General features: G+C 60.4%; 64 protein-coding genes, 2 pseudogenes and 1 riboswitch (1 of these 67 only partly in view). Of the genes and pseudogenes, 41 read left to right on the top strand and 25 right to left on the bottom strand.

The window, feature by feature from the left end; translation table 11 throughout:
* The 4 genes and pseudogenes from ACZRKZ_RS19015 to ACZRKZ_RS19000 form a co-directional block, all read right to left on the bottom strand.
* Positions 1-2,001, bottom strand: a pseudogene (locus ACZRKZ_RS19015) (mechanosensitive channel MscK); the annotation flags it as partial.
* An 82-nt stretch (positions 2,002-2,083) separates the two neighbouring features.
* Positions 2,084-3,826, bottom strand: a complete 1,743-nt coding sequence (locus ACZRKZ_RS19010) for a potassium/proton antiporter (RefSeq protein ID WP_463982428.1) — start codon at positions 3,824-3,826, stop codon at positions 2,084-2,086.
* A gap of 124 nt (positions 3,827-3,950) precedes the next feature.
* A complete protein-coding gene (locus ACZRKZ_RS19005; RefSeq protein ID WP_463982432.1) occupies positions 3,951-4,814 on the bottom strand; it encodes a methyl-accepting chemotaxis protein in 864 nt (287 codons plus the stop codon).
* Positions 4,806-5,561 (bottom strand): annotated as a pseudogene (locus tag ACZRKZ_RS19000) (MCP four helix bundle domain-containing protein); the annotation flags it as partial. The pseudogene ACZRKZ_RS19000 and the gene ACZRKZ_RS19005, both read right to left, overlap by 9 nt.
* 289 nt (positions 5,562-5,850) lie before the next feature.
* Here ACZRKZ_RS19000 and ACZRKZ_RS18995 point away from each other — a divergent pair.
* Both ACZRKZ_RS18995 and ACZRKZ_RS18990 read left to right on the top strand, forming a co-directional pair.
* The gene (locus ACZRKZ_RS18995) at positions 5,851-6,081 is read left to right on the top strand and encodes a hypothetical protein (RefSeq protein ID WP_463969050.1); all 231 of its coding nucleotides are present in this window, start codon (positions 5,851-5,853) and stop codon (positions 6,079-6,081) included.
* A complete protein-coding gene (locus ACZRKZ_RS18990; protein ID WP_463969051.1) occupies positions 6,078-6,380 on the top strand; it encodes a cell division protein ZapA in 303 nt (100 codons plus the stop codon). The genes ACZRKZ_RS18995 and ACZRKZ_RS18990 overlap by 4 nt, the downstream gene beginning before the upstream one ends.
* A gap of 9 nt (positions 6,381-6,389) precedes the next feature.
* Here the strand turns inward: ACZRKZ_RS18990 and ACZRKZ_RS18985 are convergent, their stop codons facing one another.
* Entirely contained in the window at positions 6,390-8,192 is a 1,803-nt protein-coding gene (locus tag ACZRKZ_RS18985; protein WP_463982427.1) for an acyl-CoA dehydrogenase, read from the bottom strand.
* 157 nt (positions 8,193-8,349) lie between these two features.
* Positions 8,350-12,303 carry a trifunctional transcriptional regulator/proline dehydrogenase/L-glutamate gamma-semialdehyde dehydrogenase gene (putA, locus tag ACZRKZ_RS18980; protein ID WP_463969053.1) on the bottom strand — a complete coding sequence of 1,318 codons (3,954 nt, stop codon included), beginning with the start codon at positions 12,301-12,303 and terminating at the stop codon, positions 8,350-8,352.
* A gap of 458 nt (positions 12,304-12,761) precedes the next feature.
* Between putA and putP the strand changes: the two genes are divergently transcribed.
* The 3 genes from putP to ACZRKZ_RS18965 all read left to right on the top strand — a co-directional run bounded on the left by putP (position 12,762) and on the right by ACZRKZ_RS18965 (position 17,227).
* Entirely contained in the window at positions 12,762-14,246 is a 1,485-nt protein-coding gene (gene putP / locus ACZRKZ_RS18975; protein ID WP_463969054.1) for a sodium/proline symporter PutP, read from the top strand.
* Positions 14,247-14,456: 210 nt separating this feature from the next.
* Positions 14,457-16,517, top strand: coding sequence for a type VI secretion system Vgr family protein (locus ACZRKZ_RS18970; RefSeq protein WP_463982426.1), 2,061 nt, complete (start codon positions 14,457-14,459; stop codon positions 16,515-16,517).
* On the top strand, positions 16,514-17,227 hold the full coding sequence (locus ACZRKZ_RS18965) for a DUF4123 domain-containing protein (RefSeq protein ID WP_463982425.1): 714 nt from the start codon (positions 16,514-16,516) through the stop codon (positions 17,225-17,227). The genes ACZRKZ_RS18970 and ACZRKZ_RS18965 overlap by 4 nt, the downstream gene beginning before the upstream one ends.
* Here ACZRKZ_RS18965 and ACZRKZ_RS18960 read toward each other — a convergent pair whose 3' ends face one another.
* Positions 17,228-18,496, bottom strand: a complete 1,269-nt coding sequence (locus ACZRKZ_RS18960; protein ID WP_463982424.1) for an O-acetylhomoserine aminocarboxypropyltransferase/cysteine synthase family protein — start codon at positions 18,494-18,496, stop codon at positions 17,228-17,230.
* Positions 18,497-18,713: 217 nt separating this feature from the next.
* On the opposite strand from ACZRKZ_RS18960, the gene ACZRKZ_RS18955 reads away from it, so the two are divergent.
* A complete protein-coding gene (locus tag ACZRKZ_RS18955) occupies positions 18,714-19,550 on the top strand; it encodes a 23S rRNA (adenine(2030)-N(6))-methyltransferase RlmJ (protein ID WP_463982423.1) in 837 nt (278 codons plus the stop codon).
* A gap of 73 nt (positions 19,551-19,623) precedes the next feature.
* Here ACZRKZ_RS18955 and msrA read toward each other — a convergent pair whose 3' ends face one another.
* The 4 genes from msrA to aceE form a co-directional block, all read right to left on the bottom strand.
* Positions 19,624-20,271, bottom strand: a complete 648-nt coding sequence (gene msrA, locus ACZRKZ_RS18950) for a peptide-methionine (S)-S-oxide reductase MsrA (protein WP_463982422.1) — start codon at positions 20,269-20,271, stop codon at positions 19,624-19,626.
* Between the two features lie 73 nt (positions 20,272-20,344).
* Positions 20,345-23,035 (bottom strand): putative bifunctional diguanylate cyclase/phosphodiesterase, encoded by a 2,691-nt coding sequence (locus tag ACZRKZ_RS18945; protein ID WP_463982421.1) that lies wholly within the window; start codon positions 23,033-23,035, stop codon positions 20,345-20,347.
* Between the two features lie 432 nt (positions 23,036-23,467).
* Complete coding sequence (aceF, locus tag ACZRKZ_RS18940) at positions 23,468-25,102, bottom strand: dihydrolipoyllysine-residue acetyltransferase (protein WP_463982420.1); 1,635 nt, start codon at positions 25,100-25,102, stop codon at positions 23,468-23,470.
* An 11-nt stretch (positions 25,103-25,113) separates the two neighbouring features.
* Positions 25,114-27,759 (bottom strand): pyruvate dehydrogenase (acetyl-transferring), homodimeric type, encoded by a 2,646-nt coding sequence (aceE, locus tag ACZRKZ_RS18935; protein WP_149411207.1) that lies wholly within the window; start codon positions 27,757-27,759, stop codon positions 25,114-25,116.
* Between the two features lie 382 nt (positions 27,760-28,141).
* Between aceE and glnE the strand changes: the two genes are divergently transcribed.
* The 8 genes from glnE to ACZRKZ_RS18895 all read left to right on the top strand — a co-directional run bounded on the left by glnE (position 28,142) and on the right by ACZRKZ_RS18895 (position 38,147).
* Positions 28,142-31,081: a bifunctional [glutamate--ammonia ligase]-adenylyl-L-tyrosine phosphorylase/[glutamate--ammonia-ligase] adenylyltransferase gene (glnE, locus tag ACZRKZ_RS18930; protein WP_463982419.1), complete on the top strand. Its 2,940-nt coding sequence runs from the start codon at positions 28,142-28,144 to the stop codon at positions 31,079-31,081.
* 110 nt (positions 31,082-31,191) lie between these two features.
* Entirely contained in the window at positions 31,192-32,226 is a 1,035-nt protein-coding gene (gene waaF, locus ACZRKZ_RS18925) for a lipopolysaccharide heptosyltransferase II (protein WP_463982418.1), read from the top strand.
* 1 nt (position 32,227) lies between these two features.
* Complete coding sequence (gene waaC, locus ACZRKZ_RS18920; protein WP_463969063.1) at positions 32,228-33,286, top strand: lipopolysaccharide heptosyltransferase I; 1,059 nt, start codon at positions 32,228-32,230, stop codon at positions 33,284-33,286.
* Entirely contained in the window at positions 33,286-34,410 is a 1,125-nt protein-coding gene (locus ACZRKZ_RS18915) for a glycosyltransferase family 4 protein (RefSeq protein ID WP_463969064.1), read from the top strand. Before waaC ends, ACZRKZ_RS18915 begins: the two co-directional genes overlap by 1 nt.
* Positions 34,407-35,213: a lipopolysaccharide core heptose(I) kinase RfaP gene (rfaP, locus tag ACZRKZ_RS18910; RefSeq protein WP_149411202.1), complete on the top strand. Its 807-nt coding sequence runs from the start codon at positions 34,407-34,409 to the stop codon at positions 35,211-35,213. Before ACZRKZ_RS18915 ends, rfaP begins: the two co-directional genes overlap by 4 nt.
* Positions 35,213-35,947: a lipopolysaccharide kinase InaA family protein gene (locus tag ACZRKZ_RS18905; protein ID WP_463982417.1), complete on the top strand. Its 735-nt coding sequence runs from the start codon at positions 35,213-35,215 to the stop codon at positions 35,945-35,947. The genes rfaP and ACZRKZ_RS18905 overlap by 1 nt, the downstream gene beginning before the upstream one ends.
* The gene (locus ACZRKZ_RS18900; RefSeq protein ID WP_463982416.1) at positions 35,944-36,696 is read left to right on the top strand and encodes a lipopolysaccharide kinase InaA family protein; all 753 of its coding nucleotides are present in this window, start codon (positions 35,944-35,946) and stop codon (positions 36,694-36,696) included. The genes ACZRKZ_RS18905 and ACZRKZ_RS18900 overlap by 4 nt, the downstream gene beginning before the upstream one ends.
* A complete protein-coding gene (locus ACZRKZ_RS18895) occupies positions 36,696-38,147 on the top strand; it encodes a lipopolysaccharide kinase InaA family protein (protein WP_463982415.1) in 1,452 nt (483 codons plus the stop codon). Before ACZRKZ_RS18900 ends, ACZRKZ_RS18895 begins: the two co-directional genes overlap by 1 nt.
* A gap of 122 nt (positions 38,148-38,269) precedes the next feature.
* On the opposite strand, the gene ACZRKZ_RS18890 is transcribed toward ACZRKZ_RS18895, so the two are convergent.
* A complete protein-coding gene (locus tag ACZRKZ_RS18890; protein WP_463982414.1) occupies positions 38,270-40,363 on the bottom strand; it encodes a TonB-dependent receptor family protein in 2,094 nt (697 codons plus the stop codon).
* 169 nt (positions 40,364-40,532) lie between these two features.
* Here ACZRKZ_RS18890 and ACZRKZ_RS18885 point away from each other — a divergent pair, with 169 nt between their 5' ends.
* The 6 genes from ACZRKZ_RS18885 (at position 40,533) to ACZRKZ_RS18860 (ending at position 47,301) form a co-directional block, all read left to right on the top strand.
* Entirely contained in the window at positions 40,533-40,856 is a 324-nt protein-coding gene (locus ACZRKZ_RS18885; protein WP_463969070.1) for a YceK/YidQ family lipoprotein, read from the top strand.
* Positions 40,857-41,122: 266 nt separating this feature from the next.
* Positions 41,123-42,880, top strand: a complete 1,758-nt coding sequence (locus tag ACZRKZ_RS18880; RefSeq protein WP_463982413.1) for a carbamoyltransferase family protein — start codon at positions 41,123-41,125, stop codon at positions 42,878-42,880.
* The gene (locus tag ACZRKZ_RS18875) at positions 42,881-43,777 is read left to right on the top strand and encodes an antimicrobial resistance protein Mig-14 (protein WP_463982412.1); all 897 of its coding nucleotides are present in this window, start codon (positions 42,881-42,883) and stop codon (positions 43,775-43,777) included. It abuts the gene before it with no gap.
* Entirely contained in the window at positions 43,774-45,186 is a 1,413-nt protein-coding gene (locus ACZRKZ_RS18870) for a PIG-L deacetylase family protein (protein ID WP_463982411.1), read from the top strand. Before ACZRKZ_RS18875 ends, ACZRKZ_RS18870 begins: the two co-directional genes overlap by 4 nt.
* 88 nt (positions 45,187-45,274) lie before the next feature.
* Positions 45,275-46,423 carry a glycosyltransferase family 4 protein gene (locus ACZRKZ_RS18865; protein WP_463969074.1) on the top strand — a complete coding sequence of 383 codons (1,149 nt, stop codon included), beginning with the start codon at positions 45,275-45,277 and terminating at the stop codon, positions 46,421-46,423.
* Positions 46,420-47,301 carry a glycosyltransferase gene (locus ACZRKZ_RS18860; RefSeq protein ID WP_463982410.1) on the top strand — a complete coding sequence of 294 codons (882 nt, stop codon included), beginning with the start codon at positions 46,420-46,422 and terminating at the stop codon, positions 47,299-47,301. Before ACZRKZ_RS18865 ends, ACZRKZ_RS18860 begins: the two co-directional genes overlap by 4 nt.
* Positions 47,302-47,360: 59 nt before the next feature.
* Here the strand turns inward: ACZRKZ_RS18860 and ACZRKZ_RS18855 are convergent, their stop codons facing one another.
* The gene (locus ACZRKZ_RS18855; protein WP_463982409.1) at positions 47,361-49,223 is read right to left on the bottom strand and encodes an O-antigen ligase family protein; all 1,863 of its coding nucleotides are present in this window, start codon (positions 49,221-49,223) and stop codon (positions 47,361-47,363) included.
* Between the two features lie 161 nt (positions 49,224-49,384).
* On the opposite strand from ACZRKZ_RS18855, the gene msbA reads away from it, so the two are divergent.
* Both msbA and hldE read left to right on the top strand, forming a co-directional pair.
* Positions 49,385-51,190 (top strand): lipid A export permease/ATP-binding protein MsbA, encoded by a 1,806-nt coding sequence (gene msbA, locus ACZRKZ_RS18850; RefSeq protein ID WP_463982408.1) that lies wholly within the window; start codon positions 49,385-49,387, stop codon positions 51,188-51,190.
* Positions 51,191-51,329: 139 nt separating this feature from the next.
* Complete coding sequence (gene hldE, locus ACZRKZ_RS18845) at positions 51,330-52,751, top strand: bifunctional D-glycero-beta-D-manno-heptose-7-phosphate kinase/D-glycero-beta-D-manno-heptose 1-phosphate adenylyltransferase HldE (RefSeq protein WP_463969078.1); 1,422 nt, start codon at positions 51,330-51,332, stop codon at positions 52,749-52,751.
* Between the two features lie 173 nt (positions 52,752-52,924).
* Here hldE and ACZRKZ_RS18840 read toward each other — a convergent pair whose 3' ends face one another.
* From ACZRKZ_RS18840 to ACZRKZ_RS18825, 4 genes are all read right to left on the bottom strand, one after another.
* The gene (locus ACZRKZ_RS18840) at positions 52,925-53,890 is read right to left on the bottom strand and encodes a metal ABC transporter ATPase (RefSeq protein WP_463969079.1); all 966 of its coding nucleotides are present in this window, start codon (positions 53,888-53,890) and stop codon (positions 52,925-52,927) included.
* Positions 53,891-53,931: 41 nt separating this feature from the next.
* Positions 53,932-54,744 carry an aldo/keto reductase gene (locus ACZRKZ_RS18835; RefSeq protein ID WP_463982407.1) on the bottom strand — a complete coding sequence of 271 codons (813 nt, stop codon included), beginning with the start codon at positions 54,742-54,744 and terminating at the stop codon, positions 53,932-53,934.
* Positions 54,741-55,916 carry an NAD(P)/FAD-dependent oxidoreductase gene (locus ACZRKZ_RS18830; RefSeq protein ID WP_149411185.1) on the bottom strand — a complete coding sequence of 392 codons (1,176 nt, stop codon included), beginning with the start codon at positions 55,914-55,916 and terminating at the stop codon, positions 54,741-54,743. The genes ACZRKZ_RS18835 and ACZRKZ_RS18830 overlap by 4 nt, the downstream gene beginning before the upstream one ends.
* Positions 55,917-56,081: 165 nt before the next feature.
* Entirely contained in the window at positions 56,082-56,417 is a 336-nt protein-coding gene (locus tag ACZRKZ_RS18825; RefSeq protein ID WP_463969081.1) for a DMT family transporter, read from the bottom strand.
* A 103-nt stretch (positions 56,418-56,520) separates the two neighbouring features.
* Here ACZRKZ_RS18825 and ACZRKZ_RS18820 point away from each other — a divergent pair, with 103 nt between their 5' ends.
* Complete coding sequence (locus tag ACZRKZ_RS18820; RefSeq protein ID WP_463969082.1) at positions 56,521-57,411, top strand: LysR family transcriptional regulator; 891 nt, start codon at positions 56,521-56,523, stop codon at positions 57,409-57,411.
* Positions 57,412-57,434: 23 nt separating this feature from the next.
* Positions 57,435-58,712 (top strand): lipid IV(A) 3-deoxy-D-manno-octulosonic acid transferase, encoded by a 1,278-nt coding sequence (gene waaA, locus ACZRKZ_RS18815; RefSeq protein ID WP_463982406.1) that lies wholly within the window; start codon positions 57,435-57,437, stop codon positions 58,710-58,712.
* A 111-nt stretch (positions 58,713-58,823) separates the two neighbouring features.
* On the opposite strand, the gene ACZRKZ_RS18810 is transcribed toward waaA, so the two are convergent.
* Positions 58,824-60,263 (bottom strand): TolC family outer membrane protein, encoded by a 1,440-nt coding sequence (locus ACZRKZ_RS18810; RefSeq protein ID WP_463982405.1) that lies wholly within the window; start codon positions 60,261-60,263, stop codon positions 58,824-58,826.
* Positions 60,264-60,460: 197 nt separating this feature from the next.
* Positions 60,461-60,566: riboswitch (TPP riboswitch) on the top strand.
* Positions 60,567-60,717: 151 nt separating this feature from the next.
* On the opposite strand from ACZRKZ_RS18810, the gene thiC reads away from it, so the two are divergent.
* Together thiC and cytX are read left to right on the top strand one after the other, a co-directional pair.
* Complete coding sequence (gene thiC / locus ACZRKZ_RS18805) at positions 60,718-62,607, top strand: phosphomethylpyrimidine synthase ThiC (RefSeq protein WP_463982404.1); 1,890 nt, start codon at positions 60,718-60,720, stop codon at positions 62,605-62,607.
* 102 nt (positions 62,608-62,709) lie between these two features.
* Complete coding sequence (gene cytX, locus ACZRKZ_RS18800) at positions 62,710-63,999, top strand: putative hydroxymethylpyrimidine transporter CytX (protein WP_463982403.1); 1,290 nt, start codon at positions 62,710-62,712, stop codon at positions 63,997-63,999.
* On the opposite strand, the gene ACZRKZ_RS18795 is transcribed toward cytX, so the two are convergent.
* A complete protein-coding gene (locus ACZRKZ_RS18795; RefSeq protein WP_463982402.1) occupies positions 63,968-64,714 on the bottom strand; it encodes an RsiV family protein in 747 nt (248 codons plus the stop codon). The two genes, cytX and ACZRKZ_RS18795, sit on opposite strands and share 32 nt — an antisense overlap.
* A 213-nt stretch (positions 64,715-64,927) precedes the next feature.
* Here ACZRKZ_RS18795 and ACZRKZ_RS18790 point away from each other — a divergent pair, with 213 nt between their 5' ends.
* The 9 genes from ACZRKZ_RS18790 (at position 64,928) to ACZRKZ_RS18750 (ending at position 74,181) form a co-directional block, all read left to right on the top strand.
* Positions 64,928-65,545 carry an NUDIX domain-containing protein gene (locus tag ACZRKZ_RS18790; RefSeq protein ID WP_350614058.1) on the top strand — a complete coding sequence of 206 codons (618 nt, stop codon included), beginning with the start codon at positions 64,928-64,930 and terminating at the stop codon, positions 65,543-65,545.
* The gene (locus tag ACZRKZ_RS18785) at positions 65,536-65,985 is read left to right on the top strand and encodes a DUF1249 domain-containing protein (protein ID WP_133101399.1); all 450 of its coding nucleotides are present in this window, start codon (positions 65,536-65,538) and stop codon (positions 65,983-65,985) included. The genes ACZRKZ_RS18790 and ACZRKZ_RS18785 overlap by 10 nt, the downstream gene beginning before the upstream one ends.
* Positions 65,986-66,084: 99 nt before the next feature.
* Positions 66,085-66,900: a 3',5'-cyclic-AMP phosphodiesterase gene (cpdA, locus tag ACZRKZ_RS18780; RefSeq protein WP_463982401.1), complete on the top strand. Its 816-nt coding sequence runs from the start codon at positions 66,085-66,087 to the stop codon at positions 66,898-66,900.
* Between the two features lie 49 nt (positions 66,901-66,949).
* Positions 66,950-67,558: a YqiA/YcfP family alpha/beta fold hydrolase gene (locus tag ACZRKZ_RS18775; protein WP_463969089.1), complete on the top strand. Its 609-nt coding sequence runs from the start codon at positions 66,950-66,952 to the stop codon at positions 67,556-67,558.
* A gap of 44 nt (positions 67,559-67,602) precedes the next feature.
* The gene (parE, locus tag ACZRKZ_RS18770) at positions 67,603-69,507 is read left to right on the top strand and encodes a DNA topoisomerase IV subunit B (RefSeq protein WP_463969090.1); all 1,905 of its coding nucleotides are present in this window, start codon (positions 67,603-67,605) and stop codon (positions 69,505-69,507) included.
* Positions 69,507-70,502, top strand: a complete 996-nt coding sequence (locus ACZRKZ_RS18765; protein WP_463982400.1) for an esterase-like activity of phytase family protein — start codon at positions 69,507-69,509, stop codon at positions 70,500-70,502. Before parE ends, ACZRKZ_RS18765 begins: the two co-directional genes overlap by 1 nt.
* Entirely contained in the window at positions 70,499-71,020 is a 522-nt protein-coding gene (locus ACZRKZ_RS18760; protein WP_149411172.1) for a retropepsin-like aspartic protease family protein, read from the top strand. Before ACZRKZ_RS18765 ends, ACZRKZ_RS18760 begins: the two co-directional genes overlap by 4 nt.
* 10 nt (positions 71,021-71,030) lie before the next feature.
* Positions 71,031-73,295 (top strand): DNA topoisomerase IV subunit A, encoded by a 2,265-nt coding sequence (gene parC / locus ACZRKZ_RS18755; RefSeq protein WP_350614067.1) that lies wholly within the window; start codon positions 71,031-71,033, stop codon positions 73,293-73,295.
* A gap of 178 nt (positions 73,296-73,473) precedes the next feature.
* Entirely contained in the window at positions 73,474-74,181 is a 708-nt protein-coding gene (locus ACZRKZ_RS18750; protein ID WP_463982399.1) for a PqiC family protein, read from the top strand.
* Between the two features lie 91 nt (positions 74,182-74,272).
* Here the strand turns inward: ACZRKZ_RS18750 and ACZRKZ_RS18745 are convergent, their stop codons facing one another.
* Positions 74,273-75,796: an AhpA/YtjB family protein gene (locus tag ACZRKZ_RS18745; protein ID WP_463982398.1), complete on the bottom strand. Its 1,524-nt coding sequence runs from the start codon at positions 75,794-75,796 to the stop codon at positions 74,273-74,275.
* A 134-nt stretch (positions 75,797-75,930) separates the two neighbouring features.
* Between ACZRKZ_RS18745 and serB the strand changes: the two genes are divergently transcribed.
* Positions 75,931-77,145, top strand: coding sequence for a phosphoserine phosphatase SerB (serB, locus tag ACZRKZ_RS18740; RefSeq protein WP_463982397.1), 1,215 nt, complete (start codon positions 75,931-75,933; stop codon positions 77,143-77,145).
* Positions 77,146-77,213: 68 nt separating this feature from the next.
* Here the strand turns inward: serB and asd are convergent, their stop codons facing one another.
* From asd to ACZRKZ_RS18725, 3 genes are read right to left on the bottom strand one after another with little or no spacing between them, the layout of a single operon-like run.
* Complete coding sequence (asd, locus tag ACZRKZ_RS18735; protein WP_149411167.1) at positions 77,214-78,074, bottom strand: archaetidylserine decarboxylase; 861 nt, start codon at positions 78,072-78,074, stop codon at positions 77,214-77,216.
* Positions 78,075-78,091: 17 nt separating this feature from the next.
* Positions 78,092-78,907 carry a thiosulfate sulfurtransferase gene (gene rhdA, locus ACZRKZ_RS18730; protein ID WP_463982396.1) on the bottom strand — a complete coding sequence of 272 codons (816 nt, stop codon included), beginning with the start codon at positions 78,905-78,907 and terminating at the stop codon, positions 78,092-78,094.
* 58 nt (positions 78,908-78,965) lie between these two features.
* Positions 78,966-80,501: an HDOD domain-containing protein gene (locus ACZRKZ_RS18725; RefSeq protein ID WP_463982395.1), complete on the bottom strand. Its 1,536-nt coding sequence runs from the start codon at positions 80,499-80,501 to the stop codon at positions 78,966-78,968.
* Positions 80,502-80,667: 166 nt separating this feature from the next.
* Here ACZRKZ_RS18725 and motA point away from each other — a divergent pair, with 166 nt between their 5' ends.
* Complete coding sequence (gene motA, locus ACZRKZ_RS18720; RefSeq protein ID WP_124361013.1) at positions 80,668-81,519, top strand: flagellar motor stator protein MotA; 852 nt, start codon at positions 80,668-80,670, stop codon at positions 81,517-81,519.
* A 3-nt stretch (positions 81,520-81,522) separates the two neighbouring features.
* Entirely contained in the window at positions 81,523-82,548 is a 1,026-nt protein-coding gene (motB, locus tag ACZRKZ_RS18715) for a flagellar motor protein MotB (protein ID WP_463969098.1), read from the top strand.
* A 57-nt stretch (positions 82,549-82,605) separates the two neighbouring features.
* Here the strand turns inward: motB and rsgA are convergent, their stop codons facing one another.
* On the bottom strand, positions 82,606-83,637 hold the full coding sequence (gene rsgA, locus ACZRKZ_RS18710) for a small ribosomal subunit biogenesis GTPase RsgA (protein WP_133101413.1): 1,032 nt from the start codon (positions 83,635-83,637) through the stop codon (positions 82,606-82,608).
* A 106-nt stretch (positions 83,638-83,743) separates the two neighbouring features.
* On the opposite strand from rsgA, the gene orn reads away from it, so the two are divergent.
* Both orn and ACZRKZ_RS18700 read left to right on the top strand, forming a co-directional pair.
* Entirely contained in the window at positions 83,744-84,286 is a 543-nt protein-coding gene (gene orn, locus ACZRKZ_RS18705) for an oligoribonuclease (protein WP_133101414.1), read from the top strand.
* A 177-nt stretch (positions 84,287-84,463) separates the two neighbouring features.
* Positions 84,464-85,075, top strand: coding sequence for a trimeric intracellular cation channel family protein (locus ACZRKZ_RS18700; RefSeq protein WP_463969099.1), 612 nt, complete (start codon positions 84,464-84,466; stop codon positions 85,073-85,075).
* Here ACZRKZ_RS18700 and queG read toward each other — a convergent pair.
* Complete coding sequence (gene queG / locus ACZRKZ_RS18695; protein WP_463969100.1) at positions 85,057-86,136, bottom strand: tRNA epoxyqueuosine(34) reductase QueG; 1,080 nt, start codon at positions 86,134-86,136, stop codon at positions 85,057-85,059. The two genes, ACZRKZ_RS18700 and queG, sit on opposite strands and share 19 nt — an antisense overlap.
* Before the next feature lie 62 nt (positions 86,137-86,198).
* Here queG and ACZRKZ_RS18690 point away from each other — a divergent pair, with 62 nt between their 5' ends.
* On the top strand, positions 86,199-86,694 hold the 5' portion of the coding sequence (locus ACZRKZ_RS18690) for an NAD(P)H-hydrate dehydratase (RefSeq protein WP_463982394.1). 365 nt of this gene lie beyond the right edge of the window; 496 of the gene's 861 nt are visible here — the first part of the coding sequence; it begins with the start codon at positions 86,199-86,201; the stop codon falls past the right edge of the window.

Raw genomic sequence — 86,694 nt, 5'->3', positions numbered from 1 at the left:
CGGGCTGTTGAGCAGCAGGCGACTGAGCAGCCACGCCATCAGCGCGTAGCAGGTCAGTACCACGGCGATGCCCAGCACATCGTCAGCCAGTGCCGCCGGTTGATGCTCGGCGATGGCCACCACGGCCACCAGCGCCAGTACCACCAGCCCCAGTTTGCGAATCCAGCCTTGGAGGAATTCAACCTGGGGTTTTTCCCAGCGAAAATGTAGTTCGGCCACGCCGCCCGGCGCCAGGATCCGATAGGCGGTGTAGAACACCAGCCACGCCTGGGCGATCTGCAACAGGGCCACGCCAAGGTTGGCGTTTTGCCCACGGGCGTCGATTTGCAGGGCATAGCCGCATAGCGCCAAGGCCAGCGCCACGGGCATTGCCAGCAGGATATTCACCAGGATCGCCATCGGCGTGTGCCATTGGCTGTCACGCTTGAAGTGGCCGATGTCCAGGTGGAACTTTTTCAGTCGGTCGTACAGGTGGCTGCGTCGCCACAACAGCGCGCCGATCAACAGCAACAGCGGCAGGAACAGCAGTGGGCGCTGGGTCAGGCCGTCGTAGAGCTCGCTGATGCTGGAGGCCCAGGGCAGGGTGGTGACTTGTTTTTCCAGGCGCTTGGGCACTGTTTCCAGCCATTCGACGTCCAGCGGCTTGTTGCTGGGTATCCAGAACATCTGTTCGTCGAGGGTCGCCCGCAGGCTGGAAGCGGTGCTGAACAGCTGCTTCTGGTTCAGTTGCAGGGTGATGGATTCGTTGAGGGCGGCGCTCAGTTCGCGGTTCAGCCGTTCCAGCAGGTCGGCGCGGGTGATGGCCAGTTCCAGCAGGGTGCGGCGCAGTTGCGGGGTGACCTGGTCGGCCGTCTGGGTCGCCAGCAGGTTGTCGACGTAGGCGCTGGGCGGGTTGATCAACTCGCGCTGCTGGTTGACCTCAAACTGATACAGGCGAATGTTGGCGATGTCGTCCGCCAGGTCGCGGTCGACCTTCAGGCGCGGTAATGCCTGCTTCTGTTTATAGAGAATCTTCGACAGCAACAGGCTGCCCTTGAGCACGTTGATCTGCTCATCCAGTGCCGAGTCGCTTTGGGTCACGGTATCCAGTTGCTGCTTGGTTTGCAGGTTCTGCTGGGTCAGTTCATTGAGGCGGTCGGTGCTTTTGAGCAGGTAGTCGGACAGCTTCAGGTTGGCCGCACTTTCGGTCGTCAGCAGGCTGCTGCCGCCGGACTTCTGTGCTTCGATGGACTGTTGGGTGACGGTTTCCTGGGACTGGGCCAGGCGTTTCTGGTTGATCAGGGTTTGCAGGTCCTGGATTTCTTGCTCCAGGCGCACAGTTTTTTCCTGGACCAGGTCCTGTTGGCTGTTACCCAGGTCCTGCAATTGGCTGTTGCCCGCCAGTTCCTGGCGACGCAGCGGGATCAAGGCGTTGAGGGCCGCCAGTTCGGCGTTCAGCTGATTGCGCTGGTCGCCGCTGAGGCTTTTACCGTTGTCCTTGCCGGCCTTGAGGATGGTGTTGATTTGCTGGATGCGCGTCTGGCTGCTGCTGATTTCGGTCTGGGCGCGCTCGGGGCGAGTCTGGGCGGCGATGGTCAGGCTATTGGCGTCGGCCAGCTCCTTTTGCAGGTCGCCTTGCTGGGTGGTGCGCTGCACCAACAGTTGTTCGAGTTGAGGGATGGGCAAGGTGGCATAGCGCTGGGCGACCGGAATTACCTTGGTGGCCTTGAGCCGGGTCAGCTCGCGCTGGTTTTCCGTGGTCTGGCGCGGGGCGTCTGCCAACTGGCGCTTGAGGTCGGCCAGGCGCTGCTCGTAATCCTGCTTGTTGCCGAGCAGCGTCAGGGTTTGCTGCAGGATCGCTTGCAGGGCCTTCATGTCTGCATCGGGCAACTTGCGGTCAGGCAGCTTGTCCAGGGTTTGCTGGACAGCGTCGACGCTGGGCGGGTCGGCGGCGTGTACGGCGCTGACACAAAGGCTTAAGCCAAGCAGGGCGGTAGCTAAAAAAGTGCGCAGGGTTGTCATGGATACCGGTCGAGCTAGGTGAAGAATAAGGGGTGTCCTGACGTCGAATGCGCGTCATCGCACCGAAATTTACAGGCAGAGTTTAGAGGAAGAGCCCGGGACCCGGGCGACTTCCTTCGGGGAATCTGACGCCGACTTTGCCGATCTTGTTCCCGTCCATCACTGCGACGGTCCAAATGGTGTTGTTCCACTCCACCTGGTCACCCACTACCGGAGCGCCACCGACTTTCTGGGTGATGAAGCGGCTCAGCGGCATGTCCGGATCGATGCCTTCAAGCTTGAGCCCGTACAGTGCCGAAACCGCGCCCAGCTGGGCGTCGCCTTCCAATACGAAGTCGCCGAAGAAGCGTAGGTCTAGGCCCCGTTGCGGTGCTTGGCTGAACAGTTTTCCGAGGGCCGCGAGGTTGTGTTCATGGCCGATCACGCAGAGCAAATCGTCGACTTCCAGCACCGTACTACCCGACGGATGGAGCAGTTGTTGGCCGCGAAACAGCGCGGCGATGCGCGTACCTTCGGGCATTTTCAGCTCGCGAAGGGCGGCCCCGATGCACCATTTCTCCGCACCGAGACGGTAGACGAACAGCTCCCACTCGCTGGTGACGTGCACTTCCAGGGCTGCCCGGGAAATCGGCGCAGGCTCCGGCGGTACCGTCACTTTCAGCAATTTGGCGACCCACGGCAGGCTGGTGCCCTGCACCAGCAACGACACCAGCACGATAAAGAACGCCAGGTTGAAGTACAGCTGGGCGTGGGGCAGGCCGGCCATCAGCGGGAACACCGCCAGAATGATCGGCACCGCCCCGCGCAGGCCAACCCAGGCGATAAAGGCTTTCTCGCGATCATGGAAGGCCTTGAACGGCAGCAGGCCGACCATCACCGACAGCGGCCGTGCAAAGAGGATCATCCACAGCGCCAGGCCCAGGGCCGGCAGGGCGATGGGCAGCAAGTCATGAGGCGTGACCAGCAGGCCCAGCACCAGGAACATGCCGATCTGCGCCAGCCAGGCCATGCCGTCGAGCATATGCAGGATGCCATGACGGCTGCGCACCGGACGATTGCCGATCACCAGGCCGCATAGGTACACGGCGAGGAAGCCGCTGCCGTGCAGGGCGTTGGTCATGGCGAAGATAAACAGGCCGCCGGCAATCACCAGGATTGGGTACAGGCCGTTGGCCAGGTTGATCCGGTTGACCATCTGCAGCATCAGCCAGCCACCACCCAAGCCGATGAAGCCGCCAATGCCGAACTCGCGGATCAGGTGGCCCAGCAGGCTCCAGTGCAAACCGGTCTGGCCGCTGGCGAGCATGTCGATCAGGGTCACGGTGAGAAACACCGCCATCGGGTCGTTGCTGCCGGATTCGATTTCCAGGCTGGCGGTGACCCGTTCGTTCAGGCCCTTGCCGCCCAGCAGTGAGAACACTGCTGCCGCATCCGTTGAGCCGACGATGGCGCCGATCAGCAGGCCCTGGATGATGTTGAGGTCGAACAGCCAAGCGGCGGCCATCCCGGTGAGGCCGGTGGTAATCAACACCCCCACTGTCGCCAGCGACAAGGCCGGCCACAGTGCCACACGAAAACTCGCCACCCTTGTGCGCAAGCCGCCGTCCAGCAGGATCACTGCCAGGGCCAGGTTGCCCACCAGATAGGCGGTCGGGTAGTTATCGAAGATGATGCCGCCGCCATCGACGCCGGCGAGCATGCCCACGGCCAGGATGATCACCAGGATCGGGATACCCAGGCGGGACGAAAGAGAACTCACCAGAATGCTCGCACCTACCAGCAACGCGCCGATCAAGAACAGGCTGTTGATGGTCGTCGCATTCAAAGGCGGTACTCCATGAGTAAGAAAGACTGGGCGCAAACTGACCATGCAGTCTGCGTGCCAGCGATTCTAACCTGTTGAATTGCTGCGCTGTCAAAAAGGTTTTGAGGGTGGGCGTTCAGTTCAATTAAAGGCGGAACCGCCCCACCATCCCATTCAAATCCACCGCCAAACGCGACAGCTCACTACTCGCCGCACTGGTCTGGCTGGCGCCCGTAGCCGATTGCACCGATAAATCACGAATGTTCACCAGATTGCGATCTACCTCACGGGCCACCTGCGCCTGTTCTTCGGCAGCGCTGGCGATCACCAGGTTACGTTCGTTGATCTCGACGATGGCGGTGTTGATGGTGTCCAGGGACATCCCCGCGCCTTTGGCGATGTTCAGCGTCGACTCGGCGCGTTCGGTGCTGTTGCGCATCGAATTCACCGCATGTTCGGTGCCGGATTGAATGCTGCCGATCATCCGCTCGATTTCGCTGGTGGACTGCTGGGTGCGATGGGCCAGGGCGCGCACTTCATCGGCAACCACAGCAAATCCACGACCGGCTTCCCCGGCGCGGGCTGCTTCAATCGCTGCGTTCAATGCCAACAGATTGGTCTGGTCGGCGAGGCCACGAATGACGTCCAGCACCTTGCCGATATCCCGGGACTCTTCCGCCAGGTTGCCAATCAATGTGGCGGTCGCCTGCACATCGCTGCTCATGCGCTCGATGGCACTGACGGTTTCCTGCACCAGGTCCCGGCCATCACCGGCGGAGGACGTGGCATTTTTCGAGGCCTCGGAAGTGCTCACCGCATTGCGGGCCACTTCTTCGACGGCGCTGGTCATTTCGTTGACAGCGGTGGCGGCCTGTTCGATTTCGTTGTTCTGCTGGGTCAGGCCACGGGCGCTTTCATCGGTGACGGCATTCAGTTCTTCAGCGGCGGAGGCCAACTGGGTGGCCGAGCCGGAAATACGCTGCAAGGTGTCGCGCAATTTTTCCTGCATCTTCGACATGGCGAGCAGCAAGCGTCCGGCTTCGTCGTCGCCATCGACCTTGATTGGTCGCGTCAGGTTGCCTTCGGCGATGTCTTCGGCGGCGCTCAAGGCCTGGGCAATTGGCTGAGTGATGCTGCGGGTCAACAGCCAGGCGAACAGCATGGTCAGCGCGGTGGCCAGGAGCAACAAGGCCACCACCAGGTTGAAGGCCGAGTCGTATTGCTCTGCGGCCTGCTGGTTGCTGGCGATGGCCATCCGGTTGTTGATGTCCAGCAGGCGGGTCAGGACGGCATTGACCTGTTCGGAGTTGTTCAGCAGCTCGGTGTTGAGCAGTGCGCGCAGCTCTTCTACCTGATTGGTCCGGGACAGGCTCTTCATCCGTTCTTCAATCTGGTGGTACTGGCTCAGCAGGCGCACGTACTCATCGTAAGTCGCACGCTCTTCGCTGCTTTCAATCAGTTTTTCGTAGACGCCCTGGGCAGTACGGATCTGCTGATTGCGCAGTTCAAAGGCTTCCAGGGTCTTTTGCTGCACATCCGGCTCGCGATTGGTCAGCAAGCGGTAGGACAGCACCCGCAAACGCAGGGTCAACTGAGTGAACTCATCCAGGGCGCGGATGCTTGGCACGCTGTTCGAGGTGATGTCTTCGGTCACCGCGCGAATCTTGCTCATCTGGTTCAGGGCGAATATACCGAGAAACAACATGAGCGCACCAATGAGCGCGAAGCCGAGAAACGCCCGCGGAGCGATATTCATATTACGAAGGGACATGCTGTGATCCTGGGGAAAGCGCGATCGGCGCGCTTTGAGACGGGTTGTCCATGACCTATCGGTCATACGACTAAAGTCTTGATGGGGTGTGCGCTTTTGTCGCAGCTGAGGGGTGTTGGAGTGGATTCAGGAACCAGATGGCACAAAAGCAGTCACTAAGGCTCCAAAGCGTGGCTTGACCCGTATAATCAAGGCCCCGCGCCAGGATATCCCTGGCTTCCAAGGTGAATTTTCTTTATTGTCACCGCCCTTTTAAAAAGCCCGAGAAATCAAAATGTTAGAAGCATCCCTCAGCCAGCTGGAACAACTTGTCAGTGACCTCGTACAGCAGAACCAAGACCTGCTGGGCACCCATGAAAGCCTCAAGGCAGAAATGGCCCGCATTAAGGATGAGAACGACAGCCTGCAACTGAACCTGATGGAACAGGAAGAAAAGCAGGGCGCCGCCGCCGCGCGTATTCAAGCGTTGGTTGAGCGTGTGAGCGCAGGTCCTGTCAGCGCATGAATCAGGGCACCGAGGGGATAAAGGTCGTTTCGATTCTCGGTGAGGATTATTCGATCAAGGCTCCTGACGGGGAAGGCAGCACCCTGATGAGCGCCGTGACGATGCTCAAGGCGTCATTGGCCACCACCAAGAAAAAGTACCCGACCCTGATCGGTGACAAATTACTGGTGCTGGCGGCGTTGAACCTGTGCGCCGAGCAGATCGAAATGCAAAAGGGTCACCAGCAGGCACTCGACCGTTACCAAGAGCAAGTCAGCGCCACGGTCGAGGTGATTTCCAAGGCCATCGGGCAACCCTGATTTGCCCGGTTAAAACCACTCATCCTGCATACCCAGGCACGTATCATCCCGTGCCTCAAGAATCGCCAGTTCATGATGGCAGCCCGGTACTTCCCAGGTCAGGAAGTACCGGGCCGCTTGCAGCTTGCCTTTATAGAAGGCGATATCCGCTGCATTGCCCTTCTCTAGTCCTTCCTCGGCACGAATCGCCTGTTCCAGCCAGCGCCAGCCGATCACCGTATGCCCGAATACTTTCAGGTACAGGGCCGAGTTCGCCAGGCTGCTGCTGACCTTGCCCTGGGCGAGGTCGGTCAACAACCCGAGGGTAACGCTCTGCAGGCGCGTCACCAGTTGTTCCAAAGGATCGCGTAGCGCTGTGAGTGACGGATATTTTTGCGCCCTAGCGCCGGTCTCGGCGATCAGGCGAATCAGTTGCTTCAAACCCGCGCCGCCGTTTTGCGCCAGTTTGCGCCCGAGCAAATCCAGGGACTGAATGCCATGGGTACCTTCATGGATCGGGTTCAGGCGGTTATCGCGGTAGTACTGCTCCACCGGGTACTCACGGGTGTAGCCATGGCCGCCGAGGATCTGGATCGCCAGTTCGTTGGCCTTCAGGCAAAACTCCGATGGCCACGATTTGACGATGGGCGTCAGCAAGTCCAGCAGCTCATGGGCCTGCTTGCGCTCCGTTTCGGTCGCCAGGGTGGTGGTGTCATCAAACAGCCGCGCCGCGTACAGACCCAGGTCGAAGGCGCCCTCCACGTAAGCCTTTTGCGTCAGCAGCATGCGCTTGATATCGGCGTGCTGGATGATCGAGACCGGCGCGGTGTTCGGGTCTTTACTGTCCGGCAGGCGGCCTTGCGGACGCTCGCGGGCGTACTCCAGTGAATACAGGTAGCCGGCGTAACCGAGCATCACCGCGCCCATGCCAACACCGATCCGCGCTTCGTTCATCATCTGGAACATGCAGCTTAGGCCTTGATGAGGCTTACCCACCAGATAGCCGACGCAGTCGCCGTTATCGCCGAAATTCAGCGCCGTGGACGTGGTGCCGCGCCAGCCCATCTTGTGGAACAGCCCGGCCAGCAGCACGTCATTGCGTTTGCCCAGGCTGCCGTCGTCGTTGACCAGGAATTTGGGCACGATAAACAGCGAAATGCCCTTCACTCCGGCTGGCGCGTCCGGCAGCTTGGCCAGCACCATATGTACGATGTTTTCCGACAGTGGGTGATCGCCGCCAGAGATAAAGATCTTATTGCCCTTGAGTCGGTAAGTGCCGTCAGCCACAGGCTCCGCGCGGGTGCGGATATCCGATAGCGATGAACCAGCGTGGGGCTCGGTCAAGGCCATGGTGCCGAAGAAACGGCCCTCGATCATGGGTTGCAGGAAGCGTTGTTTCTGCTCCTCGGTGCCGAAGCTTTCGATCAGGTTGGCTGCGCCCATGGTCAGGAATGGATACGAGGTCGAGGCGGCATTGGCCGACTGGAAGTGGGCGAAACAGGCTTGGGACAGTAAGGTTGGCAACTGCATGCCACCGGCTTCGAAACTGCGGGCGGCGTTGAGAAAGCCTGCTTCGAGGAAAGCATCGACGGCCGGTTTTACTTCGGGAATCAGAATCGCCTGACCGTTTTCATAGCGCGGCTCGTTCTCGTCACCCTTGCGGTTGTGCGGGGCAAAGAACTTCTCGGCAATGCTGCGGGCGGTGCCGATGGCGGCGTCGAAGGTTTCGCGGTTGTGTTCGGCAAACCGCTCGCGCTGGGTCAGACCCTCGGCATCGAGGACTTCGTACAGCTCGAAAGCCAGATTGCGGGAACTGAGCAGCATCTCGGACATGGCGGCTTACCTGTGTGGGAATGGGCCGAGTCTAAGTGCGCAAATAGAGGCTGGATAGCAAGATTGATGTGGGTGATGGAGGGGCAGAACGAGGCGATGATGGGCGCGAGTCATTGTGGCGAGCGTGCAAGCCCGCTCGCCACAACAAGCACTTTATTTAACCGATAGTCATCAAGCTGGCGTTACCGCCCGCCGCAGCGGTGTTAACACTCAACGCCCGCTCAATCACCAGGCGCTCCAGGGCAATCCCGGTTTCACCCGAAGACAAGCCATGAACCCCAACAATCGCCCCGCCACGCTTGGCCACTTGCTGGCAAACCCCGCGCAGTTGGTCGGAGTCGCCGTGATGCAGGACGGCATCGAACACGGTTTCGTCCTTGGTCCAGTCGGCCACCAGCTTGATCTTCGCTTGAATCTCCTTTGGCAAACGTGCGAACAGTGCCTTGGTCAATTCAGCTTCCGGCCATACCGCCGAGCTGCCTACAGCCAGCACGGCAGCCAGTTGTGCGAGCAAATCGCCTTCCACTTCCGCCAGGCACAATACGTGCTCACGGGGCAGGATTGCGTAGCTGTTGCGCTCGCCAGTCGGGCCAGCCAGCAGGCGGGTGATACCGCTTTGCGATTGCGCGGCGAACTGCACGCACAGCGTACTCAGTTCCGCCAGTTTGCTGCTGTCAGCCCAGGCTTGCAGGGCGCTCAAAGGCTTGCTCATGGCATCGCGCAGGCGAACATCCGGTGCGGCCAGTGCATCCCCACGAACGAAGGATTGCTCGATCGCGTCCGTAGGGCGAGTCGACAACAGACGGTACAGGTACAGCGGGCCACCAGCCTTCGGCCCCGTACCCGACAAACCTTCGCCGCCAAATGGCTGCACGCCGACCACGGCACCGACGATGTTGCGGTTGACGTAGACGTTACCGGCATGGACGTTGTCGATCACCTTGGCGATGGTCTCGTCGATACGGGTGTGCACGCCCAGGGTCAGGCCGTAGCCGGACGCATTGATCTGTGCGATCAGTTGGTCGATCTCTTTGCGCTTGTAGCGCACCACGTGCAGCACCGGGCCGAAAATCTCCCGTTGCAGCTCGTCGAAGCTTTCCAGTTCGATCAGGGTTGGCATCACGAAGGTGCCGCGTTTGACTTCTTCGCCGTCGGCAATCGCTACCTGGTACACGTTGCGACCTTTGTCGCGCATGGCCTGGATATGCTTCTCGATGCCAGCCTTGGCTTCGGCGTCGATCACCGGGCCGATATCTACGGACAGGCGCTCAGGGTTGCCGAGGCGGCATTCAGCCATCGCGCCTTTGAGCATTTCGATCACGCGATCTGCCGAATCTTCCTGCAAGCACAGTACGCGCAGGGCCGAGCAGCGTTGACCGGCACTGTCAAAGGCCGAGGACACCACGTCGATGACCACTTGTTCCGTCAGCGCCGAGGAGTCGACGATCATTGCGTTCTGGCCACCGGTTTCGGCGATCAGCGGAATCGGACGGCCCTGGGCATCCAGGCGACCAGCGACATTGCGTTGCAGCAAGCGCGCGACTTCGGTGGAGCCGGTGAACATCACGCCCTTGACGCGATCATCACCCACCAGGCGGGCACCGACGGTTTCGCCCTGGCCCGGCAGCAGTTGCAGCACGCCTTGCGGGATACCGGCTTCCAATAACAGGCGCACGGCCTGGGCGGCGACCAGCGGCGTTTGTTCCGCAGGCTTGGCCAGTACCGGGTTGCCGGCGGCCAATGCGGCAGCCACTTGGCCACTGAAAATCGCCAGCGGGAAGTTCCACGGGCTGATGCAGACCACTGGGCCCAATGGGCGGTGGGCATCGTTGGTGAAATCGTTGCGTGCCTGCACCGCGTAGTAACGCAGGAAATCCACGGCTTCGCGCACTTCGGCGATGGCGTTGGCGAAGGTCTTGCCGGCTTCGCGGGCCAGCAGGCCCATCAGCGGCTGGATCTCGCCTTCCATCAAGTCGGCGGCACGCTCAAGGATCGCGGCGCGTTCGGCGGGCGGAGTGGCCTGCCAGATCGGCGCGGCTTGCAGGGCGCACTGGATGGCGTTGTCGACGTCTTCGACGGTCGCTTCCTGCACGTGGCCAACCACGTCACGGTGGTCGGACGGGTTCAGTACCGGAGCAGCAGCTTCGTTGCTCGACGGGCAACCGAGCATCGGTGCGGCTTTCCAGTTGTTATGCGCGGAAGCCAGCAGGGCGCAGGACAGCGACGCCAGACGGTGTTCGTTGGCCAGGTCGATGCCCGCGGAGTTGGCGCGCTCGGCACCATACAGGTCACGCGGCAGCGGGATACGCGGGTGCGGCAGGCCGAGGCCGCCTTCCTGCGTCGCCATCCGCTCGATGCTGGCCACTGGATCGGCCACCAGCGCCTGAATCGAGATGGACTGATCGGCGATCTGGTTGACGAACGAAGTGTTCGCGCCGTTTTCCAGCAGGCGACGCACCAGGTACGCCAACAGTGTTTCGTGAGTACCGACTGGTGCGTACACGCGGCACGGACGGTTCAACTTGCCTTCGGAAACTTTGCCTACAACTTGTTCGTACAGTGGTTCACCCATGCCGTGCAGGCATTGGAACTCGTACTGGCCGGGGTAATAGTTCTGACCGGCAAGATGGTAGATCGCCGATAGGGTGTGGGCGTTGTGGGTGGCGAACTGTGGGTAGATGACTTCCGGCACCGACAGCAGTTTGCGTGCGCAGGCAATGTAGGAAACGTCGGTGTACACCTTGCGGGTGTACACCGGGTAGCCCTCCAGGCCTTCGACTTGGGCGCGCTTGATTTCGCTGTCCCAGTACGCGCCTTTTACCAGGCGGATCATCAGGCGATGACGGCTGCGACGAGCCAGGTCGATCACGTAGTCGATCACATGCGGGCAACGCTTCTGATAAGCCTGGATCACAAAGCCGATGCCGTTCCAGCCGGTCAGTTGCGGTTCGAAGCACAGGCGCTCCAGCAGGTCGAGCGACAGCTCCAGGCGGTCGGCTTCTTCGGCATCGATGTTCAGGCCAATGTCGTATTGTTTGGCCAGCAGCGTCAGGGACAGCAGGCGCGGGTACAGCTCGTCCATCACGCGCTCGTATTGGGCGCGGCTATAGCGAGGGTGCAGTGCCGAAAGCTTGATGGAAATGCCCGGGCCTTCATAAATCCCGCGACCGTGGGAGGCTTTGCCGATCGAGTGGATGGCTTGTTCGTACGAGGCCAGGTACTTCTGCGCGTCGTGTTCGGTGAGGGCTGCTTCACCGAGCATGTCGTAGGAATAACGAAAGCCTATGGCTTCGAACTTGCTGGCGTTGGCCAGGGCTTCGGCGATGGTTTCGCCGGTGACGAACTGCTCACCCATCAGGCGCATGGCCATATCGACGCCCTTGCGGATCATCGGCTCGCCGCTCTTGCCGATAATGCGGCTCAAGGACGAAGTCAGGCCTGTTTCGTTGTGGGTGGCGACCAGTTTTCCGGTCAGCAGCAGGCCCCAGGTGGCAGCGTTGACGAACAGCGACGGGCTGTTGCCCAGGTGCGGCTGCCAGTTGCCGGTGCTGATCTTGTCGCGGATCAGCGCGTCACGGGTACCTTTGTCCGGGATGCGCAGCAGCGCTTCGGCCAGGCACATCAGTGCCACGCCTTCCTGGGACGACAGGGAGAATTCTTGCAGCAGGCCTTGCACGATACCGGCCCGGCCGCCGGCGCTCTTCTGATTGCGCAGTTTCTCGGCAATCGAGGCGGCCAGCTTGTTGGTGGCTTCAGCCATTTGCAGCGGCAGGCGAGCCTGCTCGATCAGCATCGGCACCACTTCCGGCTCAGGGCGGCGGTAAGCGGCGGTGATCGAGGCGCGCAGTACCGATTGCGGCAGGATGCTCTCGGCGAACTCCAGGAAGCACTGATGGGCGTGGTCGTTCTGGACCTCACCGGCATCGTCGGCGTCCTTGCTGCTCAAGCCATTGAGCTCATTCAGGGTTGCACCACCCTCAAGTTTCTCCAGGTAATTGAAAATTGCCTGCTTGATCAGCCAGTGCGGCGTGCGATCAATGGAGGTCGCGGCGGCCTTGAGGCGTTCGCGGGTTGGGTCATCAAGTTTGACCCCAAGGGTGGTCGTAGCCATATTTTTATCCTCATGGGTGCCACTACTGCGCGGCATTAGCTGGCGGCAAGATTAGCTTCGCGCTGAAAGAGGTGCAACCGGGTGCAACCCTTTTTTCTCGGAAAAGAGCGCTGCTCGTCAGGAAAAAATTCAAACTCGACCAAATCGGCTTCTGTTGGTGCATTTGCTTCTGGATTTTGCTGTTCTTGCTCCGAAAAGGAGCAAAAACAAGCCGTTTGCCGAAAAATACATCGAGGTGCAACTTATTCTCAAAAAACTGGTTGCACCTTATTTGCTTTGTTGAATAGCATTCGCTGCCAAGGTGCAACCAGCTGCAAGGTTCGGTTCATCGGCTGATGGCTTTCCTGGGGAAACGTCAGTCATAAATGCGCGGCACGCAGCTTCGTCTACCAACCTAATCGTTGGTGGCCGTCCTGACAGACCGCCGCTACATAAAAACAATGCCAGGGCGTAACTCAATGAGTGTAAGTAATCCTACCTTGATCACGTTTGTGATCTACATCGCGGCAATGGTGCTGATCGGCCTCATGGCCTATCGCTCCACCAACAACCTTTCCGATTACATTCTTGGCGGTCGCAGCCTCGGCAGCGTGGTTACCGCGCTCTCGGCCGGTGCCTCGGACATGAGCGGCTGGTTGCTGATGGGCTTGCCCGGCGCGATCTACATGTCCGGCCTGTCGGAAAGCTGGATCGCCATCGGCCTGATCGTCGGTGCCTACCTAAACTGGCTGTTTGTCGCCGGTCGCCTGCGGGTACAGACCGAGCACAACGGCGACGCGCTGACGCTGCCGGATTACTTCTCCAGCCGTTTCGAAGATAAAAGTGGTCTGCTGCGCATCATCTCAGCGGTGGTGATCCTGGTGTTCTTCACCATTTACTGCGCTTCCGGCATCGTTGCCGGTGCCCGCCTGTTCGAAAGCACCTTCGGCATGTCCTACGAGACCGCGCTGTGGGCCGGTGCTGCTGCGACCATCGCCTACACCTTTGTCGGCGGTTTCCTGGCCGTGAGCTGGACTGACACCGTACAAGCCACGCTGATGATCTTCGCGCTGTTGCTGACGCCGATCATCGTGCTGCTGGCCACCGGCGGCGTCGATACCACCTTCCTGGCGATCGAAGCGCAGAACCCTGACAACTTCAACATGCTGAAAAACACCACCTTCATTGGCGTCATCTCGCTGATGGGCTGGGGCCTGGGTTACTTCGGCCAGCCGCACATCCTGGCGCGCTTCATGGCGGCGGATTCGGTGAAGTCGATTGCCAATGCCCGTCGCATCTCCATGACCTGGATGATCCTGTGCCTGGGCGGCACCGTGGCGGTGGGCTTCTTCGGTATCGCCTACTTCTCGGCACACCCGGAAGTCGCCGGTCCCGTGACCGAGAATCCTGAGCGGGTGTTCATCGAGCTGGCCAAGCTGCTGTTCAACCCATGGATCGCTGGCGTGCTGCTGTCGGCCATCCTGGCTGCAGTGATGAGTACCTTGAGCTGCCAGTTGCTGGTGTGCTCCAGCGCCCTGACCGAAGACTTCTACAAAACCTTCCTGCGCAAAAACGCTTCCCAGGTTGAGCTGGTGTGGGTCGGCCGCATCATGGTGCTGCTGGTTGCGCTGATCGCCATCGCCATGGCTGCTAACCCGGAAAACCGTGTACTGGGCCTGGTTAGCTACGCCTGGGCCGGTTTCGGCGCTGCGTTCGGTCCTGTGGTGCTGATCTCGGTCCTGTGGAAAGGCATGACCCGTGACGGCGCACTGGCCGGTATCCTGGTCGGTGCGATCACCGTGATCGTCTGGAAGCACTTTGAATTGCTCGGCCTGTACGAAATCATCCCAGGCTTCATCTTCGCCAGCCTGGCGATCTACTTCGTGAGCAAGATGGGCGCGCCGAGTGCTGGCATGGTCGAGCGCTTTGATGCGGCCGAGAAGGATTTCAAACTCAACAAGTAACGGTTCTGGTGGGGCATTGATTGCCCGCTGAATTGAAAACGGCCCACATTCTTTGGATGGCGGGCCGTTTTTTATGGGCGTGATTCAGGCGGGTGATCCGAGGACTCAGGCGCTCGCAGCGTAGGGATTTACTGAATTGCTCGCAGCGCGTTCAGTTCGGTAAATGGCTGGTGCAGAATCCCTCGCCTATCACTCGCAGAGAAACACCGGATGTTCGCTCCTGCCAATCAAAGTGCCTTTACCCTGATCCTCGATGGTGTACCCAGCGACCTCAAGGTCCTCGAATTCAGAGGGGAGGAAGCCATCAGCCAGCCCTACCGCTTTGATCTGGAGCTGGTCAGCGAACAGCCAGACCTTGATCTGGAAAGCCTGCTGCACCGTCAGGCGTTCCTTGGCTTCGACGCTCAGGGGCATGGCATTCATGGTCAGGTCTACCGAGTCGCGCAAGGTGACTCGGGCCGTCGGCTGACCCGCTATCAGATCAGCCTGGTGCCGCAGTTGACCTATCTGCAACACAGCAGCCACCAGCGTATTTTCCAGCACAAGCGCGTGCCACAGATCATCGAGCTGGTGCTGGAGGGGCAGGGCATTCAGAGCGATGCCTTTGAGTTCCGGGTGGGGGGTATTTATCCCGAGCGTGAGTACTGCGTGCAGTTCGATGAAACCGATTTGGCGTTTGTTCAGCGGCTGTGTGCCGAGTCGGGAATTCACTATCACTTCCAGCATCGTCCTGAGGGCCACCTGTTGGTGTTTGGTGATGACCAGACTGTGTTTGCCCAAGGTGACCAGCCAACCCAATACGCGCCCGGTTCCGGGATGGTGGCTGATACACCGGTGATCAACCGCTTTTCGGTGCGTCTGGAGACCCGGACAACGGGTGTAAACCTGCGCGATTACGACTTTCGTAAACCGCGTCTGGAGCTGGAAAGCGAAGTCCTAGGTGAGCAGCTTCCTTCTCTGGAAGATCACGATTATCCAGGCCACTTTACCGATCGCCCCCACGGCAAATACCTGGCGCAACGCGCCCTGGAGCGTCACCGCAGCGACTATCGGCTGGCTCAGGGTAGTGGTGATCAGTCGTCGCTGGTGAGCGGCCAGTTTCTCAAGCTGGCAGGGCACCCTCGCCAGGAGTGGAATGATTTGTGGCTGGTGACGCAGGTGACCCATGAGGGTAAGCAACCCCAGGTGTTGGAGGAGTCTGTTGCCGATACGGCGGATGATGGTTGGCGTCAGGGTTATCGCAACCAATTCACCGCCACGCCTTGGGATGTGCCATTTCGTGCGCCTCTGCCGGCACCTCGTGCGCCGATCTGCGGGTACCAGAACGCGGTAGTCACCGGGCCTGTGGACAGTGAAATTCATTGCGATGAATACGGTCGGGTCAAGGTGCAGTTGGCCTGGAACCGAGGTGGTGCACACGACGAGCATTCAAGCTGTTGGCTGCGGGTTGCCAGCGGTTGGGCTCATGAGCATTACGGCGCAGTGTTGATCCCTCGAGTGGGCATGGAGGTGTTGGTCGGTTTCATCAATGGTGATGCCGATATGCCGCTGGTGGTTGGCTGTCTGGCCAACGCGACGACGCCGGTGCCCCTGGATCTACCGGCAGACCAAACCCGCAGCATCTTCCGTAGCCAAAGCAGTCCCGGTGGCGGTGGCTACAACGAACTGCGCATCGAAGACCGCAAGGGCGCCGAGGAAATCTACCTGCGAGCCCAGCGCGACTGGACCCAGCACGTGCTGCACGATCAGCGCCTGCAAGTGGATAACCGGCGCAGCGTGAAGGTCAGTGGCCAATCGCGCCATGAACTGCACGGTGAGGAACAGCGCATTACCCATGGCAATCGCCTGACTGAACTCAAGCAGGATGATCATCTGGTGATTGCCGGGGCACAGCAGGTGCAACTGGCCAGTTACTCGCTGCAGGCGGGGCAGCAGATCCACTTGAGCGCCGGGCAGCAGATTGTCGTCGACGGGGGCGCCAGCGTGACCCTGCAAGCGGGAGGCCAGTGGATTACGGTGTCGGCGGGCGGGATTTTCAGCAGCTCGCCGATTCAGATTGGCGGTGCGCCCCAGGCAGGGTTGGTGACTGCGCCATTGCTGCCAGGTGTCCAGAAGGCCTTGTTGGCCGTCCTGGCGGCGCCGTTGAGCGCGGCACAGGTAGTGAGCCTTAAGCGCAGCGCGCCGTTTTGTGAGGAGTGCGAGCGCTGCAAGAACGGTGTGTGCAACTCCCCGCCACATCGTGGCGCGTCGTTGAGCGGAGCCTCTTTATGACCAGCCCTCGTGATTGGCTGGCCCGCGAACCTTTGCAGGCCGGTGAGCAGTTGTTCGCCATATTGGGCAATGCCAGCCAATGCAAACCGGTTGAGGCCTGGCGGCTGGCCGGCGGCGGCTTACCCAGTTCCGTCTGGGCCAACAGCGAGTATGGGGCGTGGGAGGAGGTCATGCCCTATGTCGCGGTGGTTGCCACTGACAGTCCCTTTCTTGATTGGGTCGCTGAATGCGAGGCCGCCGACTGGGGCTGGCTGGGCGTATCGTCCTGCCCTTTGCAAACCGTTGTCGATCATCTGCGCAGCCTGACCAAGGTGCTGTTGCCAGAGGGACAGGTGGTGTTTTTCCGCTTTTGGGACGGGACGTATCTACTGCCTGTCCTGAAGGCGCTCGGGCCTGAGGCGGGCGGGGTGATTCCCGTATTCGGGAGGTATTGGATCAATGGTCAACGCCATGCAGTTGCCGGAGCATTGGCAGGCGCTGCGGGGGCAAGCCCTTGGTGGGAGGTTCCGCCACAGGTTCTCAAACAGTTGGGCGAGCATTCGACCGCTCCTCTGGTGGGCAACCTGCTGCAATGGCTGGAAGAGGAGCTGCCGGACCTGTATCAGGCGTTCGCGATCACGACCTTGAAGCACAAGGCCGCGTATTTTGTGCGCAAGCCTGGCGGCGATCAGCGGGCGTTGGCCGCCTACCTCACCGCCGAGCTGGGTTGATCAGGCATTGAGCGACTGCTGCAAGTCTTCGATCAGGTCTTCAATGGCTTCAATACCTACCGACAGGCGAATCATTTCTGGCCTGACGCCGGCCTTGGCCTGTTCCTGCTCATTCATCTGCCGATGTGTCGTGGAGGCAGGGTGGCAAGCCAGGGACTTGGCGTCGCCGATGTTCACCAGGCGCTTGAAAATCTGCAGCGCATCGTAGAAGCGTACGCCGGCATCAAAGCCGCCCTTCAAGCCGAAGGACAGAATCGCCGAAGGTTTGCCCTGCATGTATTTCTGCGCCAGATGATGGTGTGGGTGATCTGGCAGGCCGGCGTAGCTGACCCACTCGACTTGCGCATGACCTTGCAGGAACTGCGCAACCTTCAGCGCGTTCTCGGTATGGCGCTCCATGCGCAGCGCCAGAGTTTCCAAGCCTTGCAGCAGCAAGAAGGCGTTCATCGGTGCCAATGCCGCACCGGTGTTGCGCAGCGGTACGGTACGGGCGCGGGCGATAAACGCCGCCGGGCCGAATTTTTCGGTGTAGATCACACCGTGATAGGCCGGCTCCGGCTGGTTCAGTCCGGGGAATTTTTCCGGATATTTCGTCCAGGGAAAGGTACCGCTGTCGACGATCACGCCACCCAAGGAGTTGCCGTGGCCGCCAACGTATTTGGTCACCGAGTGCACGACGATGTCGGCGCCGAACTGGATCGGCTTGCACAGGATCGGCGTGGCCACGGTGTTGTCCACCATCAGCGGTACACCACGGGCGTGGGCGACTTCGGCCAGGGCTTCGATGTCGATGATATTGCCCGCCGGGTTGCCGATACTTTCGCAGTACACCAGCTTGGTGTTGTCATCGATCAGCTCGGCGATGGCCTCGGCCGAATCGTCTCGGGCAAAGCGTACGTCGACACCGAAACTCGGTAGCAGGTGGGCGAACAGGGTATAGGTGCCGCCATAAAGCTGTGGGGTGGTAACAATGTTGTCGCCGGCGCGGGTCAGGGTCTGGATCGCATAATGAATCGCCGCGCTGCCAGCCGATACGGCCAAGGCAGCAATCCCGCCTTCCAGGGCTGCCATGCGTTGTTCCAGCACGTCATTGGTGGGGTTCATGATCCGCGTGTAGATGTTGCCGGGAACATCCAGGTTGAACAGGTCGGCGCCGTGCTGGGCGTTATCGAATTCGAAGGCGACGTTCTGGTAGATCGGCACGGCGACGGCCTTGGTGGTCGGGTCCGACTTGAAGCCGTGGTGCAGGGCGATAGTGGCGTCTTTCATGAGAGTTGTTGACCTCCTTGGAAATGGTTTTTGTACTGGGGGCTACTGCGCAGCCTAACGCGGGCAAGCCCGCTCGCCACAATAAGCGCGCTGCCGCGCTGTATTTAGATTGTTTTCAGAGATGCCCCTGTGTTTGCGATATAAGCACCACCTGGCGCGCAACCCTGCACCTTTGCCCGCGTAAAAGGTAAACTTCGCCCCCTGCGCAGGAGCAACCATGAATTATCGTCACGCCTTTCACGCCGGCAACCACGCCGATGTCTTCAAACACCTGACCTTGACCCGCCTCATCGCCCTGATGTCGCGCAAGGAGCAGCCGTTTGCCTATCTTGATACCCACGCCGGAATTGGTCTGTACGACCTTCAGGGCGACCAGGCCAACCGCACCGGTGAATATCTGGAAGGCATCGCCCGGCTATGGGACGCGACGGACCTGCCGCCGCTGACCGCCGACTACATGCGCGTGCTGCACGAAATGAACCCGGATGGCCAGTTGCGCTACTACCCAGGCTCGCCGGAGCTGGCGCGGCGCCTGACTCGCCAGCAGGATCGCGTGCTGCTCAATGAAAAACACCCCGAAGACGGTGTGTTGCTCAAGGACAACATGAAGGGCGACCGTCGGGTCAAGGTGCACCTGGGCGAAGGCTGGCATGTACCGCGGGCACTGCTGCCGGTGCCGGAAAAACGTGCATTGATGTTGATTGATCCGCCGTTCGAAAAACTCGACGAGATGCAGCGCTGTGCCGCCTCCCTCAAGGAAGCTATTGGCCGTATGCGTCAGACCGTCGCGGCGATCTGGTACCCGGTCAAGGACCAGCGCATGTTGCGCCGCTTCTACCAGGACCTGGCCGGCACCGGCGCGCCGAAGTTGCTGCGGGTGGAATTGCTGGTGCATCCGCTGGACACGCCCAATACCCTGAACGGCTCGGGCTTGGCGATTGCCAATCCGCCGTGGGGGCTGGAGGAAGAATTGCGAGAGCTGCTGCCATGGCTGTCCAAGCAACTTGGGCAAACCCAGGGTGGGTGGCAGATGGATTGGCTCATTGCTGAATGAAAGCTTCAAGCTGCAAGAAGCGCGTTCCTGCTCTTACTTGCAGCTTGAAGCTTAAAACTTGCAGCTCCGATCTTCAGATCGGACAAGTCACGCCTGTGCCGCCAATCCCGCAGTAGCCGGCCGGATTCTTTGCCAGGTACTGCTGGTGATACGCCTCGGCGAAGTAGACAGTCGGAGCCTCTTCGATTTCCGTGGTGATAGTGCCCAGGCCAGCCTTGCTCAGCTCATTCTGATAAGCCTGTGCACTGGCCTTCGCTGCGTCCAACTGCTCAGGCGTGGTGGCGTAGATCACTGAACGATACTGGCTGCCGATGTCATTGCCCTGGCGCATGCCCTGGGTTGGGTTGTGCAGTTCCCAAAACATTTTCAGCAGGTCTTCGTACTTGACCTTGGCCTGGTCATATACCACCAGTACCACTTCGCTGTGGCCGGTCAGGCCCGAGCAGACTTCTTCATAGGTAGGGTTCGGCGTGTAGCCGCCAGCATAGCCGACCACCGTGCTGACCACGCCTTCGTACTGCCAGAAACGGCGTTCCGCGCCCCAGAAACAGCCCAGGCCGAAGATCGCGAAGCCTACATCGTCCAGGAATGGGCCCAGCAGCGGGTTGCCATTGACGAAGTGTGTCTCGGGCAAGGTCATTGGGGTTTCACGGCCAGGCAAAGCTTGTTCTTGAGTGGGAAGCACGTTTTTGTTCACCAGGATTTCCGAGCGCAAGACCATGATCAGTCCTCTCAGTCAGATTGAGTTAACAGAGTAATTCAGACCGCCAGTGTGCCCGAGTGTTGCAGCGCTGTCAGGCGATTGGCCCGCGAGGATAGCGTTTAAGCCTTTCGAGCAACTCGGAACCGGGGATGGGCCGGTCGAACAGGTAGCCCTGGCCGACGTCGCAGCGATGGCGGCGCAGGAACGCCAGTTGCTCGGCGGTTTCGATGCCTTCGGCGACGACCTTGAGCTTGAGGTTATGGGCCATGGCGATCACCGCCGAGGTGATTTCCATATCGTCCTGGTTGTCCGGGATCTCATGGATAAAGCTGCGATCGATCTTGATGATATCGATGGGGAATTTTTTCAAGTAGCTGAGCGACGAGTAGCCGGTGCCGAAATCGTCCATGGCCAGGGTCAGGCCGAAACTCTTCAATTGGTCCAATTGCAGGCGCGTGTCTTCGGTGGCCTCCAGCAGCAGGCCTTCGGTCAGCTCCAGCTCCAGCAAATTGGCAGGCAGCTGTTCTTCTTTGAGGATGGCGGCAATTGAGGCCACCAGGTCAGGGTCGGAAAACTGCTTGGGTGACAGGTTGATCGCTACCTGCAGGTTGCCCATGCCGGCGGCGCTCAATCGTTTGCTCATGCGGCAGGCCTGGCGGGCGATCCACTTGCCGATGGGGATGATCAACCCGGTTTCTTCGGCCACGCTGATGAACTGATCCGGGCGGATCATGCCTTTTTCCGGGTGATTCCAGCGCAACAGCGCTTCCATTCCCAGCAGGCGGCCGCTGCGCAGGCACAGCTTTGGCTGGTAGAACACGTCCAGCTCGTTCTGGGTCAAGGCTCGGCGCAGGTTGTTTTCCACGAATAGCTTGTAGCTGGCCTCGGCGTTCAGCGCCTCGGTGAACACCTGGACCTGATGTTTGCCATTGGCCTTGGCCTTGTGCAGCGCCAGGCCTGCGTTACGCATCAGGGTTTGCGGGTCGCGGCCGTGCAGCGGGGCGCAGGCCAGGCCCACGGAACCGGTGACGCTGATCAGTTGGTTGTCGACAAACATTGGCTTGTCGAGGGTCATCAGCAACTGGAACGCCACCTGCTGGCCGACCTCAAGGTCGGTATTGTCCAGCAGCACCGCGAACTCGTTGCTGGCGAACCGGGCCAGGCTGCCGCCAGCGCTCAGGCTGTTACGCAGGCGCCGGGCCAGGCTGATCAGCAGCTTGTCGCCGGTCTGGTGGCCGAGACTGTCGTTGATTCGCTTGAAGTTGTCGATGTCCACCAGCAGCAGGCTGATGGGAGTGTCGCTGTCCCGGGCAAAGCGTTCGTCGAGGTTGCGGATGAACGCCGGACGGTTGCCCAGGTTGGTGAGGTTGTCGGTATAGGCCAGGCGCTCGATGCGCTGCTGGGCCAGCTTGGTCTGGGTGATGTCTTCGTAGATGCCGATATAGTGGGTCAGCTCGCGGTTGTCGCCGTAGACCTTTGAGATCGACAACTGCCCCCAGTAGGGTTCGAGGTTTTTGCGTCGGCTCTTGAATTCGCCTTGCCAGCTGTTGCTCTTGGCCAGGCTCGACCGTGCGTCGAACAACAGCTCACTGAGATTCTCCAGGGCCGGCAGTTCCGACAGCTTGTGGCCGTGGACTTCTTCGGAGCTGTACTGGGTGATCGCCGTAAAGCTGGGGTTGACGTACTCCACTACGCCGTCGCAATTGACCAGCAGAAACGCGTTGGCACTTTGCTCCACGGCCCGCTGGAACAAATGCAGGGCGCTGGTGGCGGTGCGGCGGTTGTGGTTGTTGATCACTTGGGCGAACTGGTCGGCCAACTCGCCGGCAAAGGCAATCTCGTCAGCCTGCCAGGCGCGGGTGGCGCCGCTTTGCTCCAGGCACAATACGCCCACCACTTGGCCATCGATGCGGATACTGGCGTCGAGCATGGCGTGGATATCCCGCGGGCGCAGACTCTCGGCCATCTCCCGTGTGCGCGGGTCGCGCATGGCATTGCCGGCATCAATTGCGCGGCTGGTTTGCAGGGCTTCCAGGTAATCCGGGAAGCCGCTGGCGTCGATGGGCATGGGCAGGTGGTGTTGCTGATCGGCGCGGTGGAAGGCGGAGATCGGCACCAGATGCTGGTCTTCCAGGTTCCAGATGCTGGCACAGTCGATCTGATAAATATCGCAGGCGCTGCGGGTGATCAGTTCAGCGGCTTCTTGCAGGGAATTGTTGGTGCTGTAGCGCTGGCGGGCCAACAGCAGGATCAGTTCCTGCTGGGCGCGCCCCCGTTCCAGGTGTTGCAGTTGTTCCTGTTGCGTGCGCTGGTTGAGTTCCAGGGCAATCTGCAAACGGCTGTTCTGGTCTTCCAGGTCGGCGGCGGGCATCGGTGTCAGGTTGCTGAACAGACCATCCACCACCATCAGGTAGCCGCGCAACAGCTGGCGATTGTGCTGTTTGTAGGCTTCGCCCAGTTCCAGCAGGTTCAAGGGGCCGTCGCTGGTGTGTAGCGTGTAGCGCACCAGGTAATGGGGGCTGGCCGTCAGTTGCTGCTGAATCGCGTCATGCAACTGATAGCGGGCCTGGGGCTCCATCAGGCTGGCGTAGGGCGAGCCGATCAGGGAGCACAGTTCCATCGCCGGTAGGCCGAACTGTTTTTCGCAATTGGGATCAAGGTACAGCAGTGCCCAGCTTGCCTCATTCAGCCGCTCGAAACGCAGCATACCGAGGCGCGAAGGCACCGGTAATTGCGTCACTACCTCGGCCGCCGTTCGGGCGACATCGGGTTGGCTTTTCATGGGGAAACTCGCCTGGAAAAATGCGCATTGCGCCGGGCTCACGCCCTCTTTACTGCTGTCTGCGGCAAGGTTGCATCATGCAGCACGGACTGACAAGAGAGGATGAAGGCTAAGTGCTATAAGTGCGTTATCGGCCGGGCGGGGGATTTCTGCAATTGGGGTGACCGATGGCCTTCCCGAAGCCAGACGGGTCCCTGTGTAGGAGCGAGCTTGCTCGCGAAAAACGTCCAGGCGCCGCGTTCATTCAGGATGCCAGCGTTATCGTTGACGACCTTCGCGAGCAAGAACTAGGCGTCCCCCTCGCTCCTACAGGGGGATACGCGAAAAACAGGCAAAAAAAGCCCCGCCAAATTGGCGGGGTTGAGGTACGAGCGTGGCGCTCGGAAAACGTTGGGACCAGGCCTTCCCTATCAGAGGAGGGCCCGTTGTGGCTTAAAGCAGGATGGTGCGGATGTCCGCCAGCAGGTCGCTCAGACGCTTGGTGAAGCGAGCAGCAGCGGCGCCGTTGATCACACGGTGATCGTAGGACAACGACAGTGGCAACATCAGCTTGGGCTGGAAGGCTTTGCCGTCCCACACAGGCTGGATGGTGGCCTTGGAAACGCCGAGGATCGCCACTTCCGGTGCGTTGACGATTGGCGTGAAGCCAGTGCCGCCAATGTGCCCGAGGCTGGAGATGGTGAAGCAAGCGCCTTGCATGTCGTCTGCGGTGAGTTTCTTGTCACGGGCCTTGGCAGCCAGCGCAGCGGCTTCGGCAGCCAGTTGCAGCAGGTTCTTCTGATCAACGTTCTTGATCACAGGCACCAACAGTCCGTCCGGGGTATCGACCGCGAAGCCGATGTTCACGTACTTCTTGCGAATGATCGCCTTGCCGCTAGGTGCCAGCGAGCTGTTGAAGTCCGGCAGTTCCTTGAGCAGGTGTGCGCAGGACTTGAGCAGCAGTGGCAGGATAGTCAGCTTGACGCCGGCTTTTTCGGCTACGGCTTTCTGCGCGATGCGGAAAGCTTCCAGGTCGGTAATGTCGGCCTGGTCGAACTGAGTCACGTGCGGAATGTTCAGCCAGCTGCGGTGCAGGCTCGACGCGCCGATTTGCATCAGGCGGGTCATCGGCACTTCTTCGATTTCGCCGAAGCGGCTGAAGTCCACAACCGGGATCGGCGGAATACCAGCACCGCCGGTAGCGCCTGCGGCCGGAGCCTCCTTGGCCTTCTGCATCATGGATTTGACGTAGACCTGCACGTCTTCCTTGAGCACACGACCGTGGGGGCCGCTGGCTGTTACCGCGTTCAACTCGACGCCGAACTCTCGGGCCAGTTGGCGTACGGCAGGGCCGGCATGAACCTTGGCACCGCTTGGCGCAGGTGCAGCAGCAGGGGCCGGTGCGGCCTCGGGTTTTGCAGCAGGCGCTGGAGCGGCGGCCGGGGTCGCCTCAGCCTTGGCGGCTGGTGCGGCCGCGGCGGCAGGAGCTTTTGCAGCAGGCGCAGCAGCGCCCTGGACTTTCAGCTTGAGGATGAAGTCACCCGTGCCGACTTCGTCATCCAGCTTGACGCCAATGCTTTCCACCACGCCGGCAGCCGGCGATGGGATTTCCATGCTGGCCTTGTCGGATTCCAGGGTGATCAGCGACTGGTCGGCTTCGACGGTGTCGCCGACCTTGACCAGCAACTCGATGATCTTGGCCTTGCCCGACGAGCCGATGTCCGGAACATGAATGTCCTGGACAGTGGCGGCGGCGGGTGCAGCGGCCGGGGCCGCTGGGGCCTCGGCAACAGCGGCAGGCTTCTCGGCGGCAGCCGGGGCAGCAGCAGGAGCCTCAGGCGCCGCGGCAGCGGCACCCTCGACTTCCAGTTCCAGCAGTTCGTCGCCTTCTTTCAGGCGGTCGCCCAGCTTCACTTTCAGGCTTTTGACCACGCCGGCCTTGGGAGCAGGGATTTCCATGCTCGCCTTGTCCGATTCCAGGGTCAGGATGCTCTGGTCGGCTTCGATACGGTCGCCGACCTTCACAAACAGTTCAATTACTTCCCCTTCACCGCTGCCGATGTCAGGTACGCGAATGAGTTCGCTCACAGAAAATCTCCTCAGCAGTCCAGTGGGTTGCGTTTTTCCGGGTTGATCCCGAACTTGACGATAGCTTCAGCCACCACCTTAGGTTCGATATCACCACGGTCAGCCAAGGCTTCCAGGGCTGCCAACACCACGAAATGACGGTCAACTTCGAAGAAGTGACGCAGCTTCTTGCGGCTGTCACTGCGGCCGAAACCGTCGGTGCCCAGGACTTTGAATTCCTTGGACGGGACCCACTGGCGAATTTGTTCAGCAAACAGTTTCATGTAGTCGGTGGAGGCGATGACCGGACCCTTACGGCCAGTCAGGCACTCTTCTACGTAGCTCAGTACAGGCTTCTGACCTGGGTGCAGACGGTTGCTGCGCTCCACGGCCAGGCCATCGCGACGCAGTTCGTTGAAGCTGGTAACGCTCCACACGTCAGCGCCGATGTTGAACTCTTCACGCAGGATCTTCGCCGCTTCACGGACTTCACGCAGGATGGTGCCGGAGCCCATCAGCTGTACGTGGTGCGCCGCTTCCTTGGTGTCTTCTTCGAGCAGGTACATGCCCTTGATGATGCCTTCCTCGACACCGGCCGGCATGGCTGGCTGCTGGTAGGACTCGTTCATCACGGTGATGTAGTAAAAGACGTCCTGTTGCTCTTCGGTCATCTTCTTCATGCCGTCCTGGATGATCACCGCCAGCTCATAGCCGTAGGTTGGATCAAAGGTGCGGCAGTTCGGGATGGTGCCCGCCAGGATGTGGCTGTGACCGTCTTCGTGTTGCAGGCCTTCGCCGTTCAGCGTGGTCCGGCCAGCGGTGCCGCCGATCAGGAAGCCACGGGTACGGCTGTCGCCAGCAGCCCAGGCCAGGTCGCCGATACGCTGGAAACCGAACATCGAGTAGAAGATGTAGAACGGCAGCATCGGCTGGTTGTGGCTGGAGTACGAAGTACCGGCAGCGATGAAGGAGCTCATGGCGCCTGCTTCGTTGATGCCTTCTTCGAGAATCTGGCCCTTCTTGTCTTCGCGGTAGAACATCACCTGGTCTTTATCGACTGGCTCGTAGAGCTGGCCGACGGAGGAGTAGATGCCCAACTGGCGGAACATGCCTTCCATACCGAAGGTACGGGCTTCGTCCGGGATGATCGGGACGATACGCGGGCCGATTTCCTTGTCCTTGACCAACTGCGCGAGAATCCGCACGAAGGCCATGGTAGTGGAAATTTCACGGTCGCCCGAGCCGTCGAGGATCGCCTTGAGGGTCTCCAGTGGTGGCGTCGGAATGCTGATGCTTTTGGCGCGACGCTGCGGTACGAAACCGCCCAGTGCTGTGCGGCGCTCGCTCAGGTAGCGGGCTTCGGCGCTGCCTTCTTCAGGTTTGAAGAACGGCAGGTTTTCCAGCTCTTCGTCCTTGACCGGAATGTCGAAACGATCGCGGAACAGCTTCAGGCTTTCAACATCAACCTTCTTGGTGTTGTGCGCGGTGTTTTTCGCTTCGCCGGCGCCAGTGCCATAACCCTTGATGGTCTTGGCCAGGATGACGGTAGGTTGTTCTTTGTGGTTGACCGCTTCGTGGTACGCCGCGTAGACCTTGTACGGGTCGTGGCCACCACGGTTGAGCTTCCAGATCTCGTCGTCGGACAGGTCGGCAACCATCGCCTTGAGTTCAGGCGTGTTGAAGAAGTGTTCGCGAACAAACGCGCCGTCTTTGGCCTTGTAGTTCTGGTACTCGCCGTCGATGACTTCGTCCATTCGGCGTTGCAGGATACCGTCGACGTCCTTGGCCAGCAGTGGGTCCCAGAAACGGCCCCAGATGACTTTGGTGACGTTCCACTGAGCACCACGGAACACGCCTTCGAGTTCCTGGATGATCTTGCCGTTGCCGCGAACCGGGCCGTCGAGGCGCTGCAGGTTGCAGTTGATGACGAAGATCAGGTTGTCCAGCTTTTCGCGGCCAGCCAGGGAGATCGCGCCCAGGGATTCCGGCTCGTCGCACTCACCGTCGCCCAGGAAACACCAGACTTTTTGCTTGCCCTCCGGGATGAAGCCACGGGCTTCCAGGTACTTCATGAAACGCGCCTGGTAGATCGCCTGGATCGGGCCCAGCCCCATGGATACAGTCGGGAACTGCCAGAAATCGGGCATCAGCCAAGGGTGCGGATAGGACGACAGGCCATGACCGTCGACTTCCTGGCGGAAGTTGTTCATTTGTTCTTCGGTGATGCGACCTTCCATGAACGCGCGGGCGTAAACGCCTGGCGAGGTGTGGCCCTGGAAGTAGATCAGGTCGCCGCCGTGTTCTTCGGCCGGGGCCTGGAAGAAGTAGTTGAAGCCGATGTCATACAGGGTTGCGCTGGAGGCGAAGCTGGAGATGTGACCGCCCAGGTCAGAATCTTTCAAGTTCGTGCGCATTACCATGGCCATCGCGTTCCAGCGTACCAGCGAGCGAATGCGGCGTTCCATGAACAGGTCGCCAGGCATGCGTGCTTCGTGGGTAACGGGGATGGTGTTGCGGTACGGCGTGGTGATGGCGTAGGGCAGTTGCGAGCCGCTGCGGGTCGCGAGTTCGCCCATACGGGTCATCAGGTAGTGAGCACGGTCTTCGCCTTCTTTGTCGAGAACCGATTCCAGGGCGTCCAGCCATTCCTGGGTTTCGACGGGATCGAGGTCTTGCATGGCTTGCTCCAGGGCGGAAAGGCTTCCAGAATCGGTTGCCTGAGTTTGCGACTGGCCTTGTGGGCAGACGACATAAATTCTTGGATGACCGGAGATTGTTCCGGCGTTGTGTAGTTTTACTACAAATCGTCGGCCATTTCAGCCTTTCGAATGTATATACGAGTAGTAAAACTACAGAAGAGTGAGCTGTTGGCTCCTTCTGGTTGGTGAGAATAATCGTTATTGTTGGTCTTTTGCGAACAAGAAAAGGTGAATAATTGATGTTGACTGCCAAAAAAGAAAACCTTTCAGCTATTTCTAACTTTTGTTCGACAGTCCTTCACCGAGCGTGGTTCTTGCTATCACCGCAACAGGCCTTTCACGTGCCGATCAAGGATAGACCATGAGCCTTCCAATGTTGGCTGAACTGCCAGCCATTCTTTTGCCGTTTGTCAGTCGTGCCGAGCAATCGTTGCGCGCCGCCGTGGCGCAACTGGACGACGACCATGGTCTGTCCGACTGGACGCCGCAACGTTGGGCCGACTTCGCCCGGGTCTGCGCCGCTAGTGATTTTGTCAGTGAACAGAGCGTTCGTGACCCTGTGATGTTGTTGGAACTGGTGGCCTGGGGCGAGCTGGATCGCGGTTTTGCGCCCGATGAGCTGTGCGGGCAGATCGCTGGTGCTGTGCAACAAGCCGAAACAGAAGATGAGTTAGGGCGCTGCCTGCGCCGCCAGCGTACTCGCCAGCAAGTGCGGATCATCTGGCGCGACCTGACCCGACAGGCGGACCTGGTCCAGACCTGCCGCGATTTGTCCGACATGGCCGACGCCAGCATCGACCAGGCCTATCAATGGCTGTATCAGCGCCATTGTGCCCAGTTCGGCACACCCACCGGCCGACGCAGCGGCGAGCCGCAGCCGATGGTCATTCTCGGCATGGGCAAGCTCGGCGCGGTGGAGTTGAACCTGTCGTCGGACATCGATTTGATCTTCGCCTATCCGGAAGGCGGCGAGACCGTAGGCGTCAAGCGCTCCCTGGACAACCAGGAGTTCTTCATCCGCCTGGGCCAGAAGCTGATCAAGGCCCTTGACCCGATGACGGTCGACGGCTTTGTATTTCGCGTCGACATGCGCCTGCGGCCCTACGGTTCATCCGGAGCGCTGGTGCTCAGCTTCAATGCATTGGAGCAGTACTACCAGGACCAGGGCCGTGACTGGGAGCGCTACGCCATGATCAAGGCGCGGGTGGTGGCCGGGGATCAGGTGGCCGGCGCGCAACTGCTCGACATGCTGCGACCGTTTGTCTACCGCCGTTACCTGGATTTTTCCGCCATCGAAGCGCTGCGCACCATGAAGCAGCTGATCCAGCAGGAAGTGCGGCGCAAGGGCATGGCCGAGAACATCAAGCTGGGCTCTGGTGGTATTCGTGAAGTGGAATTTATCGCCCAGGCGTTCCAGCTTATCCATGGCGGTCGCGATTTGAGCCTGCAGCAGCGCCCACTGTTAAAGGTGCTTGGCACCCTGGAAGGGCAGGGTTACTTGCCGCCGGCGGTGGTCGCCGAGTTGCGCAATGGCTACGAATTTCTGCGCTACACCGAACACGCGATCCAGGCGATTGCCGACCGGCAGACGCAAATGCTTCCGGACGGCTTAGAGGATCAGGCGCGGATTGCCTTCATGATGGGCTTCCCGGACTGGACGGCGTTCCATGAGCGGCTGATGTACTGGCGCGGCCGGGTGGACTGGCACTTTCGCCAAGTCATCGCCGATCCGGATGAAGAGGAGGGCGAGGAAAGCGAACTGGTGGTGGGCGGAGAGTGGCTGCCGCTGTGGGAAGAGTCCCAGGACGAAGAAGCCGCTTGCCGTCAGTTGCACGAAGGCGGTTTTGTCGACGGACCCAAGGCGTTGAAGGCCTTGGCTGGACTGCGCGGCAGCCCGCAATTGCGTGCCATGCAGCGGCTGAGCCGTGAGCGTCTCGACGCATTTATCCCACGTTTGCTGGCCCAGTCGGTCGAACACGCCAGCCCGGACCTGGTACTGGAACGCGTGTTGCCGTTGGTTGAAGCGGTGGCGCGGCGCTCCGCGTATCTAGTCCTGCTGACGGAAAACCCAGGCGCTCTGCGTAGGCTGCTGACCCTGTGCGCCGCCAGCCCGTGGATCGCCGAGCAGATCACCCGCTTCCCGTTGCTGCTGGACGAATTGCTCAACGAAGGCCGCCTGTTCAAGCCACCCCTGGCGCCGGAGTTGGCTGCCGAACTGCGCGAGCGGCTGACGCGGATCCCCGAAGATGACCTTGAGCAGCAGATGGAAGCCCTGCGCAATTTCAAGCTGGCCCACCGCTTACGGGTCGCCGCCTCGGAAATCGCCGGCAGCCTGCCATTGATGAAAGTAAGCGACTACCTGACCTGGCTCGCTGAAGCGATTCTCGAACAAGTGCTGGCCCTGGCCTGGCGCCAGACCGTCGCTCGCCACGGTTCGCCGCAGCGTGTGGACGGCACCCTGTGCGATCCTGGGTTCATCATTGTCGGTTATGGGAAAGTGGGTGGTATCGAACTAGGACATGGTTCGGACCTGGACCTGGTGTTTATCCACGACGGTGACCCGCAAGCCGAAACCGACGGCGCCAAACCCATCGATGGTGCGCAGTTTTTTACCCGATTGGGCCAGCGAATCATTCACCTGCTGACCACCCAGACCAACTCCGGGCAACTGTACGAAGTGGATATGCGCCTGCGACCGTCAGGCGCTTCCGGTCTGTTGGTCAGCTCCCTGGGGGCGTTTGCCCGTTATCAGGAAAATGAAGCCTGGACCTGGGAGCATCAGGCTCTGGTGCGGGCGCGGGTATTGGTAGGCAGCCAGGACGTTGGTCGTGCTTTCGAGCAAGTGCGGGCCCAGGTATTGGGGCGTGCGCAGGACCTGGCGAAGCTACGCCAGGAGGTCAGTGAGATGCGCGCCAAGATGCGTGACAATCTGGGAACCAGGTCAACGGCGGCCGGCACCGGCGCCAATGCCTTCGAGCCCACGGCCTCGTTCGACCTCAAGCAGGACGCCGGAGGTATCGTCGATATTGAATTTATGGTGCAATACGCGGCTTTGGCGTGGTCTGCGCAACATTCTTCGTTGCTGCGCTACACCGACAATATCCGCATCCTGGAAGGCCTGGAGCAGGTCGGGCTAATGCCCGCCGCCGATGCCCATCTGCTGCGTGAGGTATATAAGGCCTACCGTTCCGTCGCTCACCGTCAGGCTTTGCAGAATGAGGCCGGGGTGGTCAGCGGTGACCAGTTCGCTGACGAACGGCGCCAGGTGAAGCGAATCTGGAAGGAACTGGGGTTAAGCTGAAACAACTTTAATGTGGGACATTTTTTAATGTGGGAGCTGGGTGTGCCATTCCCGCACAGACTATCGAGGCGGGGAGGCATGAGCCTCCCCGTATCGTTTGTGGAAACTACATGAATATTCTGATCGTTGGGCCCAGTTGGGTCGGTGACATGGTGATGGCGCAGACACTGTTCCAGTGCCTGAAACAACGTCATCCCGACTGCGAAATCGACGTGCTCGCCCCCGAGTGGAGCCGGCCGATCCTGGAGCGTATGCCCGAGGTGCGTCAGGCCTTGAGCTTTCCGCTCGGCCATGGCGCCCTGGAGCTTGCGACCCGTCGCCGCATTGGCAAGTCGCTGGCTGGCCAGTACGACCAGGCGATCCTGCTGCCCAATTCGATGAAATCGGCGTTGGTGCCATTCTTCGCCGGCATCCCCAAGCGCACCGGCTGGCGCGGCGAGTTCCGTTACGGCTTGCTCAACGACGTGCGCAAGCTCGACAAGGCGCGTTACCCGCTGATGATCGAGCGTTTTATGGCCCTGGCCTACGCGCCCGGTGCCGAGATGCCTACGCCATACCCGCGCCCCAGCCTGCAAATCGATCCGGTTACCCGCGACGCGGCCCTGGCTAAATTCGGCTTGACCCTCGACCGGCCGGTGCTGGCGCTGTGCCCTGGCGCCGAGTTTGGCGAGTCCAAGCGCTGGCCGTCGGAGCACTACGCCAAGGTCGCCGAGATAAAAATCCGCGAAGGTTGGCAAGTCTGGCTGTTCGGCTCGAAAAATGATCACTCGGTGGGTGAAGACATTCGTCAGCGTTTGATTCCTGGGCTGCGCGAAGAAGCGGTCAACCTCAGCGGCGACACGTCCCTGGCCGAGGCCATCGACCTGTTGTCCTGCGCCGATTCGGTGGTGTCCAACGATTCCGGGCTGATGCACGTTGCTGCTGCGCTGAATCGCCCGCTGGTCGCGGTGTACGGCTCCACTTCCCCGGATTTCACCCCGCCGTTGGCCGACAAGGTCGAAGTGGTGCGCCTGGGCCTGGATTGCAGCCCGTGCTTTGACCGTACCTGCCGTTTTGGCCACTACAACTGCTTGCGCCAGTTGCTGCCGCAGCCTGTGGCCGACGCCTTGCAGCGGTTGCAGGGCTCTGTGGTCGAGGTTCGCTGAGTTGCGGGTACTGGTGATCAAGACCTCATCCCTGGGCGATGTGATTCATGCCTTGCCGGCGTTGACCGACGCGGCCCGGGCGATTCCGGGGATTCGCTTTGACTGGGTAGTGGAAGAAGGCTTCGCCGAAATCCCTACCTGGCATCCGGCGGTGGACAAGGTGATTGCTGTGGCAATTCGCCGCTGGCGCAAGAACATCTGGCAGACCATCAAGAGCGGCGAATGGCGGCGCTTCAAGCAGCAAATCCAGTCGACCAAATACGACTTGGTGATTGACGCTCAGGGCCTGCTGAAAAGCGCCTGGTTGACCCGCTACGTGCGCGCCCCGGTGGCCGGTTTCGACAAGCAGTCGGCCCGTGAACCCATCGCGGCGCATTTCTACTCTCGCCGTCTTGCCGTGGCCCGTGGGCAACACGCGGTGGAGCGCTTGCGCCAACTATTCGCCGTGGCCTTGGGTTATGACCTGCCCAAGGGTCTGGGAGATTACGGCCTGAGCGTCGACAAACTGCTGGGTTTGCCGCCGAAGAAGCCGTTTGTGCTGCTGCTCCATGGCACCACCTGGGACACCAAACATTGGCCCGAAGTCTATTGGCGCGAACTGGCCGAGCGCATGGGTAGCCTGGGCGTGGACGTGAAGCTGCCTTGGGGCAACGCTGCCGAAAAGGCCCGTGCCGAACGCCTGGCCCAAGGCCTGAAGAACGCCGAAGTGCTGCCCAAGCTGAACCTGGCGGGGGTGGCGCGAGTACTGGCGGGCGCCAAGGCTTGTGTCGCCGTCGATACCGGCCTCGGCCATTTGGCCGCCGCCCTGGACGTGCCGACTATTTCCCTGTTCGGCCCCACCAATCCAGGCCTGACAGGCGCCTACGGTAAGGCGCAAATCCATTTGGGCAGCGACTTCCCTTGCGCGCCGTGCCTGCAAAAAAAATGCACCTATCAACCGACTGCCGAAGATCAGCGTCGGTTTGATATCAAGCGCGAGTGGCCGCTGTGCTTTACTCGCTTGAACCCTGAGCGTGTGGCAAGTCGGTTAAGCACGTTGTTACTGGCTGAGGAACACTGATGCAACTGGCTTTTGTCCTCTACAAGTATTTCCCCTTTGGTGGCCTGCAGCGCGACTTCATGCGCATTGCCCTGGAGTGCCAGCAGCGCGGCCACAAGATTCGTGTTTACACCCTGATCTGGGAAGGCGACGTGCCGCCGGGTTTCGAAGTGCTGGTGGCGCCGGTCAAGGCGCTGTTCAACCATCGTCGTAACGAAAAACTCTACACCTGGATCCAGGCCGACCTGGCCAAGCGCCCGGTGGACCGTGTGGTGGGTTTCAACAAGATGCCGGGGCTGGACGTGTACTTCGCCGCCGACGGAGTCTTTGAAGACAAGGCGCAAACCCTGCGCAACCCGATGTACCGTTGGTTCGGCCGCTATAAGCACTTTGCTGAATACGAGCGGGCGGTGTTCGACAAGGACGCCAAGACCCAAGTCATGGTGCTCTCCGAGCATCAGCAGGCGTTGTTCAGCAAGTATTACGGCACTCCGGCCAGCCGCTTTCACTTCTTGCCGCCAGGCATCAGTCGTGACCGTCGTGCCCCGCCCAACGCCGCCGAGATTCGTGCCGAGTTTCGCCGCGAATTCGGTCTGGCTGAAGATGACCTGCTGCTGGTGCAAATCGGTTCGGGCTTCAAGACCAAGGGTGTTGATCGCAGCCTCAAGGCTGTGGCCGCACTGCCGTCCGCTTTGAAGAAACGCACCCGGCTATTTGTAATCGGCCAGGACGACCCCAAAGTATTCCAATTGCAGAGTGCCGCGCTGGGCTTGGGCGATCAGGTGCAGTTCTTCAAGGGGCGCAGCGATATCCCGCGTTTCCTGCTGGGGGCGGACTTGTTGATCCACCCGGCCTACAACGAGGCGGCCGGCATGGTGCTGATCGAAGCGGTGGTCGCCGGCCTCCCGGTACTGGTGAGCAAGGTCTGTGGTTACGCCTTCTACATCGACAAGGCCCAGAGTGGCCGGGTGTTGGACGAACCGTTCGAGCAGGCCCAGCTCAACCAGTACCTGGTCGATATGCTCGACGACAATGCAGCGCGCGCGGCCTGGAGCCGCAATGGCCTGGCCTTCGCTGAGACGGCCGACCTCTATAGCATGCCGCAGTACGCTGCGGACCTGATTCTGGCGGAGCCAAACCGATGAAGTTGATTCTTGCCGAACCGTTCAAAACCTTGTGGGCCGGACGCGATGCGTTCGCCGAAGTCGAGAAGCTGGACGGCCAGGTGTACCGTGAACTCGATGCCCGCCGTACCTTGCGTACGGAAGTGGACGGCCACGGCTTTTTTGTGAAAGTCCATCGGGGGATCGGCTGGGTCGAAATCCTCAAGAACCTGATTACCGCCAAGTTGCCGGTATTGGGCGCGGGCCAGGAATGGCTGGCGATCCAGCGCCTGCAGGAAGTCGGCGTGCCGACCATGACCGCCGTGGCTTACGGCGAGAAGGGCAGCAACCCGGCGGACCAACACTCATTTATCGTCACCGAAGAGCTGGCGCCTACCGTCAGCCTCGAAGACCTGAGCATGGACTGGCTCAAGCAGCCGCCCGTACCTGTTATCAAGCATGCGTTGATCGCCGAAGTGGCCCGCATGACCGGCATGATGCATCGCGGCGGGGTCAATCACCGTGACTGCTACATCTGCCATTTCCTGCTGCACACCGACAAGCCGCTGGTGGCCGACGATTTCAAACTCTCGGTGATCGACCTGCACCGTGCCCAGGTACGCCCGAAGATTCCGCTGCGCTGGCGCAACAAGGACCTGGCGGCGCTGTACTTCTCGGCATTGGATATCGGCCTGACCCAGCGTGACAAATTTCGCTTCCTCAAGGGCTATTTCCAGCAACCGCTGCGCCAGATCCTGGCTGAGGAAGCGGCCTTGCTGGACTGGCTGGAAGGCAAGGCGGCCAAGCTCTACGCCCGTAAACAACGTTATGGGGATGCGCTCTGATGGCGGGTTGGAACCTGGAACCCGCTTACGCCGCTCTGGCGGATGATTTTGGTAGCCTCGACGCGGTGTTCGCCCTGCAAGGTGAGCGGCTGACCCACGATCCGCTGTCCGAAGTCATTCGTGTCGAGCGCGGCGGGGTCAATTATTACGTCAAGCGTTACGTCGGCGCCGGCAAGGGCCTGCGTCGCTACCTGGGCAGGCCGCGGGTCAAGTCCGAGTGGCAGAACCTCAAGCGCTTCGCCAAGTGGGGCATTCCCACCGCTGACGTGATCGCCTGGGGCCTGGAGCGCAAAGGGCTGGCTTATGACCGCGGGGCGATGATCACCCGCGAGTTGCCCAAGACTGAAGACTTGTCGGCGTTGGCCGAACGCAATGATCCGCAATTGTCGGACCCGGTCTGGGTCGACAAGGTCAGCCGCCAGCTCGCTGAATACACCCGGACCATGCACGACCACTGCTTTACCCACAACGATTTGAAGTGGCGCAACCTGCTGATCGACGACCAGCAAACCCTGTACCTGATCGACTGTCCCAACGGCGCTTTCTGGCGTGGTTTCTGGCTCAAGTACCGGATCACCAAGGATCTGGCGTGCCTGGACAAGGTCGCCAAGTATCACTTGTCGGCCACTCAGCGCCTGCGGTTTTACATGCAGTATCGTCAGAGCAAGCACTTGAACGCGTCGGACAAACAGCGAATTCGCCATGTGGTGAAGTTTTTCGAGGGCCGCGAATGAGTGACTTCCTGGCGGCTGAAGATCGCGCGCTGCTTGAGCGCAACGGCCTCGGTACTTTTGACGCGCTGTGGGCCAAACAGCTGGACGCAGTGGACGAGCCCAACACCAGCCGTGGCGGCTGGAGTAGCGTGTTTCGCCTGGAGCTGGAAGGTCACGGTTACTACCTCAAGCGCCAGAGCAACTACCTGACGCGCACCTTGCAGCGGCCTTTTGGCGAGCCGAGCTTTGCCCGAGAGTTTCGTAATATCAGCCGCTATCGGCGGTTGGGCATTCCGGCGTTGCAGGCGGCCTTTTTCGGCGAGCGTAAAGTTGCTGGTGAACATCGGGCGATGTTGCTGACCCGCGCGCTGGATGGCTGGAATGACCTGGATTCGTTGCTGGAACAATGGTCTGCACTGAGCGACGACCAGCACCGGGCAATCCTGCAGGCCTGCGGCCAATTGGCGCGGCAACTGCACAGCGTCGGCCAGGTTCACGGCTGTTTTTATCCCAAGCATATTTTCCTCCAGGCCACGGGCGACGGTTATGCGGCACAGTTGATCGACCTGGAGAAAACCCGCCCGCTGTTGTTTGGCTGGAGGGACCGGGTCAAGGACCTGGAGCCGCTGTTGCGCCGGGCACCGCAATGGTCACAAGATCAGGTTCGCCAATTGTTGGCGGCGTATCTCGATCAGCCCGAGGATAGTTCGCTGGTCGATACCTGGGCCCAGCGCCTGGCGGCTCGCCGCAGTCACAAGGAGACCCGTTGATGCGTTTGTCCGAACTGAAAAGTGTCGGCCGCACCCCCAGCTTGCCCCTGAGTGTAGAGCTGGCGGATGCGGCGGGCCCTGGGCAGTTGCAACTGTTGAGCCTGCTGCGGGTGTTACCGGGCCAGCGCTATGTGGGTGCGGCGATCTGGCGCGGCCGCCCGGTACTGGCCAAGCTGTTGGTCGGCAGCAAGGCCGCCCGGCATTTTCAGCGTGAACTCAAGGGTGTGCGCCTGCTGGCTGAGCAAGGGTTGACCACGCCGCTGTTGCTGGCCGATGGGCTGCAAGAAGGCGAGGGCGGCTGGCTGCTGTTCGAGCTCCTGGAGGGTGCCGAGAGCCTGGCTGACGCCTGGCATGGCGTCGAAGCCTTGCCGCCGTTGGCTGATGAGCAACAAGCGGTTCTGGCCGAAGCGCTGGTCGCGATTGCTGCGATGCACGCCAAGGGCTTGTGGCAGGAAGACCTGCACCTGGACAACTTGCTGCGCCAGGACGGCAAGCTATACCTGATTGATGGTGCCGGGATCTGCGTCGAACAAGCGGGAAAGCCGCTGTCGCGCAACCGGGTACTGGAAAACCTCGGGGTGTTTTTCGCGCAATTGCCGAAAAACCTCGAACCGTTTACCGAAGAGCTGTTGGTGCATTACCTGCTGAGCAACGGCGAACACGCCTTGCCGCTGGAAGCCCTGCAAAAGCAGGTGCATAAAGTCAGCGTCTGGCGCTTGAAGGACTTCCTCGGCAAGGTTGGTCGTGAATGCACGCTGTTCAGCGTGTTGCGCGGGCCTTTTGCCTTGCGCGCGATCCGTCGCGAAGAAGAAGCGGCGATGTTGCCGGTGCTGGAGCAGGCCGATGCTTTGCTCGATCAGGGCCATCTGTACAAGACCGGTGGTGCGGCCAGTGTGGCCAAGGTTGAGGTTGCCGGCCGGCCGCTGGTGATCAAACGCTACAACATCAAAGGCTTCGCCCATTGGCTCAAACGCTTCTGGCGGCCGAGCCGGGCCTGGCATTCCTGGCGCGAAGGCAATCGCCTGACGTTTCTGGGGATTGCTACGCCCAAGCCGTTGGCGCTTCTGGAAAAGCGTTTTTTCTGGTTGCGCAGCCGCGCCTACCTGATTACCGAGTACCTGCCGGGGCCAGACATCATTGAGCATTTTGCTCCCTATGTTGAAAGCGGTGACGCGCCCGAAACCGAATTGCTGGCGTTGGAGCATCTGTTCGGCGAGTTGATCCGCGAGCGCATCAGTCATGGGGATTTCAAGGGGCACAACCTGTTCTGGCATGGCGATCGTTGGGCGTTGATTGACCTGGATTCGATGTGTCAGCACGGCTCGATTGGCAGCTTCGCCCAGGCGTATGCCAAGGATCGTGCGCGGTTTATGCGCAACTGGCCCGAAAGCAGCGCGTTGTATCGGGTGATTGATCAGCGGTTGCCCAGGGAGATTGCTGGCGCTGCTTGAATCCCATCGCGGGCAAGCCCGCGATGAGCATAGGTATCTACACATCTTCGACAGCTTGCTACGAGAAATTGCGTAGATACCTATACCGCGATGACGCCAGATTGAGCACCGCAAAGACTGGATCAGAACTGGTATTCCGCCCCCGCCCCCGCATACCACGACCTTCCTGGCGCCGCTTCGTAATAGCGATCATTGCCATCCCCGACAATTACCGATCCGACATACTGGCGATCGAGCAAGTTATCCAGGCGCAAGGTCTGGTGAAAGGTCCAGTGCTCGACCTTCTGCTCAAACCGCGCACGCCAGTTGAACACGCTGTAGCCAGGGGCCGCGTGTTGCTGGTTGGTGTCTTCGACGTAGACCTTACTGCGGTACATGCCTTCGATGGCGGTGCTTACCCAATCCCTGGGTTTCCAGTTCAACTCGGCGAAGAGTGTGGTTTGTGGCACGCCGGGCAGGTAGTTGCCTTTGTCTACCGGTTTTGCGCCGCCGACGAAGTCGCTGTCGTAAGTGGCCTGCAGGCGGGTGTAGGCGATATGGGTGCTCCACTGTTCGCTGAGCTGGCTTTCGATGCCCAGTTCAAAGCCTCGGCGCAAGGTGCGGCCAGCGTTCTGGTAGCTGGTACGGCCATCCTTGGATGCTTGTACCACCAGTTCATCCTCGGTGGTGATCTGGAAAACGGCGGCATTGATTCGCGTGCTGTTGTTCAACTGCGCCTTCAATCCCACTTCATATTGAGTGCTTTCGGCCGGCTTCAGGCCGAAGTTGAAGCCTTCGATATCGCCCGGCGCATACGCCAACTCCGCTTGAGTGGGCGTCTCGAAACCCTTGCCGGCGCTGACATAACCATGCAGTTCAGGGGTGAAAGCGTACATCACGCTCATCGAAGGCGTGTTTTTCTGGTAGGTCTTGTTACCGCTGGAATCGCCTTTTCTCAGAAATTGGTCGTCGACGTCCAGTTCCATGGTGCTGTGGCGCAGCCCGGCTTGCAGGGTCCAGTTGTCGATAGCCCAGTTGGCCTGGAGGTAAGGGTCGAGGCTGCGGGCGGTATCGATTTCATCGCGGCGCAGTTGGCCTTTCACGCCTAGGGTGGTGCCGCTGTAGTTTTGATAGCCGTGGCGGCTGTCTTCGCTCTGGTCGAAGTCTATGCCTGCGATGATCATCAGCTCGCCGGGTGCGCTGTCGATGGGTTGCATCCAGCGCACGCCGCCGCCGTAGAACTTGCGGTCGAATTGCACCACGCCGCCGCCGCGTTCGTTGGCAGGCGTACCTTTGGGAATCGACAAATACTGAATCACACTCCGCCGCCCGGTATAGGCAGTGGCCTGCAAGGTCGCGCCACCGAAATACCGTTCGTAATTCATCCCCAACTGTTGGTGATCGATACTCTTGCGGGTGTTGTACTGCAGCGCATTGCTGCTCACCGAGCGCGGGTCGGCCTTGTACGCGTCCCAGGTTTGCCCCAGTGGGTCCTGGGTGCCGTTCTGCTCCAGGCTGCTGTAGATCAGCGCCATTTTGCTGTCTTCATCGGGCTCGAAGTTTAGCTTGGCGAAGGTTTGGTCGCGGCGGGCGCTGCTGTGGTCGCGGTAGCCGTTGGTGTCCATGCGCGAGGCGTCGAGGACGAAGCCTGCGCCGTCTACCGCGCCTTCGGAGGTGAGGTGGTTCTTGTTCAGGCCATCGCTGCCAAACAGGGTTTCGGCACCGATACGCGGTGGGCCTTCGCCGTCACGGGAGAACATCTGGATCACCCCGCCGGCGTTGCTGCCATACAGCGTCGCAGCCGGGCCGCGCAGTACCTCGATACGCTCGGCGGTGTCGAGGTTGAAGGTGGCGGCCTGGCCCTGGCCGTCCGGGGTGCTGGCGGGGATGCCGTCGGCAATCAGCTTGATGCCGCGCACGCCAAACGCCGAGCGAGCACCGAAGCCGCGGGAAGAAATCTGCAAGTCCTGGGCGTAGTTCTGGCGGTTCTGCACCACCAGCCCAGGCACTCGCGACAGGACTTCGGAGGCGTTGATGCCCAGTTGGCCGTCGCTGATCTGCTCGCGGCTGATGCTGTCCACCGAATACGGCAGATCGAAGCTGGGGCTGGCGCTGCGTGAGCCGGTGACGACACTCGGGTCGAGGATCAGCGGTGCACCGTCTGCCAGGGCGGCGCTGCACAGGCCCAGCAGGCCAGGCAACAACAGGACAAAGCGGGAGGGGACGGGTGTGTTCATGAGTAAGCCAGGGTCCGTGGCACGCAAAAGTGCGCGAGTTTAACGATTCAGCCAGCTTTTGCCATTTCGGAATATTCCTACGTGGCGTGATGGTGCTCAGGGTCTGGGTAGCTAATAAGGCCGATGTTAGTGTGGCTGACGATTTGGAGGGCTTACCTTAATGATAAAAATGACTGCTGCACTTATCGCTGCCTCGCTGGTCTTGAACGGATGCGGGACAGTCAACACAGTGCTGCGCGAAGACGCCGCCGCGGCACGTGAGCTCAGAAAAGTAAAAACCTATTGTCAGTCGATTCCTCGTGTTTACAGCGGCGTGGCCTTTGATTTTTGTGCGCTGCACGCAGCGCCAGATCCCACCGGAATACTGGTGCCGCTGGTACTGGTGGATATAACGGTGTCGGGCATTGTCGATACAGTTGTATTGCCTTATACGATTTATCGGCAGGGTACCGATGGCAACATCAGTATTTATTGGCGGCCAGGTCGTTCATGAACAGGCTGCAGTCTAATCGTCTATCCTTTGGCTAACCTTCCCCACTTATGTCTAAAGAAGTTCTTCATAAGTCGTACGCCAAAAGGCCGGCTTGCGTCGAGATCTTCCGCTGGTCCCGCAGTGACAACTGGTCGCCATAAACGCTAGATCATCCCGGCACGTCTTTACGCTATAATCCCGCCCTTTAGCTGTTTCTCGCCTAGGCGAGGGGCACACTTTTTTCAGGCGCACGCGCCTGCATGCAGACTAAAAGAGGCTAGACCCCTGTGGCATTGACGATTCTTGGCCTGTCCGGCGCCCTTAGTCATGATCCTTCCGCAGCCTTGTATATCGACGGCAAGCTGATTGCGGCCGCTGAAGAAGAGCGCTTCGTACGCGACAAACATGCAAAGAACCGCATGCCCTATGAGTCGGCGAAGTTCTGCCTAGAACAGGCTGGCATCAAGCCTAGCGATGTTGATGTGGTGGCGATCCCTTTTGCACCGATCAGCTTGTTCGGCGAGGCCCGCTGGCACTACGCCAAGCGTTACTGGTATGCCCCGGACCGCGCCCTTGACGCGATCCTGATGGGCAACCGTCGCTACAAGCGCTATCGCAACAAGATCGTCTGGTGCCTGGAGCAACTGGGCTTCGATCCGAAGAAAATCAAGATCGAACCTGTCGAACACCACTTGGCTCACGCCTCCAGCGCCTATCACTGCTCCGGTTTCCAGGAGAAGACGGCGATCCTCGGGATCGACGGCAAGGGTGAGTACGCCACTACGTTCTTCGGCTACGGCGAAAACGGCAAGATCCACAAGATCAAGGAATTCTACGACCCGGACTCCCTGGGCGGCCTGTACGGCGCAATCACCGAGTTCCTCGGTTTCGAGATGCTCGACGGTGAGTTCAAGGTCATGGGCATGGCGCCGTATGGCGATGCCAGCAAATACGACTTCTCGCGCCTGGCCTCCTTTGAAAATGGCGAGCTGGTGATCAATACCGACTACGCCAACGTCATCGGCCTGCGCCGCTATAAAGAAAAGGGCAAGGGTTTCTACTTCTCGCCAAAACTGATCGAGTGGCTGGGTCCAAAGCGCGAAGGCGATATTGCCGACGAGCCTTACATCCATTACGCCGCCAGCATGCAAGCGTTGTTCGAGAAACTGTCCTTGCAGATGATCGACCATTACCTGGGCGACATCCTCAAGGAGACCGGCAAGCTGGCCTACGCCGGCGGCTGTGCGCTGAACGTCAAGTTGAACCAGAAGATCATTGCCCGCGATGACGTCAAGGAGCTGTTCGTGCAGCCGGCGTCCGGCGATGCCGGCACCGCCGTCGGTGCGGCCGCCTATGTGTCCAACGCCCGTGGTGTACCGGTGGAGAAGATGGAACACGTCTTTCTCGGCCCGTCCTATAGCAACGAAGACGTGATCGCCGCCTGCGCCAAGCACCCGAGCAAGCCTAAGTGGCGCCAGATCGAAAACACCCCGAAACGTATCGCCAAAATCATGGTCGATGGCAACCCGGTGGCCTGGTTCCAGGGCCGCATGGAGTTTGGTCCGCGTGCCCTCGGCGGTCGTTCGATCATCGGTTGCCCAAGCGCCACCGGCGTGGCTGACCGGATCAACCACCAGATCAAGTTCCGCGAGCGTTGGAGGCCTTTCTGCCCGTCGATGCTCGACACCGTCGCCCCACAGATGATCAAGGTCGATCACCCGGCGCCGTTCATGACCTTCACCTTTGAAGTGTCGGATGAGTGGAAAACCCGCGTGCCGGAAGTGGTCCATGAAGATGGCACCTCCCGCGCCCAGGTACTCAAGCGCGAATACAATCCGCGTTACTACGACATGATGAAAGAGCTTGAAGTGTTGACCGGCAACGGCGTGTCCCTGAACACCTCGCTCAACCGTCGAGGTGAAGCGATGATTTGCTCGCCCACCGATGCGCTGAACATGTTCTTCGGTTCCGACCTTGAGTACCTGATCATGGAAGACATCCTCGTGGTCAAGGACGGCGTAGACCCTTATGACGCTGTGGTTTAAATGCTGAACCGCTTCCAGGGCTGGCGTGAACGTGGCTGGACGCCTGTCGAGGCCGAGGTTTACGCCCAGGCCTGGCAGCGTTTCGGCGGCAGCGTGGCGACTCATCCGCAGATCGTCGAGCGGCTGGCGAACCTGGCGCAGATTCCGGTGCGTTACCTGGGCTGGGAGCAGGACGGTGAACTCAAGGGGGCGATTGCCACCTGGGGACGCGACCTGGCCCTGTCCAAGGACGTGCTCAAGCGCAAAGGCAAAAAAGGCCTGTTCGACCTGGGCAACGCCGAGATCATTCTGCCGATTGCCGCTGATGCGCAATTGCCGTTGCGCCATCGTGCCCGCTACCTATCGGCCCTGAACGACGGGCGCGTCAGCACCCTCAAGCCCCAGGCCGAGCAGTTGGCCATGGCGCGTACCCCTGAAGACCTGTCGAAGAAATTTCGCTACAACCAGCGCCGCGAACTGCGCTTGCTGGAAGAGGCGGGCGGCGTGGTGCGGGCGGTCAGCGAGTTTTCCAGCGCTGAGCTGGCGGCGATCTATTGCGATCTGTTCCAGCGTCGCTGGGGTTTCCCGGCGGCCGGTGCGGAGCGCCTGGCCGAGGTGCTGGAACTGCTCAAGGAGTTCCTCTTCGGCTCGGTGCTGTTTCTCAACGACGCGCCGATTGCCGTGCAGTTGGTGTATCAGGTGCAGGCCCCGGAGTGGGTCAGCGCCGAATACGTCAATGGCGGTGTTGATCCCGAAACCAAGGCATTCAGCCCTGGTAGCGTGCTGAGCTTCCTCAACACCCAAAGCGCCTGGGAACAGGCGCGGGCCAGTGACAAGCCGCTGCGTTTCTCCTTCGGCCGCGCCGACCGCGAATACAAGGAGCGCTGGTGTAACCCGGTGCCGGTGTTCAGCGTATGAGTCGCAAGCAACAACTGCTCAAGCGCCACCGACGCAACAAGCGCATTGCGCTGTTGATCGGCTTGCTGGTGCTGATAGCCGCAGGCGTGCTGGTGGCCTGGTGGCTGCCGCTGATTCTGGCGGTGGTGGTGTGGGCGGCCCATGAAGCCTGGTTTGCCGATCATCTTTTCTACTCGCCCAGCGATGACTATCAATACGCCTTTGCGGCCGATAGCGAGCAGCCGGGCGTGCGCCTGGATGCGGGGCGGCTGGTGTTGGATTCTCCAGTCGAGTTGGCGGGCGATGAAACCCTGATCCTGGGCGTACAGCTCAAAAGCCATTGGCTTGGACGGTTTTTCGATCCTGCGGTGGAGTTGCTCTGTGCGCAAACGCCTGACCGGCAAGTCTTCGAACGTGGCGTGGCCGGTGTGCGTTACCTCAACCTCACGGGTTCGGCAGAGGCGCTGGCGAGCGGAACTTTGCGCTTGCGCGGACGCTTCTGTCGCCTCAAGGGACAGCCGACGCTGTGGCTGTTCCGCCAGCCGGACTACCGTCGCCAGCGGGTGATGGTCATCGCGCCCCACGCCGACGATGCCGAGTTGGCCGCATTCAGCCTGTACAGCCAGGCTGATGAAAGCTGGGTTGTCACCCTCACTGCCGGCGAGATTGAGGCCCAGCACTATCAACAGATGGGCCTGCCCAAGGCAGACGCTGCGCGTATCAAGGGCCGCTTGCGCGCCTGGGACAGCGTCACTGTGCCCCGTTGGGCGGGTGTTCCCGAGGCGCACTGCGTGCAGTTGGGGTACTTCTGTATGCAACTGTCGGCCATGCAGGCCGCGCCGGACCAACCCCAAGACTCCCGCGAAGCGCAATTGGACGATACGCGGTTGTTCCGCCAATTCAATTCCCTGGCGTTGCCTGGCGATGTGGATGGCGCGCCGACCTGGAACAACCTGATCGCCGACTTGCGGGCGCTGCTGCTCAAGGCTCGCCCGGAGGTGATTGTATTGCCGACGCCGCTGCTGGATCCGCACCCGGATCATATCTGCGCTCACGCGGCGATCCTTGAAGCCTTGCAGGGCCTGGCCTGGCAGCCCACGACGTTGCTCGGCTACGCCAATCACCTGCATGATAACGACCGCTGGCCAATGGGCGACTCCGGTGCCGGCGTGGCCCTGCCGCCGCGTTTTGATTCAGCGCTTGAGCTTGTACCTTGCAGCTTGCAGCTTACTTTGAGCCAGCAGCAGGACAAGGCCATGGCCCTGGGCATGATGCACGATCTGCAACCGCGCGCGCCGTTCAAGCGCCGATTGCGTCGCCTGTTGCAGCAAATGTTGGCGGGCCGCGGTCCATCGCCTTACGGAGAGAATGAGTTCTTCCGCAAGGCCGTGCGTCGCCATGAATTGCTGTGGGTCCTGAAGCAGGACTGAGACCTTATTGAGGGCAAGTGGAGAGCCGCTTGCCAAACCCTTTTTCGTCGGGCCGCGTGCCCGCAGCCCGATTGCAGCATGGAGAGTTATGAAGCCTCGTTACAAGGTTTTGCAGTTACAGCCGGACTACAACGTCAAGACCAATGACTTCGCCGACCTCGGTGAGCAGATCGTCAAATCGTTGCCGGTTGAACGTTTCGAGGTGACATCGGGGTACCTCAGTGGTCGTCCGTTGCCCGGCCAGCCTCTGAGCGTGGCCGAGCACTCCCACTACTTTGAGCTGCCGGAAAAATCGCTCAAGGGCATCCGTTTCGGCGCCATGTGGCAGATCTACAAGTATTGCCGCGAACAAAAATTCGACGTGGTCATCTGTAACCGTTTCAAGTCGGTGAACATGATGCTGTCCCTCAACCGCTGGTTGAAGATCCCGCTGTGCATCGGCATCTCCCACGGTTTTGGCGAATACGCCCGTGGCTACCGTCGGCGCCAGACCCAGAGTTGGGTCAGCCCGGCCTGGCGGTTTGTCGGCGTGTCGGCAGCGGTCAGGGATTACCTGGTGGACCTCAACTGTGGGTTCACCCGTGAAAACACCACCTTTGTCACCAATGCCATCGACATCCCCCAGGCCGAAGCCTTGCAGTTGCCTCGCGATGAGGCGCGCAAAGCCCTGGGCTTGCCGCTGGATGCGCGGATGATTGGCGCCTTGGGCCGCTTGGTGCCGATCAAGGGCCACACCCATTTGCTGCAAGCCTTTGCCTCTCTCAAGGACAAATATCCTGAGGCTCAGGTGGGCATCATCGGTTCCGGCCGCGCCGAAGCGGATCTGCGTGCCGACATCGAACGCCTCGGCCTGACGGGGCGCGCGCACCTGCTGGGCTTTCGTGAAGATGGCATGAAGTATGTGCGAGGCTTTGACATCTGGACCATGCCGTCGCTGTTTGAAGGCCTGGGCCTGGCACTGCTGGAAGGCATGAGCGGGCACTTGCCGATCATTGCTTCCAACGGTCCGGCCATGTTGCCGCTGGTGGAAGGTGCTGGTGGCCTGTCCCATGAACCGGGCAATGTCGAGCAGTTGGCGGCGGCGCTGGACACTTACCTGGCCATGAGCGACGAACAGTTGCGGGCCAAGGGCGAACAAGTGTTCCGCTACCTGGAAGCAAACCACACCCTGGCCGAGTTCCAGCACAAATATCTGGACCTGATCGAAACCGGTCTGCGAGAAGTAGGTAAAGCATGAGTCAGCAACAACCACTGGTCACGGTGATCATCGCGTCCTACAACCACGCTGGGTATATCGAACAGAGCATCCTCAGCGTGCTCGGCCAAACGTATCCGAACATCGAGTTGCTGGTGGTCGACGACGGCTCCAAGGATGACAGCGTCGAGCTGATCCAGCGTCTGCAGACCGAGCACGGTTTTGATTTTCAGGTACAGCAGAACCAGGGCCTGACCAACACCCTCAACGGCGCCATCGCCCGTGCCAAGGGCAGCCTTGTTGCGCCTTTCGGTTCCGATGACATCATGCTGCCAGAGCGCATCGCGACCCAGGTTGCCTACATGGAGGGCAAGCCGAAGGTCGGGATCTGCGCCGGCAATATTGAATTGATCGACGGTGACGGCAAGCCGTACCCGGAAAAGAAGCAGCGCCGCGACTTGCCGTTTCGCAGCCTGGATTTTGATGACCTGTTCCTGGACCGCAAACCGTTCCCGCCTGCACCGACCTTGATGATTCGCCGTGAAGCGCTGGAGCAGGTGGGAGGCTTTGATCCACTGATCCCGCTGGAAGACCTGCTGATCGAACTGAAGATCACCCACGCCGGCTACACCATCGACGTGCTGAGCGTGGTGATGGCGCGCTATCGTCAGCACGCCACCAATACGTACAAGAACCATCGGTACATGATCCAGAACATCCTCAAGACCTACGGTTTGTTCAGCGATCATCCCGCCTACGACCAGGTGCGTTACAACTTCCTGAATTCAATGTTCCTCAAGACCGCCGACCGCGACCGTCCGCTGGCGCGGGAGGTCCTCAAGCAGATCCCGTTGAAGTTCTGGGGGCGCAAGACTTTACGTGGGTTGGTGCGGCTGTACCTGGCGCCACTCAGGAGCTGAGTGGCCAGGCAAGAAGGCTGTTGAAGAAGGCGACTATCAGTGAGTGATAGTCGCCTTTTTTATGCGGCTGGTTGTGAGAGGCTCAGCACTTGCTCGCGGATTTTTGCCGTGGCGGCGGGGCTTGCAACTGACGAATAGCCTTTGGCCAACTGTTCGAAATGCACCTCGAACAACCAGTTGCGATCCTGTGGATAGCGTTGCATATGCCGCAGGTTGCGCTGCCTGAGGGTATTGCTCAGGGAGGACGGCAGGATGCGCATGTCTGCCAGGTCAATCAGGCCGAACTCACCGTCCTCCATCAATAGCACGTTGCCCAGGTGCAGGGAGCGGAAGTACACGCCGCGCTCGTGCAGTTGGGCCATGAATCGGCCAAAGCGCTCGATCAGCGATTCGCGCAGGCTGCTGTCCAGGCTTTGCAGGGCCTGACGCAGTGTCAGGCCGGGCAGCGGCTGGTAAGTGACAGCGCTGCTGCCATCACGCAAGCGATACAGATTGAGGATCTCGGGGGTCGGAATACCCAGCATCCGCAGTTGCTCACTGTTGCTGGCAAAACGTTCGGAGTACGGATTGAAGCTACCGGAGGTGTACCAGCGGCGGGGCCGGAAAACCTTGAGGAAGCTGCCGTCTACCAGGCGCAGGACTTTGGGGCCAAGGCCGTCGGCTTCAATCACGTGGGCATTGCTGCACAGTTGATCGAAAGCCTGGGGCTTGAGGGTGTGTACTGGCATGCTCAGCAGGCTGTGGCGGCGCTGGGCGATGCTCAGGCCAGCGATCAGCGCGAGGGGAACCCACAGCAGGAACCAATGTTCCTTGGGCCGCGAGAGGATGCCGCCCCCTTCGGTCAGGCCCGCACCGATGCCATAGACCAACAGTGTTGAGGCGAGGATGAACAGCGGCTGGGCGCGCTCCTTGAGGCCTTTATACAAGCCCCAGCCGAGCATGAAGACCCTCGGAATAAAGCCGATGATGCCGACGTAATAGAGCACGCCGAGGGCAAAGTTGTGAGGCTCGCGAAGTGCCTCATAGTCATAGTTCGCAGGCTGCACGTAAAGTTCGGAGTCGTAGCTGTGGCCGATCCATGGGTGATCGGCGATACGACCCAGGATAATGCGCCATATTTCGAAGCGGAATGAGCTGCCGCGTTCGGTGATCAGTTGCGGATAAAACAGCAACAGCGCGGCAGCCGCCAGTACCAGGCCGGAAATCATAAGCACCGAACGGCGATTTCGGCTAAGGAAGCCCATCCAGAAAACTGCCAGAACCAGCGCCACCAACGGTGTTCTGGAGCCTGTAGCCAAGACTGCTGCGGTCATGATCGCCAGTGCAGGAACGCTGAGCCAGAGCGCGTGCAAGCGCTTGGTGGTTACACAGACATACAGCCAGTACACGCAGAAAAAACCGAAGAGATGAGAGCTGAGCAGTGGATTGTCCAGGGCGCCCATGCCACCGATCATCCGCATCCCAGGCTCAAAGCCTTTAACGAATGCCACCAGGTTGAGGGCGCTGACCACCAGTGCAATCACCGCTGCACTGAAGAAGATCGGTTTGAACAGTTCATTGCGGTAGTGCAGCAGCAGGCCGCAGCCGGCAAACAGCATGAAGGTATGCAGAGGGCGTTTGAACAGATCGGTATCGGGATGATGTTCCGGGCTCCAGAGCAAGCTGATCAATGCCCAGGCTGAGAACATCGCGAAGGCAATCGCCAGGGGTTCCCTGAAAACCTGCTTGAGTTCGCTCGGGCGCAGGCACAGCAGCAGCAGTGTTGGCGCGCTGAACAGGCCGTAATAGAACTTGTGTAAGATATTTCGATTGGTGACGAAGAACAGGGCGCTCAAGAGAAGCAATAAGCCAATAGGCAAGATCCATAGGCACAGGAAGTCAAATACGCGATTTGAACCATAGGTGAGACGTTTGGAGTGCATACAGAAAAGCCATTCCAGAATAAGAGAAAGCCGACCATCTTAAAGTAGTGGCTAAATAATGTCGCGTGCCGGGGCGAGCCGGGTCTGGGCTAATGCCGGGTGCAAGTACAACAGAGAAGCTGTGCTAAAGTCAGCCTCCTTTTTCAAAACCGCCGCGTGATATGACCGACTCTAGTCCGAGCGCAAGCCCTTCGAGCTTGAAAATATACTTCCGCCTGCTCAGTTACGTTAAGCCCTATGCCGGCTTGTTCGCGCTGAGTATCGTCGGCTTTCTGATTTTTGCCTCGACCCAGCCCATGCTGGGGTACATTCTCAAGTACTTTGTCGACGGCCTGTCCAACCCCGAAGCGGTGCTGTTTCCCAGTGTACCCTTCCTGCGTGACCTGCAACTGCTGCAGGCAGTGCCGCTGCTGATCATTCTGATCGCCGCCTGGCAGGGCCTTGGCTCGTTCCTGGGTAACTATTTTCTGGCCAAGGTTTCCCTGGGGCTGGTTCACGACCTGCGGGTGCAGTTGTTCAACAACCTGCTGACCTTGCCCAACCGTTATTTCGACAATCACAACTCCGGGCATCTGATTTCGCGCATCACCTTCAACGTGACGATGGTCACGGGCGCTGCTACCGATGCCATCAAGGTGGTGATTCGCGAAGGCATGACGGTGATCTTCCTGTTCGCCTCGCTGCTTTATATGAACTGGCGCCTGACGCTGGTGATGATCGCCATCCTGCCGCTGATTGCGGTGATGGTCAGCACAGCGAGCAAGAAATTTCGCAAGCAGAGCAAGAAGATTCAGGTGGCGATGGGCGACGTCACCCACGTGGCCTCGGAAACCATCCAGGGCTACCGTGTGGTGCGCAGCTTCGGCGGTGAAGTCTACGAGCAGAAGCGCTTCCAGAAGGCCAGCCTGAGCAACACCAACAAGCAATTGCGCATGACCCGTACCGGCGCGATCTACACCCCGGCACTGCAACTGGTGATCTACACCGCCATGGCCGTGCTGATGTTCCTGGTCCTTTATCTTCGTGGTGATGCCTCAGCCGGTGACATGGTCGCCTATATTACGTTGGCCGGCCTGTTGCCCAAGCCGATTCGCCAACTGTCGGAAGTCAGTTCGACCATCCAGAAAGGCGTGGCCGGTGCCGAGAGTATCTTCGAACAGCTGGACGAAGACGCTGAAATCGATCGCGGCACTATTGAGCGCGAGGCGGTCAGCGGTCGCCTGGAAGTGCGCAACCTGAACTTCACGTATCCGGGCACCGACCGTCATGTCCTCAAGGACATCACGTTTACTGCGGAGCCTGGGCAGATGGTCGCGCTAGTGGGGCGTTCGGGCAGCGGCAAGTCGACCCTGGCCAGCCTGATCCCGCGCTTCTACCACCATGAAAGTGGCGAGATCCTGCTGGACGGTGTAGATATCGAGGATTATCGCCTGCTCAACCTGCGCCGGCATATCGCTCAGGTGACCCAGCACGTGACCCTGTTCAGCGACACTGTGACCAACAACATTGCCTACGGTGATCTGGCCGGGGCGCCACAGGAAGCGGTTGAAGCTGCTGCGGCCGATGCCTATGCCAAGGACTTCATCGATCAGTTGCCCAAGGGCTTCGATACCCATATCGGCGAAAACGGTGTGCTGCTGTCCGGCGGCCAACGCCAGCGCCTGGCGATTGCCCGGGCATTGCTCAAGAACGCGCCGTTGCTGATTCTCGACGAGGCCACTTCGGCGCTGGACACCGAGTCCGAGCGGCATATCCAGGCTGCCCTGGACAAGGTCATGCAGGGCCGTACGACCCTGGTGATTGCTCACCGCCTGTCGACCATCGAAAAAGCCGACCTGATCCTGGTGATGGATGATGGCCGGATCGTCGAGCGCGGCACCCATGGCGAACTATTGGCCCAGAACGGCTACTACGCCCGCCTGCATGCCATGGGCCTGGATGCGCCGGTTTCGGCGAATATCACCTGAACCAGTGGTTGCGCCTGGCCCTGTGAGGGCCAGGCCAAGCCCATTTCCATCAGCAACATCTTCTGTGCAGACCCCCACAAGCCTTTGACAACCCTGTGCTAATATCGCGCCCCTGTTCATTTTGTATGTGGGTTGCTCCATGAAGTTGTCCATGCCGCGATTCGATCAAGCCCCTGTCTTGGTGGTCGGCGATGTCATGCTCGACCGTTACTGGCATGGCGGTACCTCACGGATTTCCCCTGAGGCACCGGTACCGGTAGTCAAGGTCGAGCAAATCGAAGACCGCCCAGGTGGCGCTGCCAACGTCGCCCTCAACATTGCTGCACTCGGCGCCCCGGCCTCCCTCGTGGGTGTGACCGGTGACGACGAAGCCGCCGACAGCCTGGCCAACAGCCTGCGCGGTGCTGGCGTGCGTGCGCTGTTCCAGCGCATTGCCCATCAGCCGACCATCGTCAAGCTGCGGGTCATGAGCCGTCACCAGCAATTGCTGCGTATCGATTTCGAAGAACCCTTCGCCACCGACGCCCTGGCCCTCAGTGAGCAGGTCGACGAGTTGCTGGAAGGCATCAAGGTATTGGTGCTGTCCGACTACGGCAAAGGCGCGCTGAAGAACCACCAGATGCTGATCCAGGCCGCCAAGGCCCGTGGCATCCCGGTGCTGGCCGATCCCAAGGGCAAGGACTTCTCGATTTATCGAGGCGCCAGCCTGATCACGCCGAACCTCAGCGAGTTTGAAACCATCGTCGGCGGTTGCGCCGATGAGCACGAGTTGGTGACCAAGGGCGCAAGCCTCATGGCCGACCTCGACCTGGGCGCCTTGTTGGTGACCCGTGGCGAACACGGCATGACCTTATTGCGCCCCGGCCATCCGGCCATGCACTTGCCGGCGCGGGCCCGTGAAGTATTCGACGTCACCGGTGCCGGAGATACGGTGATTTCCACCTTGGCCGCGGCTATCGCGGCTGGCGAAGAATTGCCCCATGCAGTGGCCCTGGCCAACCTGGCCGCCGGCATCGTGGTCGGCAAGCTGGGTACCGCGGCCATCAGCGCCCCGGAACTGCGCCGGGCGATTCAGCGTGAGGAAGGTTCGGAGCGGGGCGTGTTGAGCCTTGAGCAATTGCTGCTGGCCATTGACGACGCCCGAGCCCATAACGAGAGCATCGTCTTCACCAATGGTTGTTTTGACATCCTGCACGCCGGTCATGTGACCTATCTTGAGCAGGCGCGAGCCCAGGGCGATCGTTTGATCGTTGCGGTCAACGATGATGCATCAGTCAGCCGCCTGAAAGGGCCGGGTCGGCCGATCAACAGCGTCGACCGGCGCATGGCGGTTCTGGCCGGGTTGGGAGCGGTGGACTGGGTGATCAGCTTTGCCGAGGGCACCCCGGAGAACCTGCTGGCCCAGGTCAAGCCGGACGTGCTGGTCAAGGGCGGCGATTACTCGGTCGACCAGGTGGTCGGTGCCGATATCGTCAGCGCCTATGGCGGCAAGGTCAAAGTGTTGGGGCTGGTGGCAAACAGTTCGACCACGGCGATTGTCGAGAAGATCCGAAATAACTGATGCGGATTTAGTGTGGGGTTTGGCTGCGATAGCCATGGGTATCGCAGCATCGTGCCGCCCCGCTATTTTCGTAGCAAACTGTCGAGCCTCGCTGGGGCTCGATAACTGCGGCGGCTCATGCTTTCAAGATGTGTAGGTAGCTATGCTGCGATAGCATTACCTCGGTAGTCCTGTTACCGGTTTGCCTTTTTCGGCACGATCTTGCGCAAAATCTGCCGCGCCCTGCCAGTCAGCTGTTTCAGCTTCGACTCTTTCTCCGGCGCACTCAGCCCCTGCTGCCTGAGCCAATCCTTCCACCTGATTCGTTCCTCGCGCACCAGCCAACCTTCCTGCTGGGCGAAGCTCTCTGCCAGGTACAAACCCCGCGTACTGGCTGGGTACAGCTGATCCTTTTTCAAGGTATACAGCTCGGCGCAGGGCTGGCCATCCTTGAGCGGCATCAGGTACAGGTCGGGGCGTTGGCGGTCCAGGCGGGCCACCAGTTGATCACCTTCCAGGCGCTCATCAACATGAAACAGGCTCAGGGACTTGGCCTCTTTCGGCACTTCCAGGCGCAGGTCATAAATCAATTGCAGCGACGCCGTGGGCAGATGCACATAGGCCCGTGGGCGTTCGATCAGCTGCATATTGGCGCAGCGCACTGGGCGGGCGGCGCCGGACAAGGGCGAGAGGCGAAACGGCAGCGCTTCGCGGTAATGCAGGGCGGATGAGTAGGGCGCTGGCAGCCAGGTGTCGTTGAAGCGGCCGCCGAGCCAGCCTTCCGGAGTTTCCAGCAGGCATTCTTCGGCGATTTCCTGGATGGCGGTGTGCAGCGGCAGGTTCAGTTCGTGGGCCGGGACATAGCCGGAGATCAGCTTGAGCACCACGTCGCCGCGATCCTGCCGACGCTGGCGCACCAGCACCCAGTAATCGCGATTCTGCCAATGCAGCGTCAGGCGTACCGACACGCCAAGGTTGGCCAGCTCCAGGGAGAAGCGCTCGGCGTCCGCTACGTCCACCGGCTTGCGTCGTTGCAGGGTCTGGGCGAAGTTGAGCGGCATGCCCACGCTCTGGTAACTCAGGCCTTCGGGGGTGGCTTCGACGAACAGTGGCAGTGTTTTAAAGTTGCTGGGGTTTTTTCTTATGAGCGTGCGCGACATGTCGGCTCCTTCTTGCGTCGGGGTCGGCCGCGTCGGCGGCATCAGAGTTGGCGAATGACCTTGGCAGCGGTCGCCACGTTATGGGCGAGGTGCAGCGGATTGATGGTTCCGACAATAGCACTGGCCACGCCGGTTTGCGCAAACAACAAGATGAAACTGGCGTGAATTGGATCCATTCCCGATTCAAGGCAGGCGTGACCACTGGCCAGGGCCTTTTTTACCAGGATGCCTTTGCCGTGGGCGGCGGCATAATCGATCACGGCTTTTTCGCCCTGTTCGTTCAGGTTGTAGGTGACCATGGCGCAATCGCCCTGTTCCAGAGCCTTCACGCCGCCTTCGACGGTCTTGCCGGAGAAGCCGAAACCGCGAATCTTGCCCTCGCGCTTGAGGTCCGCCAGGGTCTGGTAGACCTCACAGTCGTTGAGGATGTGCAGGTCATTGCCGTCGGAATGCACCAGTACCAGATCGATAAAATCCGTTTCCAATCGTTGCAGGCTACGTTCCACGGAAAGGCGGGTGTGGGCGGCGCTAAAGTCATGGCTGGACGCGCCATCGGTGAACTCCTCACCGACCTTGCTGACAATCACCCACTCCTGGCGCTGGCCGCGTAACAGCGGCCCCAGGCGCTCTTCGCTGCGCCCGTAGGCGGGCGCGGTGTCGATCAGGTTAATGCCCAGTTTCCGCGCCTGGCGCAGCAGCATTCGCGCCTCGTCGTCGTTCGGAATTTGAAAGCCGTTGGGGTACTTCACGCCTTGGTCACGGCCCAGCTTGACGGTACCCAGACCCAGCGGCGACACCAGCAGGCCAGTGCTGCCCAGCGGGCGGTGAAGGTCATGCAGGGTCGGCAGGGTCATGGCAACAGTTGCTCCCAGGCGGGTTGGGCGATGGTCGGTTTCGGCAGGTCGGGCAGTGTTTGCGCTGGGCCGGGCTTGATGCCGTCACGGTCCAGTGCCTCGATCACCCGATCGGCGAAGTCTGGCGCCAGGGCCAGCTTGGTCGGCCAGCCCACCAGCAGTCGATCCTGCTCGGCAAGGAAGGCGCTGTCCGGCCGGGTCAGACCCGATTGCAAGGGTTCGGCGCGGTCCACGCGCAAGGTGGCCCATTGTGTCTGGCTCATGTCGATCCAGGGCAACAGATGGGCCAGATCTTTTTGCGCAGTGGCGATCTGTTCGGCGGGCGTGCGAGCCACGCCTTCGGCCTCGGCAATATCACCGCCTATGTACCAGACCCAATTGCCATCGGCCGCCGGGTGAGTGGTCACGGTGACGCGCGGCTTGGTGCCGGCGCCCAGGCAGTGGGCGTACAGCGGCTTAAGGCCGGGGCCCTTGGCGATGATCATGTGCAGCGGGCGGCATTGCATGGCCGGCTGGCTCAGTCCCAGTGCGCTCAGTAGATCGGCGGTGCCGGCGCCAGCACTGAGGACGATGCGCTGGGCGCGGATTTCGCGGCCATCGACCTTCAAGCCAACCAATGCGTCATTTTCCAGCAGTGGTTCGATCTGCTGCCCGGCGAGCAAGCCGTCGCCGGCCAATTGCGCCAGGCGTTCGATCAGGCTCGGCACATCCACCACTAACTCGGCCAGGCGATAGACCTTGCCCTTGAAGCGGCGGTCTTGCAGTGCCGGCGGCAGGTCGTCGCCCTTGACCTGATTGACGCGGCCACGCACTGCCTTGCTGGCGAAGAAACTGGTGAGATTGCCGGCCAGGGTGCCGGGAGACCATAGATAGTGGGCCTGGGACAGCAGGCGCACGCCGGACAGGTCCAGCTCGCCATTCCCTGCGAGGGCTTCGCCCCAGCGGCGGGGCATGTCGGCGATGGCTTCGGAGGCTCCGGTCAGGACACCGTGCAAGGCGTACTTGGCCCCGCCATGAATAATCCCCTGGGACTTCACGCTTTGCCCGCCGCCGAGGGTGGCATTTTCCACCAGTACTGTGGAAAAGCCCTGGCTGCGCAGGCGCGCATTGAGCCAGAGGCCGGCAACTCCGGCGCCGACAATCAGAACGTCGGTGGAAATAACGGATGGCATGGGGCAACCTCAGTGTTCAAGTCTAGAGGCTCAGTATACAGGCTCATGAAATGGATCTTTGCCCGGGATCAATGCAACACGCACTCTAATGACAGACCTGTCGCAGGAGCTGTTGAGTGAAACGAGGCTGCGAACTTCGAACCCACTTGAGCCTCAAGTGAACGATCAGTGCCCCGCCGTTTTCGAAAACAATTGAATCACCACCACCCCCAATACAATTAGCGCCATCCCCAGCATCGCCGGAATGTCGAGTTTCTGCCCGTAGATAAACAGCGCGGCGATGCTGACCATGACAATGCCCATCCCGGCCCACACCGCATAGGCCACGCCCACCGGCACGGTGCGCACGACAAGCGTCAGCATCCAGAACGCCACGCTGTAGCCGACAATGACCAGCAGCAGCGGGATCGGGGTGCTGAAGCCCTTGATGGCTTTCATGGAAACGGTAGCGATCACTTCCGAGCAAATGGCAACGGCCAGGTAGTAGTAGGCGACGTTCATGGGTAAATCCTCGGTGTGTGGCTTGTTTGATGAGGTCGGCATTCTAGAGATTCTTCAGATGGGGTAAAGTCATTACCTATCTGAATTGAAGATGGGTTGAACCATGAGTGTGCAGTGGAGCCTGGAACAGATGCGCCTGTTTGTCAGTGTTGCCGAGCAGCGTTCGTTTTCGGCAGTAGCGCGTGGCCAGCGCAAGGCGCAATCGGCGGTGAGTAATGGGATTGCGCTGTTGGAGGCGGACCTGGGGGTCAGTCTGTTCGATCGCAGCAGTGGCCGCCAACCCCGGTTGACCGAAGCCGGAACGGCATTACTTGAAGAAGCGCGGGAGGTGTTGCGCCAGTGCGAACGCCTCAATGGTCGTGCCATGTCGTTAATGCGCGGGGAAGAGGCGTGCCTGCGCCTGGCTCAGGACGAGGCCATGCTCTATCAACCGGTACTGGATAGCCTTGAAGCCCTGGCGGGGAAATTTCCCAGCCTGGAAGTGCAATTGTCCAGCGTCGCCCAAGGTGACGTGGCGCGAAAGTTGGTTGAGCGCAAGGCGGATCTGGGCCTGCTGTTCTACCACGACCAAATCCCCGAAGCCCTTGAGCGGCGAGTAGTAGGCCGCGTGGAAATGGTCACTGTATGCGGCGTCGGACATCCTCTGGCGACGCAAAAGCATGTGCTTTGCCAGCATCTGGCGCAGTTTCGCCAGTTGCTGATGTCCACGCAAACCAGTGTCTACCCTGGCAGTGAGGCCGCAAGTCCCCAAGTGTGGCGCGCCGACAGCTTCTACGTCCTCGCCGAATGGCTGGTGCGTGGCCTGGGTTGGGCCTGGCTGCCCCGGCATGTGGTGCAGTACCCGACGTATCAGGGCCAGATGGTCGAACTGGGCGGCGAATGGACCCCGCCAGCGCTGGTTGTGGAGCTTGTATGGCGCCGCGACGAACCCCTAGGCCCCGCTGCACGCTTTCTCGCCGAACGTTTTACCGAGTGCTTGCAGGCGATCGACTAAAAAAGCCGATAAACTCCGCCGCCATGAATAGAACTCTCTACAGCTGTCTGTTTTACCTGGTGCTGCCGTTGGTGGCTTTACGTCTTTGGCTGCGGGCGCGCAAGGCGCCGGCTTATGCCAAGCGCGTCAGTGAGCGCTTTTCCTATGGATTGCCGGCGATGCAGCCCGGTGGGATCTGGGTGCACGCGGTGTCGGTGGGCGAGAGCATCGCCGCTGCGCCAATGATCCGTGGCCTGCTGCAACGTTATCCACAGTTGCCGATCACGGTCACCTGCATGACGCCCACCGGTTCCGAGCGGATCCAGGCACTGTTTGCCAATGAGCCGCGCATCCAGCATTGCTATCTTCCCTATGACTTGCCGTGCGCCGCAAAGCGGTTTCTGGATCGGGTCCAGCCCACGCTGGCAGTCATCATGGAAACCGAGCTGTGGCCCAACCATATCCACCAATGTGCCAAGCGCGGTATCCCCGTGGCATTGGCCAATGGGCGGCTATCGGCCCGCTCGGCCAAGGGCTACGGGCGATTCGCCAAGCTGACCGCGCCGATGTTGGCAGAAATGAGCCTGTTCGCCGTACAGACCGAAACCGAGGCCGAGCGCTTTCGCAGCCTCGGCGCGCGGCCACAAACCGTCGAAGTCACCGGCTCGATCAAGTTTGACCTGACCATCGATCCACAGCTGTTATTTCGCGCCGCAGAACTGCGCCAGCAATGGCAAGCCAGCGAGCGTCCGGTATGGATCGCGGCCAGTACCCATGAAGGCGAGGATGAAGTGGTGCTCGCGGCCCATCGCCAATTGCTTGCCAGCCACCCCGATGCGCTGCTGATCCTGGTGCCGCGCCATCCGGAGCGCTTCAACGCGATGTTCGAGTTGTGCCAGCAGCAAGGCTTCGCCACGGTGCGTCGCTCCAGCGATCAGCCTGTGACGGCAGCCACTTCAGTGTTGCTCGGTGACACCATGGGGGAGTTGCTGTTTCTTTACGCGTTGGCCGATAGCGCTTTTGTCGGCGGTAGCCTGATGCCCAACGGCGGCCACAATCTGCTGGAACCGGCGGCGCTGGCCAAGCCTGTGATCTGTGGCCCGCACCTGTTCAACTTCCTCGAAATCGCCGCAATGATGCGCGAGGCCGGAGCGTTGCAGGAAGTGGATGATGCTGACGGCTTGGCGGTGGCGGTGCAGCGGCTGTTTGAGTTGCCGCGAGATGCGCAGAGGATGGCGGAAGCGGGGCTCAAGGTGATGCAGGCTAACCAGGGTGCTTTGAAGCGGTTGCTCGATGGGCTTGATCGACTGATCAATCGCTGACCTTGCAGGAGCGAGTTTGCTCGCGACAGACGTTAACGATTACGTATTCAGTCTGAATAAACGCGGCGTCCTTAAGTTTTTCGCGAGCAAGTTCGCTCCAGGGGCAGTTGCTCAATAACCGGGATTAGCCTTCAATTGTTCGGCAGCCGCCTTGGCCAGATCCGGCGGCAAGAAGTCTTTGTCCGGGTTGTAGTCAGCCTTCAGATACCGCGCCAGGTCCTGCAAGTCCCCCGGATTCAACGTCCCTGCTGCCTGTTTCAGGCGCAGGTTGTCGAGGATGTAGTCATAGCGGCTGTTGTTGTAGTTGCGCACTGAGGTGTACAGCTGGCGCTGGGCATCCAGCACATCAACGATATTGCGCGTGCCCACCTGGTAACCGATTTCCGTGGCTTCTACCGCGCTCTGGTTGGAGATGATCGACTGGCGGCGTGCCTGTACCTGCTCCACATCGGTGTTCACCGCACGGTGCAGGTTGCGGGTGTTTTCTACTACCTGGCGGCGCAGGCCTTCGCGTTGTTGCTCGGTCTGGCCAAGGCGCGAATAGGATTCGCGCACTTGCGAGCTGGTGAGGCCGCCGCTGTACAACGGGATGCTCAGGCGCAGGCCGATGGTGCGTTGCGAGACATCGCCGCCATAGGCAATCGGCAGGTTATTCGGGTTGCTCAGGCCTAGGGCGTCGTTGTCACCCTTCTCGTATTGCGCCACCGCATCGAGGGTCGGCGCGTGGCCGGCCTTGCGTTGCTTGAGGGTTTCTTCAGCGGCGGTGACTGCATAGTTGCTGGCCAGCAAATTCAGGTTCTGTCGGCCTGCGGTGTCGACCCAGGCTTTGGCGTCGTTGGGCAGCGGCGGTAACACCGGCAGCGTATGGACGATGCCCTGAATGGCGTTGTACTGACGGTTGGTCAGGGTGATCAGCGCTTCAAAGGCGTCGTCCACCTGGCGCTGGGCCAGAATCCGGTTGGCCCGCGCCGTGTCGTAGCTGGCCTGGGATTGCAGCACGTCGGTCTTGTCCGACAGGCCGACATCGAAGCGCTCGTTGGACTGGTCCAGTTGACGCTTGAAGGCGGCTTCTTCGGCCTTGGTCGAGGCCAGGTTGTCCTGGGCCCGCAGCACGGCGAAGTAGTTTTCGGCGCTTTGCAGGATCAGGTTCTGTTCGGTGGCCGAGAGTTGCAGCGCGGCCTGTTCGTTGACCGCTTCGGCGGCTTGCAGCTGGAACCAGCGGTCGGCACGGAACAGCGGCTGACTCAGGGTTGCCCGCCAGGAATGGGCATCGCGATTGGCGGTGGTCGCAGGCTGGTCGATCTGGGTGCGTACATTGTTGATGTCGGCGCCGGCCGACAGGTTCGGCAGCAAACCGGCACGGGCCTGGGGCACCACTTCCTTCTGCGCGCCGTATTGGGCGCGGGCGGCGGCCAGGTCGGCGTTGTTGTCCACCGCTTCCTGATAGACGCTGACCAGGTCGGTTTTGGTCGACAAGGGCGCTTCAGCTGCCCAGACCATTCCATTGGTCGCACAAGACACGGCAAGAGCCAGTGAGAGTTTGCGCAGCATGAGGCGATCCCTAGAGTAAATATTACGGCGATAATTTTGAGCCCAAGGCTACGACGAGCGATCCGGAGCGTCAAGGCGTTGAGACAGTAGCCGAGTGTAGTGGTCGCAACACCACGCAACAATCCTGTAATTGCGCCATTCATCACGCTGAATGCACCGCTATTGGTAATTTGCCTGCTCCATGGTCTAGACTGGCCGCGTTCTTGTCGGGGTGCCTTGCTATGAGGCTGAGATCGGTAAATACCGGATCCCGTTGAACCTGATCAGGTTAGCGCCTGCGTAGGGAACAAGATTTCTCGTCACCCGGCGAGTCCTCTTGTGCTTCGTCCGGGATGTTGTTCGACAATCGAACAGCCCTCGTGCGTCAAGCACAGCACTTATTTACAGTGCGCCCATCCGTCACAGGTTCACTCCGACAAAAATCCACTGCCTGGATGTGTCTGGAGAGCCCGTGATGAGTACAAAACTAAAAAACACCGTGCATTTGAGTGAGTCGGCCAAGGTCGATCAGCAATCAGTACAGCCGTTTACTCGCTCGCAAAAAATCTACGTCCAGGGCACGCGCCCGGACATTCGCGTGCCGATGCGCGAAGTCAGTCTCGACGTGACCCCCACCGACCTCGGCGGCGAAATCAATGCCCCCGTGGTGGTATACGACACCTCCGGCCCCTACACCGACCCCAACGTCATTATTGATGTGCGCAAAGGCCTGGGCGACGTGCGCTCACCGTGGATCGAATCCCGTGGCGACACCGAGCGCCTGGCCGGCCTGAGTTCCAACTTCGGCCAGCAGCGCCTGAGCGATGCCGAGCTGACTGCCCTGCGCTTCGCCCACGTGAAGAACCCGCGCCGGGCCAAGGCCGGGGCCAACGTCACGCAGATGCACTACGCCCGCCAAGGCATCATCACCGCCGAGATGGAATACGTTGCCATCCGCGAAAACATGAAGCTGGAAGAAGCCCGTGCCGCAGGCCTTTTGGACCAGCAACACGCCGGCCACAGCTTCGGCGCCAGCGTGCCGAAAATCATCACACCTGAATTTGTGCGCGAAGAAATTGCCCGTGGCCGTGCAATTATTCCGGCGAACATCAACCACACCGAACTGGAACCGATGATCATCGGCCGTAACTTCCTGGTGAAGATCAACGGCAACATCGGCAACAGCGCCCTGGGTTCGTCCATCGAAGAAGAAGTGGCGAAATTGACCTGGGGCATTCGCTGGGGTTCGGACACGGTGATGGACCTGTCCACCGGCAAGCACATCCACGAAACCCGCGAGTGGATCATCCGCAACTCGCCGGTGCCGATCGGTACCGTGCCGATCTACCAGGCCCTGGAAAAAGTCGGCGGCGCCGCTGAAGAGCTGACCTGGGAGCTGTTTCGCGACACCCTGATCGAACAGGCCGAGCAGGGCGTCGACTACTTCACCATCCACGCAGGCGTCTTGTTGCGCTATGTACCGCTGACCGCCAAACGCGTTACCGGCATTGTTTCCCGTGGTGGTTCGATCATGGCCAAGTGGTGCCTGGCCCACCACAAAGAGAACTTCACCTACACCCATTTCGACGAAATCTGCGAAATCATGAAGGCCTACGACGTCAGCTTCTCCCTCGGGGATGGCCTGCGTCCGGGCTCGATTGCCGACGCCAACGACGCCGCGCAATTTGGCGAGCTGGAAACCCTCGGCGAGCTGACCAAGATCGCCTGGAAGCACGATGTGCAAACCATGATCGAAGGCCCCGGCCACGTGCCGATGCAACTGATCAAGGAGAACATGGACAAGCAGTTGGAGTGCTGCGACGAGGCGCCGTTCTACACCCTTGGCCCGCTGACCACTGACATTGCACCGGGTTATGACCACATCACCTCCGGCATCGGTGCGGCGATGATCGGTTGGTTCGGTTGCGCCATGCTCTGCTACGTCACGCCCAAGGAGCACTTGGGTTTGCCGAACAAGGATGACGTCAAGACCGGGATCATCACCTACAAGATCGCGGCCCACGCGGCGGACTTGGCCAAGGGGCATCCGGGAGCGCAAATCCGCGATAATGCGTTGAGCAAGGCGCGCTTCGAGTTCCGCTGGGAAGACCAGTTCAACCTGGGCCTGGACCCGGACACCGCGCGTTCGTACCACGATGAAACCCTGCCAAAGGATTCGGCCAAGGTCGCGCATTTCTGCTCGATGTGTGGGCCGAAATTCTGCTCGATGAAGATCACCCAGGAAGTGCGTGAGTACGCAGCTAACCAACTGATCGAGGCAGTGGATGTGGATGTCGCCAAAGGGTTGGCGGAGCAGGCGGAGCGGTTCAAGCAGGAAGGTAGTCAGCTGTACAAAAAGGTTTAAGCGCCAAGCGGCAAGCTGCAAGTTAGAAGCAGGTGCAAACCCGTTTTTGCTTGCAGCTTAAGGCTTGCAGCTTGTAGCTATCATCCCTCTGAGATAACACCCTTGAGCATTCAACCCAGCACCTATTCCCCAGACATCGCAGTGCCGGCTGACAAGCGCGTCTTCGGTGCCCGCGATCTCTTTTCCCTATGGTTCTCCCTCGGCATCGGCCTGATGGTTCTGCAAACCGGCGCGCTGTTGGCGCCGGGTCTGGGATTGTCCGGTTCGCTGCTGGCCATTTTCCTCGGCACTCTGGTTGGCGTGCTGTTGCTGGCCGCCGTCGGCGTGATCGGCAGCGACACCGGCCTGTCCTCCATGGCCGCTCTCAAGCTCAGCCTTGGCGCAAAAGGCGCAAGCCTGCCGGCGCTGTTGAACCTGCTGCAGCTGATCGGCTGGGGCTCGTTTGAAATTATCGTGATGCGCGATGCTGCGAGTTTGTTAGGCACTCGGGCGTTCAGCGAAGGCAGCCTGTTGGCTAGCCCGTTGCTCTGGACTCTATTCTTTGGCGGGCTCTCCACCTTGCTGGCCGTCTGCGGTCCGCTGACCTTCGTGCGGCAGATCCTGCGCAAGTGGGGCATCTGGCTACTGTTGGCCGCCTGCTTGTGGCTGACCTGGAACCTGTTCGCCAAAGCTGACCTGGCCACACTTTGGGCCCAGGCCGGCGACGGTTCGCTGCCGTTTGCCGTGGGCTTTGATATTGCCATCGCCATGCCGTTGTCCTGGCTGCCGCTGATCGCCGATTACTCGCGCTTCGGCAAGCGGGCGAAAAATGTCTTTGGCGGTACGGCCCTGGGCTTTTTTATCGGTAACTTCTGGCTGATGAGCCTGGGCGTGGCCTACACCCTGGCGTTCGCGCCGAGTGGTGAAGTAAATGCCTTGTTGCTGGCCTTGGCCGGGGCAGGCCTGGGGATTCCGCTGTTGCTGATTCTTCTGGATGAATCGGAAAATGCCTTCGCTGATATTCACTCGGCGGCGGTGTCCAGCGGGATTCTGTTGCGCTTGAAAGTCGAGCACCTGGCGTTGGCCATCGGCGTCATCTGTACGCTGATCGCCTGCTTCGCGCCGCTGGCCCAGTACCAGAACTTCCTGCTGTTGATCGGCTCGGTCTTCGCGCCGCTGTTTGGCGTGGTGCTGGTGGATCACTTCATCTTGCGTCGCCGAGGCTCAGCGGCGGTTGCAAGCCTGCGTTGGCCGGCGCTGCTGGCTTGGCTCGGCGGTATCAGTACCTATCACTTGCTGGCCAATCTCTATCCGGATATCGGCGCCACCCTGCCGGCGCTGGTGCTGGCAGGGCTGCTGCAATTTATCCTCGGCCGGGCCTTCAGTGGCGCACGGGCACCAGTTCGGGCTTGATGATGTCATCCAGGCGCGAGTAGGGGATTTGCAGTTCGACATGGCCCATGGCGTATGGGGCGATGGTGGTGGTGGGGTACTTGAGGATCACGCCACCATAGGTTAGCGCCACGTTCGGGGTTTTCTGGAATGGCCAGGTTTTCACGTAGTCCGGTTCCAGGCCCAGGCGGGTGCTGATCAGCCAGCTGTTGTGGGCCACTTGCGCGGCCTTCCAGAACGCCTCTTCCTTGCCGGGTAACAGCATGTCCGGCAGGGTCAAGGCTTTCTGTTGCTGGCGCGAGTAGTTGATAAACCCACGGCCCGGCTCGCCATGGGCGCCGCCGGTGTCCAGGTAACTGGACAACTCGATGATCACCAAGCCGTCATGCTGCTCCCGTACCTTGGCTTGCAAATACATGCTGTTGCGTGGGCCGGATGTGCGCAGGAACTGCTCACGATAGGCCGCAAGGGTCGTTGGCAGCGCTGCGCCCGGCGTGGTGCGGGTCATCTCCAGTAAACGCTGCTCGATCAATCCATCCAACTTGGGCTCTTTGGCGAAATGCACCGTGTCGATGTTCACCAGCGGGCAATCGGCAGTGGCGCAACCGGGTTGGGTTTGCTCAGAGGCGTCACGAGTGGTTTCCAGTGGCGCGCGATAGCTGGGTTGGAACAGGCTCTGGCAAGCGCCGAGGGTCAATGCAATACAGGCCACGGAGGCGACTTTTAAAAGCGACATGTGCGTCCTTCATAAATCGGAGAAGAGCGAAAGATATGGGGCTTCGACTGCCAGCATCGCAGTCAGTTCGCCACTAAGCTGAATACAGTGAGTTTGACGCCAGCCGTCTATCCCGGCAACCGGAAAGGGGCTGCACCCATAGGCACGAGCGCGTTAGGATGGCGCGATGCCGAGGCTAGCCTCGAAACCGCACGGCTATAAACGAGGGTTGATATGACGGACATTGCGAAATCGACGCCGAGCAAGATAGAGATCGTTCAGCGCGACAATGCCTACCAGGGCTTCTACAAGCTTGATCACGTGCAACTGCGCCATGAGCTGTTCGAGGGTGGCATGAGCCGGGTGATCAGCCGTGAAGTCTTCGTCCGTCATGATGCGGTGTGCGTGCTGCCTTACGATCCGCAGCGCGATGAAGTGGTACTGATCGAGCAATTTCGTGTCGGCGCCATGGGTCGGACCAACAACCCGTGGCTGGTGGAGATGGTTGCCGGCCTGATCGACAAGGACGAGCAACCGGAGGAGGTTGCGCACCGCGAAGCCGAGGAGGAAGCTGGGTTGACCTTCTCCGCGCTGTGGCCGATCACTAAATATTTCCCGTCGCCGGGTGGCAGCACCGAATACGTCCACCTGTTCCTGGGGCGTTGCGAGAGTGCCGGGGCCGGTGGCGTCCATGGGCTTGAAGAAGAAGCAGAAGACATCCGCGTCACCGTCTGGGCCTTCGAAGACGCTCTGCAAGCGGTACGTGACGGCAAGATTTCCAACGCAGCCAGCATTATCGCCCTGCAATGGCTTGCGCTTAATCGCGCGGAAGTGAGGGGGTTATGGCAGTAAAGGCACGAGAACGTTATCGGGTTGACCTGGTCGGGTTGCAAGCGGCTTGCGAGGCCAACTATGCACGGCTGATGCGGCTGCTCCCGGATATGCGTCACGCCCCCGAGGCGCGGCGCATTGCCGTGACCCACGGCGACCAGATGCTCGGTGTGCTGGCTCTGGAAGTGCTGCTGACCTGCCCGTACACCACCACCCTGCGGGTGCGCCAGGAACACAGCCTGCCGTGGTTGCCGGTGCCGCAACTGGAAGTTCAGGTGTATCACGATGCGCGAATGGCCGAAGTGGTCAGTGCCGAACATGCGCGGCGCTTTCGCAGCATCTATCCTTACCCTAATGTGTTCATGCACCAGCCCGATGAGAAAGCACAGCTCAATGTGTTCCTCGGTGAATGGTTGAGCCACTGTCTGGCCCTGGGCCATGAGTTTGAAGTCGTTCGGTAGATGTGAACTGCGCCCGCTTCATGGGTTTCCTCTTTGTGTCCTGCCCCAGCATAATTGCGCCAAATGTCCATTCCTGTGATCACGCCCTGGGAGAACGCCTTGCCGAGCGTATCCGCCTTGAATCCTGACGCTTCGGCGTTGCTGGTGCAGTTGTCCGACAGCCATCTGTTTGCCGAGGCCGACAGTACGCTGCTGGGCATGAACAGCCGCGACAGCCTGCAACGGGTGATCGACCTGGTGCGGGCTCAACAACCGCAGATTGATCTGTTGCTGGCCACTGGTGACCTGTCCCAGGACGGCACGCTGGAGTCTTACCAACAGTTTCGCGACATGATCCGGCAGATTTCGGCGCCGGCGCGCTGGATTCCAGGCAATCACGACGAGCCGCACATCATGCTGCAGGCAACGGTGAACAGCGCGTTGCTGGAGCCGGTGGTGGATGTGGGCAACTGGCGTGTCACCTTGCTGGACTCGGCGGTGCCGGGCTCCGTGCCGGGTTACTTGCAGGACCAGCAACTGCAATTGCTCGCGCGATCCTTGAGTGAAGCGCCTAGCCGCCATCACCTGGTGTGCTTGCACCATCACCCAGTGTCCATCGGCTGTGCGTGGATGGAGCCCATAGGGCTGCGTAATCCCGAGGCACTGTTTGCCGTGCTGGACCGTTTCCCTCAGGTGAAAGCGCTGCTTTGGGGTCATGTGCATCAGGAAATCGACCGCGAACGCAATGGAGTGCGCTTGCTGGCGTCGCCGTCCACCTGTATCCAATTCGCTCCCGGCAGCGAGGATTTCAAGGTCAGCGAAGAGGCACCAGGCTATCGCTGGTTGCGCCTGCATGCCGACGGACGGCTTGAAACCGGCGTTGAGCGCGTCGAAGGCTTTGAGTTTCAGGTGGATTACGGTAGCAACGGCTACTGAGATTTCCCTGTAAACTGCGTCTCTTTGGCTGAAGCACGGAGAGCCCGGTATGCCCGCTTCGATCTTATATATCCACGGTTTCAATAGCGCGCCTGCGTCCAACAAGGCCAGCCAACTGATCACCGTAATGGACAGCCTCGGTCTGGCTGATCAGCTGCGGGTACCGGCCCTGCATCACCACCCCCGCCAGGCTATCGCCCAGCTGGAGCAGGCGATCAGCGAGCTGGGGCGGCCACTGCTGGTCGGCAGCTCACTCGGCGGCTACTATGCAACCCATCTTGCCGAACGCCATGGCCTCAACGCCTTGCTGGTCAACCCGGCCGTCAGCCCGCATCGGATGTTCGACGGTTACCTGGGCACCCAGAAGAACCTCTACACCGATGAGACCTGGGAACTGACCCACGATCACGTGGCAGCCCTGGCCGAGCTGGAAGTCCCGGCGCCCCAGGATGCCCAGCGTTATCAGGTGTGGTTGCAGACCGGCGACGAAACCCTGGATTATCGCCACGCCCAGCAGTATTACCGGGCCTGTGCCTTGCGCATCCAGGCCGGTGGCGACCACGGTTACCAGGGTTTTGCCCGGCAGTTGCCGGCGCTGTTGAGTTTTGCCGGCATTGGCGCGGATCAGTATCAATCCTTCGATTTTTTAGCACTATGAAATCGCAGGTTACTTTTTAATCGAACGACTCACTACGAGACCCCATGGCCACTCCCAGCGCTAGCTCTTATAACGCCGACGCCATCGAAGTCCTCTCGGGCCTCGACCCGGTGCGCAAACGTCCCGGTATGTACACCGACACCAGTCGGCCGAACCACCTTGCCCAGGAAGTTATCGACAACAGCGTCGATGAAGCCTTGGCCGGGCACGCCAAGTCGGTACAAGTCATCCTCCACGCCGACCATTCCCTGGAAGTCAGCGACGATGGTCGCGGCATGCCGGTGGACATTCACCCGGAAGAGGGGGTGTCGGGCGTCGAGCTGATCCTCACCAAGCTCCATGCTGGCGGCAAGTTCTCCAACAAAAACTACCAGTTCTCCGGCGGCTTGCACGGTGTGGGCATTTCCGTGGTCAACGCCCTGTCCCATCACGTACGGGTCAAGGTCAAGCGCGACGGCAACGAATACCAGATGACCTTCGCCGATGGCTACAAGGCCACCGACCTGGAAGTGATCGGCACCGTCGGCAAGCGCAACACCGGGACCAGCGTGTACTTCGTTCCGGACCCGAAATACTTCGATTCACCAAAGTTCTCTATCAGCCGCCTCAAGCACGTACTCAAGGCCAAGGCTGTTCTATGCCCGGGCCTGCTGGTCAGCTTCGAAGACAAAGGCACCGGCGAGAAAATCGAGTGGCACTACGAAGACGGCCTGCGCTCTTACCTGGAAGATTCGGTCTGCGAGTTCGAACGCCTGCCCAACGAGCCGTTCTGCGGCAGCCTGGCTGGTAATAAAGAGGCCGTGGATTGGGCCTTGCTGTGGTTGCCCGAAGGCGGTGACAGCGTTCAGGAAAGTTACGTCAACCTGATCCCTACTGCTCAAGGTGGCACCCACGTCAATGGTTTGCGCCAAGGCCTGCTGGATGCCATGCGCGAGTTCTGCGAATACCGCAGCCTGTTGCCGCGGGGCGTGAAGCTGGCACCAGAAGACGTCTGGGAGCGGATCGCTTTCGTCCTGTCGATGAAAATGCAGGAGCCGCAATTCTCCGGCCAAACCAAGGAACGTCTGTCGTCCCGTGAAGCCGCAGCGTTTGTCTCTGGTGTGGTCAAGGACGCCTTCAGCCTGTGGCTCAACGAGCACCCGGAACTGGGCCTGGCCCTGGCGGAACTGGCGATCAACAACGCGGGCCGTCGTCTCAAGGCGAGCAAAAAGGTCGAACGCAAGCGCATCACCCAGGGGCCGGCACTGCCCGGCAAACTGGCTGATTGTGCTGGGCAAGACCCTATGCGTTCCGAGCTGTTCCTGGTGGAAGGTGATTCCGCCGGTGGTTCGGCCAAGCAGGCGCGGGACAAGGAGTTCCAGGCGATCCTGCCGCTGCGGGGCAAGATCCTCAACACCTGGGAAGTCGACGGCAGCGAAGTGCTGGCCAGCCAGGAAGTACACAACATTGCCGTGGCCATCGGTGTAGATCCTGGCTCGGCGGACATTGCCCAACTGCGCTATGGCAAGATCTGCATCCTCGCCGACGCCGACTCCGACGGCCTGCACATTGCCACGCTGCTGTGCGCGCTGTTCGTCCAGCATTTCCGCCCGTTGGTGGATGCCGGTCACATCTATGTCGCCATGCCGCCGCTGTACCGCATCGACCAGGGCAAGGAGATTTTCTACGCCCTGGACGAAGCCGAGCGCGATGGCATCCTTGATCGCCTGGTGGCCGAGAAGAAACGCGGTAAACCACAGGTCACCCGATTCAAGGGCCTGGGTGAAATGAACCCGCCGCAACTGCGGGAAACCACCATGGACCCCAACACTCGGCGCCTGGTGCAGTTGACCCTGGAAGACTTCGCCGCCACGTCGGAAATGATGGACATGCTGCTGGCGAAGAAACGCGCGCCGGACCGCAAGAGCTGGCTGGAGTCCAAGGGCAACCTCGCCGAGGTACTGGGCTGATGCGCAGCGGTTTCGCCCTGGCGATACTGTTGTTGAGCGGGTTAGCGGCAACGATGGTGGTCGCGGCGCCTGTGGCTGAGCTCAAACTGTTGTCCGAGTACCCAGTGGAGGGCATGCGCGGCGGTAACCTGTCGGGCCTGGCCTTGTGCGGCCAGGAGTTGTGGGCGGTATCCGATCGCGACGATGAGCAAATTTACCGGCTGGATACCCGCGCAGCTGTCTGGCAGGCCGAAACGGTAAAGATCGACGTACCTCCAGTGCCGGAATCGGGATTGCCCTGGGGCCTGCGTTCACGTACCAAGGCCGTGTCGTTCATTCGCGGTGGCGACCTGGATTTTGAAGGCATTAGCTGCGATGCCGCCGGCAATCGCTACATTGTCAGCGAAGCCCATGCGGCAGTACTGCAAGTGTCTGCGAGCGGCGCCTCCGAATGGTTGAAAATCGCCCCGGGCATGGTTCGTGAAGCCCGCGCCAGCGGTATGTTGCTGCACTTCAATGCGTTGTTCGAAGGCCTGGCGGTTAACCCCGAAGGCAATCAGATCTGGCTGGCGGCCGAGCGTGAGCGCCGGGGTTTGATCTCGATCAAGCGCCCGCAAAGCCTTTGGGATTGTGATGGGCCTTGTGTGTTGTTGAGCGAGGCCGGCCAGGAAATGCAGCCGGCTCAGTTCCCGGGCGCCAAGGCGGTGTCCAAGGACTTTGCCGACCTGGCGCTGTTCAATGGCAAGCTGTTTACCCTGGAGCGCAATGCGTTCCAGATCTGCCGCCGTAATGCGGCGACCGCCCAGGTCGAGTTGTGCTGGTCGTTTACCGACGAAACCCTCACGCCGAATCGGCGTTATGCACAGGCCTATGGCCTGGCGGAGGCTTTGTTGGTGGACGCCGACGGCGTCTGGGTTGGCATCGACAATAATTTCGGCGCCCGCGCCGATGGTGAAAAGCGGCCGATGGTCTATCGTTTTTCCGCCCCAGTCGGTGGCTGGAGCACCAAGCCATGAGCCAGCAGCCCCCCGGCAAGCGTGCCGGACGTGTGTTGATGTTCGTGGCCTGGGGTGCCGGGCTGTTTTTGGCGACACGGTTTTTTGGGCAGTGGGAGGCGCGTCAGGAAAACCCCAATGCCGTGGTCACCTCCGAGCAACATGAGGGTTATATAGAAGTGAAACTGGTCGGCAACGGCCAGGGGCATTTCGTTGCCAGCGGTCAGATCAACGGCCAGCCGGTGAATTTCATGCTCGACACCGGCGCCACTGATGTGGCGGTACCGGCCGAACTGGCCGAGCGCTTGGGGTTGAAGCGTGGCTTGTCGGTGACCTTGAGCACTGCCAACGGTCGCAGCCAGGGCTATCGCACCCACCTCGATCGCCTGCAGTTGGGCGATATCGTCCTGCGGGACGTCCGCGCACTGGTGGCGCCGGGGCTGGGTGGCGAGCAAGTGCTGTTGGGCATGAGCGCATTGAAACAACTTGAATTTACCCAGCGTGGCGGCACCTTGCTGCTGCGCCAGACCAAACAATGATGAGGCCCGCATGAGTGACATCCTTGCAGACAGCTTAGATGGCGTAGAACGCCGGTCGCTGGCTGACTTCACCGAAAATGCCTACCTCAACTACTCCATGTACGTGATCATGGACCGTGCCTTGCCGCATATCGGCGACGGCCTGAAGCCTGTACAGCGGCGCATTATCTACGCCATGAGTGAGTTGGGCCTGGACGCCGATTCCAAGCACAAGAAGTCGGCGCGTACAGTCGGTGACGTGCTCGGCAAGTTCCACCCCCACGGCGACTCGGCGTGCTACGAAGCCATGGTGCTGATGGCCCAGCCGTTCAGCTACCGCTACACCCTGGTAGACGGCCAGGGTAACTGGGGTGCGCCGGATGATCCCAAGTCCTTCGCCGCCATGCGTTATACCGAAGCGCGGCTGTCGCGCTATTCCGAAGTGCTGCTCAGCGAGCTGGGCCAAGGCACTGCCAACTGGGGCCCGAACTTCGACGGTACCCTCGATGAGCCGCTGGTGTTACCAGCGCGTTTGCCGAATATCCTGCTTAATGGCACCACCGGTATCGCCGTGGGTATGGCCACCGACGTGCCGCCGCACAACCTGCGGGAAGTTGCCACCGCCTGCGTGCGCTTGCTGGATGAACCCAAGGCCACGGTCGAGCAGCTTTGCGAACATATCCAGGGCCCGGACTACCCGACCGAAGCGGAAATCATCACGCCGCGCGCCGACCTGCTGAAAATGTACGAAACCGGTAAGGGGTCGGTGCGCATGCGCGCCGTGTACCACATCGAAGACGGCGACATTATTGTCACCGCGCTGCCGCATCAGGTGTCCGGCGCCAAGGTGCTGGAGCAGATCGCCGCGCTGATGCAGTCCAAACCGTCGAAGCTGCCGCAAGTCGCTGACCTGCGTGACGAGTCCGACCACGAAAACCCATGCCGCATCGTGATCATCCCGACCAACAACCGGGTTGACCACGAAGTGCTGATGCAGCACCTGTTTGCCAGCACCGAGCTGGAATCCAGCTACCGGGTCAACATCAATATCATCGGCCTGGACGGCAAGCCACAGCTCAAGAACCTGCGGGCGCTGCTGGTGGAATGGCTGGAGTTCCGCGTGCAGACCGTGCGCCGCCGCCTGCAATACCGACTGGACAAGGTCGAGCGTCGCCTGCATCTGTTGGACGGTTTGCTGATTGCCTACCTCAACCTGGATGAAGTCATTCATATCATCCGCACCGCCGAGCATCCGAAGGCCGAGCTGATCGCGCGTTTCGAGCTGAGCGAGATGCAGGCTGACTACATCCTCGACACCCGCTTGCGTCAGTTGGCGCGACTGGAAGAGATGAAGCTGCGGGACGAACAGGACGCGCTGCTCAAGGAGCAAGCCAAGCTGCAGGCCTTGCTGGGCAGCGAAGCCAAGCTGAAGAAGCTGGTGCGGACAGAACTGATAAAAGACGCCGAAACCTATGGCGATGACCGCCGCTCGCCAATTGTCCAGCGTGCCGAAGCCAAGGCCCTGACCGAAACCGAGTTGCTGCCCAACGAGAAAATTACCGTCGTTCTGTCGGAAAAGGGTTGGGTTCGTTCAGCCAAGGGGCATGATATTGACGCCACTGGTTTGTCCTATAAGGCTGGCGACGGGTTCAAGACCTCTGCCGCCGGGCGTTCCAACCAGTTCGCGGTGTTTATCGACTCCACCGGTCGCAGTTATTCGGTACCGGCTCATACCTTGCCTTCGGCGCGGGGGCAGGGCGAGCCGTTGACTGGGCGTCTGACGCCGCCGCCAGGGGCGAATTTCGAATGCGTGTTGGTGCCGGAAGATGATTCGCTGTACGTCATTGCCTCCGACGCCGGTTATGGATTCGTGGTCAAGGGTGAAGACCTGCAGGCCAAGAACAAGGCTGGCAAGGCTTTGCTGAGTTTGCCGAACAACGCCAAGGTGATCCTGCCGCGTCCGGTCAGTGACCGTGAAGGTAATTGGCTGGCATCGGTGACCACCGAAGGCCGCTTGCTGATCTTCAAGATCAGCGATCTGCCACAGTTGGGTAAAGGCAAGGGCAACAAAATTATCGGTATTCCCGGTGAGCGGGTGGCCAGTCGCGAAGAGTACGTGACCGATATTGCGGTGATCCCGGAAGGCTCTACCCTGGTGCTGCAGGCCGGTAAGCGTACGCTGTCATTGCGCCCTGACGACCTGGAACACTACAAGGGCGAGCGCGGCCGTCGCGGAAACAAATTGCCCCGCGGCTTCCAGCGAGTGGACGCATTGCTGGTGGAAACGCCCGCTTAAGGCGATATAGAGCACTCGATCTACGATTTAACCCGTAGATCGACGCTTTCGCGCTGGAGTCATGGCGCATATTCACGGATGATATGGCGCTTTCCAGCGCCAGCGTGGCTGAGCGCGTACAGGTTATTTTTAGGTATTACATTGTGGTTTGCCTTGTGGCCGCCACTTGGATGGGATGATGACTGCTCCGCGCCTTCCTTTTATTTTGTTGCTTGCTGGCCTTTTGGGCCTGGCGGGTTGCAGCACACACCAACCTGTGTCGCTGTATCAGCTGGACAGTGGAAGCCCAGCCCAGCCGGCACAAAGTGCCGGTATGGCGGTATTGCTCGGCCCGGTTGTCGTGGCTGACTACCTGCAACGCGAGACCCTGCTGCAGCGTCAGGACGATGGCAGCCTGCAAGGTTCCACAGATGGTCGCTGGGCGGGTAGCCTGTCATCGGACATCAATCAGTTGATGCTGCGCCAGGTAGCCGGTCATCTGGACAGTCAGCGGGTGGTACTGTCACCTGCCCCCACAGGTTTTGCCCCTGATGTGCAGGTGTTGCTGACCATCACGCGCCTGGATTCCGGTGTTTCGCAACCGGCAATTCTTGATGCGCAGTGGCGCTTGATCGACCGTCGCGGCCAAGTGCGGGATAACCGTATCGTGCATCTGCAGGAAGAACACGTCGGCAGCACCGCCTCCCAGGTTCAGGCCCAGGGTGTGTTGTTGCAGCGTCTGGCTGAGCAGTTGTCGGTAGCGCTCAGGCCGTTGGCCAATCAGCCAGCTGTCGCCGAAGCACCGCGCAAGTCGGCCCCGGCACCTGCCAAGCCGGCCGTGCAGGACAAGCCGAAAATCCCGATGGCCTCGCCGATTCGCACCGACATGGAAGTGTTCAGGTTCTGAATTGAACGCAGACAAGACAAGGCCCGCTGATAGCGGGCCTTGTTGTATGTGGGGTATTTATGGCGAAAGTTGCTGTTGTGGCGAGTGGGGTTTAACCCTTCGCTCGCGTCTCATGCATTCGCGCCAACTGCCGCTCCAGCATCGATGGGTACGGCTCCATCAAGCGCTCCACACAACTGGCGCCCTCTGGGCTGGCGATGGGCCTGATCCGCGCACGCTGGCGGATCAGTGCGTCATCACTGATCTTGCGTTCCACCAGCAGCAAGTTGCGGCTGTGTTGCGACAAGGCCAGCGCATCCTGGGCGATTTCGGTCAGCAGCAGATCAATCTGGCTCATGCCATACAGGTCGTCACCCACTGTCAGCCCCAGTTGCAGCTGCAAAGTGATGCCGCTGTCGGCGACTTCGATTTGCAGTGCATGGCCCAGGGCTCGCAGCAGCTCGCCGCAGCAGATGGCGTTGGTCAGGTAGTCTTCGCCGCTGTCTTCACTGTGGAACAGCATCAAGGTACTGCCGTCGTTCAGGGTGTGCAGTTCGCTCTGGTACAGCGATGCCGCCTGGTCGAGGCAGTCGCGGTAACGCTCCAGCAGTTCGGTCAGGCGCGTGCGCGGCAAGCGACGTAGTTGATCCTGCGCGCCCAGTTGCACGGCCAGTACGGCGCTGTGTTGCGGCTCGGTGTTTTGCGCGGGTGCCGGCTTGGGTGCGGCTACCTGCGCTGATTGCGACTGGTCGCGAAGATCGGCGAACGGGTCTTCATCATCCAGTTCGTCTTCTTCTGCCTTGATCGTCTGACGGGATACCGGCTTGAGCCCGGCCACCGGCGCGCGTTCGTCGAAGTCAGGGTCACGCCCAAAGGCAGGCTTGTCTTCTTCGTAGTCGGTGTCGTCGTACTCAGGCTCTGGTTCAACCTCAGGCACTACTGGTTCCGGGGCGAAGCTGGTGTGCAACTGGCGGGCGAGGTCGCCGATTTCATCCTGGCGGTCGGTGGCCGGGGTGTGTTCGTCGATGTCCCGCAGCCAAATGCGCAGTTGCATCAGGGGCGTGGAGATATGTCGCCCCAGGCGCAAGCTCAAGGCCAGGGACAGGGCCAGCAGGATTGCACTCAAAATGCCCATGCTTTGCAGGCTGATGGTCATTGGCTGCTGGAATTGCTGCATGTCCAGGCTGATGCGCAATTGGCCGGCCTTCACGTCCTGAAAGGTGATATTGCTCTGGTACAAGCCTTCGGCTTCACCCAATAGGCCGTTTTTCGGGCGTTGCCCAGCTTCGGCCATGATCCGGTTGTCTACGCTGTAGATAGCCGCGTGGGCCACCAGCGGGTTCTTGGTCAGATTATTGAGCAGCACGTTGAGGCTGAGAATGTCGTTGGACACCAACAGCTCGGTCGCCGAGGTGGCGGTCTGGGTGGTCAAGCTTTCGCCCAGAGCGTCGGCTTGCTCGTGCATGGCCTGCTTGAATTGCAATCCCATCACGCAGGCGTAGATCACCAGAGCCAGGGCGACCAGGATCACGTTATGGCTGGCGATGCGTAATGCGATCGGTACACGGCGATGGCGCAGTGCCCGGAAGATCAGCAGGAAGAAGTTATCGGTTTTTACTGGCGTGGGCCGGTTCACTTAAGCTCGGCTCTTTAGTCCGTGAAGTTGACGCGCAGTATAGCGACAGGCCCAAGACCGGCAAAGCGCTGGCTGTGCCCGATGGTCACTGAAAGTGGGTAGAATGCGGTTTTTTTCCACCTCGGGGGTGCGCTTTGCGCGAAATTGTCCTGATAAACATCACCGGTGAGGACCGTCCGGGTCTCACCGCAGCCATTACCGGTGTTCTGGCCCAGGGTGGTGTGAACATTCTCGACATCGGCCAGGCGGTGATCCACGACACTTTGTCGTTTGGCATCCTGGTGGAGATTCCGAGTACCGAGCAAGCGTCGTCGGTGCTCAAGGACATCCTGTTTACGGCTTACAAGCTCGATCAGCAGGTGCGTTTCACCCCAGTGTCCGAAGAGGATTACCGCCAGTGGGTCGCCGGTCAGGGCAAAAAACGCCACATCGTCACCCTGCTGACCCGCAAGGTGACGGCTGAGCAATTGCAGCGCGTCAGCTCGATCACCGCTCAATACGGTTTGAACATCGACCATATCGACCGTCTGTCGGGGCGTATGCCGTTGGACACGCCGGCCGACCAGGGCAAGGGCTGCATCGAGTTTTCCGTACGCGGTGAGCCGGCGGACCCTCTGGCCTTGCGTGCCGAGTTTCTGAGCGTCGCCCAGGAACTGAATGTCGACATCGCCTTCCAGGAAGATTCGCTGTTTCGCCGCAACCGCCGGCTGGCGGTGTTCGACATGGACTCCACGCTAATTGAAGCCGAAGTCATCGACGAACTGGCCAAGGCTGCTGGCGTGGGTGAGCAAGTCTCGGCCATTACCGAGCGTGCCATGTCCGGCGAGCTGGATTTTCGTGCCAGCTTCAAGGAGCGCCTGGCGTTGCTTAAAGGCCTGGACGTTAGCGTGTTGGACTCCATCGGAGCGTCGCTGCGCCTGACCGAAGGTGCCGAAACGCTGTTCGCCGAACTCAAGCGCCTGGGCTACAAGACCGCGATCCTGTCGGGTGGCTTCACCTACTTCGCCAAGCAATTGCAGGCCAAGCTGGGCATCGACTACGTGTTCGCCAACGAGTTGGAAGTGGTGGACGGCAAGGTGACAGGCGTGGCGGTGGAGCCGATTGTCGACGCCCAGCGTAAAGCCGATCTGCTGCGGGAGTTGGCACACAAGGAAGGTTTGCGTCTGGAGCAGACCATTGCGGTCGGTGACGGCGCCAATGACTTGCCGATGTTGGCGATTGCCGGGTTGGGCGTGGCGTTTCGTGCCAAACCACTGGTCAAGCAATCGGCCAAGCAGGCTATTTCGACGTTGGGGCTGGATGGAGTGTTGTACCTGTTGGGCTTCCGTGACCGCGACGGTCAGCTCTAACCCCGCAAAACAACTGTAGGAGCGAGGGGGCGTCTAGTCCTTGCTCGCTCCTACAAGTAGTCCGTCGATCAGGCTTTTGGCAAGCCCATGCCTTGACCCATCTGCACCGGTGAACCCGCCAGCAATTCTTCCGACCATTTCACCTGATCCGGCCCAAACAGCACGATGGCGGTCGAACCCAGCTTGAAGCGCCCCAGTTCCGCACCTTTTTCCAGATAAATCGGTGCGCGCGCCGCTTCGTCGTAACGCACGGTTTTCAGCTCGCGTTTCGGCGGCGTGACCAGCCCGGCCCAGACTGTTTCAATCGACGCCACAATCATCGCACCTACCAGAACCACGGCCATCGGACCGCGTTCGGTGTCGAATATGCAGGCAACACGCTCATTACGGGCAAACAGTTCCGGCACATTTTCTGCCGTGGTTTGGTTCACCGAGAAGATTCGGCCCGGGATGTAGACCATTTCCCGCAGGGTGCCGGCCAATGGCATGTGCACCCGGTGGTAGTCCTTCGGCGACAGGTAAACAGTGGCGAAGTCGCCGCCCATAAACGGCGCGGCTACAGCGGCATCCCCCCCGAGCAATTCCAGCACGCTGAAACTGTGGCCCTTGGCCTGGAACACCCGGCCGTGCTCAATCGGGCCGAGTTGGCTGACCGCACCATCGGCCGGGCTCAGTACCGCGCCCGGGGTTTGATCCAGTGGGCGTGCGCCGTCTTTCAAGGCGCGGGTGAAGAAGGCATTGAAGTGCTCGTAAGCGGTCACGTCCTCCACCAGGGCCTGGGACATATCCACTTGGTAGCGCTTGGCGAACCAGGTGGTGAAGGCATTCTTGAACCAGCGCACGCGGCATTCGGCAATGCAGCCGGCCAGCCGTGACAGCAGGTGGTGGGGCAGCAGGTACTGGCTGAGGATAAACAAACGCTTTTTCATTAACTGTCCTTAAAACCTTAAATCTCGACGGGGGTGTCGGGGTGGTTGCCCCATTCGCCCCAGGAACCGGCATAACCTTTGACTCGCGGATAACCGAGCGCCTTGGCCACCAGATAGGTGAAGCCAGAACGGTGGTGAGTCTGGCAGTGGGTGATGATTTCTTTGTCGCGGGTAAGTCCGAGGTCTTCGAGGATCTGCGGCATGTCGCGGCGGATGCGCAGGTTGCGCGTCTTGTCCATGCCAGCGGTCCATTCGAAGTTCACTGCGCCGGGGATGTGCCCGGCTTTGGCGGCGAGGACTTTCTCCCCCGAATACTCCAGCGGGCCACGGGCATCCCAGATGCCCAGGTCGGCGGCACCCAGGCGACTTTGCAAATATTCGCGGGTGGCGGTGGGCTCGTCGTGCAGCGTCAGGCTGGCCGGGCCGCCGGCACTGGCCGGCACGTTGGTGGAAACAGGCTGTTTTTCATCCAGCCACGCCAGCAGGCCGCCATCGAGGTAGTGATACTTCTTGTGGCCGATAACATCGAGCAGCCAGATAAAACGCCCGGCCCAGCCGCCGCCTTCGTCGTCATAGACCACGTAGGTGGCGCCCGGCGTATGGCCCAGTTCACCGAACAGCGTTTCCAGGGCGGCCTTGGCTGGCAGCAAGCCTGGAGCAGGCGGTTGGCCCAGTTGGGTACGCTTGGGATCGACGAATCGTGCGCCGGGGATATGCCCGGTGGCGTAGCGTTCGGCGCTGGTGAGGTCCACCAGAATCAGGTTTTCTGCGTCGAGGCGACCGAGCAGGTCGCTGGGCTCGATCACCAGCGGCAAGCCAGAGAAGTCAGGCATGTGAGGTCTCCTGGGCACAAGTTTAGGGCTGTAAAGGAGGGCGATTGTAGCGCAAGCATCAAGCGCTGCGGTTGGTAAAGCTGTGCAGGGCCTTCTCGATGCATTGAGCGGTTTTGCCGAAGGCTTGTACGGTGGTTTCCGAGAACGGCCCGCCGCCCTGGTCGGCAATCATCAGCATCGCCACCCGTCCATTGCAACTCAGGGAGCGCAACAGCAGGTGCTCGCCGATAAACAGGCGGCGCAACGAGGCGGGTAGCAGTGCCGAGAACTGTACATGGTTGTCGGGCGTCAGGCGCACCTGGGCGGACTTCTCCAGCAAGCGCTGCAGCAGCGTGCTTTGCGCGACGTCCAGGCTCATGTGGGCAGCGTCCTTGGGCAGGCCGTCGACCTGATGCACGCGCAAGGTGCTCAAGGTACGGTCGGCCATCAACAGCATGACCCGTTGCATGCCGCTGGCCACCAGGGCCTCCTTGGCGCAGGTGGTCAGGTGCATGGCGTTGGCAAAACGATTCGGCTCCACCAGCAATTCGCTGCAGTGTTTGCGCCAAACAGCCAGGGCTTCGGCGGTCGGCGGCGGTGCCGGCAGCAGGCCGCGATGGACCCGTTGCACGTTCCACGGCCAGATCAGCGCAAGTGCCGGGTGCCAAAGATCGGCCGCCACTGTATTGCGGGCGCTGATCACTGCTTGTTGGTGAACCTGCTGCTGCACCTCGCCCAAGGGTTGTTGCAGGTACAGCGCGGTCAAGTATTGCCAGCGCTGGGTGTGCGGGCAATTCCAGGACTCTTGCGCTGCCAGGGCCATGCCGTTGGCCAGCAGCACGGTGTTGGCCGGCTGGTTCAGCCAGCGCCGCAGCGCCGGATCGTCATCGAGCTGTTGCTGTTGACGCAGCGGCTCTTCATTGCGGGCGATGCGTAGCGCCTTGATCAGTAGGCGCCGTTCATTCTGCAACAAGTGATAGCCCTGGGAGACCCAGATTGGCAGGCGCCAGGCCTCGGTCAGCCCCAGGCACAAATCCAGCAGGCGAACGCCGAACAACTCCTGCTCGACCTTGCGTGCCGATTGGCCTTTGTGGATCACTCGTAGTTCCCACTCTTCCAGCAGCTTGGGATAGGCAATCGCCATTGGCCACAGCGGCGAAAGAAACAACAGGCTGCCCCAGTGGATGTCTTGCCATAGCCGTGCCAGGCGACTGGCAAACAGGCCGCTGGCTTGTTGCGAGGCGTGCTGGCTGACCAGTTGCAGTTGGCGCAGCGCCACGGGGATTTCATTGAGGGGGACTGAAGGCAGGCGGGCGAGCAGTTCTTCGGTGCGTTTTAAACCGAGGCGGTTGAGCGCCACCTCAAGGTTTTCCGCAGGCTCTGCAAGGCTGCCGTGAGAATGGTTGTTGGCTTCGCGCATCACGCTGAGCACCAGCGCGGGGCTGTTTTGCATCAGCTCTGCAATATCTCGCAACGAACGGCGGTTGTCGCCGATGGCTTTGCATACGGCGTCATGGCTGGCTTGCGGGACGGGCAGCAGAACCTCATCCAGGCGCTTTATCCAGCCAGCAATAGTGTTGGGTCTTGAGGTTGGGACTGTCGTTTCATTTGCCATGATTGGGGCGCGATCATCACTTGCGGTCAACACGCCCAGAGCGGGCCGAACTGGCTTTTCGCCTTAACGGGCTATAGTCTGGCGCAGTTTTGCCGATAAGTAGAAGAAGAGTTTTTAGATCTTCTGAATATGTCCATGAACCCGACGGCGCAAGTACTCACCCCCTATGGCTAAAATTATCGGCATCATCGTCGTCATCGCGAGCGTGCTCGGCGGATACGTCCTGTCCCACGGTAAAATTGCGGCGCTGATCCAGCCTTTTGAAGTGTTGATCATCGGTGGTGCGGCGTTTGGTGCATTCCTGCAGGCCAACCCTGGCTACATGACCATGCACGTGATCAAGAAGTCGTTGGGCATGTTCAGCTCGCGCTTCTCCCACACCTTCTACCTGGAAGTGCTGGGCCTGGTCTACGAGATCCTCAATAAGAGCCGCCGCGAAGGCATGATGGCCATTGAAGGCGACATCGAGGACGCGGCAGCGAGCCCGATTTTCGCCAAGTACCCGGCCGTGCTCAAGGATGAGCGCATGACCGCCTACATCTGCGATTACCTGCGCATCATGTCCTCCGGCAACATGGCCCCCCATGAGCTGGAAGGCCTGTTCGACATGGAGTTGTTCAGCTTGAAGGAAGAGCTTGAGCACCCATCCCATGCGGTGACTGGCATTGCCGACGGCATGCCCGGTTTCGGTATTGTGGCAGCGGTACTCGGGATCGTGGTGACCATGGCTTCCCTCGGCGAGGGCGACCAGGCAGCCATCGGCATGCACGTAGGTGCGGCCCTGGTCGGTACCTTCTTCGGTATTCTCGCCGCCTACGGTTTCTTTGGTCCGCTGGCCACCTCCCTGGCCCATGACGCCAAGGAAGAGATCAACCTTTACGAGGCAATCAAGGCTTGCCTGGTAGCTTCGGCCTCCGGCATGCCGCCGTCACTGGCAGTGGAATTCGGCCGCAAAGTGCTCTATCCCAAGCACCGTCCGAGCTTTGCCGAGTTGGAACAAGCGGTTCGCGGTCGCTAAGTCATGGAAAACAACCAGCCGATCATCATCAAGCGCGTCAAGCGCTTCGCTGCCGGGCACCACGGCGGCGCCTGGAAAATTGCCTTCGCCGACTTTGCCACGGCAATGATGGCGTTCTTCCTGGTGCTGTGGCTGATGTCCACCGCCACGCCGGAACAGAAGATCGCCATCGCCGGTTACTTCAAGGACCCCATCGGGTTTTCCGAGAGTGGCACACCTTTTGTGATCGATCTGGGTGGCTCGCCGCAACTGGCGCCCGAGCGCACGATCAACCCGGAAGTGAAGACCGAATCGCCCCAGGAAAATATTCCCATCGAGCGTGAAACCGTCGAAAGTATGGCTGACCAGGTCGAGCAGGAACGCCTGGAATTGCTCCTGCAAGAACTGCAGAACAAGGTCGACGAGAACCCGCAACTGCAAAAATTCAAGGACCAGATCCTGTTCCAGATCACTCCGGATGGCTTGCGCATCCAAATCATGGACGCCGCGAATCGGCCGATGTTCGACTCTGGCAGTGCGCGTTTGAAGCCGTATTTCGAAGATATTCTGCTGGCGATGGCCGACACCATCAAAGCGGTGCCGAACAAGATCAGCGTCAGTGGTCATACCGATGCCAAGCCTTATTCGGGCCTGGGTGATTTTGGTAACTGGGAGTTGTCAGCCAACCGTGCCAACGCTGCACGTCGTGCCTTGATCGCGGGTAGCTACCCGGACGCGCAAGTGGCACGGGTAGTGGGTTTTGCTTCCTCGGCACTGTTTGATACCAAGGACCCGTTCAACCCGGTCAATCGCCGAATCGATATCGTCGTGCTGACCAAAAAGGCCCAGCGTGCGATTGAAGGTGAGCAAGGCACGCCTCAACCGCCGGTGCCGACTCAAGGTGAGGGTGCGCCAGGGGAAGTGCCGGTGGACCCGAATGCACTGCCACCAGAACAGCAGCCATTACCGGCCCATGAGTTGCGGCAGAAGCTGAACCTGTTTGATGACGGTGGGGTGAAAGACCCGACTCAGCCGGCTACGGGGTCATAAGCAGGGCAACATTGTGGTGAGGGGGCAGGCCCTTCACCACAATGTTGCATCGACCAGTCAGTAACTGGTTTCGGGCAAGCTGGCGATGATCGAGCGATAGCTGTTCATTCGCTGCTGTTGCACGCGACCGTCTTCCAGGGCCTTGAGCAGAGCGCAGCCCGGCTCGCGGTCGTGCTTGCAGTCGCGAAAGCGGCAGGTGCCGATCAAGTCGTTGAACTCGATGAAACCCGCTTCGACATCGGCGCGGCTGACGTGGCCCAGGCCGAATTCACGAATCCCTGGGGAGTCAATCAGCTCACCGCCACCTGGGAAGTGGAACAACCGCGCGGTGGTGGTGGTGTGAGTGCCCTGGCCGGACAGCTCCGACAGTGGACCGACACGGGTTTCGACTTCCGGCAGCAGGCTGTTGACCAGCGACGACTTGCCGACGCCCGACTGGCCGACGAACACACTGATGCGCCCGTCCAACTGCTCCTGGAGCAACTCCATGCCGTTGCCGTGATGGGCCGAGACTTCCAACACCGGGTAACCCAGGGTGCGGTAGACCGCCAGCAACGCATTGAGCGCCGGGGCGTTCTGCTCGTCGATCAGGTCGAATTTGTTCAGCAGCAGCAACGGCCGAATGCCCGCATGTTCGGCGGCTACCAGGTAGCGGTCGATCAGGTTGGCATGGGGCTCGGGCAGTGGCGCGAAGACGATGACGATCATGTCGACGTTGGCCGCTACCGGCTTGAGCTGGCCACGGCTGTCCGGACGGCGCAGTTCGGTGGTGCGCGGCAGTTGCGCCACGATCACGCCGATGCCCTGGTTGCCGGCACGCCAGACCACTTGGTCGCCGGTCACCAGCGCCGGCAGGTTGGCGCGCAAGTGGCAACGGAACACATTGCCAGCTTGTTCGCCTTCCTGGGCCTCGACCTCGACCTGCACACCGAAGTGCGCGATCACCAGGCCCGTTTGCTCGGGGCCAAGGTCGCCACCCTCAAGCGCTTCTACTGCGGAGGATTCACGTTTGGCGGCGCGGGCAGCGCGTTCACCCTGAATCTTTTCGATGCGCCAGTTTTGGCGACGGTTGAGCTGGCGTTTGGCCATTGGTGTTCCGTGTCGATAATGCAAAGGTTAGGTAAAACGGTCGCGAGTCTAGCATGCCTCGCCTGCTAAACTGCGCAGCTACGCCAAGGTGCCAAGGAACCAAGACATGCAAAACCCACAGAACCTGATTTGGATCGATCTGGAAATGACCGGTCTGAACCCTGACACCGACGTCATCATTGAGATGGCGACCATCGTCACCGACAGCAACCTCAACACCTTGGCTGAAGGCCCGGTGATCGCCATCCACCACAGCGACGAAGTCCTCGCCACAATGGATGAGTGGAACACCCGCACCCACGGCGGCACGGGCCTGACCCAGCGAGTGCGCGAGAGCCGTATAAGCATGGCCGAGGCTGAAGCGCAAACCATCACCTTCCTGGAAAAATGGGTGCCCAAGGGCAAGTCGCCGATCTGCGGTAATAGCATTTGCCAGGACCGACGTTTTCTTTATACCCACATGAAGGCGCTGGAAAGCTACTTTCACTACCGCAACCTGGATGTGTCGACCTTGAAAGAGCTGGCGGCGCGCTGGGCGCCGGAGGTGAAGGACAGTTTCCACAAAGGCAGCACCCACCTGGCGCTGGATGATATTCGCGAGTCGATTGCCGAGCTGCAGCATTACCGCAAGCATTTCATCAAGTTCTGATTTGGGCGGGTGAGCTGTTGTGGCGAGGGGGCTTGCCCCCGTTGGGGTGCGAAGCGGCCCTGAAGCCTGGCATCCCGGTCTACCTGAAAAAAACCTCGATGCCTTTATATATAAAGGGGCTGCTTCGCACCCCAACGGGGGCAAGCCCCCTCGCCACAATTTGTAAGGATCGCCCTCATGCTGCTGATGCTCTATCTCATCGCCATCACCGCTGAAGCCATGACCGGCGCGTTGTCTGCCGGCCGGCGTGGCATGGATTGGTTTGGTGTGGTACTGATCGCCTGCGTGACGGCGCTCGGTGGCGGTTCGGTGCGCGACGTGTTGCTCGGCCATTACCCGCTGACCTGGGTCAAGCACCCGGAATACCTGGTACTGACCTCTGGCGCGGCCCTGGTGACGATCTTCATTGCCCCGCTGATGCGCCACCTGCGCTCGCTGTTCCTGGCGCTGGATGCCGTGGGGCTGGTGGCGTTCACCCTGATCGGCTGCATGACCGCCCTGGAAATGGGTCACGGCATGTTGGTGGCGTCGGTCAGCGGCGTGATCACTGGTGTATTCGGCGGCATCCTGCGGGATATCTTCTGCAACGACATCCCGCTGATCTTCCGTCGCGAGCTGTATGCCAGTGTGTCGTTTCTCGCCGCCTGGTGCTACATGCTGTGCATCTACCTACAACTGCCCAGCGAGCAAGCGATCCTGCTCACCCTGTTCAGTGGCTTTCTATTGCGCTTGCTGGCGATCCGTTTTCGATGGGAAATGCCCAAGTTCGTCTACAACGACGAACATTGACGCTCGGCATGTTGCTTCAGCGCCCACTCCACATGTTCGCGCACCAGTTCCGAAGGGTATTCCCGGCGCGCCTTCAAGGCTTCCAGCACCGGAATGCTTGAAGGCGCGTTGCCCAGGCCCACGGCCAGATTGCGCAGCCAGCGCTCATAACCGGCGCGGCGCAGGGGTGAACCTTCGGTGTTGCTGAGAAATTTATCCTCATCCCACATAAAGAGTTCGGCCAGTTCTGCGTTATCCAGGTTGTGCCGAGGCTTGAAATCGCCTTCGGCTGTGGATCGTGCGAAACGATTCCACGGACAAACGATCTGACAGTCATCGCAGCCAAATACCCGGTTTCCGATCAAGGGGCGCAGGTCTTCGGGGATCGCGCTTTTCAGTTCGATGGTCAGGTAGGAAATACAGCGCCGGGCGTCCAGCACGTATGGCCCGACGAAGGCATTGGTAGGGCAGATGTCCAGGCAGGCGGTGCAGCGACCGCAGTGTTCGGTGGCGTGGGGTGGGTCGATCGGCAATGGCAGGTCGACAAACAATTCGCTCAAGAAGAAGTAACTGCCGGCCTTGCGATTGAGCACCAAGGTATTTTTGCCGATCCAGCCCAGCCCGGCTTGTTCGGCGATGGCTTTTTCCAGCACCGGGGCGCTGTCGACAAAGGCGCGAAAGCCGAACGGGCCGATCTGTGCCTGAATCCGATCCGCCAGTTGCTGGACGCGTTTGCGGATCAGCTTGTGGTAGTCGCGGCCCAGGGCGTAGCGGGATACGTAGGCTTTTTCAGGTTGGGCCAGTAGATGCGCCATGTGGGTGTCGCCGGGCAGGTAATCCATGCGCAGGGACACCACGCGCAAGGTGCCGGGCACCAGCTCTTCGGGGTGGGAGCGCTTGCTGCCATGGGCGCCCATGTAGTCCATCTCGCCGTGGTAGCCGGCGTCGAGCCAGCGTTGCAGGTGCTGCTCTGCCTCGGCCAGGTCCAGGCCGCTGATGCCAACTTGTTGAAAGCCAAGCTCCTGGCCCCAGTCTTTGATCGATTGGGCGAGGGCGGGCAGATCGGAAGTAATAGCAGGCATGAACAAGAGAAACCGCAGGTTAGATGCGTATAATTCTGCCAGACATCGGAGCTTGAAGACGCATGCCTCAGACAAAACACCCAATAACCGACGTTCAGCACCTGTTGCCCGGCCAATTGCCGCAACTGCCTGCTCGTTCCCAGGATGCCCATAAAGGCCAGTTTGGCCATGTATTGCTGATGGGTGGCGACCGTGGTTTTGGCGGCGCCGTACTGCTCAGCGCCGAAAGCGCCCTGCGCAGCGGTGCTGGCATGGTGTCCCTGGCGACCCGCAGCGAGCACGTCTCGGCGGCCCTGGCGCGTTTGCCGGAAGTCATGACCGTTGGTGTGCATTCCGCCAATCAATTGATGGGCTTGCTGGAAAAAATTTCAGTGATCGTCATCGGCCCGGGTTTGGGCGAAGCGTCTTGGGGCAAAAGCCTGCTGTCGGTGGCCGCCAATGCCAAGCAGCCGCAAGTGTGGGACGCCGATGCGCTGAACCTGCTGGCGGCAGGCAACGTCAGCCTGCCAGCCAACTGCGTGATAACGCCGCATCCCGGTGAAGCCGCGAGGCTGATGG

This window comes from Pseudomonas sp. c313 (genome assembly GCF_055407145.1).
This window is presented reverse-complemented; position numbering and strand designations above follow the sequence as displayed.

What these genes read in the sequence shown, in the direction of transcription:
- queG (WP_463969100.1), bottom strand. Translation starts at nt 86,136, where the DNA reads ATGCCTGCTATTACTTCCGATCTGCCCGCCCTCGCCCAATCGATCAAA.
- ACZRKZ_RS18995 (WP_463969050.1), top strand. Translation starts at nt 5,851, where the DNA reads ATGTTAGAAGCATCCCTCAGCCAGCTGGAACAACTTGTCAGTGACCTC.
- putA (WP_463969053.1), bottom strand. Translation starts at nt 12,303, where the DNA reads ATGGCTACGACCACCCTTGGGGTCAAACTTGATGACCCAACCCGCGAA.
- ACZRKZ_RS18960 (WP_463982424.1), bottom strand. Translation starts at nt 18,496, where the DNA reads ATGAAAGACGCCACTATCGCCCTGCACCACGGCTTCAAGTCGGACCCG.
- msbA (WP_463982408.1), top strand. Translation starts at nt 49,385, where the DNA reads ATGACCGACTCTAGTCCGAGCGCAAGCCCTTCGAGCTTGAAAATATAC.
- waaA (WP_463982406.1), top strand. Translation starts at nt 57,435, where the DNA reads ATGAATAGAACTCTCTACAGCTGTCTGTTTTACCTGGTGCTGCCGTTG.
- msrA (WP_463982422.1), bottom strand. Translation starts at nt 20,271, where the DNA reads ATGGTCTTGCGCTCGGAAATCCTGGTGAACAAAAACGTGCTTCCCACT.
- ACZRKZ_RS18970 (WP_463982426.1), top strand. Translation starts at nt 14,457, where the DNA reads ATGTTCGCTCCTGCCAATCAAAGTGCCTTTACCCTGATCCTCGATGGT.
- ACZRKZ_RS18785 (WP_133101399.1), top strand. Translation starts at nt 65,536, where the DNA reads ATGGCAGTAAAGGCACGAGAACGTTATCGGGTTGACCTGGTCGGGTTG.
- ACZRKZ_RS18790 (WP_350614058.1), top strand. Translation starts at nt 64,928, where the DNA reads ATGACGGACATTGCGAAATCGACGCCGAGCAAGATAGAGATCGTTCAG.
- aceE (WP_149411207.1), bottom strand. Translation starts at nt 27,759, where the DNA reads ATGCAAGACCTCGATCCCGTCGAAACCCAGGAATGGCTGGACGCCCTG.
- ACZRKZ_RS18820 (WP_463969082.1), top strand. Translation starts at nt 56,521, where the DNA reads ATGAGTGTGCAGTGGAGCCTGGAACAGATGCGCCTGTTTGTCAGTGTT.
- ACZRKZ_RS18825 (WP_463969081.1), bottom strand. Translation starts at nt 56,417, where the DNA reads ATGAACGTCGCCTACTACTACCTGGCCGTTGCCATTTGCTCGGAAGTG.
- ACZRKZ_RS18895 (WP_463982415.1), top strand. Translation starts at nt 36,696, where the DNA reads ATGCGTTTGTCCGAACTGAAAAGTGTCGGCCGCACCCCCAGCTTGCCC.
- ACZRKZ_RS18835 (WP_463982407.1), bottom strand. Translation starts at nt 54,744, where the DNA reads ATGACCCTGCCGACCCTGCATGACCTTCACCGCCCGCTGGGCAGCACT.
- motB (WP_463969098.1), top strand. Translation starts at nt 81,523, where the DNA reads ATGGAAAACAACCAGCCGATCATCATCAAGCGCGTCAAGCGCTTCGCT.
- ACZRKZ_RS19005 (WP_463982432.1), bottom strand. Translation starts at nt 4,814, where the DNA reads ATGCAGGAAAAATTGCGCGACACCTTGCAGCGTATTTCCGGCTCGGCC.
- ACZRKZ_RS18965 (WP_463982425.1), top strand. Translation starts at nt 16,514, where the DNA reads ATGACCAGCCCTCGTGATTGGCTGGCCCGCGAACCTTTGCAGGCCGGT.
- waaF (WP_463982418.1), top strand. Translation starts at nt 31,192, where the DNA reads ATGAATATTCTGATCGTTGGGCCCAGTTGGGTCGGTGACATGGTGATG.
- ACZRKZ_RS18700 (WP_463969099.1), top strand. Translation starts at nt 84,464, where the DNA reads ATGCTGCTGATGCTCTATCTCATCGCCATCACCGCTGAAGCCATGACC.
- ACZRKZ_RS18865 (WP_463969074.1), top strand. Translation starts at nt 45,275, where the DNA reads ATGAAGCCTCGTTACAAGGTTTTGCAGTTACAGCCGGACTACAACGTC.
- ACZRKZ_RS18760 (WP_149411172.1), top strand. Translation starts at nt 70,499, where the DNA reads ATGAGCCAGCAGCCCCCCGGCAAGCGTGCCGGACGTGTGTTGATGTTC.
- glnE (WP_463982419.1), top strand. Translation starts at nt 28,142, where the DNA reads ATGAGCCTTCCAATGTTGGCTGAACTGCCAGCCATTCTTTTGCCGTTT.
- ACZRKZ_RS18795 (WP_463982402.1), bottom strand. Translation starts at nt 64,714, where the DNA reads ATGTCGCTTTTAAAAGTCGCCTCCGTGGCCTGTATTGCATTGACCCTC.
- ACZRKZ_RS18890 (WP_463982414.1), bottom strand. Translation starts at nt 40,363, where the DNA reads ATGAACACACCCGTCCCCTCCCGCTTTGTCCTGTTGTTGCCTGGCCTG.
- ACZRKZ_RS18750 (WP_463982399.1), top strand. Translation starts at nt 73,474, where the DNA reads ATGACTGCTCCGCGCCTTCCTTTTATTTTGTTGCTTGCTGGCCTTTTG.
- ACZRKZ_RS18905 (WP_463982417.1), top strand. Translation starts at nt 35,213, where the DNA reads ATGGCGGGTTGGAACCTGGAACCCGCTTACGCCGCTCTGGCGGATGAT.
- rsgA (WP_133101413.1), bottom strand. Translation starts at nt 83,637, where the DNA reads ATGGCCAAACGCCAGCTCAACCGTCGCCAAAACTGGCGCATCGAAAAG.
- hldE (WP_463969078.1), top strand. Translation starts at nt 51,330, where the DNA reads ATGAAGTTGTCCATGCCGCGATTCGATCAAGCCCCTGTCTTGGTGGTC.
- thiC (WP_463982404.1), top strand. Translation starts at nt 60,718, where the DNA reads ATGAGTACAAAACTAAAAAACACCGTGCATTTGAGTGAGTCGGCCAAG.
- parE (WP_463969090.1), top strand. Translation starts at nt 67,603, where the DNA reads ATGGCCACTCCCAGCGCTAGCTCTTATAACGCCGACGCCATCGAAGTC.
- ACZRKZ_RS18900 (WP_463982416.1), top strand. Translation starts at nt 35,944, where the DNA reads ATGAGTGACTTCCTGGCGGCTGAAGATCGCGCGCTGCTTGAGCGCAAC.
- ACZRKZ_RS18955 (WP_463982423.1), top strand. Translation starts at nt 18,714, where the DNA reads ATGAATTATCGTCACGCCTTTCACGCCGGCAACCACGCCGATGTCTTC.
- putP (WP_463969054.1), top strand. Translation starts at nt 12,762, where the DNA reads ATGAGTGTAAGTAATCCTACCTTGATCACGTTTGTGATCTACATCGCG.
- ACZRKZ_RS18725 (WP_463982395.1), bottom strand. Translation starts at nt 80,501, where the DNA reads ATGGCAAATGAAACGACAGTCCCAACCTCAAGACCCAACACTATTGCT.
- ACZRKZ_RS18810 (WP_463982405.1), bottom strand. Translation starts at nt 60,263, where the DNA reads ATGCTGCGCAAACTCTCACTGGCTCTTGCCGTGTCTTGTGCGACCAAT.
- parC (WP_350614067.1), top strand. Translation starts at nt 71,031, where the DNA reads ATGAGTGACATCCTTGCAGACAGCTTAGATGGCGTAGAACGCCGGTCG.
- ACZRKZ_RS18775 (WP_463969089.1), top strand. Translation starts at nt 66,950, where the DNA reads ATGCCCGCTTCGATCTTATATATCCACGGTTTCAATAGCGCGCCTGCG.
- ACZRKZ_RS18830 (WP_149411185.1), bottom strand. Translation starts at nt 55,916, where the DNA reads ATGCCATCCGTTATTTCCACCGACGTTCTGATTGTCGGCGCCGGAGTT.
- asd (WP_149411167.1), bottom strand. Translation starts at nt 78,074, where the DNA reads ATGAAAAAGCGTTTGTTTATCCTCAGCCAGTACCTGCTGCCCCACCAC.
- ACZRKZ_RS18855 (WP_463982409.1), bottom strand. Translation starts at nt 49,223, where the DNA reads ATGCACTCCAAACGTCTCACCTATGGTTCAAATCGCGTATTTGACTTC.
- ACZRKZ_RS18875 (WP_463982412.1), top strand. Translation starts at nt 42,881, where the DNA reads ATGCTGAACCGCTTCCAGGGCTGGCGTGAACGTGGCTGGACGCCTGTC.
- ACZRKZ_RS18915 (WP_463969064.1), top strand. Translation starts at nt 33,286, where the DNA reads ATGCAACTGGCTTTTGTCCTCTACAAGTATTTCCCCTTTGGTGGCCTG.
- rfaP (WP_149411202.1), top strand. Translation starts at nt 34,407, where the DNA reads ATGAAGTTGATTCTTGCCGAACCGTTCAAAACCTTGTGGGCCGGACGC.
- orn (WP_133101414.1), top strand. Translation starts at nt 83,744, where the DNA reads ATGCAAAACCCACAGAACCTGATTTGGATCGATCTGGAAATGACCGGT.
- ACZRKZ_RS18885 (WP_463969070.1), top strand. Translation starts at nt 40,533, where the DNA reads ATGACTGCTGCACTTATCGCTGCCTCGCTGGTCTTGAACGGATGCGGG.
- ACZRKZ_RS18860 (WP_463982410.1), top strand. Translation starts at nt 46,420, where the DNA reads ATGAGTCAGCAACAACCACTGGTCACGGTGATCATCGCGTCCTACAAC.
- ACZRKZ_RS18945 (WP_463982421.1), bottom strand. Translation starts at nt 23,035, where the DNA reads ATGAAAAGCCAACCCGATGTCGCCCGAACGGCGGCCGAGGTAGTGACG.
- ACZRKZ_RS18840 (WP_463969079.1), bottom strand. Translation starts at nt 53,890, where the DNA reads ATGTCGCGCACGCTCATAAGAAAAAACCCCAGCAACTTTAAAACACTG.
- rhdA (WP_463982396.1), bottom strand. Translation starts at nt 78,907, where the DNA reads ATGCCTGACTTCTCTGGCTTGCCGCTGGTGATCGAGCCCAGCGACCTG.
- ACZRKZ_RS18990 (WP_463969051.1), top strand. Translation starts at nt 6,078, where the DNA reads ATGAATCAGGGCACCGAGGGGATAAAGGTCGTTTCGATTCTCGGTGAG.
- ACZRKZ_RS18985 (WP_463982427.1), bottom strand. Translation starts at nt 8,192, where the DNA reads ATGTCCGAGATGCTGCTCAGTTCCCGCAATCTGGCTTTCGAGCTGTAC.
- ACZRKZ_RS18765 (WP_463982400.1), top strand. Translation starts at nt 69,507, where the DNA reads ATGCGCAGCGGTTTCGCCCTGGCGATACTGTTGTTGAGCGGGTTAGCG.
- motA (WP_124361013.1), top strand. Translation starts at nt 80,668, where the DNA reads ATGGCTAAAATTATCGGCATCATCGTCGTCATCGCGAGCGTGCTCGGC.
- ACZRKZ_RS18870 (WP_463982411.1), top strand. Translation starts at nt 43,774, where the DNA reads ATGAGTCGCAAGCAACAACTGCTCAAGCGCCACCGACGCAACAAGCGC.